The 115343-nt window shown below is 67.3% G+C and carries 102 protein-coding genes, 8 tRNA genes and 1 pseudogene (2 of these 111 cut by a window edge); 18 read left to right on the top strand and 93 right to left on the bottom strand.

Annotated elements, in window-relative coordinates; genetic code table 11:
- From gap to polA, 12 genes are all read right to left on the bottom strand, one after another.
- Window positions 1–472, bottom strand: partial view of a type I glyceraldehyde-3-phosphate dehydrogenase gene (gap, locus tag E3O57_RS08610; RefSeq protein ID WP_088456248.1) — the 5' end (the start) only. The gene continues 533 nt to the left of window position 1, outside the view; only the first 472 of its 1005 coding nucleotides appear in the window; its start codon is at window positions 470–472; its stop codon lies beyond the left edge, outside the window.
- Between the two features lie 78 nt (window positions 473–550).
- Window positions 551–1177, bottom strand: a complete 627-nt coding sequence (locus tag E3O57_RS08615; protein ID WP_103431864.1) for a superoxide dismutase — start codon at window positions 1175–1177, stop codon at window positions 551–553.
- Between the two features lie 139 nt (window positions 1178–1316).
- Complete coding sequence (gene whiA / locus E3O57_RS08620) at window positions 1317–2297, bottom strand: DNA-binding protein WhiA (RefSeq protein ID WP_088456250.1); 981 nt, start codon at window positions 2295–2297, stop codon at window positions 1317–1319.
- 58 nt (window positions 2298–2355) lie between these two features.
- Entirely contained in the window at window positions 2356–3231 is an 876-nt protein-coding gene (rapZ, locus tag E3O57_RS08625; RefSeq protein WP_088456251.1) for an RNase adapter RapZ, read from the bottom strand.
- A 60-nt stretch (window positions 3232–3291) separates the two neighbouring features.
- Entirely contained in the window at window positions 3292–5250 is a 1959-nt protein-coding gene (gene uvrC / locus E3O57_RS08630; RefSeq protein WP_103479491.1) for an excinuclease ABC subunit UvrC, read from the bottom strand.
- A 12-nt stretch (window positions 5251–5262) separates the two neighbouring features.
- Window positions 5263–8133, bottom strand: coding sequence for an excinuclease ABC subunit UvrA (gene uvrA / locus E3O57_RS08635; RefSeq protein ID WP_103479492.1), 2871 nt, complete (start codon window positions 8131–8133; stop codon window positions 5263–5265).
- 130 nt (window positions 8134–8263) lie between these two features.
- Window positions 8264–10327, bottom strand: coding sequence for an excinuclease ABC subunit UvrB (gene uvrB / locus E3O57_RS08640; RefSeq protein ID WP_088456254.1), 2064 nt, complete (start codon window positions 10325–10327; stop codon window positions 8264–8266).
- A gap of 9 nt (window positions 10328–10336) precedes the next feature.
- Window positions 10337–10981 carry a dephospho-CoA kinase gene (gene coaE / locus E3O57_RS08645; RefSeq protein WP_088456255.1) on the bottom strand — a complete coding sequence of 215 codons (645 nt, stop codon included), beginning with the start codon at window positions 10979–10981 and terminating at the stop codon, window positions 10337–10339.
- A gap of 138 nt (window positions 10982–11119) precedes the next feature.
- Entirely contained in the window at window positions 11120–12577 is a 1458-nt protein-coding gene (gene rpsA, locus E3O57_RS08650) for a 30S ribosomal protein S1 (RefSeq protein ID WP_088456256.1), read from the bottom strand.
- A 168-nt stretch (window positions 12578–12745) separates the two neighbouring features.
- A complete protein-coding gene (locus E3O57_RS08655) occupies window positions 12746–13345 on the bottom strand; it encodes a DUF4166 domain-containing protein (RefSeq protein WP_103479493.1) in 600 nt (199 codons plus the stop codon).
- A gap of 10 nt (window positions 13346–13355) precedes the next feature.
- Entirely contained in the window at window positions 13356–15032 is a 1677-nt protein-coding gene (locus E3O57_RS08660; RefSeq protein WP_103479494.1) for a DUF885 domain-containing protein, read from the bottom strand.
- A gap of 26 nt (window positions 15033–15058) precedes the next feature.
- Window positions 15059–17761: a DNA polymerase I gene (gene polA / locus E3O57_RS08665; RefSeq protein WP_103479495.1), complete on the bottom strand. Its 2703-nt coding sequence runs from the start codon at window positions 17759–17761 to the stop codon at window positions 15059–15061.
- Between the two features lie 54 nt (window positions 17762–17815).
- Here polA and E3O57_RS08670 point away from each other — a divergent pair, with 54 nt between their 5' ends.
- Window positions 17816–18256, top strand: coding sequence for a PaaI family thioesterase (locus E3O57_RS08670; RefSeq protein WP_103459824.1), 441 nt, complete (start codon window positions 17816–17818; stop codon window positions 18254–18256).
- Window positions 18257–18346: 90 nt separating this feature from the next.
- On the opposite strand, the gene E3O57_RS08675 is transcribed toward E3O57_RS08670, so the two are convergent.
- The gene (locus tag E3O57_RS08675) at window positions 18347–18952 is read right to left on the bottom strand and encodes an ANTAR domain-containing response regulator (protein WP_066595563.1); all 606 of its coding nucleotides are present in this window, start codon (window positions 18950–18952) and stop codon (window positions 18347–18349) included.
- Between the two features lie 38 nt (window positions 18953–18990).
- Here E3O57_RS08675 and E3O57_RS08680 point away from each other — a divergent pair.
- Window positions 18991–19076 (top strand) — tRNA-Leu (locus E3O57_RS08680).
- A gap of 271 nt (window positions 19077–19347) precedes the next feature.
- Here the strand turns inward: E3O57_RS08680 and pyk are convergent.
- From pyk to pyrR, 29 genes are all read right to left on the bottom strand, one after another.
- On the bottom strand, window positions 19348–20793 hold the full coding sequence (gene pyk / locus E3O57_RS08685) for a pyruvate kinase (RefSeq protein ID WP_088456261.1): 1446 nt from the start codon (window positions 20791–20793) through the stop codon (window positions 19348–19350).
- Window positions 20794–20882: 89 nt separating this feature from the next.
- On the bottom strand, window positions 20883–22340 hold the full coding sequence (locus E3O57_RS08690; RefSeq protein ID WP_088456262.1) for a glutamate synthase subunit beta: 1458 nt from the start codon (window positions 22338–22340) through the stop codon (window positions 20883–20885).
- Entirely contained in the window at window positions 22333–26910 is a 4578-nt protein-coding gene (gltB, locus tag E3O57_RS08695; protein ID WP_103459825.1) for a glutamate synthase large subunit, read from the bottom strand. The genes E3O57_RS08690 and gltB overlap by 8 nt, the downstream gene beginning before the upstream one ends.
- Before the next feature lie 117 nt (window positions 26911–27027).
- Entirely contained in the window at window positions 27028–28002 is a 975-nt protein-coding gene (gene lgt / locus E3O57_RS08700; protein WP_370289942.1) for a prolipoprotein diacylglyceryl transferase, read from the bottom strand.
- A 146-nt stretch (window positions 28003–28148) separates the two neighbouring features.
- Window positions 28149–28970 (bottom strand): tryptophan synthase subunit alpha, encoded by an 822-nt coding sequence (trpA, locus tag E3O57_RS08705; protein ID WP_103479496.1) that lies wholly within the window; start codon window positions 28968–28970, stop codon window positions 28149–28151.
- The gene (gene trpB, locus E3O57_RS08710) at window positions 28967–30193 is read right to left on the bottom strand and encodes a tryptophan synthase subunit beta (protein ID WP_088456265.1); all 1227 of its coding nucleotides are present in this window, start codon (window positions 30191–30193) and stop codon (window positions 28967–28969) included. Before trpB ends, trpA begins: the two co-directional genes overlap by 4 nt.
- Window positions 30194–30976 carry an indole-3-glycerol phosphate synthase TrpC gene (trpC, locus tag E3O57_RS08715; protein WP_103479497.1) on the bottom strand — a complete coding sequence of 261 codons (783 nt, stop codon included), beginning with the start codon at window positions 30974–30976 and terminating at the stop codon, window positions 30194–30196.
- A 4-nt stretch (window positions 30977–30980) separates the two neighbouring features.
- The gene (locus tag E3O57_RS08720; RefSeq protein ID WP_103459827.1) at window positions 30981–31202 is read right to left on the bottom strand and encodes a DUF6704 family protein; all 222 of its coding nucleotides are present in this window, start codon (window positions 31200–31202) and stop codon (window positions 30981–30983) included.
- 58 nt (window positions 31203–31260) lie between these two features.
- A complete protein-coding gene (locus tag E3O57_RS08725; RefSeq protein ID WP_103479498.1) occupies window positions 31261–31872 on the bottom strand; it encodes a Trp biosynthesis-associated membrane protein in 612 nt (203 codons plus the stop codon).
- Window positions 31873–33396 (bottom strand): anthranilate synthase component I, encoded by a 1524-nt coding sequence (locus E3O57_RS08730; protein WP_103459829.1) that lies wholly within the window; start codon window positions 33394–33396, stop codon window positions 31873–31875.
- Window positions 33393–33755 carry a phosphoribosyl-AMP cyclohydrolase gene (hisI, locus tag E3O57_RS08735; RefSeq protein WP_088456270.1) on the bottom strand — a complete coding sequence of 121 codons (363 nt, stop codon included), beginning with the start codon at window positions 33753–33755 and terminating at the stop codon, window positions 33393–33395. The genes E3O57_RS08730 and hisI overlap by 4 nt, the downstream gene beginning before the upstream one ends.
- Window positions 33752–34516: an imidazole glycerol phosphate synthase subunit HisF gene (hisF, locus tag E3O57_RS08740; protein WP_103479499.1), complete on the bottom strand. Its 765-nt coding sequence runs from the start codon at window positions 34514–34516 to the stop codon at window positions 33752–33754. Before hisF ends, hisI begins: the two co-directional genes overlap by 4 nt.
- Window positions 34517–34518: 2 nt before the next feature.
- Entirely contained in the window at window positions 34519–35358 is an 840-nt protein-coding gene (gene hisG, locus E3O57_RS08745; RefSeq protein WP_088456272.1) for an ATP phosphoribosyltransferase, read from the bottom strand.
- Window positions 35359–35417: 59 nt separating this feature from the next.
- Complete coding sequence (locus tag E3O57_RS08750; protein ID WP_088456273.1) at window positions 35418–35681, bottom strand: phosphoribosyl-ATP diphosphatase; 264 nt, start codon at window positions 35679–35681, stop codon at window positions 35418–35420.
- A 25-nt stretch (window positions 35682–35706) separates the two neighbouring features.
- The gene (gene rpe, locus E3O57_RS08755; RefSeq protein ID WP_103479500.1) at window positions 35707–36372 is read right to left on the bottom strand and encodes a ribulose-phosphate 3-epimerase; all 666 of its coding nucleotides are present in this window, start codon (window positions 36370–36372) and stop codon (window positions 35707–35709) included.
- A gap of 74 nt (window positions 36373–36446) precedes the next feature.
- Window positions 36447–37877: an RsmB/NOP family class I SAM-dependent RNA methyltransferase gene (locus E3O57_RS08760; RefSeq protein ID WP_103479501.1), complete on the bottom strand. Its 1431-nt coding sequence runs from the start codon at window positions 37875–37877 to the stop codon at window positions 36447–36449.
- Window positions 37874–38791, bottom strand: a complete 918-nt coding sequence (fmt, locus tag E3O57_RS08765; protein WP_103479502.1) for a methionyl-tRNA formyltransferase — start codon at window positions 38789–38791, stop codon at window positions 37874–37876. Before fmt ends, E3O57_RS08760 begins: the two co-directional genes overlap by 4 nt.
- The gene (locus tag E3O57_RS08770) at window positions 38792–40882 is read right to left on the bottom strand and encodes a hypothetical protein (RefSeq protein WP_103479503.1); all 2091 of its coding nucleotides are present in this window, start codon (window positions 40880–40882) and stop codon (window positions 38792–38794) included.
- 16 nt (window positions 40883–40898) lie between these two features.
- Window positions 40899–42092 (bottom strand): methionine adenosyltransferase, encoded by a 1194-nt coding sequence (gene metK, locus E3O57_RS08775; RefSeq protein ID WP_088456278.1) that lies wholly within the window; start codon window positions 42090–42092, stop codon window positions 40899–40901.
- Between the two features lie 109 nt (window positions 42093–42201).
- Window positions 42202–43467: a bifunctional phosphopantothenoylcysteine decarboxylase/phosphopantothenate--cysteine ligase CoaBC gene (gene coaBC / locus E3O57_RS08780; RefSeq protein ID WP_103479504.1), complete on the bottom strand. Its 1266-nt coding sequence runs from the start codon at window positions 43465–43467 to the stop codon at window positions 42202–42204.
- Window positions 43468–43497: 30 nt separating this feature from the next.
- A complete protein-coding gene (rpoZ, locus tag E3O57_RS08785) occupies window positions 43498–43755 on the bottom strand; it encodes a DNA-directed RNA polymerase subunit omega (RefSeq protein WP_066595628.1) in 258 nt (85 codons plus the stop codon).
- Between the two features lie 136 nt (window positions 43756–43891).
- Window positions 43892–44812 carry a guanylate kinase gene (gene gmk / locus E3O57_RS08790; protein ID WP_103479505.1) on the bottom strand — a complete coding sequence of 307 codons (921 nt, stop codon included), beginning with the start codon at window positions 44810–44812 and terminating at the stop codon, window positions 43892–43894.
- Window positions 44805–45713, bottom strand: coding sequence for an orotidine-5'-phosphate decarboxylase (gene pyrF / locus E3O57_RS08795; protein ID WP_370289945.1), 909 nt, complete (start codon window positions 45711–45713; stop codon window positions 44805–44807). The genes gmk and pyrF overlap by 8 nt, the downstream gene beginning before the upstream one ends.
- Window positions 45710–48997 carry a carbamoyl-phosphate synthase large subunit gene (carB, locus tag E3O57_RS08800; protein WP_088456281.1) on the bottom strand — a complete coding sequence of 1096 codons (3288 nt, stop codon included), beginning with the start codon at window positions 48995–48997 and terminating at the stop codon, window positions 45710–45712. Before carB ends, pyrF begins: the two co-directional genes overlap by 4 nt.
- The gene (gene carA / locus E3O57_RS08805) at window positions 48997–50163 is read right to left on the bottom strand and encodes a glutamine-hydrolyzing carbamoyl-phosphate synthase small subunit (RefSeq protein WP_103479506.1); all 1167 of its coding nucleotides are present in this window, start codon (window positions 50161–50163) and stop codon (window positions 48997–48999) included. The genes carB and carA overlap by 1 nt, the downstream gene beginning before the upstream one ends.
- A 3-nt stretch (window positions 50164–50166) precedes the next feature.
- Window positions 50167–50760: a hypothetical protein gene (locus tag E3O57_RS08810; RefSeq protein WP_103479507.1), complete on the bottom strand. Its 594-nt coding sequence runs from the start codon at window positions 50758–50760 to the stop codon at window positions 50167–50169.
- Window positions 50753–52099, bottom strand: a complete 1347-nt coding sequence (locus E3O57_RS08815) for a dihydroorotase (protein WP_103479508.1) — start codon at window positions 52097–52099, stop codon at window positions 50753–50755. The genes E3O57_RS08810 and E3O57_RS08815 overlap by 8 nt, the downstream gene beginning before the upstream one ends.
- Window position 52100: 1 nt before the next feature.
- Complete coding sequence (locus E3O57_RS08820) at window positions 52101–53051, bottom strand: aspartate carbamoyltransferase catalytic subunit (RefSeq protein ID WP_088456285.1); 951 nt, start codon at window positions 53049–53051, stop codon at window positions 52101–52103.
- Window positions 53048–53593 carry a bifunctional pyr operon transcriptional regulator/uracil phosphoribosyltransferase PyrR gene (gene pyrR, locus E3O57_RS08825; RefSeq protein ID WP_088456286.1) on the bottom strand — a complete coding sequence of 182 codons (546 nt, stop codon included), beginning with the start codon at window positions 53591–53593 and terminating at the stop codon, window positions 53048–53050. The genes E3O57_RS08820 and pyrR overlap by 4 nt, the downstream gene beginning before the upstream one ends.
- Before the next feature lie 120 nt (window positions 53594–53713).
- On the opposite strand from pyrR, the gene E3O57_RS08830 reads away from it, so the two are divergent.
- Together E3O57_RS08830 and E3O57_RS08835 are read left to right on the top strand one after the other, a co-directional pair.
- The gene (locus E3O57_RS08830) at window positions 53714–55339 is read left to right on the top strand and encodes an HNH endonuclease signature motif containing protein (RefSeq protein WP_134456584.1); all 1626 of its coding nucleotides are present in this window, start codon (window positions 53714–53716) and stop codon (window positions 55337–55339) included.
- A 142-nt stretch (window positions 55340–55481) separates the two neighbouring features.
- Window positions 55482–56573, top strand: a complete 1092-nt coding sequence (locus E3O57_RS08835) for a hypothetical protein (RefSeq protein WP_103479510.1) — start codon at window positions 55482–55484, stop codon at window positions 56571–56573.
- Between the two features lie 8 nt (window positions 56574–56581).
- Here the strand turns inward: E3O57_RS08835 and E3O57_RS08840 are convergent, their stop codons facing one another.
- The 8 genes from E3O57_RS08840 to deoD all read right to left on the bottom strand — a co-directional run bounded on the left by E3O57_RS08840 (window position 56582) and on the right by deoD (window position 63722).
- The gene (locus tag E3O57_RS08840) at window positions 56582–57580 is read right to left on the bottom strand and encodes a DUF4190 domain-containing protein (protein ID WP_103479511.1); all 999 of its coding nucleotides are present in this window, start codon (window positions 57578–57580) and stop codon (window positions 56582–56584) included.
- A gap of 82 nt (window positions 57581–57662) precedes the next feature.
- Entirely contained in the window at window positions 57663–58082 is a 420-nt protein-coding gene (gene nusB, locus E3O57_RS08845) for a transcription antitermination factor NusB (protein ID WP_088456290.1), read from the bottom strand.
- Window positions 58082–58642 (bottom strand): elongation factor P, encoded by a 561-nt coding sequence (gene efp, locus E3O57_RS08850; RefSeq protein ID WP_088456291.1) that lies wholly within the window; start codon window positions 58640–58642, stop codon window positions 58082–58084. Before efp ends, nusB begins: the two co-directional genes overlap by 1 nt.
- Window positions 58643–58756: 114 nt before the next feature.
- Window positions 58757–59194 (bottom strand): type II 3-dehydroquinate dehydratase, encoded by a 438-nt coding sequence (gene aroQ / locus E3O57_RS08855; RefSeq protein WP_088456292.1) that lies wholly within the window; start codon window positions 59192–59194, stop codon window positions 58757–58759.
- A gap of 31 nt (window positions 59195–59225) precedes the next feature.
- On the bottom strand, window positions 59226–59630 hold the full coding sequence (locus tag E3O57_RS08860; protein WP_241990354.1) for a GNAT family N-acetyltransferase: 405 nt from the start codon (window positions 59628–59630) through the stop codon (window positions 59226–59228).
- Window positions 59631–59710: 80 nt separating this feature from the next.
- Window positions 59711–61279 carry a murein biosynthesis integral membrane protein MurJ gene (gene murJ, locus E3O57_RS08865; RefSeq protein ID WP_165787954.1) on the bottom strand — a complete coding sequence of 523 codons (1569 nt, stop codon included), beginning with the start codon at window positions 61277–61279 and terminating at the stop codon, window positions 59711–59713.
- A 308-nt stretch (window positions 61280–61587) separates the two neighbouring features.
- Window positions 61588–63003 carry an MFS transporter gene (locus E3O57_RS08870; protein ID WP_103459843.1) on the bottom strand — a complete coding sequence of 472 codons (1416 nt, stop codon included), beginning with the start codon at window positions 63001–63003 and terminating at the stop codon, window positions 61588–61590.
- Window positions 63003–63722 (bottom strand): purine-nucleoside phosphorylase, encoded by a 720-nt coding sequence (gene deoD / locus E3O57_RS08875; protein ID WP_103459844.1) that lies wholly within the window; start codon window positions 63720–63722, stop codon window positions 63003–63005. The genes E3O57_RS08870 and deoD overlap by 1 nt, the downstream gene beginning before the upstream one ends.
- A 157-nt stretch (window positions 63723–63879) precedes the next feature.
- Between deoD and E3O57_RS08880 the strand changes: the two genes are divergently transcribed.
- Together E3O57_RS08880 and E3O57_RS08885 are read left to right on the top strand one after the other, a co-directional pair.
- Entirely contained in the window at window positions 63880–64671 is a 792-nt protein-coding gene (locus tag E3O57_RS08880) for a GntR family transcriptional regulator (protein ID WP_194088219.1), read from the top strand.
- A gap of 78 nt (window positions 64672–64749) precedes the next feature.
- A complete protein-coding gene (locus tag E3O57_RS08885) occupies window positions 64750–65349 on the top strand; it encodes a hypothetical protein (protein ID WP_133159790.1) in 600 nt (199 codons plus the stop codon).
- 33 nt (window positions 65350–65382) lie between these two features.
- Here the strand turns inward: E3O57_RS08885 and E3O57_RS08890 are convergent, their stop codons facing one another.
- Both E3O57_RS08890 and E3O57_RS08895 read right to left on the bottom strand, forming a co-directional pair.
- Window positions 65383–65829: a DUF779 domain-containing protein gene (locus tag E3O57_RS08890; protein ID WP_103479515.1), complete on the bottom strand. Its 447-nt coding sequence runs from the start codon at window positions 65827–65829 to the stop codon at window positions 65383–65385.
- A gap of 104 nt (window positions 65830–65933) precedes the next feature.
- Complete coding sequence (locus E3O57_RS08895; protein WP_088456300.1) at window positions 65934–67457, bottom strand: aldehyde dehydrogenase family protein; 1524 nt, start codon at window positions 67455–67457, stop codon at window positions 65934–65936.
- Between the two features lie 195 nt (window positions 67458–67652).
- On the opposite strand from E3O57_RS08895, the gene E3O57_RS08900 reads away from it, so the two are divergent.
- Entirely contained in the window at window positions 67653–68327 is a 675-nt protein-coding gene (locus tag E3O57_RS08900; protein ID WP_103479516.1) for a DUF6518 family protein, read from the top strand.
- Window positions 68328–68342: 15 nt separating this feature from the next.
- Here E3O57_RS08900 and E3O57_RS08905 read toward each other — a convergent pair whose 3' ends face one another.
- The 12 genes from E3O57_RS08905 to E3O57_RS08960 all read right to left on the bottom strand — a co-directional run bounded on the left by E3O57_RS08905 (window position 68343) and on the right by E3O57_RS08960 (window position 81383).
- A complete protein-coding gene (locus E3O57_RS08905) occupies window positions 68343–69668 on the bottom strand; it encodes a transcriptional regulator (RefSeq protein ID WP_241990355.1) in 1326 nt (441 codons plus the stop codon).
- A 129-nt stretch (window positions 69669–69797) separates the two neighbouring features.
- Complete coding sequence (gene aroB, locus E3O57_RS08910; RefSeq protein ID WP_103479619.1) at window positions 69798–70886, bottom strand: 3-dehydroquinate synthase; 1089 nt, start codon at window positions 70884–70886, stop codon at window positions 69798–69800.
- 5 nt (window positions 70887–70891) lie between these two features.
- Window positions 70892–71518 (bottom strand): shikimate kinase, encoded by a 627-nt coding sequence (locus E3O57_RS08915; RefSeq protein WP_240632178.1) that lies wholly within the window; start codon window positions 71516–71518, stop codon window positions 70892–70894.
- 1 nt (window position 71519) lies between these two features.
- Window positions 71520–72728, bottom strand: coding sequence for a chorismate synthase (gene aroC, locus E3O57_RS08920; protein ID WP_088456302.1), 1209 nt, complete (start codon window positions 72726–72728; stop codon window positions 71520–71522).
- 5 nt (window positions 72729–72733) lie between these two features.
- Complete coding sequence (locus E3O57_RS08925) at window positions 72734–73696, bottom strand: shikimate dehydrogenase (protein ID WP_241990356.1); 963 nt, start codon at window positions 73694–73696, stop codon at window positions 72734–72736.
- Window positions 73674–75191 carry an endolytic transglycosylase MltG gene (mltG, locus tag E3O57_RS08930; RefSeq protein WP_241990357.1) on the bottom strand — a complete coding sequence of 506 codons (1518 nt, stop codon included), beginning with the start codon at window positions 75189–75191 and terminating at the stop codon, window positions 73674–73676. Before mltG ends, E3O57_RS08925 begins: the two co-directional genes overlap by 23 nt.
- A 2-nt stretch (window positions 75192–75193) precedes the next feature.
- Window positions 75194–75661 carry a Holliday junction resolvase RuvX gene (ruvX, locus tag E3O57_RS08935; RefSeq protein WP_174776232.1) on the bottom strand — a complete coding sequence of 156 codons (468 nt, stop codon included), beginning with the start codon at window positions 75659–75661 and terminating at the stop codon, window positions 75194–75196.
- Window positions 75662–75664: 3 nt separating this feature from the next.
- A complete protein-coding gene (gene alaS / locus E3O57_RS08940; protein WP_103459850.1) occupies window positions 75665–78319 on the bottom strand; it encodes an alanine--tRNA ligase in 2655 nt (884 codons plus the stop codon).
- A gap of 64 nt (window positions 78320–78383) precedes the next feature.
- The gene (locus E3O57_RS08945; protein ID WP_088456305.1) at window positions 78384–78605 is read right to left on the bottom strand and encodes a hypothetical protein; all 222 of its coding nucleotides are present in this window, start codon (window positions 78603–78605) and stop codon (window positions 78384–78386) included.
- Between the two features lie 102 nt (window positions 78606–78707).
- On the bottom strand, window positions 78708–79073 hold the full coding sequence (locus E3O57_RS08950; RefSeq protein ID WP_088456306.1) for a DUF948 domain-containing protein: 366 nt from the start codon (window positions 79071–79073) through the stop codon (window positions 78708–78710).
- 109 nt (window positions 79074–79182) lie between these two features.
- Window positions 79183–79812, bottom strand: coding sequence for a 30S ribosomal protein S4 (gene rpsD, locus E3O57_RS08955; RefSeq protein ID WP_088456307.1), 630 nt, complete (start codon window positions 79810–79812; stop codon window positions 79183–79185).
- A 233-nt stretch (window positions 79813–80045) separates the two neighbouring features.
- On the bottom strand, window positions 80046–81383 hold the full coding sequence (locus E3O57_RS08960; RefSeq protein ID WP_103479518.1) for a replication-associated recombination protein A: 1338 nt from the start codon (window positions 81381–81383) through the stop codon (window positions 80046–80048).
- Between the two features lie 132 nt (window positions 81384–81515).
- On the opposite strand from E3O57_RS08960, the gene E3O57_RS08965 reads away from it, so the two are divergent.
- From E3O57_RS08965 to E3O57_RS08975, 3 genes are all read left to right on the top strand, one after another.
- Window positions 81516–82322: a peptidylprolyl isomerase gene (locus E3O57_RS08965; RefSeq protein WP_103459852.1), complete on the top strand. Its 807-nt coding sequence runs from the start codon at window positions 81516–81518 to the stop codon at window positions 82320–82322.
- A gap of 174 nt (window positions 82323–82496) precedes the next feature.
- Entirely contained in the window at window positions 82497–83729 is a 1233-nt protein-coding gene (locus E3O57_RS08970; protein ID WP_088456310.1) for a DUF349 domain-containing protein, read from the top strand.
- Between the two features lie 109 nt (window positions 83730–83838).
- Window positions 83839–84408: a hypothetical protein gene (locus E3O57_RS08975; RefSeq protein ID WP_133159791.1), complete on the top strand. Its 570-nt coding sequence runs from the start codon at window positions 83839–83841 to the stop codon at window positions 84406–84408.
- Here the strand turns inward: E3O57_RS08975 and E3O57_RS08980 are convergent.
- The 19 genes from E3O57_RS08980 to E3O57_RS09070 all read right to left on the bottom strand — a co-directional run bounded on the left by E3O57_RS08980 (window position 84395) and on the right by E3O57_RS09070 (window position 99256).
- Window positions 84395–86647, bottom strand: a complete 2253-nt coding sequence (locus tag E3O57_RS08980; protein WP_088456312.1) for a bifunctional (p)ppGpp synthetase/guanosine-3',5'-bis(diphosphate) 3'-pyrophosphohydrolase — start codon at window positions 86645–86647, stop codon at window positions 84395–84397. The two genes, E3O57_RS08975 and E3O57_RS08980, sit on opposite strands and share 14 nt — an antisense overlap.
- A 96-nt stretch (window positions 86648–86743) precedes the next feature.
- A complete protein-coding gene (secF, locus tag E3O57_RS08985) occupies window positions 86744–87778 on the bottom strand; it encodes a protein translocase subunit SecF (RefSeq protein WP_103479520.1) in 1035 nt (344 codons plus the stop codon).
- Complete coding sequence (secD, locus tag E3O57_RS08990; protein WP_103479521.1) at window positions 87778–89538, bottom strand: protein translocase subunit SecD; 1761 nt, start codon at window positions 89536–89538, stop codon at window positions 87778–87780. The genes secF and secD overlap by 1 nt, the downstream gene beginning before the upstream one ends.
- A 65-nt stretch (window positions 89539–89603) precedes the next feature.
- Window positions 89604–90005 (bottom strand): preprotein translocase subunit YajC, encoded by a 402-nt coding sequence (gene yajC / locus E3O57_RS08995; RefSeq protein WP_241980134.1) that lies wholly within the window; start codon window positions 90003–90005, stop codon window positions 89604–89606.
- A gap of 123 nt (window positions 90006–90128) precedes the next feature.
- Window positions 90129–91163 (bottom strand): Holliday junction branch migration DNA helicase RuvB, encoded by a 1035-nt coding sequence (gene ruvB / locus E3O57_RS09000; RefSeq protein ID WP_103431917.1) that lies wholly within the window; start codon window positions 91161–91163, stop codon window positions 90129–90131.
- Complete coding sequence (gene ruvA, locus E3O57_RS09005) at window positions 91160–91813, bottom strand: Holliday junction branch migration protein RuvA (protein WP_103479522.1); 654 nt, start codon at window positions 91811–91813, stop codon at window positions 91160–91162. Before ruvA ends, ruvB begins: the two co-directional genes overlap by 4 nt.
- Complete coding sequence (gene ruvC / locus E3O57_RS09010; protein WP_088456318.1) at window positions 91810–92463, bottom strand: crossover junction endodeoxyribonuclease RuvC; 654 nt, start codon at window positions 92461–92463, stop codon at window positions 91810–91812. The genes ruvA and ruvC overlap by 4 nt, the downstream gene beginning before the upstream one ends.
- 7 nt (window positions 92464–92470) lie before the next feature.
- Window positions 92471–93232 carry a YebC/PmpR family DNA-binding transcriptional regulator gene (locus E3O57_RS09015; protein WP_088456319.1) on the bottom strand — a complete coding sequence of 254 codons (762 nt, stop codon included), beginning with the start codon at window positions 93230–93232 and terminating at the stop codon, window positions 92471–92473.
- Window positions 93233–93371: 139 nt separating this feature from the next.
- The gene (locus E3O57_RS09020; RefSeq protein ID WP_103479523.1) at window positions 93372–93908 is read right to left on the bottom strand and encodes a DUF1697 domain-containing protein; all 537 of its coding nucleotides are present in this window, start codon (window positions 93906–93908) and stop codon (window positions 93372–93374) included.
- 52 nt (window positions 93909–93960) lie between these two features.
- Window positions 93961–94554, bottom strand: a complete 594-nt coding sequence (gene pdxT / locus E3O57_RS09025) for a pyridoxal 5'-phosphate synthase glutaminase subunit PdxT (protein WP_088456321.1) — start codon at window positions 94552–94554, stop codon at window positions 93961–93963.
- A gap of 10 nt (window positions 94555–94564) precedes the next feature.
- Window positions 94565–95485 (bottom strand): pyridoxal 5'-phosphate synthase lyase subunit PdxS, encoded by a 921-nt coding sequence (gene pdxS, locus E3O57_RS09030; RefSeq protein WP_088456322.1) that lies wholly within the window; start codon window positions 95483–95485, stop codon window positions 94565–94567.
- Window positions 95486–95606: 121 nt separating this feature from the next.
- Window positions 95607–96242 carry an HIT domain-containing protein gene (locus tag E3O57_RS09035; RefSeq protein WP_103479524.1) on the bottom strand — a complete coding sequence of 212 codons (636 nt, stop codon included), beginning with the start codon at window positions 96240–96242 and terminating at the stop codon, window positions 95607–95609.
- 2 nt (window positions 96243–96244) lie between these two features.
- Window positions 96245–98278 carry a threonine--tRNA ligase gene (gene thrS, locus E3O57_RS09040; RefSeq protein ID WP_103479525.1) on the bottom strand — a complete coding sequence of 678 codons (2034 nt, stop codon included), beginning with the start codon at window positions 98276–98278 and terminating at the stop codon, window positions 96245–96247.
- A gap of 147 nt (window positions 98279–98425) precedes the next feature.
- A tRNA-Val gene (locus E3O57_RS09045) sits at window positions 98426–98500 on the bottom strand.
- 25 nt (window positions 98501–98525) lie between these two features.
- Window positions 98526–98599, bottom strand: a tRNA-Cys gene (locus E3O57_RS09050).
- A gap of 57 nt (window positions 98600–98656) precedes the next feature.
- Window positions 98657–98728, bottom strand: a tRNA-Gly gene (locus tag E3O57_RS09055).
- A gap of 197 nt (window positions 98729–98925) precedes the next feature.
- Window positions 98926–98997 (bottom strand) — tRNA-Val (locus tag E3O57_RS09060).
- Window positions 98998–99033: 36 nt separating this feature from the next.
- Window positions 99034–99107 (bottom strand) — tRNA-Cys (locus tag E3O57_RS09065).
- A 77-nt stretch (window positions 99108–99184) separates the two neighbouring features.
- Window positions 99185–99256: transfer RNA gene (locus tag E3O57_RS09070), tRNA-Gly, on the bottom strand.
- 159 nt (window positions 99257–99415) lie between these two features.
- On the opposite strand from E3O57_RS09070, the gene E3O57_RS09075 reads away from it, so the two are divergent.
- A tRNA-Val gene (locus E3O57_RS09075) sits at window positions 99416–99488 on the top strand.
- A gap of 110 nt (window positions 99489–99598) precedes the next feature.
- Here E3O57_RS09075 and glpX read toward each other — a convergent pair.
- Complete coding sequence (gene glpX, locus E3O57_RS09080) at window positions 99599–100528, bottom strand: class II fructose-bisphosphatase (protein WP_103459863.1); 930 nt, start codon at window positions 100526–100528, stop codon at window positions 99599–99601.
- 54 nt (window positions 100529–100582) lie between these two features.
- On the opposite strand from glpX, the gene E3O57_RS09085 reads away from it, so the two are divergent.
- The 4 genes from E3O57_RS09085 (at window position 100583) to E3O57_RS09100 (ending at window position 103138) form a co-directional block, all read left to right on the top strand.
- Window positions 100583–100873: an antibiotic biosynthesis monooxygenase gene (locus E3O57_RS09085; protein WP_103459864.1), complete on the top strand. Its 291-nt coding sequence runs from the start codon at window positions 100583–100585 to the stop codon at window positions 100871–100873.
- Window positions 100874–101182: 309 nt separating this feature from the next.
- Window positions 101183–101449, top strand: coding sequence for a hypothetical protein (locus E3O57_RS09090; RefSeq protein ID WP_133159792.1), 267 nt, complete (start codon window positions 101183–101185; stop codon window positions 101447–101449).
- On the top strand, window positions 101446–101892 hold the full coding sequence (locus E3O57_RS09095) for an HNH endonuclease (protein ID WP_103479527.1): 447 nt from the start codon (window positions 101446–101448) through the stop codon (window positions 101890–101892). The genes E3O57_RS09090 and E3O57_RS09095 overlap by 4 nt, the downstream gene beginning before the upstream one ends.
- A gap of 97 nt (window positions 101893–101989) precedes the next feature.
- On the top strand, window positions 101990–103138 hold the full coding sequence (locus tag E3O57_RS09100) for an NAD(P)/FAD-dependent oxidoreductase (RefSeq protein WP_103479528.1): 1149 nt from the start codon (window positions 101990–101992) through the stop codon (window positions 103136–103138).
- A 51-nt stretch (window positions 103139–103189) separates the two neighbouring features.
- Here the strand turns inward: E3O57_RS09100 and E3O57_RS09105 are convergent, their stop codons facing one another.
- From E3O57_RS09105 to zapE, 8 genes are all read right to left on the bottom strand, one after another.
- Window positions 103190–103918 carry a YqjF family protein gene (locus E3O57_RS09105; RefSeq protein ID WP_103459867.1) on the bottom strand — a complete coding sequence of 243 codons (729 nt, stop codon included), beginning with the start codon at window positions 103916–103918 and terminating at the stop codon, window positions 103190–103192.
- 7 nt (window positions 103919–103925) lie between these two features.
- Window positions 103926–105395 carry a flotillin family protein gene (locus E3O57_RS09110; protein WP_103479529.1) on the bottom strand — a complete coding sequence of 490 codons (1470 nt, stop codon included), beginning with the start codon at window positions 105393–105395 and terminating at the stop codon, window positions 103926–103928.
- A 122-nt stretch (window positions 105396–105517) separates the two neighbouring features.
- Window positions 105518–105853, bottom strand: coding sequence for an SHOCT domain-containing protein (locus tag E3O57_RS09115; protein WP_103459869.1), 336 nt, complete (start codon window positions 105851–105853; stop codon window positions 105518–105520).
- An 88-nt stretch (window positions 105854–105941) separates the two neighbouring features.
- Entirely contained in the window at window positions 105942–106364 is a 423-nt protein-coding gene (locus tag E3O57_RS09120) for a DUF6325 family protein (protein WP_088456332.1), read from the bottom strand.
- Between the two features lie 117 nt (window positions 106365–106481).
- Window positions 106482–109022 carry a LuxR C-terminal-related transcriptional regulator gene (locus E3O57_RS09125; RefSeq protein ID WP_133159793.1) on the bottom strand — a complete coding sequence of 847 codons (2541 nt, stop codon included), beginning with the start codon at window positions 109020–109022 and terminating at the stop codon, window positions 106482–106484.
- Window positions 109023–109460: 438 nt separating this feature from the next.
- The gene (locus E3O57_RS09130; protein ID WP_241990358.1) at window positions 109461–109967 is read right to left on the bottom strand and encodes a type II toxin-antitoxin system PemK/MazF family toxin; all 507 of its coding nucleotides are present in this window, start codon (window positions 109965–109967) and stop codon (window positions 109461–109463) included.
- A gap of 75 nt (window positions 109968–110042) precedes the next feature.
- Window positions 110043–111263: an ammonium transporter gene (locus E3O57_RS09135; RefSeq protein WP_103459871.1), complete on the bottom strand. Its 1221-nt coding sequence runs from the start codon at window positions 111261–111263 to the stop codon at window positions 110043–110045.
- A 176-nt stretch (window positions 111264–111439) separates the two neighbouring features.
- Complete coding sequence (zapE, locus tag E3O57_RS09140; RefSeq protein ID WP_103459872.1) at window positions 111440–112486, bottom strand: cell division protein ZapE; 1047 nt, start codon at window positions 112484–112486, stop codon at window positions 111440–111442.
- A gap of 164 nt (window positions 112487–112650) precedes the next feature.
- Between zapE and E3O57_RS09145 the strand changes: the two genes are divergently transcribed.
- Both E3O57_RS09145 and E3O57_RS09150 read left to right on the top strand, forming a co-directional pair.
- Window positions 112651–113553: a sulfurtransferase gene (locus tag E3O57_RS09145; protein ID WP_103479530.1), complete on the top strand. Its 903-nt coding sequence runs from the start codon at window positions 112651–112653 to the stop codon at window positions 113551–113553.
- Window positions 113550–113996 (top strand): SufE family protein, encoded by a 447-nt coding sequence (locus tag E3O57_RS09150; protein ID WP_103479531.1) that lies wholly within the window; start codon window positions 113550–113552, stop codon window positions 113994–113996. Before E3O57_RS09145 ends, E3O57_RS09150 begins: the two co-directional genes overlap by 4 nt.
- 29 nt (window positions 113997–114025) lie before the next feature.
- Here E3O57_RS09150 and E3O57_RS09155 read toward each other — a convergent pair whose 3' ends face one another.
- A complete protein-coding gene (locus E3O57_RS09155) occupies window positions 114026–115261 on the bottom strand; it encodes a S9 family peptidase (RefSeq protein ID WP_103479532.1) in 1236 nt (411 codons plus the stop codon).
- A gap of 65 nt (window positions 115262–115326) precedes the next feature.
- Here E3O57_RS09155 and E3O57_RS09160 point away from each other — a divergent pair.
- Window positions 115327–115343: pseudogene (locus E3O57_RS09160) on the top strand (DUF3000 domain-containing protein); its annotated part runs 538 nt beyond the window's last position; the annotation flags it as partial.

The following is a 115343-nucleotide window of genomic DNA, read 5'->3' on the forward strand; positions in this document are numbered from 1 at the left end:
GGCAGTTCGTGGTGCAGGACGCGTTGGAGATGATGTCGAACTTCGCGGAGTCGTAGGTCTCCTCGTTGACGCCCATGACGATCGTCGCAACGTCGCCGGTGGCGGGAGCGGAGACGATGACCTTCTTGGCACCGGCGGTGATGTGCTTGCGCGCATCGTCGGCCTTGGTGAAGCGACCGGTCGACTCGATCACGATGTCGACGCCCAGGGCGCCCCAGGGGAGGTTGGCCGGGTCGCGCTCGGCGAGAACCTTGATCGGCTTGCCGTTGACGAGGATGGAGTCGCCCTCGACGGAGACGGTGGCGTCCAGACGGCCCGTGATGGAGTCGTATTTGAGGAGGTGCGCCAGGGTCTTGGTGTCGGTGAGGTCGTTGACGGCGACAATTTCGATGTCGCTGCCCTGGGCCAGTGCGGCGCGCAGGTAGTTGCGGCCAATGCGGCCAAATCCGTTAATGCCAATCTTTACAGACAAAATAGCTCCTGTTATTGATGACGCGTGTGGCGCCGGGTGGTGGGAAGGAAAAGAACTGAAGGTGTTAGTGGGGAGACTCTAGGAGAGCAGCAGGAGTCCGCTGGTCTTCTCGCGAGCGGCGACGAATCGCGCCTGGACGTTCTCCCAGTCGACGATGTTCCAGAACGCCTTGACGTAGTCGGCGCGCACGTTCTGGTAGTCGAGGTAGTAGGCGTGCTCCCAGACATCGAGCATGAGGATCGGTACCGTGCCGGCCGCGAAGTTGGCCTGCTGGTCGAAGAACTGCTGGATGATCAGGCGCTGACCGATGGAGTCCCAGGCCAGCACTGACCAGCCGGAACCCTGCACGCCCATCGCGGTGGCCGCGAAGTGCGCCTGGAACTTATCAAAGGAACCGAAGAAGTCGTCGATTGCGCTGGCCAGTTCACCGACCGGCTTGTCGCCACCGTTCGGGGACATGTTGGTCCAGAAGATCGAGTGGTTGACGTGGCCGCCGAGGTTGAACGCGAGGTCCTTCTCGAGCTTGTTGACGTACACGAGACTGCCTGAGTCGCGAGCCTCCGCCAGCTGGGCGAGGGCGGTGTTGGCGCCGGTCACGTAGGCCTGGTGGTGCTTGCTGTGGTGGAGTTCCATGATGGTGCCGCTGATACTCGGCGCGAGCGCAGAGTAGTCGTAAGCCAGTTCAGGCAGGGTGTATTCGGCCATAGCTCGTATCTCCTCATTGTGTGGCAGCGACGCGATTTCTCTCGTCATCTGCACTGTAAGTGACCTTTTTAGTCTACTCAGGTGAATAGGGGACGTTAGTCCCCTCTTACCGGTGTGCAGGCCGTCAGCGGAGGGGTGATCAGACGTCGTCGAGATCGGCCGGCAGGTTGGCGTCGGTGCCGGGGATGCCCAGGTCGACGGCCTTCTTGTCTGCCATCGCCAGGAGGCGCCGGATCCGGCCCGCCACCGCGTCCTTGGTCATGGGCGGGTCGGCGTGGTGGCCGAGTTCGTCGAGGCTGGAGTCCCGGAAGGACAGGCGCAACTCCCCCGCATATCGCAGGTGTTCCGGGATGTCGTCGCCGAGGATCTCCATCGCCCTGTCGACCCGGGCGCACGCCGCGACCGCGGCCTGGGCGGAGCGGCGCAGGTTGGCGTCGTCGAAGTTCACCAGGCGGTTGGCCGTGGCACGCACCTCGCGGCGTTGGCGCAGCGCTTCCCAGTTGAGCACGGTTTCCGCGGCGCCCATCTGCACGAGCATCGCGCCGATGGCGTCACCGTCACGGATGACGACGCGGTGGACGCCGCGTACCTCGCGGGCCTTCGCGACGATGCCGAGGCGCCCGGCGGCACCCACGATGGCCATGGCGGCCTCGTTGCCCGGGCAGACGACTTCGAGGGCGGCGGAGCGACCGGGGTCGGTCAGCGAGCCGGCCGCGAGGAACGCACCACGCCAGACCGCGGCGATCTCTTCCTTCGAACCCGTCGTCAGACGGTTGGGCAGTCCACGGATGGGGCGGCGGCGGGCGTCGAGCAGTCCCGTCTGCCTGGCCAGTGTTTCGCCGCCGTCGAGCACCCGCACGAGGTAGTGGTTGGTGCGGCGGAGCCCGGACGCCGTGATCACAGACACGTCGCTGCGCACGCCGTACAGTTCGGCGAGGTCCTTCCGCACCCGGCGGGCCAACAGCGGGGTATCGAGTTCCGACTCGATGGCGATTCGACCGGAGATCATGTGCAGACCGCCGGAGAAACGCAGGATCGTCGCCAGTTCGGCCGCGCGAACCGTGGTCTTCGAAACCTCGACGCGGGATAGTTCATCTTTGACGTCGATGGTGAGTGCCAATCGTCATTTCCATTCTGTTGTTCGGGCCGGCCGTCACGTTGGACGGCAGACCGTGTCGTTATTCTCGTCCGAGGTCGCGGTGCTTGAGGCTTACCGCGACGCCGGGAAATTCTTGGAGCAGGCCGGCGAGTTCCCTCGCCATGGCCACCGAGCGGTGCTTGCCTCCGGTGCAGCCGATGGCGATGGTGGCGTGACGCTTGTTCTCGCGCTGGTAGCCGGCGAGCACCGGTCGGACGGCGGCCGCGTAGCTGGTGATGAACTCACGCGCACCGTCCTGGCCGAGCACGTATTCGCTGACCTCGGGGTCGAGGCCGGTGTGCGAGCGAAGTTCGGGGATCCAAAACGGATTCGGCAGGAACCGGGCGTCGGCGACCATGTCGACATCGGTGGGTAACCCGTACTTGAACCCGAAACTCATCACGGTGAGGTGCAGCCCGGCCGCGTTCTCCGCAGCGAAACGCTCGGTGATCGTGGTGGCGAGCTGGTGGATGTTGAGATCCGACGTGTCGATGACGATGTCGCAGGATTCCCGCACGACGGCCAGCCGGGTGCGCTCGGCGGAGATGCCGTCCAGGATCGTCCCCTCACCCTGTAGCGGGTGGGGGCGCCGAACCGCTTCGAATCGGCGGACGAGCACATCGTCACGCGCTTCGAGGAAGATCACCCGGACCTGGGTGCCGCTGCGGAGCGCCTGGACGAGTTCCTGGAAGTCGCCGAAGAAGTCCCGGCCACGGATGTCGACGACGGCCGCGATCTTGGGCAGGCTGGTGCCCGCCCGTCCGACGAGCTCGACCAGCGGGCGCAGCATCTGCGGCGGCAGGTTGTCGACCACGTACCAGCCGAGGTCCTCCAGCGCGTTGGCGACGGTCGATCGACCGGCGCCGGACATGCCGGTAACGATCAGCATTTCCTGCTTTTCGGTGTCCGTGCTCATGCTGGATTACGCCTTCGGTCGAAGTTAGTGAATGTCCAGCCTACCGACCGGGGGGCGTCTCTAGGCGCGCAGGTGCCGGTGAATGCCCTCGGCGAGGGCAGGTCCGATCCCCCGGATCTCGGCGATCGAGTCGACCGACGCCTCTCTGAGGCGGGCGACCGACCCGAAGTGCACCAACAGCACTTTGATGCGGGCGGGGCCCAAGCCGGGAATTTCGCCGAGGATGGTGTTGATGTCCCGCTTTCGTCTGGCGCGCTGATGAGTGATGGCGAAGCGGTGCGCTTCGTCGCGGATGCGTTGGATGAGGAACAAGGCGTCGCTGTTGCGCGGCAGGATCACCGGGTACTCGGAATCCGGCAGCCAGATTTCCTCCAGCCGTTTCGCGATGCCGCACAGGGTGATGCCCTGGACTCCGGACTCCCGCAGGGCGCGTGCCGCTGCCGCGACCTGCGGTTGCCCGCCGTCGACGATGAGCAGGTTCGGTTGGTAGCGGAATTTCGCTCGTTTCGCTGTTGGGTCCGCCTCGTCCGCGGCGGGCTCGTCCGCGCCGGAGGCCTCCGCGACGATCATGCCGTCAAGCGGGTTGGCCGGCACCGCGATGACGCCGCCCTTCGGCAGAGCCTCCGGGGTGGCGTCGTCGGGAACCAGGTAGGCCAGCCGCCGGGTGAGGACCCGATACAGGGAATCGGTGTCGTCGGTGGACTCCGGGACACCGAACCGGCGGTACTCGTCCTTCCGCGGCAGCCCGTCCTCGAAGACCACCATGGAGGCCACGATGTTGGTCCCGCCGAGATGCGACACGTCGTAGCACTCCATCCGGAGCGGGGCGGATTCCATGCCCAGTGCCTCCTGGAGGTCCTCGAGGGCCTTCGATCTGGCGACGAAGTCGGAGCTGCGCCGGGTCTTGTAGAGCATCAGCGCCTGCTTGGCGTTCTGGGTGGCCGTGACCAGCAGGGCGGCCTTCTCGCCGCGCTGGGCCGCGACGAGCCGCACCTTGCGGTGCGCGATCTCGCCGAGCCAGCCTTCGAGGGCGTCGGCGTCGTCCGGCAGCTCCGGCAGCACGATTTCCCGGGGCGGCACGGCGTCGCCGGTGTACGCGGTCTGCATGATCGAGTCGATCAGTTCACTGATGCTCAGGTCAAGTTCCTTGTCGACGACCCAGCCGCGCACACCGCGGATGCGCCCGCCGCGCACGATGAACAGCTGAACGGCCGCGGCGAGCTCGTCCTGTTCGATCGCGAACAGGTCGATGTCGACGTTGTCGCGCAGCACGACGGCGCTCTTCTCCAGCACGGCGTTGAGCGCCTTCACCTGGTCGCGCCGCCTGGCGGCGGTTTCGTAGTCCTGCGCCAGAGCGGCGTCCTTCATCTGGGCCGTGAGGCTGTTGATGAGCTTGCGATCCTGGCTGCCCATGAAACCGACGAATTCGTTGACGATCTTGCGGTGTTCCTCGATGCCCACCTTGCCGGAGCAGGGCCCGAAGCAGCGACCGATCTGGCCGGCGAAGCAGGGCTTGCCCGACTGCATGGCACGCTTGTAGTTGGCGTTGTTGCAGGTGCGGATCGGGAAGGCCTTGAGCATCAGGTCGATGGTCTCGTGCACGGCCCACACCTTGGGGTACGGCCCGAAGTAGCGGGCGCCCTTGATGCCGGACGTGCGGGTCACGAGCGCCCGCGGTGCCTCGTCCGCCAGGGTCACCGCGAGGTACGGGTACGACTTGTCGTCCTTGAACTGCACGTTGAACGGCGGGTCGAATTCGTTGATCCAGGTCCACTCGAGCTGCAGCGCCTCGATCTCTGTGCCCACGGTCGTCCATTCGACGCTGGTCGCCGTCGTCACCATCCGCCTGGTGCGTTCGTGCAGGCTGCTCAGCGGCGCGAAGTAGTTACTCAGCCGGGCACGCAGGTTCTTGGCCTTGCCGACGTACAGCACCCGTCGGGAGGCGTCGCGAAACCTGTAGACACCGGGTTGGGTGGGGATCTCCCCGGGCTTGGGGCGATAGCTCAGAGCGTCAGACATGTTCTCCTGCGCCTACCGTGTGGCGAGGACCTCCTTCAGGAATGTTCCGGTGTGGCTCTTCTTCACTGTCGCGACGTGCTCGGGCGTTCCGGTGGCGAGCACCTTGCCCCCGCCGGAACCGCCCTCCGGACCCAGGTCGATGACCCAGTCGGCCGACTTGATCACGTCGAGGTTGTGCTCGATGACGATGACGGTGTTGCCCTTGTCGACGAGGCTGTTCAGCACCAGCAGGAGCTTCCGCACGTCCTCGAAGTGCAGGCCGGTGGTCGGCTCGTCGAGAACGTACACGCTGCGCCCGTTGGAACGGCGCTGCAGTTCCGTGGCCAGCTTGACCCGCTGCGCCTCACCGCCGGAGAGGGTCGTGGCGCTCTGCCCCAGGCGCACATACCCGAGCCCCACCTCGACGAGGGTTTTGAGGAACCGGTGGATCGCCGAGATCGGTTCGAAGAACTCGGCGGCCTCGCTGATCGGCATGTCGAGGACCTCGGCGATGTTCTTGCCCTTGTAGTGCACGGTGAGGGTGTCGCGGTTGTACCGCGCTCCCCCGCAGACCTCACAGGCCACGTACACGTCGGGCAGGAAGTTCATCTCGATCTTGATGGTGCCGTCGCCGGAGCATGCCTCACAGCGGCCGCCCTTGACGTTGAAGCTGAACCTGCCGGGCAGGTAGCCGCGGGCCTTGGCCTCCATGGTCTCGGCGAACAGGTTGCGGATTTTGTCGAACACGCCGGTGTAGGTGGCCGGGTTCGAGCGCGGGGTGCGTCCGATGGGGGCCTGGTCCACGTGGATCACCTTGTCGAGCTGGTCGAGGCCGGTGACCTTCGTGTGCCGGCCGGGCAGCTTCCGGGCGCCGTTGAGCCGGTTGGCGAGGACCCTGTACAGCACGTCGTTGACGAGGGATGATTTGCCGGACCCGCTGACGCCGGTGACGGCGGTGAAGACGCCCAGCGGGAACTTGACCGTGACTTTCCGCAGGTTGTTCGCCTCGGCACCCACCACGGTGATCTCACGGTCGGGGTCCAGAGGCCGACGTGTCGCCGGGGTGGCGATCGACTTCCGGCCGGAGAGGTAGTCCGCGGTGAGGGACTTCGTGTTGGTGAGCAGGTCAGCGTACGACCCCGAGTGCACGACGTGTCCGCCGTTGACGCCGGCGCCCGGTCCGATGTCGACCACCCAGTCAGCGGTCTTGATGGTGTCCTCGTCGTGTTCCACGACGATGAGGGTGTTGCCCAGGTCGCGGAGCGCGACCAGCGTCTCGATGAGGCGCCGGTTGTCGCGCTGGTGCAGCCCGATGCTGGGCTCGTCGAGGACGTAGAGCACCCCGGTCAGTCCCGAACCGATCTGGGTGGCCAGCCGGATGCGTTGGGCCTCGCCGCCGGACAGGGTCGCGGCCGCGCGGGCCAGGCTGAGGTAGTTCAGGCCCACCCGAAGCAGGAAGTCCAGTCGCACCTTGATCTCGCGCAGCACCTGGGCGGCAATGGTCTTCTCGCGTTCGGTGAGTTCGAGCTTGTCCATGAAGTCCCGGGCATCGGCGAGGCTGAGCCGGCAGATATCGGCGATGCTCATATCGTGCACGAGAACGGCGAGTACCTCAGGCTTGAGCCGGGTGCCGTCGCAAACCGGGCAGTCCACCTCGCGCAGGTATTCCCCCCAGCGCTGGCGCTGGGTGTCGGTTTCGGCCTGCAGGAACTGGCGCTCGATGTAGGGCACAACACCTTCGAAACCGGAGGTGTAGCTCATCTCCCGGCCGTAACGGTTCTTCCATTTGACCTTGACCTCGAAGTTGTCGCCGCGCATGACAGCGGTGCGCACCTCGGCCGGGAGCTTCTTCCACGGTGTGTCGAGCGAGAACTTGAGGTCGCGGGCAAGCCCGTCCAGGAGCTTCTCGTAGTACTGGAAGAGTCCCTTGCCCTGGGTGGTCCAGGGCAGTACGACACCCTCAGCGATGCTCAGGTCCGGGTCGCCGAGAAGTAGGTCCTCGTCGACGGACATACGGGTTCCCAGGCCGGAGCATTCGGGGCAGGCACCGAACGGTGCGTTGAACGAGAAGGTGCGCGGTTCGATCTCGGTGAGCTGCACGGGGTGGTTGTTCGGGCAGGAGAGCTTTTCTGAATAGCTCTGCCAGGCCTCGTCGCCGGTGAGGTCGACGAAGTTGACCTGCACGAGGCCGTCGGTGAGCTTGAGCGCCGTCTCAAGGGAGTCGGTGAGCCGGCTGAGCAGGTCGGGGCCGGCCACGAGGCGGTCGACGACCACGGAGATGTCGTGCTTGAGCTGCTTCTTCAGCGTGGGTGGTTCGTTCAACTGGATCTGGACGCCGTCGACCATTGCGCGGGAGTACCCGCCGGCGGCGAGCTCCTTGAACAGGTCGACGAACTCGCCCTTTTTCTGCGACACGATCGGGCTCAGGATCTGGTACCGCACGCCGGTTTCCATTTCCATGAGCTGGTCGGCGATCTGCTGCACGGTCTGCGACTGGATGATCTCCCCGCAAACGGCACAATGCGGGACCCCGATACGTGCCCAGAGCAGGCGCATGTAGTCGTAGATCTCGGTGATGGTGCCCACGGTGGACCGCGGGTTGCGGTTGGTGGATTTCTGGTCGATGGACACGGCGGGGCTGAGCCCCTCGATGAAGTCGACGTCGGGCCTGTCGACCTGCCCGAGGAACTGGCGCGCATAGGCCGACAGGGATTCGACATACCGCCGTTGGCCCTCCGCGAAAATCGTATCGAAGGCGAGCGATGATTTGCCCGACCCGGAGAGACCTGTGAACACCACGAGCGAATCGCGGGGGATGTCGAGGTTGACGTTGTGCAAGTTGTGCACGCGTGCACCACGGACGCTGAGTTGAGAGCCCTGCTCTACCTTGGAAATTGACACCATTCGAGTCTATGCAGTACCACCGACACCGCAGTGCCACCGTCACCGCAGTGCCACCGTCACCGCAGTGCCACCGTCACCGCAGTGCCACCGTCACCGCAGCGCCACCGACAGCGCAGTGCCGCCCGACCCGCTAGCTCAGGTGGCCGGCCTTCTCCATCTGACGCAGCTCCCGCTTGAGCTCGGACACTTCGTCGCGCAGCCTGCCGGCCAATTCGAACTTGAGTTCGCCGGCGGCCTCGAGCATCTGGGCGTTGAGGTCGGCGATGATCGATTCGAGGTCGTTGGCGCCGTTGGCCGCGAGGCCCTTGCGCACCGACGGTGTGGGGCTGCGGCGGCGGGCGTCACGGCCGGCCAGCAGCTCGGCGGTGTCAGCCTCCTCGCGGGAGAGCGCGTCGGTGATGTCGGCGATGCGCTTGCGAAGCGGGGTGGGATCGATGCCGTGCAGGGTGTTGTACTCCACCTGCTTCTCCCGGCGCCGGTCGGTCTCGTCGATGGCCCTGGCCATCGAGTCAGTCATCCTGTCGGCATACATATGCACCTCGCCGGAGACGTTGCGCGCGGCGCGACCGATGGTCTGGATCAGCGAGGTGGACGAGCGCAGGAACCCTTCCTTGTCGGCGTCGAGGATGGCCACCAGGGACACCTCGGGCAGGTCGAGGCCCTCCCGGAGCAGGTTGATGCCCACCAGCACGTCGTACAGGCCCTGGCGCAGCTCGGTGAGCAGCTCCACCCGGCGCAGGGTGTCGACGTCTGAGTGCAGGTACCGCACCCGAACGCCGGCCTCGGTGAGGAAGTCGGTGAGTTCCTCGGCCATCTTCTTGGTCAGGGTGGTCACCAGCACCCGCTCGTTGAGTTCGACGCGCAGACGGATCTGCTCGAGCAGGTCATCGATCTGACCGGCGGACGGCTTGACGATGATCTGCGGGTCGATCAGACCGGTCGGGCGGATGATCTGCTCGACGATGCCGTCGGCGATGCCCATCTCATACTTGCCGGGGGTGGCGGAGAGGTACACGGTCTGGCCGACCCGGCCCTTGAACTCGTTCCACTTGAGCGGGCGGTTGTCCAGCGCGCTGGGCAACCGGAACCCGTGCTCGACCAGGGTGCGCTTGCGTGACGAGTCGCCCTCGAACATGGCGCCGATCTGCGGCACCGTCACATGGGACTCGTCGATGACCACAAGGAAGTCGTCGGGGAAGTAATCGAGCAGGCAGTGCCCGGGCTCCCCCGCGCTTCTCCCGTCGATGTGCCGGGAGTAGTTCTCGATGCCGGAGCAGAATCCGATCTGTTCCATCATCTCCAGGTCGAAGGTGGTCCGCATCCGCAGGCGTTGTGCTTCCAGCAGCTTGCCCTCGCGTTCCAACTGGCCCAGCCGTTCCTCCAGTTCTTCCTTGATCGTCACCATCGCCCGCTGCATGACGTCGGTGCTGGCCACGTAGTGGGAACCGGGGAACACCGACACGGCATCGAGCTTTCGCACGACATCGCCGGTGAGCGGATGCAGGCTGTAGAGCGCCTCGATTTCGTCACCGAACATCTCGATGCGGATGGCGAGTTCTTCGTACATCGGGATGATCTCGATGGTGTCGCCGCGCACCCTGAAGTGGCCGCGGGAGAAGTCGACGTCGTTGCGCTGGTACTGCATGGCCACGAACTTGCGGATCAGCCAGTCCCGGTCAACCTTCTGGCCGACCTGCAGCGCCACCATGGCTTCCAGGTAACCCTCGGGGGTGCCCAGGCCGTAGATGCAGGACACCGTAGAGACGACGATGACGTCGCGTCGGCTGAGCAGCGAGTTGGTGGTGGAGTGCCGGAGCCGTTCGACTTCCTCGTTGATCGAGGAGTCCTTCTCGATGAAGGTGTCGGTCTGCGGCACATACGCCTCTGGCTGGTAGTAGTCGTAGTACGACACGAAGTACTCGACGGCGTTGTTGGGCATCAGTTCGCGGAACTCGTTCACAAGCTGCGCGGCCAGGGTCTTGTTGTGGGCGAGGACCAGGGTGGGGCGTTGTACCTGCTCGATCAGCCAGGCTGTCGTCGCGGACTTGCCGGTTCCGGTGGCGCCGAGCAGCACGATGTCGGTTTCACCGGCGTTGATCCGGCCGGTGAGTTCGGCGATGGCGCCGGGCTGGTCGCCGCTGGGCGTGTACTCGCTCACGACCTCGAAGGGATGAACGGCGCGGGTGGGTTCCATGCTTCCAGTCTAAGGAGCGCCACCGACACTGGAGTCGGAGTGGGCGGGCCGGTGGTTTGCGCGAAGCTTCGAATCCCACAGCCGGTCGACCTGGGCCAGGGTCTCGTCGAGGGAGCCCATCGAGTCGATCACGACGTCGGCGACGGCGAGGCGGTCGGCGTCGCCGGCCTGGGCGCTGATCCGGCGGCGGGCGTCGTCTTCCGGCATGCCGCGCAGCTCGACCATGCGGCGCACCCGAGTCTCGGCTTCGGCGTGGACGACCACGATCAGGTCGAAGGGGTGACCGACGGACGCCTCTACCAACAGGGGAACGTCGTAGACGACGACGGCCTCAGGGTCGGCGCGCTCGGCGGCGGCGATGGCCGCGCTGGAGAGCGCACGCACGGCGGGGTGGACCACGTTGTTGAGGACGCTGAGGGCGGTGGGGTTGCCGAACACTATCGAGCCCAGGCGGGCGCGGTTGAGGCTGCCGTCCTCGGCGATGACTTCGGGGCCGAAGATGTCGGCGATATGGGCCAGCGCATCGGTGCCCGGCGCCACGGCCGCCCGGGCGAGCTGATCGGCGTCGATCACCGCGGCTCCGTGCTCGGCGAATCGCTTCGCCACGGTGCTCTTGCCCGATGCGATCCCGCCGGTCAACCCAATCAAGTACACCGCCCCATGCTAACGGAGGGGCGCTGCTTAACCGGAACAGGCCGGACCCAGAAGGGCCCGGCCTGTGCTGGTCCCGGCATGCGCCGGGCAGGTGATGCTAGTTGCTAGTTGTTGCCAGCTTCTAGTTGTTGCCAGCTTCTAGTTGTTGCTGGACAGCTTCTCGCGCAGTGCGGCAAGCGCCTCGTCGTCGGCGAGGGTGCCGGCTCCGGCAGCCTCACTGGTGAACGAGTTACCGGCTGCGGACGCGACATCGCCGGGGGCGATGATCTCGTCGTTCGCGGATGCGACCTGCTTCTTGTGTGCTTCCCAGCGAGCCTGGGCTGCAGCATAGTCCTGCTCCCACTTCTCGCGCTGGGAGTCGAAGCCTTCGCGCCACTCGTTGGTCTCCGGGTCGAAGCCCTCGGGGTACTTGTAGTTGCCCTGGTCGTCGTACTCGGTGAGCATTCCGTAGAGTGCCGGGTCGAACTCGGTGCCCTCGGGGTCGACACCATCGTTGGCCTGCTTGAGGCTCAGCGAGATGCGGCGACGCTCCAGGTCGATGTCGATGACCTTGACGAACACCTCGTCGCCGACAGAGACAACCTGCTCGGCGAGTTCGACGTGCTTGCCGGACAGCTCGGAGATGTGGACCAGGCCCTCGATGCCCTCTGCAACGCGAACGAACGCGCCGAAGGGGACGAGCTTGGTGACCTTACCCGGTGCAACCTGGCCGATGGCGTGGGTGCGGGCGAAGACCTGCCACGGGTCTTCCTGCGTGGCCTTGAGCGACAGGGAAACGCGCTCGCGGTCCAGGTCGACCTCGAGGATCTCGACGGTGACTTCCTGACCGACCTCGACGACCTCGCTGGCGTGCTCAATGTGCTTCCAGCTGAGCTCGGAGACGTGTACCAGACCGTCAACGCCACCCAGGTCGACGAACGCACCGAAGTTGACGATCGACGAGACGACGCCCTTGCGGACCTGTCCCTTCTGGAGGTTGTTGAGGAACGTGGTGCGGCTCTCGGACTGCGTCTGCTCGAGCAGGGCGCGGCGCGACAGGACGACGTTGTTGCGGTTCTTGTCGAGTTCGAGGATCTTGGCCTCGATCTCCTGGCCCAGGTACGGGGTCAGGTCGCGAACACGGCGAAGCTCGATGAGCGATGCCGGCAGGAAGCCGCGCAGGCCGATGTCGACGATGAGCCCGCCCTTGACGACCTCAATGACCGAACCGGTGACGACTCCGTCGGATTCCTTGATCTTCTCGACGTCGCCCCATGCACGCTCGTACTGAGCGCGCTTCTTCGACAGGATGAGACGGCCTTCTTTGTCTTCCTTCTGAAGAACGAGTGCCTCGACCAGGTCGCCGACCTTGACGACCTCAGAGGGGTCGACGTCGTGCTTGATGGAGAGCTCGCGGGAGGGGATGACACCCTCGGTCTTGTAGCCGACGTCGAGGAGGACCTCGTCGCGGTCGATCTTCACAACGGTGCCCTCGATGAGGTCGCCGTCGTTGAAGAATTTCAGAGTCTTTTCGACCGCGGCAAGGAAGTCTTCAGCAGATCCGATGTCGTTGATGGCGACCTGCTTGGGTGCCCGTTCGGTCGTTGCGATTGTCATGTAGTAGTTGCTCCAGGATGGACATATTCGGGCCAGAAGGGAAGGTCGTGCGATACGTGTTCAAGATCCGCGACTGGCAGCGGCTAATTCGTCACAAGCGTGACAGTAAAGCTTAGCTGTTTCGGGAGCGCCCCGGCAACCCGTTCTCGGCGGCGGCGGCAACGCATCTCACGCGTCTTCGATCGAGTACCGAAAGGACCCCGAGTATTCGTACACCCGCCCGACGAACGGCAGGCTCACGGTGACCTGCACGTGCTGCCGCTGGTCACCGTCGTCGAAGCGTTCCGTCAGGTGAACCAGGGGCGCGCACAGCCGTGGGACCGGAACCCGGCGACCGGCGAGGTGCACGTAGACACCTGCGGAATCCAGGTGCAGGGCACCGTCGACAATGCGGGCGTCAAGGCGGGTTTCCAGGCGTCCGCTCCGGCCGAGGCGGTCGGCGAGGCCGCCGGCATCCGCGCCGATGACATCGATCATGTCGCGGGACCCGGCCGGAAATTCAAAGCGGCGCACAGCATGCACCCGATCGGGTCCCGGCCGGTTCACGACCAGGAAGGGCACGTCGTGTTCCCAAACCGGGAACAGCACAGCGTCGCGGGCCAGCAGCGCCAGAACCGGCCACAGCCAGCGCCGCGGGGTGCCGACCCTGTCGAAGGTCCCCCGGCCGAGGCCGTGCCGACCGGCCGGGATAGCCGTGAAGTAGGCGCGCAGCTGTGGGTGCAGTCCCGTCAGGTCACCGCCGAGGGCGGCCTCGTACGGCGACGGCATCGGCACCGGGTCAGTTCTGCAAAGCCGACCGGAGGGTGTCGAGGCCGACCCCGCCGAGGTCGAGGGCGCGGCGGTGGAACTCCTTGATGTCGAAGCCGGTTCCCTCGCGGGCCTTGGCGTCATCGCGCAGTTGCTCCCAGATGCGTTGGCCCACCTTGTACGACGGTGCCTGGCCGGGCCAGCCGAGGTACCGGTTCACCTCGAACTTCACGAAGCCGTCGTTCATGTTCACGTTTCTGGCCAGGAAGTCGAAGGCGTAGTCGGCGGTCCAGGTCTGCGACCCGTCCGGCACCTTCTTGCCCAGGTGCACTCCGATGTCGAGCACGACCCTGGCAGCGCGCATCCGCTGCCCGTCGAGCATGCCGAGCCTGTCGGCGGGATCGTCCAAGTAGCCCAACTGCTCCATCAGCCGCTCGGCGTAGAGCGCCCAGCCCTCCGCGTGGCCAGACGTGCCGGCCAGCTGGCGGCGCCAGGTGTTCAGGGACGCCCGGTTGTAAACCGCCTGGCCGATCTGCAGGTGATGGCCGGGGATTCCCTCGTGATAGACCGTGGTGAGTTCGCGCCAGGTGTCGAATTCGGTGACGCCGACGGGCACCGACCACCACATCCGGCCGGGGCGGGAGAAATCATCGGTGGGCCCGGTGTAGTAGATGCCGCCCTCCTGGGTGGGGGCGATCAGGCACTCCAGACGGCGGATCTCCTCGGGAATGTCGAACTGGGTGGCGCCGAGTTCGGCGACGGCCCGGTCGCTGGTCTCCTGCATCCAGCGTCGCAGGGCGTCGGTGCCGTGCAACTTCCGGGCCGGGTCGGTGTCGAGGAAGGCGATCGCCTCGAGAACGGTGGCGCCGGGCTTGATCTGCCTGGCCACGCTCTCCTGTTCTTCTGTCATGCGGGCGAGTTCCTGGATGCCCCACTCGTACGTTTCGTCGAGGTCGATGGTGGCGCCGAGGAAGTGCCGCGACCTCAACGCGTAGAGGTCCCGGCCGACTGCATCCTGCTCGGTGGCACGGGGCTCGAGCTCGTCGGCGAGGAACGTCGCCAGCCGCTCGTAGGCGGTGGCCGCCGCGTGGGCTCCGGCACCGAGGTCGGTGGCCAGGGAGGCCGGCAGCGAACCGTGCTCGAGGCCGGCGTCGGCGACGAAGTGATTGAAGAACCCGTCGTTGGCGGCGTTGCGTCTGGCCTGGTCGAGCACCTCGCGCACCTGCCGCCGGGCCGGCGTGGTGCCCTGCTCGATGCCGAGGCGCAGGGTTTCGATGTAGCCCGTGATGGCCGCCGGCACGGCGCCCAGGCGCGCGGAGATGTTGCGCCAATCCTCGACCGTGGCGGTGGGCATGAGGTCGAAGACCTCGCGGATGCCCTGCGCGGGTGACGCGATGACGTTGAGGTCGCGCAGCTGCAGGCCGGCGGCGGAGCTCTCCAGGTCCAGCGCGAGGCTGCTGCGCAGATCGGTGCGGGTGACCCTGTCCACGTCGTCGACCGGGACGCTGTCGTCCAGCAGCCGGATGGTGGCGGCCGCGGCATGCACGTAGGCGGCGTGGCCGTCCGGCGAATAGTCCGCAAAGCCCGAACCGTCCGCCGACCGGCCGATATAGGTGCCCACAGTGGGATCGAGCGACACCAGGGTGTCGACCCACCCCTCGGCGATCTGGTCGACGGGGGTGGGTGTCCGGCCTTCGTTCAGAGTCATCCCCCGAGCCTAGGACATGGCCCAGGTCAGTGCGCTGCGGCGTCCCAGTTGGCCCCGCGGCCCACCTGCACGTCCAGCGGCACCAGCAGGTCGGCCGCGGACTCCATCCGCTGGGTGACGACGTGCTGCAGAGCGTCCCACTCCCCCGGGGCGACCTCGAAGATCAGTTCGTCGTGAACCTGAAGCATCATGCGGCTCTGCAGGTCCTGTTCGCGCAGGTCGAGCGCGATGTTGTTCATCGCGATCTTCATCAGGTCGGCGGCAGAACCCTGGATGGGTGCGTTCAGAGCGGCCCGTTCGGCGTTGTCCCGCAGCACCCGGTTGGGGCTGTTCAACTCGGGGAACGGCCGGCGGCGGCCGAAGATCGTCGTGGTGTAGCCGTCGACCTTGGCCTGCTCGACCACCCGGCGCAGGTAGTCGCGTACGGCGCCGAACCTGGCGAAGTAGTCGGCGATGAGCTGCTTGGCCTCGCGCGATTCGATGCGCAGCTGCTTGGACAGGCCGAAGGCGCTAAGCCCGTAGGCAAGCCCGTACGACATGGCCTTGACCTTGTTGCGCATCTCCCCGGTCACGTCCTCAGGTGCGACACCGAAGACCCTGGCGCCGACGAACCTGTGCAGGTCTTCGCCGGCGTTGAACGCCTCGATGAGGCCGGCGTCCTCGGAGAGGTGCGCCATGATGCGCATCTCGATCTGCGAGTAGTCGGCGGTGAGGAGGCTTTCGGAGCCGGACCCGGCATGGAACGCGGCCCGGATGCGGCGGCCTTCCTCGGTGCGGACGGGGATGTTCTGCAGGTTCGGGTCGGTGGAGGAGATCCGGCCGGTGGCGGTGCCGATCTGCACGTAGGTGGTGTGGATGCGGCCGGTGTCGTCGATGGCCCGGTCCAGGGTTTCCACGATCTGGCGCAGCTTCGTGGCGTCCCGGTGCTTCAGGAGCAGGTCGAGGAACGGGTGCGGGTTGCTGGCCTGCAGATCGGCGAGGGCGCCGGCATCCGTGGTGAAGCCGGTCTTGTTGGCCCGGGTGCGCGGCATGCCCAGCTGATCGAAGAGCACCTCCTGCAGCTGCTTGGGAGAACCGAGATTGACCTCGCGGCCGATCTGGGCGTAGGCGCCGGCCGCGAGTTCCGCTGCGGTGTCGCCCAGCTGTACGGACAGGGCCGCGAGTTCGGTGTGATTGACCGCGACGCCGGCCAGTTCCATGGCTGCCAGTGTCATCAGGGTGGGCATCTCGATGTCGGTCAGAACGGTCCGCGAACCCGAGTCGAGCAACGCGGTCACGGCGGCGGCGAGGCGCACCGTGTACCAGGAGTCCACGGCGACGCCGCCGGCGACGCTCTCATCCGGCACCAGCTGGTTGGGGTCGACGACGGGCACGGTCTCGTCGAGGTAGCGCTTGACGAGGTCGGCGAGAGTCTTGTCAGGGCCGCCCGGGCGCAGCAGCCAACCGGCCACCAGGGTGTCGATGGCCAATCCGTCCAGCACCAGGCCGGCGCGGGTGAGGGCCTTCACCTGCGGCTTGGCGTCGTGCATGACCTTGGGGCTCGGGCCCGCGAGCCATTCCTCGAGCGGCCGGTAATCGGCCCGACCGGGCTGCCAGGCCACCGTCGCGGTCTCGGTGGCCGTGGCCAGGCCGAAGCCGATCGGCAGGCCGTTGAGGAGCTCAACGGTGACGGAAAGGGCGGTTCCGGTCGTGGTCACCCGGTCCAGCCAGGTGGCGAGTTCCTCGTCGAGCAGTTCGCGCTGCACCGGTGCCTTCGCCGCCGCGGGGACCTCGGTGACCGGAGCCGCGCCAGCGGCGTCACCGGTGGCGGTCCCGTTGCCATTGCCGTTGGCGTTGGCGTTGGCCTCGAGCTTGATCACCCTGTCCAGCAGGGTGCGGAACTCCAGGCGCCCGAAGACCTCGCGCACGGCGTCCTCGTCGATCGGTCCGCGCACCAGGTCGCGCAGCTCGACGGGCAGGTCGAGGTCGGTGACCAGCCGGTTGAGGCGGCGGTTGCGGATCGCATTATCCTTCTGCTCGCGCAGGTTGGCGCCGACAACGCCGGTGATCTCGTCGGCGTGCTCGAGGATCGCGTCGAGGCTGCCGAACCTCTCCAGCCACTTCACGGCCGTCTTCTCGCCGACCTTGCTGATGCCGATCAGGTTGTCGCTGGTCTCGCCGACCAACGCGGCGATGTCCGGGTACTGTTCGGGGGCGATGCCGTACTTCTCGCGCACCTTGGCCGGGTCATACCTGGTCAGCGCCGAAACGCCCTGGCTGGCCGGGTAGAGCAGGGTGACGGTGTCGTTGACCAACTGGATCGTGTCCCGGTCGCCGGACACCACGAAGACGTCGTAGCCCTCGGCGGTGCCGCGGACCGACAGCGTCGCGAGGATATCGTCCGCCTCGTAGTCGTCCTTGGTCAGGGTGGTGATGTTCAGTGCCTTGAGGGCCTCTTGGAGCAGGGGCACCTGGCCCTTGAACTCCGACGGAGTGATCGCCCTGGTGCCCTTGTATTCAGGGTAGTCGCGGGTGCGAAAGGAATACCGGGAGATATCGAACGCCACGGCGATGTGGCTCGGGTTCTCGGTGCGGAGCAGGCTCAGCAGCATCGACAGGAACCCGTGGATGGCGTTGGTGTGCTGCCCGTCCTGGGTTTGGAAGCTGTCGATGGGCAGGGCGTGGAACGCCCGGTACGCCAGCGAGTGGCCATCGATGATCATCAGGGTAGGCTTTTTTGATTCCGACACAGTCCCAGCCTACAAGCCGCCTCCGGTGGGGCTGAGCCGAGCCACGAGGTGACCATGACCGAGCAGAACCCGCCCGAGAGCACCACCGACTTCCTCGCCTGGACGAAGGCGCGCGGCGCCGGCGACCTGGCCGACAAGATGGGCATCGAGTTCACCGAGTTCTCACTCGAGAGGGCCGTGGCGCGGATGCCCGTCGAGGGCAACACCCAGCCGGCCATGCTGCTGCACGGCGGCGCGTACGTGGTGATGGGCGAGTCGCTAGGGTCGATGTCGGCCAACCTGCACGCCGGCCCCGGCAAGCTCGCCGTGGGCATCGAGATCAACGCCAGCCACACCGGCTCGGCCACCTCCGGGTATGTCACCGCCGTGTGCACCCCGATCCACCTGGGGCGCACGCTCACCACCCACGAGATCGTGGTGACCGACGATGCGGGCCGACGCTGTTCGACGATCCGCATCACCAACCTGATCCTGGACCAGCCGGTAGCACGCTGATCCGCTCTGCGAGCACGAAAAAGCGGGCCCCTCACCGGAGGGACCCGCTTTTTTCGTGACGGTGGTGCCGGCTACTTCTTAGCTGGCAGCCTATTTTTTGGCGGAGAGCTGTTCGATGATCGCCTGTGCGACATCGTGCATGGTCAGACGGCGGTCCATGGACGCCTTCTGGATCCAACGGAACGCCTCCGGCTCGGTCAGGCCCATCTTCTCGTTGAGGAGGCCCTTGGCCCGGTCGACGAGCTTGCGCGTCTCGAAACGTTCGACCAGGTCGGCGACCTCGGCCTCGAGGGTGATGATCTGGCTGTACCGCGAGAGGGCGATCTCGATCGCGGGCAGCAGGTCATTCGGCGTGAACGGCTTCACGACGTACGCCAGGGCGCCGGCCTCGCTCGCGCGCTCGACCAGTTCCTTCTGGCTGAACGCGGTGAGCAGTACGACCGGGGCGATGTGGGCCTTGGTGATGCGTTCCGCGGCGGAGATCCCGTCGAGGTGCGGCATCTTGACGTCCATGATCACCAGGTCGGGGCGGAGCTCGGTGGCCAGGGCCACAGCGGTCTCACCGTCGCCGGCTTCACCCACCACTTCGAATCCGTTGTCTCGGAGGATCTCGACGATGTCGAGCCTGATGAGGGATTCATCCTCCGCTACAACGACGCGGCGGGGGGGTACTGGAGTTGTCTCTTGGTCGGTCACAGCCAAAAGCCTACGGTATTCTGGTGCAGGTGTTGTGAGCCGGTGTGGCGGAATGGCAGACGCGGAGCACTCAAAATGCTTTGTTCGCAAGGACGTGTGGGTTCGAGTCCCACCACCGGTACCACTTCACCGCATGCCCGTTGCCCGGTTCCACCGGCGGCGGGCATGCGGTGTTTCTGCCCCTGATCGGCGTCCTTCTCCCCCGCAGCGGGCCCCAGCGCCCGCACACGCCCGTCTCAGCGATCGGTCACCGCATCCGGCCGTCAGTCCGCCCGCAGAGCGCACAGGCGTCCATCGGTCTTGCACGGCCGCTCAGAGGCTGTTCGCCGCCGGCACGACAACAGCCCCGCGGATTTCTCCGCGGGGCTGTTGTGTACTGCGTGGTGTACTGCCGTTTACTGCTGGGCGTACGCCGGAGCGACACCGTTGTGGGCGTCACCGATGCGGTGAACCCGGATGTCGTTCGTCGAACCCGCGATTCCGGGAGGGGATCCGGAGATCACCACGACCTTGTCGCCGATCTCAGCCAGGCCCTGGCCGAGCAGGATGTCGTCGACCTGACCGAACATCGAGTCGGTGTGGGTCACCCGGTCGACCAGGTACGTCTGCACGCCCCAGGTCAACGCGAGGCGACGACGGATGCTCGCCTCGGGGGTGAAGGCCAGCATCGGGATCGAGGAGCGCAGGCGCGACATACGACGCGCGGAGTCTCCCGACTCGGTGAAGATGCAGAGGTACTTGGCCTCGACGAATTCAGCGACCTCGATGGCGGCCAGCGTGATGGCGCCGCCCTGGGTGCGCGGCTTGTTGGTGAGCGGTGCGATCCGCTCCAGGCCGTGCTCCTCGGTGGAGGCCACGATGCGCGCCATCGTCTGAACGGTGACCACCGGGTATTCGCCGACGCTGGTCTCGCCGCTGAGCATGACCGCGTCAGCACCGTCGAGCACGGCGTTGGCGACGTCGGACGTCTCCGCGCGCGTGGGAACGGGGCTGTGGATCATCGATTCGAGCATCTGCGTTGCGACGATGACCGGCTTCGCCATGCGGCGGGCCAGTTCGACGGCGTGCTTCTGCACGATCGGGACGGCCTCGAGCGGAAGCTCGACACCCAGGTCGCCACGGGCCACCATGATCGCGTCGAACGCGTCGACGATGCCCTCGAGGGCCTCGACGGCCTGCGGCTTCTCGATCTTGGCGATGACGGGAACCTTGCGGCCCTCTTCGGCCATGATCTCGTGCACCCGGTCGATGTCGGCCGCGTTGCGCACGAAGGACAGCGCGATGAGGTCGGTGCCGAGGCGCAGGCCCCAACGCAGGTCGGCCTCGTCCTTGACGGACAGGGCGGGCACGTTGACGGCAACACCGGGCAGGTTGATGCCCTTGTTGTTCGACACCGGGCCGGCGACGATGACCTTCGTGGTCACGACGGTGCCGTCGGTCTCGACGACCTCGACCTTGACCTTGCCGTCGTCGATCAGGAGGAAGTCCCCCTGCTTGACGTCGTTCGGCAGGCCCTTGTAGGTCGTGCCGGACAGTTCCTTGGTGCCGAGGATGTCCTCGGTGGTGATCTTGAAGATGTCGCCGACGGCGAGGTCGTACGGTCCGCCCTCGAACTTGCCCAGACGGATCTTCGGGCCCTGCAGGTCGACCATCACGGCGACGGCACGGCCGGAGTCGTTGGCTGCCTTCCGGATGTTGGCGTAAACGCCTTCGTGCACGGTGTAGTCACCGTGGCTCAGGTTCATACGGCAGACGTCAACGCCGGCGTCGATAATGGCGCGGATCTGTTCGTAGCTGGATGCTGCCGGCCCGAGGGTGGCGACGATTTTCGCGCGTCTCATACTGGTGGATCTCCGGTTTCCGCGCCGGTGTGGCGCATTGGTGCGTTCGGTTGGTTGGAGAGAATGGGCAGCGGAATCAGTTCGTACGCTCAGATGGCAAACGAATGATCCGTCGGCTTCACCGGGGCGGGCAGTTGAGTCTCGCCTTCGAGATACCGATCGACGGCTGCCGCAGCAGCGCGTCCTTCGGCGATCGCCCATACGATGAGCGACTGACCTCGGCCTGCATCTCCGGCAACGAATACACCCTCGTGGCTGGTCTGGTAATCACTATCACGGACGACATTACTCCGGTCGTCGAGCGGCAGATGCAGATCATGGGTCAGTTCGGCGCTGTCCGGACCGGTGAAGCCCAGTGCCAGCAACACCAGATCAGCGGGAATCTCCCGTTCGGTTCCGGCTTTGGGCACCCGTCGGCCATCGAGATATTCGGTTTCGGCGACCCGGATGGCACGCACCTCACCGGCGTCGTTGGCCAGGAACTCGATGGTGGACGCGAGGTATTCCCGCGTGCCGCCCTCTTCGTGGGCACTGGATACCTCGAACAGGGTCGGCGACATCGGCCAGGGCTGGTGTTCCGGGCGGCTGTCACCGGGCTGCTTGCCGATGGCCAGGTTGGTCACCGAGGCGGCCAGCTGACGGTTCGCGGTGCCGATGCAGTCCGCACCGGTGTCACCGCCGCCGAGCACGACGACATGCTTGCCTTCGGCGAGGATCTGGTTGTCGACGGTGTCGCCGGCGCCAACCTTGTTTTGCTGCACGAGGTATTCCATCGCGAAATGCACCCCGGGCAAGTCGCGCCCCGGAATCGGCAGGTCGCGGGGCACCATGGCGCCGGTCGCGATGACGACAGCGTCGTACCTGGCCCGCAGATCGGTCCAGGTGATGTCCACCCCGATGTTGACGCCGGCGCGGAAGCGGGTGCCCTCTGCGGTCATCTGGGACAGACGCAGGTCGAGGTGCTTCTTCTCCATTTTGAAGTCCGGGATGCCGTAGCGCAGCAGGCCGCCGATGCGGTCGTCGCGTTCGAACACGGCCACGGTGTGCCCGGCCCTGGTCAGCTGCTGGGCGGCGGCGAGTCCGGCCGGTCCGGAGCCGACGACGGCGATGGTCTTGCCGGTGAGTCGGCCGGGCGGCTGGGGAGTGACCCAGCCCTCGGCGAAGGCCTGGTCGATGATCGAGACCTCGACCTGCTTGATGGTCACCGCCGGCTGGTTGATGCCGAGGACGCAGGCGGACTCGCACGGTGCCGGGCAGAGCCGGCCGGTGAACTCGGGGAAGTTGTTCGTCGCGTGCAGACGCTCGATGGCCTGCCGGCCTTCGTCACGCCAGGTGAGGTCGTTCCACTCCGGGATCAGGTTGCCCAGCGGGCAGCCCTGGTGGCAGAACGGAACGCCGCAGTCCATGCAGCGGCCGGCCTGGCGCTTGAGCACGGCGGAGTCGCCGGCCTCGTAGACCTCTTTCCAGTCCATCAGACGGATGGAGACCGGACGACGGGCGGGAAGTTCCCGGTCCGTGGTCTTCAGGAATCCCTTCGGGTCAGCCATTGGTTACCTCCAAGATGCGGTTCCAGACCACGTCGCCGTCGGGGTCGAGCCCCTCGGCCACGGCGCTCTGCCTCGTCGCCAGGACGGCTGCGTAGTCACGCGGCAGCACCTTGACGAAGTTCTTCATTGTCGTGTCGCGGTCGGCGAGGAGCCGCGCGGCCAGAACAGAATCGGTCTGTTCCAGGTGCTGTTCCAGCAGGTCACCGACGATTTCGATGTCGGCGCTGCCGAGCGGCAGCAGGGTGAGTTCACCGGAGTCCAGCGAGTCACGGTTGACGAGCTCCGAGCGCAGCCGGTAGATGTATGCGGTTCCGCCGGACATGCCCGCGCCGAGGTTACGGCCGGTCTCGCCGAGAATCACGGCGAGTCCACCGGTCATGTACTCGAGGGCGTGGTCGCCCACCCCCTCGACGACGGCGGTCGCACCGGAGTTGCGCACCAGGAATCGTTCACCGACGATGCCACGGATGAACATGCTGCCCAGGGTGGCGCCGTAGCCGATCACGTTTCCGGCGATCACGTTCTCCTCGGCCGCGAAGACGCTGCCGCGGTCGGGGCGCACGATGATCTGCCCGCCGGAGAGGCCCTTGCCGACGTAGTCGTTGGAATCCCCCTCGAGGCGCAGGGTGATGCCGCTGGGCAGGAACGCACCGAGGGACTGCCCTGCCGACCCGGTCAGGGTGACGTCGATGGAGCCGGCCGGCAGGCCGTTCTCGCCGTGCCGCAGGGTCACCTGGTGGCCCAGCATGGTGCCGACGGCGCGTTCGGTGTTCCGGATCGGCAGCGCGATCGTGACCTGGCCGCCGTGCTCGAGCACATTGGCGCTCTGCCTGATCAGCTCGACGTCGAAGTGCTCGTCGAGTTCGTGCTCCTGCTCCCGGCTGGAACGTCTTGGTTCGCCGGCGGAGAAGTCGGGGCCGACCAGGATCGGCGCCAGGTTGAGCCCGGATGCCTTCCAGTGGTTGAGGGCGCCGTTCACGTTCAACAGTTCCTTGCGGCCGGTGGCCTCGTCGAGGCTCCGGAAGCCGAGCTCGGCGAGGTACTCGCGCACCTCCTGCGCGATGAACTCGAAGAAGTTCACCACGTAGTCGGCCTTGCCGCTGAACCGCTTGCGGAGCTCGGGGTTCTGGGTTGCGACGCCGACCGGGCAGGTGTCCAGGTGGCAGACCCGCATCATGATGCAGCCCTCGACGATAAGCGGGGCGGTGGCGAAACCGAACTCCTCAGCTCCGAGCAGGGCGCCGATGACGACGTCACGGCCGGTCTTGAGCTGGCCGTCGACCTGGAGCACGACCCTGTCGCGCATCCCGTTCAGCATCAGGGTCTGCTGGGTCTCGGCCAGGCCGAGTTCCCAGGGGGTGCCGGCGTGCTTGAGCGAGTTGAGCGGGCTCGCGCCGGTGCCGCCGTCGTGTCCTGATACCAGGATCACGTCGGAGAGCGCCTTGGCGACGCCGGCCGCGACGGCACCGATACCGGACTGGCTGACCAGTTTGGTGTGGATGCGCGCCGTCGGGTTGGCCCGCTTGAGGTCGAAGATCAGCTGCTTGAGGTCTTCGATCGAGTAGATGTCGTGGTGCGGGGGTGGCGAGATCAGGCCGACGCCCGCGGTGGCGTGCCGGGTGCGGGCGACCCACGGGTAGACCTTGGTGGGCGGCAGCTGGCCGCCCTCCCCCGGCTTGGCACCCTGGGCGAGCTTGATCTGGATGTCGTCGGCGTGGGTGAGGTACATGCTCGTGACGCCGAACCGGCCGGACGCGACCTGCTTGACCGCGCTCCGCCGTGTCGGGTCGAGCAGACGGTCGAGGTCCTCGCCGCCCTCACCGGTGTTGGACTTGCCGCCGAGCCGGTTCATCGCGATGGCGAGGGTCTCGTGAGCCTCCTGCGAGATCGAGCCGTAGCTCATCGCGCCGGTGGAGAACTTCTTCACGATCGATGCGACCGACTCGACCTCGTCGATCGGGATGGGCTTTCGCTGCCCGATGTTGAAGGCGAACATGCCACGCAGCGTCATCAGGCTCTCCGACTGGTCGTCGACGAGCTTGGTGTACTCCTTGAAGATGTCGTAGCGGCGGGTGCGGGTGGAGTGCTGCAACCTGAAGATGGTTTCCGGATTGAACAGGTGCGGGGAACCGTCGCGACGCCACTGGTATTCGCCGCCGGTGGCGAGACGCTCGTGCACGGTGACGGCGGCGTCCGGCGGGTAGGCGCCGGTGTGGCGTTCGAGGTTCTCGGCCGCGATCACGTCGATCCCGACGCCGCCGAGCTTGCTCGTGGTGCCGGTGAAGTACTGGTCGATGAAGACCTGGCTCAGGCCGACGGCCTCGAAGGTCTGCGCGCCGGCGTAGGACGACACCGTGGAGATGCCCATCTTGGACATGATCTTGAGCACGCCCTTGCCGAGCGCCTTGATCACGTTCTTCACAGCCTTCTCGGGCGTGACAGTGGTGATGAAGCCGCTGCGCACCAGGTCCTCGCAGGTCTCCATGGCCAGGTACGGGTTGACGGCGCTGGCGCCATACCCGATGAGGAGCGCCACGTGGTGCACCTCGCGCACGTCGCCGGCTTCCACGACGATGCCGACCTTGAGCCGGTTCTCGGTGCGGATGAGGTGGTGGTGCACGGCCGCGATCATCAGCAGCGACGGGATGGGCGCGAGGTCCTTGGTGCTGTCCCGGTCGGACAGCACGATGAAGAGCGCGCCGTCCTCGATGGCCGCGTCGACCTCGTGGCACATTTCCTCGATCCGGTTGGAGAGTGCGCTGGGACCCTCGTCGAATCTGTAGAGGCCACGGATGGTAGTGGTGGTGCGGCTGCCGGGGGACGTGTCGATGTGCTGGATCTTGGCCAGCTCGTCGTTGTCGATGACCGGGAAGTCGAGCACCACCTGGCGGGCGTGCTCCGGGCCGGCCGCGAGCAGGTTGAGCTCGGGGCCGAGGCCCAGCTTGAGGCTAGTGACGACCTCTTCCCGGATCGAGTCCAGCGGCGGGTTCGTCACCTGCGCGAACTGCTGGGTGAAGTAGTCGAATAGCAGCCGGGGGCGCTCGCTGAGCACCGCGATGGGCGTGTCGCTGCCCATCGCGCCGAGCGGCTCCGCGCCGTTGCGGGCCATCGGGGCCAGCAGGATGCGTACCTCTTCTTCGGTGTAGCCGAAAGTGCGCTGGCGACGGACCACGGATGCCGGCGGGTGCACGATGTGCTCCCGTTCCGGCAGGTCCTTGAGGTTGATCCGGCCGGCGTCGAGCCAGGAGCCCCAGGGCTCGCTGGCGGCGAGGTCGCCCTTGATCTCCTCATCTTCGATGATGCGGCCGGCCTCGGTGTCGACGAGGAACATCTTGCCGGGCTGCAGGCGGCCCTTGCGGACCACCCGGGCGGGGTCGACGTCGATGACGCCAATCTCGCTGGCGAGCACGACGAGTCCGTCGTCGGTGATCACGTAGCGGCCGGGCCGCAGACCGTTGCGGTCCAGGGTTGCGCCGACGAGGGTGCCGTCGGTGAAGACGATGGCGGCGGGGCCGTCCCACGGTTCCATCAACATGGAGTGGTACTCGTAGAACGCTCGGCGGTCACGGTCTAGGTCGGGCTGGTTCTCCCAGGCCTCCGGCACCATCATCATGACGGCGTGCGGCAGCGACCGGCCGGACAGGCTCAGCAGTTCGACGACCTCATCGAAGGACGCCGAGTCGCTGGCGCCGGGGGTGACGATCGGGAACAACGGGTTCAGGTCGCCGAGCAGCTCCGATTCGAGCTGCGACTGGCGGGCGCGCATCCAGTTGCGGTTGCCCTGCACCGTGTTGATCTCGCCGTTGTGCGCGATCATCCGGAACGGCTGCGCGAGCGGCCAGGACGGGAAGGTGTTGGTGGAGTACCGCGAGTGCACCAGCGCCAGCTTCGAGGCGAAGCGCTCGTCGGACAGGTCGGGGTAGAACGGCTCCAGCTGGAGGGTCGTGACCATGCCCTTGTACACGATGGTGCGGCAGGACAACGACGCGAAGTAGGTCTCCACCTCGCGTTCGGAGCGTTTCCGCAACCGCACGGCCTGGCGGTCCAGGTTGATCCCGGCCAGGGGCAGGCCGTCCTCGGTGGTGCGGCTGCTGGAGACGTACAGCTGCTGAATGGCGGGCATCGCGGCCCGCGCCAGGTTGCCGACCTCATCGGGGCGAACCGGGACCTCGCGCCAGCCGAGAACGTGGAGGTTCTCCTCCTTGGCGATGGCCTCGATGGCGCTCTTGACCGCGCTGCGAGCGGTGGGCTCGGTAGGCAGGAAGACGTTGCCGACGGCGTACCGTCCGGCGTCGGGCAGGTCGAACGTGGACACCGCACGGAAGAACTCATCCGGGATCTGGGTGACGATTCCGGCGCCGTCGCCTGTTCCGGCGTCGGAACCGACCGCACCGCGATGTTCGAGGTTGCGCAGTGCGTCGAGCGCTCGCGTGATGATGTCGTGTCCGGCCGTTCCCCGCAGGGTGGCGACCATGGCGAGACCGCAGGCATCACGTTCGTCGTGCGGGTTGTAGAGCCCCTGGGCTGAGGGAACACTACTGAACCTGGAGAAGAGGGGTTGCTGCGTCATTAGACCGTCCTCACAAAATGACTGGCAGGTGGGGACGACGTTGGCCCGCGGGAAGAAGAGAAGCCACTCCGCCCGAAATGGAGGGCGAAAACCGTGGACCGGGTGGGATGACCGCGGTTAGGGGCGGGAGTCGGTTGTGCTTGTGGCGTCGACGTCGCGTGATTCAACGGGTTCATCAGCCTCATTGCCGTGATCCTCGAAAACGGAATCGGTTTCACCAGATTCTACCTCAGGGTCGACCGGCTTCCACTCGCGCCCGGGCAGGTACGGGCTCAGTTCGATTCCGGTGTGCCGTCTGCTCTGCACGAGGATGATGATCAGCCCGACCAGGATGGCGAACAGGGCGGCCCACACGTTGGTGCGGAGGCCGAAGAAGATCTCGCTCGGGTCGACGCGGATCGATTCGAACACGCTGCGTCCCGCGCCGTACCAGATCAGGTAGACGCCGAACGCGGTGCCCCAGCGCAGCCGGAACTTGCGTTCGAGGATGAGGATGACGGCGACACCGACCAGATTCCAGACGATCTCGTACAGGAAGGTGGGGTGGAAGAGGGTGCCGGCGGGCAGGCCGACGGGGTACGCGGGGTTGTCGGTCGAAATCTCCAGGCCCCACGGGAGCGTGGTGGGCAGGCCGAACAGCTCGTGATTGAACCAGTTGCCGAGTCGCCCCATGGCCTGGGCGAGGAGCATACCCGGGGCCAGGGCGTCGGCGAACGACCAGAACCGGATGCCGGCGCGTCGGGTGCCGATGTACGCGCCGACGGCGCCGCCGAGCAGTGCGCCGAAGATGGCGATGCCGCCCTTCCACACCGCGAAGACGTCCCAGAGGTTCGCTCCGTCGTAGAAGTAGTCGTTGGGGTGGGTGAGCACGTGGAAAATCCGGGCTCCGACAATGCCCAGCGGCACGGCCCAGAGGATGATGTCCAGCACCACGCCGGGCTCGCCGCCGCGCTTCGTCAGCCGCCGCGAGGTCATCGCGGTGGCCAGGAAGATACCGATCAGGATGCAGATCGCATACGCGTGGATGCGGAACGGCCCCAGGTCGAAGAAGCTCCACTCAGGGCTCGGAATGCTCAAGGGCAACGACACCACAACAACCTTTCATCGTGACACTCTGGTCACTGGGAGCCGGTCGATCGACCGCCTCGGACAATTTACCCTAAACGGGATGGCATAAACGCAGGGACCTGACGGCGAGATCGGCCGACGGGGTCAGACAACAGGGTTGGACGGCAACGCTAGACGGCGGCGCGGATGTCGCGGGCGCCGGCGGCCAGTTCCGCCGCGAGGGTTGCGACGGCGTCGACTCCCCCGACGGACAGTGCCTTCACCAGCGCGGAGCCGACGATGGCGCCGTCGGCGTACTCCAGCACCTCGCGCACCTGGGCGGGGGTGGAGATTCCCAGGCCGACGCAGGCGTTGACGGAGCCGGCTTCCCGCAGGCGGGTGACGAGTACCCGGGCAGCCGAGTCCACATCGGACCGGGCTCCGGTGATGCCCATGGTGGAGACCGCGTAGACGAATCCGCGGCTTCGGGTGACGGCCTGCACCAGTCGCTCGTCCGAGGACGAGGGGGCGGCCAGGAAGACCCTGTCGAGGCCGGCGCGCTCACTGGCATCCAGCCAGGTCTGAGCGTCGTCGGGAATCAGGTCCGGCGTGATCAGCCCGGCTCCCCCGGCGGCGGCCAGGTCGTCGGCGAACCTGTCGACGCCGTACTGCAGCACGGGGTTCCAGTAGGTCATCATCAGCACCGGGGTGTCGACCTGGCCTGTGATCGCGGCGACGGCCTCGAACCCGTGCCGCAGGCGGAAACCGTTGGCCAGGGCCTGCTGGGTGGCCGCCTGGATGACCGGGCCGTCCATGACGGGGTCGGAGTACGGCAGACCGAGTTCGAGGATATCGACCCCGCTCGTGGCAATCGCGACGGCGGCGTCGATGCTCTCGGTCAGGGTGGGGAAGCCGACCGGCAGGTACCCGATCAGGGCGCCGCCCCCGGCGGCCCGGCGCGCGGCGATCGTGGTCTCGACGGTGCTTGTGTAACCGGTACTTGCGTTCGTCACAGTTGCTGCGCTCCAGCGTCGAGAAGGTCGAAGTAGCGGCCGGCGGTTTCCATGTCCTTGTCGCCGCGACCCGAAAGGTTGACCAGGATGATCGAATCCGGGCCGAGCTGTTTGCCCAGCTCCAGGGTCCCTGCCAGGGCGTGCGCCGATTCGATGGCGGGAATGATGCCCTCGGTGCGGCTGAGTAGGCGCAGTGAGTCCATGGCCTCGGCGTCGGTGACGGGCAGGTAGCTGGCCCGGCCGATGCTGGCCAACCAGGCGTGCTCGGGACCGACGCCCGGGTAGTCGAGGCCGGCGGAAATCGAGTGGGACTCGACGGTCTGGCCGTCTTCGTCCTGCAGCATCATGCTGCGCGCGCCGTGCAACACGCCGGGGCGGCCTTTGGTGAGGGTCGCGGCGTGCCGCAGGCCCTCGATGCCTTCGCCGCCGGCCTCGTAGCCGTACAGTGCTACCTCGGGGTCGTCGAGGAACGCGTGGAAGATGCCCATGGCGTTGGAACCGCCCCCGACGCAGGCGGTGACGGCGTCGGGCAGCCGCCCGGTGAGGTCGAGCACCTGCTGCCTGGCCTCTTCACCGATGATCTTCTGGAAGTCCCGCACCATGGCGGGGAACGGGTGCGGGCCGGCAACGGTGCCGAAGACGTAGTTGGTGGTCTCCACGTTGGTGACCCAGTCACGCATCGCGTCGTTGATGGCGTCCTTCAGGGTGCGGGAGCCTGTCTTCACCGAGACGACCTCGGCGCCGAGCAGACGCATTCGGGCGACGTTGAGCGCCTGGCGCTCCGTGTCGACCTCACCCATGTAGACCACGCAGTCCAGCCCGAAGAGGGCGGCGGCGGTCGCCGTGGCGACGCCGTGCTGACCGGCGCCGGTTTCGGCGATCACCCGCTTCTTGCCGATGCGCTTGGTGAGCAGCACCTGGCCGAGAACGTTGTTGATCTTGTGGGAGCCGGTGTGGTTGAGGTCCTCGCGCTTGAGGATGATGCGGGCACCGCCGCCGTGTGCGGCGAATCGGGGCACCTCGGTGATCAGCGACGGCCGGCCGGTGTAGCTGCGGTGCAGCTCGGACAATTCGGCGGCGAAGGCCGGGTCGGCCTTGGCGAGGGCGTACTCGGCCGAGAGCTCATCGAGGGCGGCCACCAGGGACTCCGGCACGAACCTGCCGCCGAAATCGCCGAAGTAGGGGCCGGACTGGGCGCGGAGGGAAGGATTTGCGCTGGACATCTATACCGCCAGGAATTCGTTGAGGGTGAGAATGGGATCGCTGGTGACGAGGGCTTCACCGACCAGCACGACGTCGGCGCCCGCGGCGCGGTAGTGCGCCACGTCGGCGGCGGTCTTGACCGCGGACTCCGCCACGCGGACGACGCCGGCGGGGATGCGGTCGGCCAGGCTCGCGAAGAGGTTCTGGTCGAGTTCGAAGGTGCTGAGGTTTCTGGCGTTCACGCCGACGAGGTTGGCGCCGACGTCCAACGCCCGCTCGACCTCGTCCGCGCTGTGCGTCTCGACCAGCGGGGTCATGCCCAGTTCGAGCACCAGGCTGTGCAGGGCGCCCAGGGTGGTCTGGTCCAGGGCTGCGACGATGAGCAGCACGAGGTCAGCTCCCGCCGCGCGCGCTTCGAGAACCTGGTACGCGGTGCCGATGAAGTCCTTGCGCAGCACGGGAATCGACACGGACGACTTGACCTGTTCCAGGTCGGCCAACGAGCCGAGGAACCGGCGACCCTCGGTGAGCACGCTGATGGCGCTGGCGCCACCGAACTCATAGGATACGGCCAGTGCGGCCGGGTCGGTGATCTCGGCCAGGGGGCCGCGGGACGGGCTGGCGCGTTTGACCTCGGCGATGATCTTCACCCGGTCGGACGGTGCGAGAGCGTGTAACGCGTCGAGGGCCGGAGCCTGGGCGAGCGCCTCGGCCTCTACGGTCGCCAGGGGGCGGTCCAGCCTGCGGGTCTCGGCGTCGGCGAGCGAACCGGTGAGAAGTTCTGCGAGGAGGTCGGAGGGCACTGTGTCAGTGGCTTCCGTCGACCGACGCCGCGCCGTAGCCCGCCTTGGCCATGATCCAGCCGGCGACGAGGCCGAGGAGTAGGAGGACGGCCGATGCCCAGACGAGCCAGACGACCTCGAAAAAGAACGCGACGGTGCCGATGCCGAAAGCGATCAGCATGATGGTGACTGCGGTCCAGGCCGCCGTCGAATGGCCGTGGCCGGGGTCTGCCGACTCGAAGCTCATGGTTCTCCTAAAGGTCAGTGGGCGTGCGGGACAATTCTAGCTTGCCGGGTTAGTCAGGTCAGACGGTGGGGTCGTCGCCCCTGGTGAGGCCGTCCCAGTCGTCGACGGCGTCACGGGGGCGCCCCTGGCCGGTCGTGGCATCCGTCTCCGGTTCCAGGCGGGTGCTCTCGTAGCGCGTGGTCGGGCCGGGCCAACGCCGGGCGGTGACGCACACGACGAGGCCGACGATGAGCATCAGGATGCCGGCGGCGAGGGCCAGGAACGGCCAGAAGGTCAGCTCGGCGATGCTCACCGCCGAGCGGGTGGAGTCGACGCCGGCGAGGCCCGTGGCGGTGGTGACAGCTGCGGCGCTCGCGCCGATAGGGTCGGCCAGGGCCAGCGCGGCGGAGAGGATGACGCTGACTCCGAGGAGCGCTTCGAGCAGGCCCAGGATGGTGCGGATGACCACGCCGGCGATGGTGAGCGCCCCGGCCAGGGCGAGCCCGGCCAGGGCAAGGGCGGTCAGGCCCGGCGCCGCGATGCTGCCGGTGACGTCGAGGACCTGCTGGGTGGTGCCGTCCGCGGCGAGCCGCACGGTCACCCAGACCTGGGTCCAGGCCAGCAGGGCGAGCCCGCTCGCGGCTATTACGGCCAGGATCAGGGTCGGCTTGATGCGGCGCGGCGGCGTCATTCAGTACACCCGGGTCATCGCGTTGGCCACGGCGACGGCGCGGAGCGGGGCCGCGGCCTTGTTCTGGGATTCCTGGAACTCCGACGCCGGATCGGAGTCGGCGACGAGCCCACCGCCGGCCTGCACATACGCGACACCGTTCATGATCGTCGCGGTGCGGATGGCGATGGCCAGGTCGGCGTCGCCGGCGAAACCGAAGTAGCCCACCACCCCGCCGTACACGCCGCGCTGGGCTGGTTCGAGGGAGTCGATGATCTCCAGCGCCCGTGGCTTTGGCGCACCGGAGAGGGTGCCGGCCGGGAACGTGGCCCTGAAGACGTCGATCGCGGTCATCTCCGGCAGTAGGTCCCCCTCGACCGAGGAGACCAGGTGCATGATGTGGCTGAACCGTTCGATGCGCATGAATTCCGTCACCTCCACCGATCCGGCGCGGCAGACCTTGAGCAGGTCGTTGCGCGCCAGATCGACGAGCATGAGGTGCTCGGCGCGCTCCTTGGGGTCGCCGGCGAGCTCGGTTTCGAAGTCGGCGTCGGCCTCCGGTGTCGCGCCGCGGGGCTTGGACCCGGCGATGGGATGGGTGAAGACCCGGGTGTTCGCGACCTTCACCAGCGCCTCCGGTGAGGACCCGACGATCGAATACGGCTCGCCGCTGGTGGACTCGAGGCTGAGCAGGTACATGTACGGGCTGGGGTTGAGGCTGCGGAGCACCCTGTAGACGTCGATCGGGTCCGCGGTGCATTCCTGATCGAAGCGCTGCGAGATGACGACCTGGAACACGTCGCCGTCGACGATGTGTTGTTTGGACGTGCCGACAGCGGCGAGGAAATCCGCTCGCTCGGTGCGGTGCTGCGGGGCGGCCGGGGTGGATAGGTCGACCTCGGACACGAAGACCTCGGCCGGCTGGGTGAGCCGGGTCTGCAGGGCGTCCAGGCGCGCCTGGGCGGCCGGCCACAGGGCATCCGTGGGGTCGGTGCCGTCGTTGAGCACGTTGGCGATGAGCTGCACGGTGCCGTACTTGTGGTCGATCACGACGAGGTCGGCCACGAAGCTGAACGCCTGGCCGGGCACGTCGTAGTCCGCCGGCGGACGGTTGGGCAGTCGCTCGATCTGGCGGATGGCCTCCCAACCGATGAAGCCGACCAGGCCGCCGGTCAGCGGCGGGTGCTCGGGCAGCCGCGGCGTCTGCCAGCGCTCGTAGAGGTAGGCGAGCGCGTTGAGCGGCGCCAGGTCGGTGGCGCCGCCGAAGGCCCGCTCGGCGGAGACACCGTAGTCGAGCCAGGCGGTGTCGTCGCCGGACTGGGTGAGCACACCGAAGGAGGACACCCCGACGAACGAGAACCGCGACCAGATGCCGCCCTGTTCGGCGGATTCGAGCAGGAAACTGCCCGCGGTGCCGTTGGCGAGTTTGCGGTAGATGCCCACCGGCGTCTCGCCGTCGGCGAAGAGCTCCCGGATCACCGGGATCACCCGGTGCTCGCCGAGCAGGCCGGCGAAGGTTTCCAGCGTGGTCGAGCCGGCGCTCATCGCTGAGCCTCGGGGAGGATCCCGGTCACGTCGATGCCACGACCGTCGAAGCAGGTGTGCGTGCCGGTGTGGCAGGCCGCGCCGATCTGCTCGACCTGCACGACGAGGGTGTCGGCGTCGCAGTCCAGGGCCGCTGAACGCACGAACTGGGCGTGGCCGGAGGTGTCGCCCTTGCGCCAGTACTCCTGCCGGCTGCGGGACCAGAAGGTGACGCGTCCCTCGGTGAGGGTGCGTCGGAGGGCCTCACGATCCATCCAGCCCAGCATCAGCACCTCGGCGCTGTCCCACTGCTGGATCACGGCGGGCAGCAGCCCGGTGGCGTCGAAGCGGGCGGAGTCCAGAGCGGCGTCGACGTTCATCGGCGCACCACCATTCCGGCGTCGGCAAGCTCACGCTTGACGTCGCCAATCGTCAGGTCTCCGCTGTGGAAGACGGAGGCGGCCAGCACGGCGTCGGCTCCCGCCGTGATCGCCGGCGGGAAGTGCTCGAGAAGGCCCGCTCCCCCGGACGCGATCACCGGGACGGTGCTGAGCTCGCGCATGATCGTGATCAGTTCGAGGTCGAAGCCGGCCTTGGTGCCGTCGGCGTCGATGCTGTTCACCAGCAGTTCGCCGGCTCCCAGTTCGATCGCCTGGCGGGCCCAGGCGAGGGCGTCCAGGTCGGTTTCGGTGCGGCCGCCGTGCGTGGTGACCACAAAACCGGAGGGCATGCGCTGGCTGCGTTTAACGTCGAGGGAGAGCACCAGCACCTGGGCGCCGTACGTGTCGGCGATCTCGGAGATCAGCGCCGGCCGCAGGATGGCGGCGCTGTTCACGCCCACCTTGTCTGCGCCGCTGGCCTGCAGCCTGGACACGTCGTCGACGCTTCGGATGCCGCCGCCGACGGTGAGCGGGATGAAGACCTGCTCGGCTGTGGCCCGCACCACGTCATAGGTCGTCGAGCGGTCGTCGACGGTGGCTGTCACGTCGAGGAAGGTGAGTTCGTCCGCTCCCTGCTCGTAGTACCGCTTGGCGAGTTCGACGGGGTCACCGGCATCGCGCAGGTTCTGGAAGTTGACACCCTTGACGACGCGGCCGTTGGCCACGTCGAGGCACGGGATCACTCGAACGGCGAGGCCCATGGTTACAACCGGGCGTTGTGGATCGAGGTGACGAGGATGGCGCGGGCGCCGAGCTCGTAGAGCCGGTCCATCACGCTGTTGGTGTCCAGCCGCGGGATCATCACCCGTACGGCCACCCAGTTCGGGTCGCGCAGTGACGAGATCGTGGGCGACTCGATTCCGGACGCGGCCTGGCAGGCGGCGTCGAGGTTGTCCACGTGCACGTCGTAGTCCACGAGCACGTACTGGCGGGCCACGAGCACGCCCTGCAGGCGACGCAGCAGGGTGTTGATGCCCGCGTGCTCGTTCTCGGAGGTGATGAGCACCGCGGTCGACTCGAGGATGACCGGGCCGAAGATCTGCAGGCCGGCTTTCCGCAGGGTGGAGCCGGTGGAGACGACGTCGGCGACGGCATCCGCCACGCCGAGCTGAACGGCGGATTCGACGGCGCCGTCGAGGGTGACCAGGTCGACGGTTACGCCGTGACCGGCCAGGAAGGTGCCGACCAGGCCGGGGTAACTCGTCGCTACCCTGAGGCCCTCGAGGTCGGTGAGCTCGCTGAAGCGGCCGGCGGGCCCGGCGAAGCGGAAGGTGGAATCACCGAAGTCGAGGCTGGCGATTTCGCCGGCGGTCGAACGGGAGTCCAGCAGCAGGTCACGGCCGGTGATGCCGACGTCCAGCGCGCCGCTGCCGACGTAGGTGGCGATGTCGCGGGGACGCAGGTAGAAGAACTCCACGTCGTTGTGCGGGTCGGCCACGACCAGGTCGCGCGGGTCGCGGCGGCCGTTGTAGCCGGCCTCCGACAGCATCTGGGCGGCGGTCTCGGCGAGCGAGCCCTTGTTGGGCACAGCGATTCTCAACATGTCAATCTTTCCAAAGGTGGGTCTTGCCAAAGGCGGGTGGGTTTCGCGAGGTGACGACATCACAGATGTCGGTAGACGTCCTCGGGGGAAAGCCCCTTCGCCACCATCAGGACCTGCAGGTGGTAGATCAGCTGCGATATCTCTTCAGCGGTTTCGGTGTCGCTCTGGTACTCGGCGGCCATCCAGACTTCTGCGGCCTCTTCGACGATCTTCTTGCCGATGGCATGCACCCCGGCGTCAAGTTCACGGACGGTACCGGACCCAATCGGGCGGTCAAGAGCCTTCTGGCTCAGCTCAGCGAACAGGTCGTCGAATGTTTTCACCTCTACAGGTTACCGGTCCGGCACGCTAGTGCGCGTGCGCGTGCAGCTCGGCGGCCGAGCGGAGCCGGGCGATCTGCCCGGCCGGGTCGCCGTTGAAGACGCTGGATCCGGCCACGAAGGTGTTGGCGCCGGCCGCGGCGGCCTGTGCGATGGTGTCCTCGGTGATGCCACCGTCGACCTGCAGCCAGACGTCGAGGCCCCGCTGCCGCACGACGTCGGCCAGGAGGCTGAGCTTGGGCATTGTCGACGCCATGAAGCTCTGCCCGCCGAAGCCCGGCTCGACCGTCATGACCAGCACCTGGTCGAACTCGTCGAGCAGGTCGAGGTAGGGCTCGACCGGGGTGCCGGGCTTGAGGGCGATGCCGGCCCTGGCGCCGATAGCGCGCAGGCGCCGGGCCAGGGCGACGGCATCCGTGGCCGCTTCGGCGTGGAAGGTCACCGAGTAGGCGCCGGCCTCGGCGTATGCGGGCGCCCAGCGGTCGGGCTCGTCGATCATCAGGTGGATGTCCAACGGGATCGGGGACACCTGCAGGAGGCGTTCCACGACGGGCAGGCCGAGGGTGAGGTTCGGCACGAAGTGGTTGTCCATGACGTCGACGTGGGCGAGGTCGGCGGTGCTGATGCGGCCGAATTCCCTCTCCAGGTTGGCGAAGTCTGCGGCGAGAATGCTCGGGTTGATCCGGGTAACCATGGTTTCACCCTACCGAATCGCCGCCGGCGGGCCGCTCGGTGCGGCGGCTCGGTGCGGCGGCTCAGTGCGGCCCGTCAGTCCGGCTGCAGCTGCAGCAGGGTGATGAACATCGCGTCGGTGCCGTGCCGGTGCGGCCAGAGCTGCACGCTGCCGGGGTCGCCGGCCAGGTCCAGCGGCTGCACGGCCAGGCCCTGCAACACCGCGGCCGTGTCCATCGGCGCGATCTTGTCGCCCCAGGCCTTGCGGGCGGTCGCCACGATCCCCCGGGTCTCGGCGATGTGCGGCGAGCAGGTGACGTAGGCCAGGATGCCGCCGGGCTTGAGGGCGCCGAGCGCCGCGTGGATCAGGGCGGACTGCAGGTCGGAGAGCTCCGCGACATCCTTGGGCTGCTTCCGCCAGCGCGCCTCGGGGCGCCGGCGCAGGGCGCCGAGCCCGGTGCAGGGGGCGTCGAGCAGGATTCGGTCGAAGACCTGCGGCTGGTCCTCGCCGACCCAGGTGCCGTCCATCTCCCACACGGGCACGTCGGCGGGAACAGCGGCCAGCGCCGCCCGCACCAGCTGTGCCCTAGCCGGGACGACCTCGTTGGCGACGAGGCTGGCGCCGCCGTTCAGGGCCTCCGCGGCGAGCAGGGCAGCCTTGCCGCCGGGTCCGGCGCACAGGTCGAGCCAGCGCTCGCCCTCCACGACCGGGCGGGCGCGGCTGAGGGCGAGGGCGGCGAGCTGGGAGCCCTCGTCCTGCACCCGCAGGCGACCGTTGCTGTCCTTCATCAGGTGGTGCGGGTCTCCCCCGGCGAGCACGAAGCCCGTGGGCGAGAAGGCGTTGGGGTCACCCAGCTCGGCGGTGTCCCCGGCGAGGCCGGGTAGCGCCACCATGTTGACCCGCGGTGCGGCGTTGTCGGCGGCGAGGAGCTCTTCGAGTTCAGCTTCGCGACCCTCTTGGCGCAGGGATTGTCGGAACGCCCGCACCACCCAGACCGGGTGTGAGTACAGGGCCGCGAGGGTGTCGTCCGGCGACGTGGTGTCGGCGAGGATGCGTTCGCGCCACTCGTCGGCGCTGACCCGGGCGATCGCGCGCAGCACACCGTTGGTGAAGCCCGTCGCGGAGCGTGAGCCCACCTGGCGGGCCAGTTCGACGGATTCGTTGACGGCAGCGTGGGTGGCGACGCGGGTGGCCAGCAGTTGGTGCGCGCCGAGCCTGAGCACGTCGAGGATGGCCGGGTCGATGGCCGTGACGGGCCGGCCGGCGGCCTCGGCGATGACCCTGTCGTAGAAGCCCTGCATGCGCAGGGTGCCGTAGGTGAGCTCGGTGGCCAGCGCGGCGTCCGCCGTGTTGAGCGCCGCCCGCTGGATGCGGGTGGGCAGCAACAGGTTCGCGTACGCGTCGGATTCGCGGACGGCCGCGATCACCTCGTAGGCGACCCGGCGGGCGGGCTGCACGACGTAACTTGGACGTGCAGCGCTCGTGCGGGCAGCGTTCGGGCGGGAGTCGCCCCGGCGGTCGCTCATGAGGCGATCACCTCGGATGCTGCCACTCCGCGCCACCAGTCAAGTGCTTTCATTGGGGTTTTTCCTGCCGGTTGTACGGTGATGAGTTCGAGCGGCTCCGTGCCGGTGCCGATCAGAACGCGTTTGTCGTGGAGGGTGATGTGGCCGGGGCTGAGGCCGGGTTGGCCGTGTGCCGGGGCCACGTCGTGGAGTTTGAGTCTGGCGCCGTCGATCTCGGTGAATGCGCCGGGTTCGGGGGTGACGCCGCGGATGATGGCGTGGACCCTCTCACCGGGCAGCGTCCAGTCCACCCGCGCGTCGGCGAGGTTGAGCTTGGGGGCGAGGGTGACCTCGCCGCTCTGTTCGACGGCCCGGATGCTGCCGGCTGCGAGGTCGTCGACGACGCGTCGGAGCAGTTCGGCACCGCTGTGGCTGAGGCTCTCCAGCAGGGTGCCCGCGGTGGCGTGCCGGCCGATGGGCACCCTGAGCTCGGCGAAGACGGCTCCGGCGTCGAGGTCGGCGACGAGCTGGAACACGGCGGCGCCGGACTCGGCGTCTCCGGCCATGATCGCGCGTTGCACGGGCGCCGCACCGCGCCAGCGGGGCAACAGGGAGAAGTGCAGGTTGATCCAGCCCAGGCGGGGCGCGGAGAGCAGGGGCTCGCGCACCAGGCCGCCGTAGGCCACGATGACGCCGAGGTCGGCGTTCAGGGCGGTGATGGCCGCGGTCGCGTCGGCGTCGAGCCGGTTGGCCTTGATGACGGGCAGGCCGAGGGTGTCAGCGGCAGCGGCCACCGGTGACGGTGTGAGCACGCGTTTGCGACCGAGGGCGGCATCCGGGCGGGTCACCACGGCGGCGATCTCATGGTCAGAGGAGGCCAGGAGGGTCAGGCTGGGCACGGCAACCTGTGGGGTCCCGGCGAAGACGAGTTTCATTTACAGCAGCTCCGGGTCGTCGAATCGTACTTTGAGTGTAGGTGCAGGGCGGAACGCGGCGCCCTTGGGCTTGCGTCGGCTGGCCGCGTTGCGCACGATGGCGGCTTTGAGGGTGCGGGCGACCTCGTCGCCGAGCGGGTAGCCGAACCGCACGATGGCGCGCACCAGCGCGGGCCCGCCGGTCTTCTGGGCGGGGCCGGCGGGGTCGTGGCTGACCGGGCCGAGCACGTCGAGACCGGGCAGCTCGGCCAGCGACTCGATGGCCGTCTCGACCTCCGCGGTGGTTCCGGTGACGGAGGCCACCCGCACCGCAGGCGGGAAGCGTAGCTGGCGGCGGTCGGCGAGTTCGGCGGCGGCGTAAGGACCTGGCTGCCAGGTGTTCAGGGCGTGGGCGAGGGCCCCGCCCACTCCGGCGAGCATCACTGAGGCGCCGGGAGCGGCCAGCGCGGCGGCGTTGGCCCACCAGCGCAGGCAGTCCTCCCCCACCCGCAGCGACTCGCGGGCGAGCATCCGTTCGCCGTCGAGCAGCAGGATGGCGCTGTAGCCGTTGCGGGGTATCGGCTCGGCGCCGCGGGTGGCGATCACCAGGGCGGGCTCGGGCCCGATGGTCTGCACGGTGTGCTCGCCGTCGGCGACGATAACCCGGGAGCCCGGGAAGGCCCGGCCGAGCTCCTCGGCGGTGCGGCCGGTACCGACGGTGACCACGCGCAGGGTGGTGGCCTCGCAGTGCGAGCAGTGCCAGCCGGCGGCGAGGTGGCCGCACCAGCGGCAGGCGGGTGTGGCGTTGGCATTGGCGAGGGCCAGCGGTCCCTGGCACTGAGTGCATCGGGCGGCTTTTCCGCAGGAGCGGCAGGCCAGCATCGGTGCGTAGCCGGGACTGGCGACCTGCACCAGCACGGGTCCGTTCCGCACGGCCTCCTTCGCGGCGAGCCACGCCGCTGACGGGATGCGGGCGGCCCTGGCCTGTGCGTCGGGTTCGGACTGGAAGGTGGTGGGGATCACCCGGGGGTGGCTGTCACGGGTGGGGTGCACGGCGCGCAACCAACCGATCTCGACCAGTCGTTCGGTCTCCACGCTGCGCGAGTGGCCGATGAAGACCAGCGCGCAGTCGGCGGCCTCCCGGCGGATCAGGGCGGCGTCGCGGGCGTGCACGTAGGGACTGAGCTGTTCGCCGTAGAGCGGGTCGCCGTCGTCCCACAGCACGATCAGGCCGAGGTCGTGCGCGGGGGCATACACCGCGGACCGGTTGCCGAGGATGATCCGCGGCCGGCCCTCGAGGAGGGTGAGGAAACCGCGGTAGCGGTCCGGATTGCTCTGCCTGGCGTCGACGCGGACGACGTCGTCCGCGGGCGCCAGCGTCGTCAAAGCGGCCTGAAGCTGGTCCTGGTCGCGATAGTCCGGCACCACCAGGATGCTGCTCTTGCCCTGGCGCAGCGCCGATACGGCAAGTTCTGCCATGGTGATCGCCCAGGTACCCACGGTGCTGCCGCCGTCGTCCGGGCCGGGCAGACGCACCAGGCTGGGCACCGCGGCGACGCAGACGCGCAGCCGGTCGGCCACGATGGTGCCGAGTGTTTCCGGCGGGTATTCGGCGAAACCGGGTTCGGCCAGCGGGTCGGCCGGATTCGTGGCCGGCGCATCGGGTGTGGCGTCCCGTGCGGCGAGCCAGGCCTTTTCCACCCGCACGGCGCGGGGCGGCACGGCCAGGCGCACGATGTCGCTCGCGTTGCCGGCCGCCCGGTCGGCCAGGCGCCGGGCGAGCTGCCAGACGGGCTCGGTGAGCACGGGTACGGCGGACACTATCGAGTCGACCGGGCTGAGCTTGCCGCTGTAGCCGGTGTCGGCGCCGCCGATGCCGTCCAGGGTCGCCCCCTCGGTCGGAGCGACCGTCGCCGCGGCCTGCTTAGGGTCGATCAGCTCGATCAGGTAGCCGTCGGCCACTCGGTTCGCCGAGCGCAACGGAACCCGCACCCGCACCCCGGGCTGGGCGAGGTGCGCCAGCTCGTCGGGAATGGCGTAATCAAAGAGATGGTCCAGCTGCGGCAGGGGCGAGTCGATCAGCACCCTCGCGATGAGGCCGGTGCGGGTCATCTGCGGCCTCCAGGCTTCAGAGTCCGGCTGCGCTTCTCAGGTCATCAACCCTGTCGAGTCGTTCCCAGGTGAAGTCGGGCAGTTCGCGGCCGAAGTGGCCGTAGGTCGCGGTCTGGGCGTAGATCGGCCGCAGCAGGTCCAGGTCGTGGATGATCGCGGCGGGTCGCAGGTCGAAGACCTCGCGGATGGCGGCGGTGATGTCCTTGTCCGGCAGGGCGCCGGTGCCGAAGGTTTCCACGTAGAGGCCCACCGGGGAGGCGGTGCCGATGGCGTACGCCACCTGGATCTCGAGTCGCTCGGCCAGTCCGGCGGCGACGGCGTTCTTGGCGACCCAGCGCATGGCGTATGCGGCGGAGCGGTCGACCTTGGACGGGTCCTTGCCGCTGAACGCACCGCCACCGTGCCGGCTGGATCCGCCGTAGGTGTCGATGATGATCTTGCGTCCCGTGAGTCCGGCGTCGCCCTGGGGGCCGCCGATTTCGAACCGGCCGGTGGGGTTCACCAGGGTGCGCAGATTGCTCGCGTCGAGGTCGACGCGCTCGAGCACTGGCTTGATGACGAGTTCGGCGATCTCGGCGCGCAGCTGCTCCGTGCGCACTGACGGGGAGTGTTGGGTGGAGAGCACGACGGTTTCGACGGTGCGGGGAACGATACCGTCGTAGCCGATGGTGACCTGGGTCTTGCCGTCGGGCCGGAGGTAACTCAGTTCTCCGGATTTGCGGACCTCGGCGAGGCGTTCGGCCATGCGGTGCGCGATCCAGATCGGGATCGGCATCAGCTCGGGGGTCTCGCGGGTGGCGTAACCGAACATGATGCCCTGGTCGCCGGCGCCCTGGCGGTCGTAGTCGTCCAGGCTGTCCTGCTCCCGGCTTTCGTAGGCGTCGTCGACACCCTGGGCGATGTCGGGAGACTGCCCGCCGATGGAGATCTCGACACCGCAGGAGCGGCCGTCGAACCAGACGTCGGAGGAGTCGTAGCCGATGTCGGTGATGCACTTGCGCACGATCGACGGGATCTCGACGTAGCCTGCCGTGGTGACCTCACCGGCCACGTGAACGAGGCCGGTGGTGACGAGAGTCTCCACCGCGACCCGGCTGTGCGGGTCTTCGGTGAGGAGGGCGTCGAGGATGCTGTCGGAGATCTGGTCGCAGATCTTGTCCGGGTGGCCTTCGGTGACCGACTCCGAGGTGAAGAGGCGAAGATCGCTCATCGGGGCTCGTCTCAATTCTTGGATAAATGTGCTGCGGTTGATTGGTGTGCGGGTGCGAGCATGCCTGAACGCTCAGGGCCCGGGTGACGTCGGCCCAGGCGACACCGACTCAAGAGACGGGTGCGTCCGCTCGGATGGCGTCGATGCTGCTGCCCAGGATGCTGTCGAGAATACGGTGGGCCACCGACAATTTCGTTCCGTCGGCCTCCATCACTATATCTCCGGCGCCGTCCAGGACCTCGATTTGATTACGTTCGGTGGCGAACCCCTGCGTCCAACCGACCCTGTTGAGTACCAGGAGGTCGCAGCCCTTGCGGAGGATCTTGGTGCGGCCGAGTTCGCGGCGCGCCGTGTCGTCGGCTTCGGTTTCGGCGGCGAACCCCACGATGACCTGACCGGGGCGCCGGTCCTGCACGAGGCCGACGAGCACGTCGGGGTTGCGCACCAGGTCGAGGGTGACCCGGTCGCCCGCCACATCCTTCTTGATCTTGCCGTCCTGCACCTCCGCGGGCCGGTAGTCCGCGACGGCGGCGGCCATGATGACGATGTCGGAGGCTGCGGCGGCGTCCCGCATCGCCTGCTGCAGGTCCAGGGTGGTGCTGACGCTGTGCACGGAAGCGCCGGACGGTGCAGCGACCTCTAGGTGCGCGGCGACCAGGGTCACGACGGCTCCCCTGGCCAGGGCCGCTTCGGCCAACGCGACGCCCTGGCGCCCGCTGGACCGGTTGCCGAGGAAGCGCACGGGATCGAGGGGTTCTCGGGTGCCGCCGGCGCTGATCAGCACGTGCCGGCCGGCCAGGTCCGGAACCTGAACACTCGCGGGGGTGTCCGCGCGGTGGGCGGCGAGGGCGGCGAGGGCGGCGTCCACGATGGCGTCGGGGTCTTCCATCCGGCCCTGCCCGGAATCGGAGCCGGTCAACCGGCCGATGCCCGGTCCGACGATGGTGACGCCCCGACGGCGGAGCGTGGCGATGTTGGCCACCGTGGCGGGGTTGTTCCACATCTCGGTGTGCATCGCGGGGGCGATCACGAGCGGGGCGGTGCTGGCGAGGATGGTGTTGCCCAGCAGGTCGTCGGCCAGGCCGAGGGCAATCTTGGCGATGCTGTTGGCGGTGGCAGGGGCGATCACGATGAGGTCGGCGGACTGGCCGATGGCCACGTGACGCACCTCGGCAACGCCCTCGTAGAGGTCGGTGTGCACGGGGTTGCGGGAGATCGCCTCGAGCGTCGGCTTGCCGACGAACCGCAGTGCAGCCTCCGTGGCGACGACGTGGACGTCGTCCCCGAGCAGCACAAAAGCGCGCACGACGTTGACGGCCTTATAGGCAGCGATGCCGCCGGTTACCCCGACGACTATCGTGCGACCAGTCGACATCCTGCGCGCTTACGTGAGAGCTGCGTCGAGTTATTCGACGATGGGCTTCGAGGTGAGCTTGTCCTCGTTGATTTCGCGCAGCGCCACGGAGAGCGGCTTGTCGTCGACGGTGGAGTCGACGAGCGGTCCGACGTTGTCGAACAGGCTGCCTTCGTGAAGGTCTGCGTAGTAGTCGTTGATCTGGCGGGCGCGCTTGGAGGCGAAGATCACCAGGGCGTACTTGGAATCGACCTTGGTGAGCAGGTCGTCGATGGGCGGGTCAATGATGCCAGTGGGCTTGTTGGGCACGCTGTCACACTCCTTCATGCTGTTCAAGCAAAATGTACGGGCTGCGCGGTCATTCCGTTGGTTTCCGTGGCCGGAAACCGGACATTGACCACGTTGATGCGCCTGGTCGACGCGAGGAATTCAAGTACAGCGGGCGCTACGACGGCGCCGATGCCTTGCGAATCTGCATCAAGTCTACGACTTCTTCGGCCGCTTCGGCCACGTCGCTGTTTACGACGCGGTAATCGAACTCGCCCTGGGCGGCCAATTCGAGCTTCGCGGTCTCCAGCCGGCGGGCCTGTTCGGCCGAATCCTCGGTGCCGCGCCCGATCAGGCGGCGCACCAGTTCGTCCCAGGTGGGTGGCAGCAGAAAGACCAGACGGGCCTCCGGCATCGCCCGGCGCACCGAGCGGGCACCCTGGATGTCGATCTCGAGCAGAACGCTGTTGCCGTCGGCGATGGCCGCGTCGACGGGGCCGCGCGGGGTGCCGTAGCGGTAGGCATTGTGCACGGTGGCATATTCCAGGAGTTCGCCGGCCTCGATCATCCGGTCGAACTCGGCGTCGTCGACGAAGAAGTAGCTGACGCCCTCGACCTCGCCGGCACGCGGGGCCCTGGTGGTCGCGGATACCGACAGGTGTACCTCGGGGTGGTGCTCACGAATGTGCGCGGCAACGGTTCCTTTGCCGACCGCGGTCGGTCCGGCGAGGACCACGAGCCTGGAGTCCGGCGCACCCCTGCGGGCGGTGGGCCGGGCGGCGAGGAAGTCGCGCAGCCGGTCGCGCTGGTGCTTGCCGAGGCCGCCCAGGCGCTTGGACGGCGAGATCTCCAGCCGGGTCATGATGCGCTGCATCTTGGTCACCCCGATGGCGGGGATGCTCACGAGAAGCTCGGTCACCCTCAGCCGGCCCTCCACGCCGTTCGGTTCCTTGACGGCGGCGGCGAGCACATCGAGGGAGGTACGTTCACCGGCCGCGACCTGTGCTTTCACGGCTGCGCGGGCTCGTCGGGCTGCGACGGCGGCGCGGGAGGCCGCGACGCGGTCGACGTCGGGTGGGGTAGGGCGATTATCAGCCACGGGTCGCTCCAGCTTCGGTTGATCGGCGGGTTATCTCATCGGCCACACGGGCGGGACCGGCGGATAAAACGCTGCGCGATTCACTCACGATAACGCCTTGAGCGTATCCGCCAAACAAACCGGCCAGATCGGTGGGATTCGCACCCTGGTGGCCGAAGCCCGGGGCGAGCACCGGGGTGACGACCGGGGCGGCCGGGGCATGGGTGTCGATGCCGAAGTCGGCCAGCGAAACCGTGGCCCCGAGGACCACGCCGATCGACCCGAACGAACCCGCCGGCACGCGGTCGGCGTTGATGGCGGCAACCTGGTCGAGCACCGACGCCGCCACGGAACGGCCCGCGTGGGCTCCGTCCGCGAGCACGGCCTGCTGCAGGTGGGCGGCCTCCGGATTGGAGGTCGCGGCGAGCAGGAACAGTCCCTTGTGATTGTCCGCGGCGAGGTCCACGGTGCTGTTCAGCGAGCCGACCCCCATGTACGGGTTCACGGTGATGGCGTCGACCTCGAGCGGCGAGCCCTGGCTCAGCCAGGCCTGGCCGTAGGCTTCGACACTGGTGCCCAGGTCGCCGCGTTTGACGTCGGCGATGACCAGAAGGCCCTCCGCCCGCGCGTCGGCGAGCACTCGTTCCAGTGCCAGGTAGCCGGCGGAGCCGAACCGCTCGTAGAACGCCACCTGGGGCTTGACGATGCCCACCCGTCCCGCGGCGGCGGCCACGACAGCCCGGCCGAAGCTTTCGGCCCCTGCGGCGGTGTCCGGCAGGCCCCAGTCGGTCAGCAACCAGGAGTGCGGGTCGATGCCGACGCAGAGCCGGCCGAATCGGGCGAAGGCACCGTGCAGACGTGCACCGAAGGCTTCGGCGCTGGCTACGGGTTCGGCTGGGATCTCTGCGCCGGCTGGAGTCACAGTGCCGCCGCCCGTTTCGCCGCGTACTCCTGCAGGCTGGTGACCTCGAAGCCGGTACGGATCGAGTCGATCGACGCGACGGCGGCGCTCAGCTCCGCGATGGTGGTGAACAGGGGCAGGTCGCCGGCGACAGCGGCGGCGCGGATCTCGTAGCCGTCGGCGCGTGCGGTGCGACCGTTCGGTGTGTTGATCACGATCTGTACCTCCTCGCGCCGGATCAGGTCGACGACGGTGTCCACGGACTCATCGGCCTTTTCGCTGAACTTTGCCACCACTGTGGCCCCGATTCCGTTCCGCTGCAAAACTTCGGCGGTTCCCTCGGTGGCCATGATCGTGTAGCCCAGCTGCGAGAGGCGCAGCATCGGCAGGATCACAGCGCGCTTGTCCCGGTCGGAGACCGACACGAAGACCGTTCCGGTGAGCGGGATTCCGCCGTAGGCGGCGAGCTGGCTCTTGGCGAACGCCCGCGGGAAGTCGCGGTCGATACCCATGACCTCTCCGGTGGAACGCATCTCCGGGCCGAGCACCGAGTCGACGATGAGGCCTTCCTTGGTGCGGAACCTGTTGAATGGCAGCACCGCTTCCTTCACGGCGACCGGCGAGTCCATCGGCACTCGGGAACCGTCGATCAGCGGCAGTTGGCCGTTGGCCTTGAGCTCGGCGATGGTGGTGCCGACCATGATCAGCGAGGCGGCCTTGGCCAGCGTGATACCGAGCGCCTTGGCGACGAACGGGACGGTGCGGGACGCGCGCGGGTTGGCTTCGAGCACGTAGAGCACCCCGGCGCCGATGGCGAACTGCACGTTCAGCAGTCCGCGCACGCCGATGCCCTGGGCGATGGCCAGGGTCGCGTCGCGGACCCTGTCGATCTCGGCGCGGCCGAGGGTGACCGGCGGCAGGGTGCAGCTGGAGTCACCGGAGTGCACGCCGGCCTCTTCGATGTGTTCCATCACGCCGCCGATGTAGAGCTCGTGGCCGTCGTAGATGGCGTCGACGTCGATCTCGATGGCGTCGTCGAGGAAGCGGTCCACCAGCAACGGGTGCGACGGGCCGATGATGCCCTGGCCCTGCATGCGTGTGAAGTAGTCGGCCAGGGAGGCACTGTCGTAGATGATCTCCATGCCGCGGCCGCCGAGCACGTAGCTGGGGCGCACGAGCACCGGGTAGCCGATCTCCTCGGCCACGACGACGGCGCCGCTGTAGTCGGTGGCCACCCCGTTGCGGGGCGCGAGCAGGCCGGCGTCGGCGAGGATGCCGCTGAACAGGCCACGTTCCTCGGCCAGGTCGATCGCCGTCGGGGAGGTGCCCAGGATCGGGATGCCAGCGGCTTCCAGTCCCTTGGCCAGGCCCAGGGCGGTCTGGCCGCCGAGCTGCACGACCACGCCGACGAGTTCGCCGCTCTGGCTTTCGGCGTGGATGATCTCCAGCACGTCTTCCAGGGTGAGCGGTTCGAAGTAGAGCCTGTCGCTGGTGTCGTAGTCGGTGGAGACCGTCTCCGGGTTGCAGTTGATCATGATGGTTTCGTAACCGGCCTCGGAGAGGGCGAACGAGGCGTGCACGCAGGAGTAGTCGAACTCGACGCCCTGGCCTATCCGGTTCGGGCCGGAACCGAGGATGACGACCTTCCTCCGGTCGGACGGGACGACCTCGGTCTCCTGGTCGTAGCTCGAGTAGTGGTACGGGGTGAGGGCGGGGAACTCGCCGGCGCAGGTGTCGACGGTCTTGAACACCGGGCGTACGCCGAGGATGTGCCGGACCTTGCGCACATCCGCTTCGCCGAAGCCGCGGAGCTCGCCGATCTGGGCGTCGGAGAAGCCGTGGTCCTTGGCGGTGCGCAAGATCTCGGTGTCGAGGGTGTCCGAGGCGGCGACGGCATCGGCGATCTCGTTGATGAGCACGATCTGGTCGAGGAACCACGGGTCGATCTTGGTGGCTGCGAAGAGCTGCTCGATGGTGGCGCCCTTGCGCAGCGCCTGCTGCACGGTGACGATGCGGCCGTCGGTGGGAACCTCGGCGATTTCGAGGAGCTCCTCGACCGTGCGGGTCTCCGCACCCCAGTGGAAGGAGGAGCCGCGCTTTTCGAGCGAGCGGAGCGCCTTCTGCAGGGCTGAGGCGTAGTTGCGGCCGATGGCCATGGCCTCACCGACCGACTTCATGGTGGTGGTCAGGCGCTGGTCGGCCTTGGGGAACTTCTCGAACGCGAACCTGGGCACCTTGACGACGACGTAGTCCAGGGTGGGTTCGAAGCTGGCCGGGGTCACCTTGGTGATGTCGTTGGGGATCTCGTCGAGGCGGTAGCCGAGGGCCAGCTTCGCGGCGATCTTGGCGATCGGGAATCCGGTGGCCTTGCTGGCCAGTGCCGAGGAGCGGGACACCCGCGGGTTCATCTCGATCACGATGATGCGGCCGTTGGCCGGGTCGATGGCGAACTGGATGTTGCAGCCGCCGGTGTCGACGCCGACGGCGCGGATGATGTCGATGCCGATGTCGCGCAGCTTCTGGTACTCGCGGTCGGTGAGGGTGAGCGCCGGCGCGACGGTGATGGAGTCGCCGGTGTGCACGCCGACGGGGTCGACGTTTTCGATCGAGCAGACGACCACCGTGTTGTCGGCGGTGTCGCGCATCATCTCGAGCTCGTATTCCTTCCAGCCGAGGATGGACTCCTCCAGGAGCACCTCGGTGGTCGGGCTCTGGTGTAGGCCGTCGCCGACGATGCGGCGGAGCTCGGCTTCGGTGTACGCGAAGCCGGAGCCCAGGCCGCCCATGGTGAAGGACGGGCGCACCACGAGTGGGTAGCCGAGGTCCTCTGCGAAGCCGACGGCCTCTTCCACGGTGTGCGCGATGTAGGACTTGGCTACGTCAGCGCCGGCGTCGAGCACCAGCTGCTTGAAGATCTGGCGGTCTTCACCCTTGTTGATCGCTTCGAAGCTGGCGCCGATGAGCTCGACGTTGTACTTGGTGAGGATCCCGCGCTCGTGCAGGGCGATGGCCGCGTTGAGGGCCGTCTGGCCGCCCAGGGTCGGCAGGATCGCATCCGGACGCTCCTTGGCGATGATGGTCTCGAGGATCTCCGGGGTGATCGGCTCGATGTACGTCGCGTCGGCGAAGTCGGGGTCGGTCATGATGGTGGCCGGATTGGAGTTGACCAGGATGACCCGGACGCCCTCCTCGCGGAGGACCCGGCAGGCCTGGGTACCCGAGTAGTCGAACTCGCAGGCCTGACCGATGACGATCGGGCCGCTTCCGATGACGAGGACGCTGTTGATATCGTCGCGCTTGGGCATTACTTGGCGTCTCCTGCTCCGGCGGCCGCGTGCGCGACCACCACATCCCTGAACCTGTCGAAAAGATAGTTGGCGTCGTGCGGGCCGGCCGCGGACTCCGGGTGGTACTGCACCGAGAAGGCCGGGATGTCCAGGCACCTGATGCCCTCGACGACCTGGTCGTTGAGGCTGTAGTGGCTGACCTCCACGCGGCCGAATCCGGTCGAGGATTCGCTGATGCCCTCGATGGGCATGTCCACGGCGAAGCCGTGGTTCTGCGAGGTGATCTCGACCCGGCCGGTGGCCTTGTCGAGCACCGGCTGGTTGATGCCGCGGTGGCCGAACGGCAGCTTGTAGGTGCCGAAGCCGAGGGCACGGCCCAGCAGCTGGTTGCCGAAGCAGATGCCGAAGTACGGCACGCCGGCGCGCATCACTTCCTGCAGCAGCGTCACGTGGGCGTCGCTGGCGGCGGGGTCACCGGGGCCGTTCGAGAAGAACAGGGCGGTCGGGTTCAGCGAGAGCACGTGCTCCGCGGTGATCGACTGCGGGAGCACCAGGACCTCGAAGCCGCGCTCGGCGAGGTAGTTGAGAGTAGAGGTCTTGACGCCGAGGTCGAGCACGGCGACAGAGCCGATGCGTTCGCCCTGCGCCGGAATCGAGTACGGCTCGACGGTGGAGACAGCGTCGGACAGGTTTCGGCCTCGCATGCTGGCCCCGCGGCGGACGAGTTCGAGCTGTTCGCCCTCGGAGAGCTCATAGCCGTCGCCGGAGAAGATGCCGCTGCGCATGGAACCCAGCGAGCGGATGTGCCGGGTGACGGCGCGGGTGTCGATGCCGCTGATGCCCACGACCCCGTTCGACTCGAGGTCGGCGTCGAGGGTGCGCTGGGAGCGGAAGTTCGACGGTATTCTGGCGGGCTCGCGCACCACAAAACCGGAGACCCAGATGCGGGAGGATTCCATGTCGTCGTCGTTGGCGCCGGTGTTACCGATGTGCGGCGCGGTCATCAGCACGATCTGGCCGGCGTAGGAGGGGTCGGTGAGAGTCTCCTGGTAGCCGGTCATGCCGGTGGCGAAGACGATCTCGCCGAGGGTCTGGCCGAGGCTGCCGTAGGCGCGTCCCACGTATCGGCTGCCGTCTTCGAGGACGAGTACGGCCGGGGCCGGTGTGGTTGTTGGGTAGCTCACGGGCTACACCTCACTTTCTTCGGTGCCGAATTCTGTATTGCCAGGTTCTGTCGTGCCGGGTTCTGTCGTGCCGGGTTCTGCAGTGATAGATCTGATCGCTTCGGTGATGGCCCGCCGGTCGACGGGGTCGCTGAAACGGAAGTAGCTGTCGACACCGGTGGGGGTGTCGGGGTCCGTGGTGTCAACGCCAACTGAGTTCAGCCGCCAGCCGAGCAGCAGCAGGCCGCCAGGCTCGACCACCCGGTCGATGGCGACGGTGGCGTCGGCGACGAGCTGCACGGCATCCGCCGGGATGAACAGGGCCGGCGAGCCGGCGAGTTCGAGCAGCACGCCCTCCTCGGTGACGGTCACGCCGCCGCGGGCACGGAAGCCGAGTCCGGGGATGTTCAGGCGTTCCAACGGTGTGTCGCGGGGGGTGGTGGCGACGTACAGGGCTGCGGCGGAGGCCAGTTCACGGCCGCGATCGGCGGGCTGCGGGTAGCCGGCGGGCAGCGCGGCATCCCGCTTGGTGCGCCGACGCCAGGAGCGCAGCATCAGGGCGAGGACGGCGAGGAGGACCAGCGCCGTGATGATCGTCGCGATCGTGCGGCTACTCATGGGCGCCCCGTACCAACGGACCCCGGGCGGCTTCGATCTGGGCCGTACTCTGCAGCACGCCGTCGAGCACAGTGGCATAACCGCGGTGGAAGGTGGCCAGCACCTGGCCGGGCAGCGTCATCTGAAGGTAGGGAGAGTTGACGCCCTTGCCGATCAGATTCTCACGGCCGAACACCCGGCGGGCGCTCGGGTCGTAGAGGGTGAGTTCGGCGGGGGCGCCGACAGCGAGCTGTTGGCCCTGGCCCTGGATGCGCCCGATCCGGGCCGGGGTCGTCGACATCACCCTGACGAGGTCGCTCCAGCCGAGGAACCCGGTCTCCACCACGGCGGCGTGGGCCACCGACAGGGCGGATTCGAGGCCGACCATGCCGTTGGCGGCGGCGTCCCATTCACAGTCCTTGGACTCGACGGGGTGCGGGGCGTGGTCGGTGGCGATGATGTCGATGGTGCCGTCGGCCAGACCCTGGCGCAGGGCTTCGACGTCTTCGCGGCGGCGGAGCGGCGGGTTCACCTTGTAGCGGGCGTCGTAGCCGGCCACGAGTTCCTCGGTGAGCAGCAGGTGGTGCGGGGTGACCTCCGCGGTCACATTGATGCCGCGGGCCTTGGCCCAACGCACCACGTCGACGGCACCGGCGGTGGAGAGGTGGCAGACGTGCAGGCGCGAACCCACGTGTTCGGCCAACAGTACGTCGCGGGCGATGATCGATTCCTCGGCGACGGCGGGCCAGCCGGTGAGGCCGAGCTCGCTGGAGAGGGCGCCCTCGTTCATTTGTGCGCCAACCGTGAGGCGCGGTTCCTGGGAGTGCTGGGCGACGACACCGTCGAAGGCCTTGACGTACTCGAGGGCCCGGCGCATCAGGAGCGGGTCGGAGACGCAGAAGCCGTCGTCGGAGAAGACCCGCACATTGGCGCGGCTTGCGGCCATGGCGCCGAGTTCGGCGAGGCGTTCACCGGCCAGGCCGACGGTGACGGCACCGATCGGCTGCACGGTCACGTAGCCGGCGCTCTCCCCCAGCGCGAGCACCTGCTCGACGACGCCGGCGGTGTCCTGCACGGGTGAGGTGTTCGCCATGGCGAATACCGTGGTGAACCCGCCGATGGCTGCCGCCTGGCTGCCGGTGAGCACGGTTTCGCTCTGCTCGTAGCCGGGTTCGCGGAGGTGCGTGTGCAGGTCGACCAGGCCGGGCAGTGCGAGGAGCCCGTCGGCGTCGATGACGGTCGCGCCGGCATCCGACAGCTGGGTGCCGGTCGCGGTGATGACACCGTCGGCCAGCAGCAGGTCGGTGGTGGTTCCGTCGCTCAGCTGTGCTCCACGCACAAGGTAGCGTTCGCTCGACATTTCAGTGATCCTCTCGGTCGCCCGATAACAACAGGTACAGCGCGGCCATGCGCACTGATACCCCGTTTGCGACCTGTTCGCGCACGGTGGACCGGTCGGAGTCGGCCGCGGCGGAGGAGATCTCCAGGCCGCGATTCATCGGTCCGGGGTGCATGACAATGCTATGCGACGACAGCCGGGCGAATCGCTCGTCGTCCAGGCCCCAGCGGCGGGAGTACTCCCGGCTGTTCGGGAAGAACGCGGCGTTCATCCGCTCGGCCTGGATGCGCAGCATCATCACCACATCGGGGCCGGCGTCGATGGCCGCGTCGAGGTCGTAGCCGATAGCGGCCGGCCAGGCCGACGTATCGGCGGGCACCAGGGTGGGCGGGGCGATGAAGGTGACGTGTGCGCCGAGGGTGTTCAGCAGCCACAGGTTGGAGCGGGCGACCCTGGAGTGCAGGATGTCGCCGACGATGGTGACGGTGACGCCGTCGAGCCCGCGGCCGCGGGAGGCCCCATCGTGCAGGCGGCGGCGGATGGTGAATGCGTCGAGCAAGGCCTGGGTGGGATGTTCGTGGGTACCGTCGCCGGCGTTGATGATGCCGGCGTCGATCCAGCCGCTGCCGGCCAGCACCTGCGGGGCTCCTGACGCGGGGTGCCGGATGACGACGCCGTCAGCGCCCATGGCGGCGAGGGTCTGGGCGGTGTCCTTGAGGCTTTCGCCCTTGGAGACGCTGGAGCCCTTGGCGCTGAAGTTGATCACGTCGGCGCTGAGTCGCTTGGCGGCGGCCTCGAAGGAGATGCGGGTGCGGGTGGAGTCCTCGAAGAAGAGGTTCACCACGGTCTTGCCGCGCAGGGTCGGGAGTTTCTTGACCTCCCGGTTGGCCACATCGGCCATGTCTTCGGCGATGTCGAGCAGGCTGATGGCCTCGTCGCGGCTGAGCGCCTTGGTGGAGAGCAGGTGCCTCATGACTCCATTCCTCCCTCAATGCTGACGAACTCATCGCCGTCGACCTCGGTGACGTGCACGTTGATGCGTTCGTGCGTGGCGCTGGGCAGGTTCTTGCCCACGAAGTCGGCGCGGATCGGCAGCTCGCGGTGGCCGCGGTCCACCAGGACGGCCAGCCGCACGACGCTGGGGCGGCCGTGGTCGCCGAGGGCGTCCAGGGCGGCGCGGATGGTGCGGCCGGAGTAGAGCACGTCGTCGACCAGGACCACGGTGGCACCGTCGATGCTGCCCGGCACCTGGGTGGGCGCGGGGGTACGGGTGCGGGTGTGCGCGAGGTCGTCACGGTACATGGTCACGTCGAGAGAGCCGACGCGCACGGCGGCGGATGCCGGTTCGATGCGCTGGATGATCTCGGCTATCCGCTGGGCGAGGGCCACTCCCCTGGTGGGGATGCCCAGAATGACCAGGTTCTCGCTTCCACGATTGGACTCCAGGATCTCGTGCGAGATCCGAGTCAACGCTCGGGTGATGTCAGCCTGGGTGAGCACGGTGCGCTCCGTCAAACCGACCTCCTTTCCCGTCTCACAGGACGGCTCTTAAAGTAGGTCATTAGTACCTTTAGACCCTAGCATCCCCGTCGCGGAGCCTTCGGCAGTGTCGGTGGTAGGTGAGACGATCTCATCATGAGTAACCCCGACCAGGCAGTACCGCCCGCTCCGGATGATGACGACCGCTCTCCGGAGTCCGCTCCACCTGGCTCCGCCCCCTCCCCTGTCGACCCGACCGCTTTCGAGCCGTACGTCTCCAACCCGTCCCTGGACGAGTTGGTCTGCTCGGAGCTGGCCCGCCGCACCGAGCTGATCGCGGCCGAGGCCCGCGCCATCGCCATCGCGCAGGCCCGGCAGGCCGAGTTCCTCGTCGCCCTGCAGGGCTGGAGTGAGGACCCGCACGTCTCCTCGCGCCTGCACGGCAACCCGGAGAGCATCCGGCTGGCCGACGTGAACGCGGCCACCCTGACGGAGGATCAAGCCCGCGCGGCCGCCCATAGCCAGTGGGAGGACCGGGACGTGGCCCGCCGCACGATTGTGAGTGAGACCGCCTGCCTGCTGCGCCTGTCCGAACGCACCGTGGAGCACCTGATGGACCAGTCCCTCTGGCTCATGGCCGCCCCGGCGACCTTCGAGGCCCTCTCGACCGGAGAGATCAGCTATCGACACGCGACCGCGCTCGTCGACCAGATGCGCACCCTGCCGATGGAGGACCAGGCGGCGTTCGAAGAGAAGGTGCTGCCGGAGGCCAAGCGCCTGCCGGTGGGCCGGTTCATCGATAAGGCCCGCCGGTTGCGGGAGCGGCTGCACCCGGAGTCGATCGTGACCCGCAGCACAAACGCCCTCGCCGAACGGCACAGCCGCTGGGAGGCCGCCCCGGATGGGATGGGCTGGTTGCACTGGTACGGCACCGCCCACGACACCAAGGCCGCCTATGACCGGATCAACGGCATCGCCGTGAAGCTGAAGAAGACCGGCAACCCGGCGCCGGCCGACACCGCGTCCGACACCGCCGGCAGCGGAAGCGGCACCGCATTCGGCCTCAGCCCAGACGCCGCGGAAGTGCTCCCGACCCGCACCCTCGACCAGCTCCGCGCCGACATCACCGCCGCCCTGTTGCTGGACGGCATCACGCCCGACGGGATGGGCGCCGGCATCCGCGGCACGGTGATGGTCACCGTGCCCGTGCTGACCCTGCTGGGCTTGGACGAGGAACCCGGCACCCTCGAGGGGTACGGGCCGATCTCGCCGGAGGTCGCGCGGGAGATCGCCGGGCACGCACCGAGCTTCACCCGGCTGCTGACCCACCCGGAGACCGGGGTGGTGCTCTCGCTGGGCAAGACCCAGCACAAGAACACCAAGGCCATGAAGAAATACCTGCGGGTGCGCGATGAAACCTGCCAGTTCCCGGGCTGCTCCCGACCCGCGGTGACCAGCGATGTCGACCACACCGACCCCTGGGCCGGCGGCGGCAACACCGACTGCGACAACCTCGCCCACCTCTGCGAACCCCACCACCGCCTCAAACACCTCAGCCAGTGGCGAGTCACGCAGGAACCCGGCGGGATCCTGCACTGGACCTCGCCCGGCAAACGCAGCTACCGCACCGACCCGGCCAACCCGATGGGACCACCCCGACCCCGGCCACCGGTCGTGGGGCCGAAAACCCGGAAGCGGCCCGCCGGCGAGAGTTACCTGATGCCCCGGCAGCGGCCGAGTCGGAAGCCGACCCCACCGGTGCCCGAGAACCCACCGTTCTAAGGCCCACAAGCCCGCGCTCGTTGAAGCGGATGTCTCGATGCGTCGCAGACCTCGCGCAACCACCTCGGGGTGACTAGCCTGCCTTGCGACACAACTCCGCGATCTGCGATGCAGCGCGCCCGTGGCGCCAGGAGGTGATCTGATGAGCCCCGCTGACAACGACCGTCCTCAGGATCGGCACGGTGACCCACCCGACGACCAGCGTCCGGTTCCGGCTGACGACCCGGCGAACGATGTACCCGTCGACCCGATGGTGGACGCCGCCGCTGACGTCCCAACCGCCGAACCTGAACCTGCCGGCACCCACCGTCAGAACCGGCGCGAAGCCACCGGGCATGCATCGACGGCCAGGTCCGAGTCGCGGGAACCCTCGAACGTCGACTCGGAGGTCGGCGCTCCGGCCGGACCCATCAGCTTCGTGCGGCGACGCGAGATCGAGGCCGTGCACGATGAGATCGAGCTCACCACGGGCGACGCGGCCCGCACCCTCGTCGGCGTGAAGAAATATCGTGAGGCCCTGTTCGCGAACTATTTCCGTGCGCGTGCGCCCTTCGTCGTGACCTGGCCGGATAACCTCTACATCCCTGCCGACGCCGACTATCGCACCTATTGGAGTTCACCGGCCCCCGACGATCATCGCTTTCGGTATCGGTGGGCGAACGGCCGCGACGGGCAGCCGGATGGCAGCGACGCGTCGGAGAAGACCGGACGACTGTTCAGCTGGGTGAACGCCTCCGCGATGGACTCCGGTGATATCGGGTTCGCCGGAACCGGGGTGACGCTCGTGCCCCGGGCCAGCCTCTCGTCGGTGACGGTCACGGCCTCGGTAGACCTGGTAGCCGAGAGCCGGTGGTGGTTCCTGCCGGCCGGACCGATCGGGTTCGCGGCCTTCTCGTACCGGGGCACCGCGTATGTCGCCGGTTGGGAGATCGACCCGATCACCGGGGCCTGGGAGCTGCTGAGCCCGTTCGGCTCTCGGACCCTCTTTGCTTTCGACGAGAGCGGCAAGGGTGGTTCGGCGATCAGTTCACAACGGCATGCCTTCACCGACCTCTCGGTGACCCTCCAGCTGCGCGGGTCCAGGACCTACGCGATCGGCGTGGCCCTGGAGGCGCAGATCTCGTTGGAGTGCCGCGACAAGTCGGGGACCCCCTATCGGCCCCAGCCCGGCGACGACGTGAAGCTCTGGGCGTCGATCGCCGGTATGGTTCCGAGCATCACCCTGGCCACCTGAACGGCAGGCTAGCTGGTCACGCCCAGGATGGCGTCGGCGAGAGCCTGCGGGTCGCCGATCGGGCCGTCGTACTGAACTCCGTCGATCAGGACGGTGGGCGTGCCCTGGATCGACGCGATCTCAGCGCCGGGGATCGGGCCGGTCAGCGCGGCATCCGTGTTCTGCTGCGACCAGGCGTGATACTGCTCGCCCGTGACGCACTCGGCGATGGACGAGCCGCCGTCGGACAACGCCACGAGTTCATCGTCGCTGAGGCCGGTGGTGCCCTCGGTCGGCTGATTCGCGAACAGCGCGGCCAGGTAGTCGAGGGTGGACTCGGGGTTGATCGAGGCTTCGCAGGTCAGCGCGGCGGACGCCCGCGTGGAGTACTCGCTGCCCTGCGAGGCTTCGTCGAGGAAGGTCAGCGAGTGCAGTCGCAGGGTGATGCTGCCGTCCTCGACCAGGGCAGCCAGGGTGTCTCCGTTGGCGATGTCGAACTGGCCGCAGTACGGGCACATCGGATCGATGTACAGGTCGACGACAGTGCTTCCGGTGCCGACGAGGAGGTAACCCTCGTCGAAGTAGGCGGCACCGATCTGACCGGTCGGCCCCGAAGTCGACTCGGATGTCACCGACGAGGTGGCGCCGGCGACAGCGGTGACGAACGCACCCATCGCCGCCGTGAAGAACACGAGCACCACGAGCAGGACCGCCGTGAGGCCGATGCTCGCGTAACCGAGTACGAGCCCGGCGATGGCGAGACCCTTGCCGGCCTCGCCGGTGCGCTTGATCTGGCTGAGCGCGATGTGCCCGGTGATCACGGCTGCGATGTTGCAGCAGAATCCGGTCACCAACGCCACGATCGCGAGGGTGTTCGTGCGCGGCGCAACGGGTCCGGCGTACGGGGTGGTGGGCGCGATGGAGGGCGGAGCCTTGAACGGCGCAGGCGCCGCGGGCTGGTCTCCCGGGTTACCGGCGGGGTACTCGCCAGTGTTTGCGTCGGTGGTCCCGTCGGTGCGTTCCGTCATGTTCTCCCCCTCATGAATCCGGTCCCGAGCGAGGCGCCCGGGACCGGTACTACGTGCTGCTCAAGCCGACGATGCGGTCGGCTTAGGCGGATGGCGCCGTCTGGGCGATGCGCCCGAGGAGTCCATTGACGAACCCGGCCGAGTCATCGGTCGAGAGCACCTTGGCGGCCTCGACGGCCTCGTCGATCGCGACGGCGTGCGGCACGGCGTCGTTGTACAGGATCTCCCAAATGCCGATGCGAAGGATGGCCCGGTCGATCGTGGGCATCCGCGAGAGCGTCCAGCCCTGCGAGTACGTCTCGATCAATTCGTCGATCTCCTCGCGGTGGTCGACGACGCCGTCCACGATGTCCCGGGCGTAGAGCCAGGACACCATGCGGGCCGGTTCGTTGGCGGCGCGCTCGGCCTCCATGGCCAGCGACTGCGGGATCGTGGTCTGACGGATGTCGGCGGCGTACAGGATATCGATGGCGCGCTTGCGCGCCTTGGTGCGGGCGCTCACTAGTTGACGCGGCCGAGGTAGTCACCGTTGCGGGTGTCAACCTTGACCTTGGTGCCCTGCTCGAGGAACAGCGGCACCTGGATCTGGTAGCCGGTCTCGACGGTCGCGGGCTTGGTGCCGCCGGTGGAGCGGTCGCCCTGCAGGCCCGGCTCGGTGTAGGTGATTTCAAGCACGACGGATGCCGGCAGTTCGACGTAGAGCGGGTTGCCGTCGTGCAGAGCGACGGTCACGGCCTGGTTCTCGAGCATGAAGTTGGCGGCATCGCCGACGACGGCGGCGGATACCGTGAGCTGGTCGTAGTCCGAGACGTCCATGAAGACGTACGATTCGCCATCCGCGTAAAGGTACTGGAAGTCGCGACGGTCGACGTTCTCGGTCTCGATCTTGGCGCCGGCGTTGAAGGTGCGGTCGACGGTCTTGCCCGTGACGACGTTCTTCAGCTTGGTGCGCACGAACGCGCCACCCTTGCCGGGCTTGACGTGCTGAAATTCGATGACGGCCCACAGCTGCTTGTCGATGTTGAGGACGACGCCATTTCTAATGTCGGCGGTAGATGCCATGAAGAGGTGTTCCGTTCGATTCAATTGGGAAGGTGCGCGACCAAAGGTCTCAGACGAGTGTAGCCGACACGCCGCGGCGGATCGATTCCGTGCGCCCAGGCGCTCGGGAGGAGGTCAGCCCAGGCGCACGATGTGGTCGAGGGCCAGGCGGTAGGAGTCGAAGCCGAATCCAGCGATGACTCCGGTCGCCACGGCGCTGACCACACTGGTGTGGCGGAAGGTCTCGCGGGCGTGCGGGTTGGAGATGTGGACCTCGACGAGCGGGATGCCGGCCTTGGTGACGAGGGCCGCGGCGTCGCGCAGCGCGTAGCTGTAGTGCGTGAACGCGGCAGGGTTGAGCACCACCGGTGTTGTCGTGTCCACGGCTTCGTAGAGCCAGTGGATGAGCTCGGCCTCGTCGTCGGTCTGACGCACATCGACGGTGACGTCCTCCGGTGCGGAATCGGTGAGCAGCGTCCACAGGTCGTCGAGGTCGGCTGAGCCGTAGACGTCAGGCTCCCGGCTGCCGAGGCGTCCGAGATTCGGGCCGTTCAAAACGAGGACTGTGCGCATGGACCCAGCCTAGGCCCGGCCGGGTCGAGAGCTAGGACAGCTGTTTGGCCATCCGGTAGTTGGTCATCCACACACCTCGGCTGACTGGATGCTGCTTCGCCTCGACGACGAATCCGTGCTGCTCGAAAAAGGGACGGGCGGTGATGCTCGCGTTAGTCCACAACGTGGCCGCGGTCAGCGATTTCGCTCTGCGTTCGATCGCACCCAGCAGGGCACTCGCAACGCCTCGTCGGCCGAACCGAGGTGACACGAACATCATGTCGATGTATCCGTCAGCGTTGACGTCGGAGAACCCGGCCACGTCTCCTTCGACTACCGCAACCACCGTTCCTCGCCCGGCCCTGGCAAGGTTCCATTCTTCGACATCGCGCTCCTCGGGCGCGGACCATGCGGCAATCTGTTCGGGCGAGTAGTGCTGGGACGCCGTTGTTGTCACGGCGTCCAGAAAGACGGCGAGAGTGCTCGGCGCGTCTTGAGGGGCGTAAGCGCGAACCGTCACGGATTCACCGGGGATAGTCATCGACCCATCCGCCCGGTCGGGCGACGCAGTTCGCTCACGGTTCGATCGCCAAAAACGTAACCGACCACGATGAACACCCCCAGAGATGCTGTTCCGGCGGCGCCCAGGAGGAGGACTTTGCCACCGAAATCAGACGGAATCCCGATGAATGCCACCGCCGTCCACCCGACCATGAAACTCGCGAGCCCCGCGCCGAGCAGCCGGACGTAGCCGAGAGACGCGCGGTGTCCCCGAACGGGTACGTGGCCGAGACGCCGAAAGGTTCGTTGTAGCGCCCGATATGCAGTGAACCAGCCGGCAAAGTTGGCGAGAGTGACGCCCGCCGCGATACCGATCACGGTGAGAGTCGGCGGCAGCATCAGCGCGGATGCGGCGGCCCCCGCCGCGGAGAGCACCGCGATGACGAGCTGAGTGAGGAACGGGCCGCGGGCGTCCTGGAGAGCGAAGGAGGTTCGGTTGAGCACGTAGGCCTGGCTGAAGCCGACGAGCCCGATCGAGAGGACCTGCAGCACCTGTCCGATGCTCGGGTTGCCGAACAGCACCGTGGTGATGAGCGGTCCCAGCGCGGCGAACGCGGCGCTCGCGGCGATCGCGACATAGGCGACAGGCTTCGTGGCCAGGCTCGAGAGTGACTCGGTCGCAGTGAAGTCGTGGCGGGCGGCATACCCGCTCATCCGGGTGTACAGAGCGGTGGTCAGGGACACCGTGACGATTCCATGCGGCAGCAGCATCAGGAGGTATGCGAGTGACAGCGAGTTCAGGCTCGGCCCATCGATGCCCAGTCGATGCAGCGTCTCGCCGGCGTTGTTGGCGACGTTGGCGGTGACCAGGTAGGTGACCTGGCCGGCAACCACGCCCAGGAGCGTCCAGCCGGCCACGGCCGACATCTCCCCCAGACCGCTGACGCCCCAGCGCAGGCGCAGCCGAAACCCGATGGTGCGAAGGGGGACCGCGAGAAGAAGGCTCTGGACGGCGATGGCGAGGGTGGCGGAACCGCTGAGGACCGCGATCATCGATGGACTCCACGTGCCGACGTCCCCCAATCCGGACGGCAGAACGAGGAGGAACACCAGGATCCCCCCGATCCCCACTAGGTTCGAGATCGCGGGCGCCCAGGCCGGGGCACCGAATACTCCCCGCGCGTTGAGGACCTGCGACAGAACGGCGAAGGCGATAAGGAAGAAGATCTGAGGCAGGCACCAGTACGCCATCGACGTTGCCAGTCCTCGCCATTCCGGCGACCAGGTCGTCGCGTAGAGCCAGACGATGCCCGGGGCGCACAGGGTAAGGACGACCGTGGCCACGGCTCCACCGACCAGAACAATGGTCAGGAGCCGGTCGGTATTGTCCTGCCCGACCGAGCCGGCGTTCAGGTTCCGGACGATCTGCGGAACGAGCACGGCGCCGAGCACTCCCCCGGCGATCAGGGCGAACAGATAGGTGGGAGCCGAGTTGGCGATCTCGAAGGTCTGCCCGCCGACGCCGGCGCTGGTTCCGCCGATGGCAGCCACCAGGAAAATTGCCTTCACAAAACCCAGCGCTCGCGACACCAGCGTGGCGGTCATCATCGATCCGACCGAGCCCCGCACGCTCACACGCACGCACCGCGCAGTGCGAACTGACACCCAGCCGATCCAGAATCCCCCATTTGCCAAGACTCCCACAGGTCAGGCAACATTTCCCCGCTGTCTGGGGCACCTGACTAGGTTGGGCTCATGCACGGCGCAGACGTGGACCCGATGGCTGTTCCCCCGCCACCGGGCCCACGTCTATTCGGTTGGCGCGGACCTCGGCGATCGCATCCTGACTGCCGTGCTGGCACGCGAGCACCTTCCGTATTCGGAAATCTCCTTCGAGACCCGCACCGGACGTCCTAGTCCGCCACAGCCTTCCGCGCCGCGGCCACCTCGGAGCCCTGGCGCTCGATGAAGACGATGAAGACGCGGTACAGCACGAGGCCGAGGGCAGCGACTCCCGTGAGGATCAACAACACCGATCCGTAGGAGGAGGCCTGGGCGCCGTCGGTGATGCCGCCCAACAGGTTGGGCTGCAGCTTCATCAGCGTTGCGGTGTAGGCGATGCCGACCGGAACGGCAATGTTGATGGTGAGGTTGTAGAAGCCAATGGCGATACCGGAGTTTGCGACCGGCACCCGCTCAATGGCAGTCGACACGAGCGGGCCGTACATCAGCGCAAAGGCCATCGGGAACAGGCTCATCGAGATCACGAAGATCCAGACTCCCTTATCCACCAGCAGGGCCGGGATCAGCAGTGACACGACGATCGCGACCAGCGCGATGGTGATGGCTTGCTTTGAGGAGAGGTACTTGGCGATCTTGCCGGTAAGAGTGCCCACAATCACGGCGGCGACGTAGCCGGGGATCAGCAGCAGGGCGACTTCGCCGAGGTTGTAGCCGTAGACGTCGGAGATCAGGAACGAGAACAGGAAGGTGTAGCCCAGCTGTACGGAGTAGGTGATGAACACCACGATGATCATGAGTGAGTACTGAGCGTTGGCGAAGAACGCGCTGGTGATCACGGCGTTGTCGTGGGTACGGATGTGCCAGATGAAGAGAGCCAGCCCGGCAACAACCGGCAACAGATACCACAGGTTGAAGTTCTGCATGAACATGATCAGGCCGGTGGCGAAGACCGCGATCAGGAACAGGCCGAATACGTCCACATGGCCGCCGCCCGTCGCTTCCTTGGGCACCGTGCGCAACACGACAGGGATGGCAAGCAGTGAAAGCAGTGCGACCAGGAAGAAGGCAGCCCAGCCGATGTAGGTGGCGATGAAGCCACTTCCAACGGTGCCGATCAGCAGCGACAACTGGAAGGCCGCGGTGCTGAAGCCCAGATACTTCTTCTGCTCGTCGCCCCTGAAGTGCTTGGTCACGTAGATCACGTAGAGCGTCTCGGCGGCCGCCAGGCCGGCGCTCTGAATCAGCCGACCGACCAGGATCATCGAGAAGTTGCCCTGGAAGACGAAGCCGACGAGCGACCCGACGGTCATCAAGATGATCGCGAAGATGATGAGTTTGCGGATGCTGATCGAGTCGGCCAGCGCGGCGTAGACCACGGCGCCGATACCGATCAGGATGCCGGCCAGAGTGGCCTGCAGGCTGACGGTGGTGACCGGAAGGTTGAGACTATCCGCCAACGCCGGCGACATGAATTTGAAGCCGTTGTCCAGCACCAGCGAGAACACGAAGAGGATCAGCAGGATGGGGATGGCCCGGCTCGGCTTGACGGCCTGGGTGAGAACGGAGGGGCGGGTTGCGGTGCTCATCAGGCGAGTTCCAGCGCGATCTCGATCATGGAGGTGAAGGCGGTCTGCCGTTCCTCCGGGGTGGTCTTGGCGTGAGTGAGGATGTGGTCGCTGACGGTGAAGATGCCCAACGCATCGACGCCCGCGGCCGCGGCGTTGGCGAACAGACCCGCCGACTCCATCTCAACGGCCAGAATGCCCATCTTCATCCACTTGCCCATGGCGTCGGAGTCCGCGCCGTAGAACACGTCGGATGAAAGAACGTTGCCAACGTGGGTGCGTTGGCCGCGCTCGTCGGCGGCCCGCTTGGCCTGCTCCAGCAGCCTGTACGACGACAGTGGTGCCCACTGACCGGGCAGGTTGAACTGGTGCAGGTAGTTGGAGTCGGTCGAGGCGCCCTGCGCGATGACGACGTCGTAGAGCTCCATGCCTTCCTGCATGGCGCCGCAGCTACCCACCCGGATCAGGTTCTTGACGCCGAAGTGGTGGATCAGCTCGTAGCTGTAGAGCGAGATTGAGGGAATGCCCATTCCCGTGCCCATGACGGACACGGGGCGCCCGCGGTAGGTGCCGGTGAAACCCAGCATGTTGCGAACCTCGTTGAAACAACGGATGTCGTCCAAGTAGGTCTCGGCGATGAACTTGGCTCGCAGCGGGTCGCCGGGAAGCAGGATCGTCTCGGCAATGTCCACCCCCTTCGGATCGATGTGGGGCGTGCTGGTCGTGGTGGGTGTACTCATGGGGACTCCATTGTCTGAACTGCGGCATTGTCTGAACTCAGGCATTGCCTGAACTGCGGCGCGTGGACTACAACGCTCGGATTGCACTTGCAGTATGAGGTTATACCTCTGCGGGCACATGTCGAACGTGATAGCGTCGGGCACACAAGGAGGTCTCGTGACGACCAGTCTGGAATCCCACACGTTCCTGCAGCAGCAGCTCCAGCTCGCCGTCGGCCAGCCCATTCGAGTTGCGGTCTACACGCGGCTGGCTGAAGGCATCCGCTCTGGCGTGTTCAGGCTCGGCGAGATGCTGCCACGGGAAATCGAACTCTCGGCAACGCTCGGGGTGAGCCGCACTCCGGTGCGCGAGGCGCTGATGCTCCTCGAGGAAGACGGGTTGCTGGTCACCCGGCGCGGTGTCGGGCGGTTCGTCACCGAGTCCATCCCGCACGGCGGACTCGAGCAGCTACGGCCGTTCGAGATCGCCCTCGCCGACCCGAACATGACGATTACCGTGCAGCCGGTGCGCTTCGAGCTCGAAGGGGCTACCGACTTCGTGTCCCACCGGCTCGCGCTCGACCCGGCTGCGAACGCCTGGATCCGCGAGAGCGTCTTGCTGCACGATGGGCGTCCCGTTGCAACGGTTCAGGAACATCTCCCCGCTGGGCGCTACCTCAGTGATGTGAGCGCGCGGATCGCCTCCGAACTCGTGGAGCTCGCCGCTCAACCACGAACCCTTCTCGCCTCCATGCAGGCCAACGGTCACGTCTTCACCAACGGTGTGTGCCAGATCGTCGCCACCGACGCCGGCCCCACGCGGGCGAAGCTGCTGAACATCGATCCGTCAGCGGCGGTCCTCATCCTCACCCAGACTGCCGACCACAGCGGAGTGCCGCTGTACGCCGCCAAGTGTGTCATCGCGCCTGGCCACGGGTCGCTGTCGGTCATGCAGCACAACCCGAACTGACCCGTCAACCACGTCCAGGATTCGAGGGCACGCATGCGATCAAGCGAACCGATACCGGGCGAGCCGTGGCCGCACGACATGGTCATCACCGTCGACGATCAACCTGGTTCGCTTCTGGAACTGCTCTGGGTCAGAGAGGCACACCAGCTGCAGCCTGGCGGGGATGATCTCCCGCCGCTGCTGTCGGAAACGCCCCTGGTGGTTCGCGATTCCGCGGTCGATGCCGAAACTCGCGCGGCCTGGGCGGAGGCCTGGCCACGCGTCTGGGACGCCGCCGCAGCGCATGCGGGTGAGGAAAGGGACCCGGGGGTGTTCGAGGAGATTCAGCGCACCGTCGTCGGATCGACCGAGCGGGCCGACCTTCTCCACCGCATCGTCGGCCCGAACTGGCGCGACCTTTTTGGCGACACGGCATTCAACAGCGCGTCGTACCGAACGTGGTCGGACGCGGCCGCACACACCCAGCTAATGGCATTGCCGGCCAAACTTGAGGACAGCCCCGAGCGGCGCAGCCTCCCCGGGCTCATCCGCGCCTGGCAGGCGGGCCTGACGAAGATCGTCAGCATCCCCTGCCGGGGCGAGTTCACGCGAACAGTCGGCCGGACCGGCCTTCTCCTGACCAACACGACCAGAGAGGACAGTGACGGTTACCAGCGGGCACTGCGCACCTTCGTCTGACCCCCGGCACTCCGACATCGCCAAATTTGTTCCCTACCCGGTGAACGAATCCATCAACTCCGAGCGGATGATGAAGCGCACGCCGCGTGGAGCCTCGGCCGAGAAGCCACCGCCGCGACCCTTGACGGTGTCGATGAGCAGGGCGGTGTGACTCCAGTACTCGAACTGTTCGGCGGAGATCCAGAAGTCGATCACCTGTTCGGGCTCTCCCGCCGGCGCGATGTCGAGCCGGCCGAGCAGCACGTCTTGGTCGGAGGTGATGAACTCCCCCGCCGGAAAGCACATCGGCGAACTGCCGTCGCAGCAGCCGCCGGACTGGTGGAACATCAGCGGCCCGTGCTCCTCCCAGAGGCTTCGCAACAGGTCGACGGTGGCCTGCGCCAGCGCCACCCTGGACCGGGTCTCCCCCGGGATGGTGATGGACGCTTCGACCGCGGGCGCGAAGGGCGCATCCGGGACTGGCGTGATGAGGTCGGTCATGGGTTCCTCCAACTGCGGGTGGAGCGCTACGGGCGTTTGTGGGAGGCGGTGCCGGCCGGGGCAGTTTTCGGGTAACCGCCCCGGCCGGCACCTCCTGTTCGCGGTTAGAAGAAGCCCAACGCGTCTTCGGAGTACGACACCAGCAGGTTTTTGGTCTGCTGGTAGTGGCCGAGCGCCAGCTTGTTGTTCTCCCGGCCGATACCCGAGCTCTTGTAGCCGCCGAAAGCGGCTCCAGCCGGGTAGTTGTGGTAGTTGTTCACCCACACGCGACCGGCGTGCAGGTCCCGCCCCGCGCGGTAGGCCGTGGTGCCGTTCCGCGACCACACCCCGGCCCCGAGGCCGTACAGGGTGTCGTTGGCGATCGAGATGGCGTCGTCGTAGTCGTCGAAGCTGGTCACCGCCACGACGGGTCCGAAGATCTCCTCCTGGAAGATGCGCATCTTGTTCTGGCCCTCGAAGATGGTCGGCTGCACGTAGTAGCCGCCGCTGAGGTCCCCGCCGAGGTCGGCCTGCTCGCCGCCGAGCAGGAGCTTGGCGCCCTCCTTCTTCCCGATATCGATGTACGAGAGGATCTTCTCGAGCTGGTCATTGCTGGCCTGGGCGCCCACCTGGGTGTCGGTGTCGAGCGGGTTGCCCTGCTTGGCCAGCTTGGTGCGCTCGATGGCGCCGCCGAGGAAGCTGTCGTAGATGGGCTTGTGCAACAGCGCGCGGCTGGGGCAGGTGCACACCTCGCCCTGGTTGAAGGCGAACAGCACAAAACCTTCCTGTGCCTTGTCGTAGTAGCTGTCGTCCTTCTGCGCCACATCGTCAAAGAAGATGTTGGCGCTCTTGCCGCCCAGCTCAACGGTGGACGGGATGATGTTGGCGCTGGCGTACTGCAGGATCAGCCGTCCCGTCGTGGTCTCGCCGGTGAACGCGATCTTGCGGATACGGTTCGAGGATGCGAGCGGCTTGCCCGCTTCGATGCCGAAGCCGTTGACGATGTTGAGCACCCCCGGAGGCAGGATGTCGCCGATCAGTTCGATCAGCACCAGGATCGATGCGGGGGTCTGCTCCGCGGGCTTGAGCACGACCGCGTTCCCGGCAGCGAGAGCCGGTGCCAGCTTCCACACCGCCATCAGGATCGGGAAGTTCCACGGGATGATCTGGCCGACCACGCCCAGCGGTTCGTGGAACTGGTACGACATGGTGTCGTTGTCGAGCTCGGCGTGGTCGCCGTCCTGGGCGCGGATAGCGGAGGCGAAGTACCTGAAGTGGTCGGCAGCCAGTGGCAGGTCGGCGTTCAGCGGCTCCCGGATGGGCTTGCCGTTGTCCCAGGTCTCGGCAACCGCGAGCAGTTCGCGGTTCGCGTCGATGACATCCGCGATCTTGTTGAGCACGGCGGCGCGGTGCGTGGCCGTGGTCTTGCCCCAGGCCGGTGCGGCCTTGTGGGCGGCGTCGAGGGCCAGGTCGATGTCTTCGTGGGTACTGCGGGCGACCTCGGTGAACGGTTTGCCGTTGACCGGGGAGATGTCTTCGAAGTATTGGCCCTTCACTGGCGGCACCCATTCGCCTCCGATCCAGTTCTCGTAGCGGGGCTTGAAGGTGACTTTCGCATCCGGTGTGCCTGGGGCGGCGTAAACGGTCATTTCACTCCTTGTTCGACGGCTCTGTCGATGGAGTCCGCGTTCTCGCGGTCCATGGGGTGAGCCTAGGAACACGGAGGTTGCGAAACATTGCGGTGGCCTCCCGGTCCGGTGGCCCGACCGAGGTCATCCTCCGGTATTCCCCGGTCAGTCTCTGGGTGGATGCCTGGCCGGACCGGCTTGCCTAGCGTGGACGACATGGAAACCCTGAAAAGTTCTCGCGTCGTCGAGCCGCCGCCCGCGCGCAGCGGCTGGTGGCACGCCGACACCCGGTCGTCGGCGGTGCGGGCGACGGTCGTGGCGGTCGGCGGAGCGGTGCTGATCGGCGGGCTGACCAGTGTCGCCCAGCAGTACCTGCCGCCCTGGGTCAATTCGCTGGGCAACTCCGCCGGCGGCTGGACGATGTTCGCCTTCCTGATCGTCTGGCTCGGCCGTGCCCGGCCGTTGCTTGCGGGAGTCCTCGGCATCGTGGTCTTCCAGCTTCTCGTCGAGTCCTACAGCGTCGTATCCGAGTGGCGAGGGTTCGATGACGGCGATCCGTTCACCTCGATCTGGACCCTGGTGGGCGTCGTCACCGGACCGCTGCTGGGCGTTGCCGCCGGCCTCGCACGCTACGCCCCTCCACTGTGGGGTGCGCTGGCGGTCACGCCGCTGAGCGCTGTTCTGCTGGGTGAGGGCATCTGGGCGCTCAACACCATCACAGACACCACCAGCCCGGTCTATTGGACGCTCGAGATCGTGCTGTCAGCAATCTTTCTGCTCGCGGCCGTCCTGCACCGCCGGCTCGCGCCCCGCTCCATCTCGTTGGTGGTCAGCGTGTGGCTGGTGGGGACTCTCGCCTTCGTGTATGTGCTCGTCTTCGTCCTGAATTGAACCCGGGCTCGTCGACTACGCGCTGAGCTCGGCCTCGATGCGGGCGAGGCTCGCCACCACTGCGGCTCGCTGTGGTGACCGGGCGGGCAGCAGCTGAAGGCAGGCCCGCCATACCTCGGAGTCCCAGGCGGCCTCCTCGGTGCCGGCGTAGTCGAGCAACACCTCCACCGAGGCATCGCTGAGCAGCGTCTGGCGCAGGCGCTGGCTCACCTCTGCGCGGATCTCTGCGACGCCGGGCGCTGCGGAGCCAGGCAGCACGGTGCCGCGATAGGCGGCGAGGGCCATTCGGTGGGCACCGCGGCCGAGGAGGCGCAGGACCCGGCCCGCATCCGTGTCGACGTCGGTCTCCAGACGGTAGGGGCGGGAGCCGATCCGCAGCTGCGGATGGCTGACCGCCAGCGCCCGGCGCAGCCGCACCATCTCGGCGCGGAGGTTCTCGACGGCGTGCGGTTGCTCGTCGCTGAGGAGGCTTGCGAGCCTGTCGGCGGACAGGCCCTGCCGGTGCCAGGCGAGCAGGAGCAGGATCTCGGCGTGCCGGGGACTGAGGCCGACGCTGTGCCGATCAGTGCTGTGCCGATCAGTGCTGTGCCGATCAGTGCTGGGAGCCCCGTGCAGGGCGCCGTGTTCGGTACCCAGAACGGTCAGCAGAATGCCGGGGGCGGTAAAGCCCGAAGGCCGCGCCGGTGCCGGCCGTGGGGCGCTGAGGCTCTGGATGCGCAACTCCGCCTCGAGCGCCGCGACGGCGGCCTCCACAAGCGGCAGGGTCTGCGGGGCAACGGCGGCGTCTCCCCCAGTGATATCGATGACGCCGAGCACCGCACCGGTGACCGGGTCGTGGATGGGCACGGCGGTGCAGCTGAACGGGTGGGCGAGCTGACTGAAGTGTTCGGCGCGCTGGATCTGGATGCCGTGGTTCAGAGCCAGGGCGGTGCCGGGTGCGCTGGTGCCGACCCGGGCCTCAGACCAGTCGGCGCCGACGACGAAGTGCATGTCCTCGGCACGGGTGCGCACCGAGCTGTCACCGTCGATCCAGAGCAGCCGGCCGGTCTCATCGGCCACCGCCACGATCAGCCCGAATTCGGCGGCGTGCCGCACCAACAGGGTGTTGATCACCGGCAGCACCCCGGCCAGCGGATTGCGGGCCCTCAGCCGGTTGAGCTCGTCGGCGGCGAGAGTTGGTGCCGCCTGCGCCGTCAGCGGGTCTAGGCGGAGTGACAGAGACCGTTGCCAGGATTCCCGCACGAGTCGGCGCACGCCGGCCTGCACGGCACCGGAGCGCAGATCGGTGCGGTCCCCGATGGCGGCCTCATGCAGTCTTTCCTGCCGGGAAAACGTCCCCACAGGTGAATCGGTAGGAGTTATCGTCCACGGACTGCTCACAACACCTCCGATCAACGCTGGTCGTAGGCGACCTGCGCAGAGCGGCCGGTCGGGTGCTTCATTCTAGGCACAGACCGCGAAAAAGGGGTGTTAGGAGCCGATCTCCTGGTACGCCGCGAATAGCAGCGACACATCCGGGCCCTCGAGCACCGTGGGCTTGCCGATGTCGTCGAGCACGATGAAGCGCAACATTCCGCTGCGGGTCTTCTTGTCCCGCTGCATGGTGGCCAGCAGGGTGGACCAGCGGCCTACCGGGTAGGTCGTCGGCAGGGTGAGCGACTCCAGGATCCGGCGGTGCCGGTCGACGGCCTCGTCGGAGAGCCGTCCGCTGAGCCTGGCAAGTTCGGCGGCGAACATCATGCCGACGGCGACAGCTGCGCCGTGGCGCCAGCCGTAGCGTTCGGCGTGCTCGACGGCGTGGCCGAGAGTGTGCCCGTAGTTGAGGATTTCGCGGAGGCCCGCCTCCTTGAAATCCGCGCCGACGACGCGGGCCTTCATGGCGATGGAGAGCTCGAGCACCCGGCGGAACTCTGGCGTGATCGGGTCGGTGACCCGGGTGACATCCGCTTCGACGATGTCGAGGATCTCCGGGATCTGGATGAACCCGGCCTTCACGATCTCGGCGAAGCCGGCCAGGATCTCGTTGCGGGGCAGGTCGGCGAGGATGTCGAGGTCGCAGACCACGGCGGCCGGCGCGTAGAAGGTGCCGACGAGGTTCTTGCCCTCCGCGGTGTTGATGCCATTCTTACCGCCGACGGCGGCGTCGACCATACCGAGCACGCTGGTGGGAATCTGCACCAGCTTGACGCCGCGCAGCCAGGTGGCGGCCACGAAGCCGGCCAGGTCGGTCACAGCGCCACCGCCGAAGCCGATCACGGCGTCGGTGCGGGTGAAGTCGGCCTGACCCATCACCTGCCAGCAGAACGCGGCGACCTCAACCCGTTTGGCGGGCTCGGCGTCGGGGACCTCGGCGATGAGGACCTCGTACCGGTCCAGCAGGCTCTCCCGCAGCGCCACGGCGCGGGCGCCGAGGTGCGAGGTGTGCACAATGAGCACCTTCTTCACGGTGTCGCCGAGCTGCTCGGCAACATCGGCCACGATGCCCCGCCCGATGAGGACCGGGTAGCTGTCGACACCGCTGACGGTGATGGTGGTGGTGCCGGTCTCTTCGGGCTGCATGTCGGTCACGATTGTTCTCTTACCCATTTCACGATGTCGGCGGCGATGGCGTCGACCGGCCTGGTCGACGTGTCGAAGTGGATGCTGGCCAGCGCGTCGTACAGCGGGCGGCGCTCGTCGTAGATGCGCTGCCAGGCGTCCGGCCCGTCGGCCAGGAGCGGACGTTTGGCGTTCCTGGTGCGGTTGCGCACAGCCTCAGCGGTAGTGCTCAGGGAGATCACCGTGGCGCGCCGCAGGTCCGCCCGGGTGGCCGGGTCGAGCACCGCTCCCCCACCGAGCGACACGACGGCCCGCTTCTGACGTAGCGCGTCGGCGACGGCCGCGCGTTCGAGGTCCCGGAAGTGGCTCTCGCCGTGAGTGGCGAAGATCTCGGTGATCGGGCCGTGTTCGGTGACGATGAGTTTGTCGGTGTCCAGGAACGGCACCCGCAGGGTGCGCGCGACCCGTCGACCGATCTTGGACTTGCCCGACGCCATCGGCCCGATGAACACCAACGGGTACAGCGGCACATCCGCGTCGCGGTGCGGCTCCGCGCCCTCCGGCGACGCCTCGTCGCGCCGGTCGGGCGCCGGTCCGGGTGCGGCCGGCCAGCCGTCGGCGGGACGAGAGGCGTCCGGGCTCAGGAACAGCACGCTAGAGCGTGGCGTCGCTGGACGCCCCGGTGCGCAGGTTGGCCGGAATGTTGGCGAGGTAGGAGTCCAGGTTGCGCTTGGTTTCGCCCAACGAGTCACCGCCGAACTTCTCCAGCACCGAGTTGGCCAGGACCAGGGCCACCATGGCTTCGGCGACGACGCCGGCGGCCGGCACCGCACAGACATCGGAGCGCTGGTGGTGAGCGGGTGCGGCTTCGCTCGTGGTGATGTCAACGGTGCGGAGCGCGCGCGGGATCGTGGCGATGGGCTTCATACCGGCCCGTACGCGCAGCACGGTTCCGGTGCTCATGCCGCCCTCGGTGCCGCCGGCCTTGTCGCTGGCGCGCAGGATCTGGTCATCGACCTGAACCAGTTCGTCGTGTGCGTCCGAACCGCGGCGGGTGGTGGTGAGGAAGCCGTCACCGACCTCGACGCCCTTGATCGCCTGGATGCCCATCAGCGCGGCGGCGAGCTGGGAGTCCAGCCGGCGGTCCCAATGCACGAACGACCCCAGACCGGGTGGCAGGTTGTAGGCAAGGACCTCGACGATGCCGCCGAGAGTGTCGCCGTCCTTGTGCGCAGCATCCACCTCGGCGACCATGAGCGCGCTGGTGGCGGTGTCGAAGCAGCGCAGCGGGTCGGCGTCGAGGGTATCGACATCACCGGGACGGGGCAGCGCGGATCCCTCGGGCACACGAACCGGGCCGATGGACAGGGTGTGGCTGACCAACTCGATACCGAGGCCGGCGAGGAAGGCACGGGCGACGGCGCCGAGGGCCACGCGGGCGGCCGTCTCCCGGGCGCTGGCGCGCTCGAGCACCGGACGGGCCTCGTCGAAGTCGTATTTCTGCATCCCAACCAGGTCGGCGTGGCCGGGCCGGGGGCGCACCAGAGGGGCGCCTCGGCCGCGGGCGAGCAGGGCGGGGTCAACGGGTTCCGGGCTCATCACGTCGGCCCACTTGGGCCATTCGGTGTTCCCGATCCGCAGCGCCACCGGGCCGCCGAGGGTGAGACCGTGGCGGACGCCACCGGAGATGTTCAGTTCGTCCTGTTCGAACTTCATGCGGGCACCCCGGCCATAGCCGAGTTTGCGGCGCGCAAGGTCGAGACGGATCGCATCTAGTGTGACCGGGATCCCAGCGGGCAAACCCTCGACAATGGCGAGGAGTTCGGGGCCGTGAGACTCTCCGGCGGTGAGCCAACGAAGCATGCTCCCTATCCTTCCACAGCGCGGCCGGGCGCCGTCCCGTCGGCGGCGTCCAGTGCGGCACGCATGGCCTCCAGCACGGCCTCTTCGTCGGGGAGGGGCAGGAAAGGGTCGTTGGCCAGGAAGATCCGGATCTGCACGACGGCCTGGTGCAGCAGCATCGTGCGGCCGGACAGGGCCCGGCCGCCGGCAGCCGCCCAGGACCGGGCCAGGGCTGTGGGCCAGGGCGCGTAGCCCACGTCGAAGAGCAGGGTGTTGGCCCGCAACGCCGCCGGGAACTCGTACTGCAGTGCGGCATCGCCGGGCATCGTGCTGATCACCAGGTCACTGACGCGGTCGGCGGCGGCCATGGCCGGAAGGCCCGCTACCGCGACGACGAGCCCGAGCTTGCGGCCGAGGTCCAGGAGCGGGTCGGCTCGGCCCCGCGTGCGGGCGATGATCTGCACGGTTTCGGCGCCGAGTTCGGCGGCGGTGACGAGGGCGGATGCTGCGGTCGCGCCGGCACCGATCAGGGTGACGTGGTTGGCCCGGTCCATGCCGGCCTCGGCCAGGGCACGCACGAGCCCGGCTACGTCGGTGTTGTAGCCGACGAACGGCCGTGGCGCGGTCTCCGTCGTGCTGTCGTCGCCCTCCCCCACCGGTGCGTCGCCGAAGCGCACAGTGTTCACGGCTCCGGTCAGGGTCGCGACACGGTCCAGGGTGTCCAGGCGCGGCTGGATCTCGTGCTTGAGCGGCATGGTCAAGGACAGCCCCAGCCACTCCGGGGTGAGGCCGTCCACGAAGCCGTCGAGCTCACCCTCGCCGATCTGCACCGCCGTGTATTCCCAGTTCAGGCCGAGCACCCGATAGGCGGCAGCGTGCAGGGCCGGCGACAGTGAGTGCGCGATGGGCGAACCGAGCACCGCCAACCGGCGCCGCGGCGGCGTGCTGACTGAGGCTTGCGTCGGATCAACCATATTCGGGGTGCTCATCCATCCAGTCCAGCCACTTGGCGACGCCGGCGTCGTGTTCGTCCACGGTCGTTGAGAAGATGGTCTCTCCGGTATCCAGGTTCCACGTCACGAAGAATAGCCAGGTTCCGTCTGCGGGGTGCAGGGCCGCATCAATGGCCAGGTCGCCGGGATTGCTGATCGGTCCGACCGGCAGACCGGGATGCACGTAGGTGTTGTAGGCGTTGTCTACGTCCGCCCGCTCGGCGTCGGTCGTCGTGACCAGGTGCGTCTTTCCGGTGCCGTAGGCGACGGTGGCATCGGACTGCAGCAGCCCGGTGTCCCACTGCGCAGGGTCGAGCCGGTTGTAGAACACCCGGGCGACCTTGTAGTAGTCGTCCTTCAGACCGGCCTCACGCTGGATCAGCGACGCCATCACGATGGTCTTCCACCGATCGGCCGGGGCGACTCCGGCAGTGTCGAGGGCCTCGAACTGGCGGTCGACGAGGGTCTTGAGTGCGTCGTGGGCGCTCGTCGCCGGCTGGAATGTGTACGTGGCCGGAAAGAGGAAGCCCTCGAGGCTGGTGGCCTCGGCAGGGAGCCCGAACCCGGACAGGTCGGCGGCCGCTGCCTGCAGGTCCTCGAGGGGGATGTCGGTACCCTCTGACATCGAGGTGAGCACGTCGACGGCAGCGGTTCCCTCGGGGATCACCACGGTGAGATCCTGGCGGCTGTCCGGGTCCTGCAGGGCCTCGAGTGCGGCCTGGGCGCTCATCTGCGAGGCCAGCTGGTAGGCGCCGGGCTGGAAGACCGGGTCGGTCGACTGGGCGAGCAACAGGTCGTAGAAGGCGTCATAGCTCTTCACCACATCCTGGTCCACCAGGGTGTTGGCGATATCGGAACCGGTGTCGCCGTCGTGGATCATGACGAGCACCTCACCACTGCCGGAGCCCTCATAGTCCTCGGGAGCCTGCGTGGCGGCGACGAGCTGGCTGATGGGCCCCTGCAGGGCCAGGGCAGCGGCGCCCATCAGAGCGACGAGGACGAGGATGACGACCAGGCAGCCCCAGCCACCCTTGCGCGACTTCTTCTCCACCAGGGTCGGGTGGTCGGCAAGCCGGGCGCGTCGATTCGCGCGGGAGCCGGGGCGTCCGGCCTGCGCCGGGACATCCGGGGCACCCGTCAGCTGACCGTCGGATGCGGGGGCCGGGTCGGGCGCAGTGCCGAACCCGAGCCCCGCGAAGGGATTGTGGTCGCTGGTGCTCACCGCGGCGGGCTCCTCTGGGGCAGGCTGCTCGTCCGGGTCGGGCTGTACGGGTGCGGTCCAATACGACAGAGGTGCCGGCGGCGCTGCCGGTTCAGAAGCTGCCGGTTCAGAAGCTGCCGGTTCAGAAGCAGCCGGGCCCGCAGCCTTCTGCGCCGCCTGGGCCTCGCGGGCCGCCTGGGCTTCCCGCAGGGCCCGGCGGGAGGGCAGCGGCGTGTCGCCAGTGCCGCCCGAAGGGTTCGGGTCGGGGTTTTCCGGCGGACTTTTCGCCACGGTTACGGCCTTCCGGTCAGGTCAACGGACGTGCCGGCTGGTTTGCCCGAGGCACGTTCGGTATCGAGCGCATGCTGCAGAATAATAGTCGCGGCCACCTGATCGACCACTGGACGCTGCGTGCGGGTGCTGCGGCCGACGGTTCGCAGGGCGGCCTGAGCCGACACCGTCGACAGTCGCTCGTCGACGAGCCGAACCGGCACCGACACCGTCGCGGCGAGGGTTTCGGCGAAGGAGACGGCATCGTCGGTCGACGCGGTGTGCCGCCCGGACAGCGCCAGGGGCAACCCGACGATCACTTCGACGGCATCCAGCTCGGTGACGATCCCGGCGATCCTGCCGAGGTCGGCAGCGTTCTTGTCCCGTGGCACGGTCTCCACCGGGGTGGCGAGCATGCCGTGGAAGTCGCTGCGGGCAACGCCGATCCGCACAGTGCCGACATCGATTCCCACCCGCACGCCCGATCGCATGGGTTAGCGGGCCACCAGCGTGCGCAGCGTGCTGAGTGCCTCGGGGATCAGCTCCACCTTCGTGCCGCCGCCCTGGGCCAGGTCGTCCTTGCCGCCGCCGCCGCCGCCGAGAATACCGGCGAGCTGCTTGGCCAGCGCACCGGCCTTCTGGCCGGCGTCACGAGCCGCGGCGTTGGTCGCCACGATCACGACGGGCTTGTCGCCCACGGTCGCCGCGAGGGCGACGACGGCAGGGTCATTGCCCAGCCGTTCGCGGGTGCCGGTGACGAGCATCCGCACGTCGTCGGCGGAGTTCAGGGTGCCGAGGTCTTCGGCCACCACGGTGAGGTCGCCGATCCTGGTGGCCTGGGCCACGAGGGCGGGCACCCGGTCGCTGAGTGCACGGGCTTCGAACGAGGCGATCTTCTTCTCGGCCGCCTTCAGGCTCTGCATGAGATCCATGATCTTGGCGGGAAGCTGCTCACGCGGCGTCTTGAGGTTGCTGGTGAGCTGGGACACGATGGCCCGCTCGGCGGCGAGGTCGCGGAACGCCTCGAGCCCGACGAGCGACTCGACACGGCGGTTGGTTGAGCCGACCGACGCCTCGCTGACGAGGTTGATCATGCCGATCTCAGCGCTGGAGGCCACGTGGGTGCCCGCGCAGAGTTCGCGCGACCACGGGCCGCCGATGTCGACCACCCGCACGGTCTCGCCGTACTTCTCGCCGAACAGCGCCATCGCACCGAGCGCTTTGGCCTCGGCCAGCGGCAGTTCGCGGGTGCTCACCTCGAGGTTGTCGCGGATGGCGTTGTTGGAGATCTCCTCGATCTCGCTGCGTGTCGCCGGCGACAGGGCCTGGTTCCAGGAGAAGTCCAGGCGGAAGAAGCCGGCCTTGTTGTAGGAGCCCGACTGGTGTGCGTTCGGGCCGAGCACCTGGCGGAGCGCCGCGTGCAGGACGTGGGTGCCGGAGTGCGCCTGGCGGGCGCCGCGGCGCCAGTCGGGATCGACGACGCTGGTCGCGGGGTCGCCCACACCGACCTCGCCGCTGGTGACCTGCACCTTGTGGCTGATCAGGCCCTTGACGGGCTTCTGCACGTCGAGAACCTCGAGTTCGTAGCCGGGGCCCACGATGAGGCCGGCGTCGGCCTCCTGGCCGCCGGATTCGGCGTAGAGGGCGGTCTCGGCGAGGATGACCTCGGCGATGTCGCCGGCGACCGCACGGTTCACTGATGCGCCGTCGACGATCAGGCCCAGAATGCTGGATTCGGTCTGCAGCATGTCGTAGCCGGTGAACACGGTCTCGCCGTGTGCGCGGAAGGCGCTGTAGACCGACAGGTCGGCCAGATGGGTCTTCTTGGCCTTGGCGTCGGCCTTGGCCATGGCGCGCTGCTTCGCCATCAGGGTGTCGAAAGCCTCACGGTTGACGCTGAGGCCGGCCTCTTCGGCCATTTCCAGGGTGATCTCGATCGGGAAGCCGTAGGTGTCGTGCAGCAGGAACGCGGTGTCGCCGGGCAGTTCCGCCTTCTGGGCGCTCTTGGTCTTGGCCACGGCGAGGTCGAGCACGCTCGACCCGCTGGCGAGGGTGCGCAGGAAGGTCTCTTCCTCGGCGTATGCGGCCTGGCTGATCCGGTCGTAGTCGGTGGCGACCTCGGGATACGCGGCGCTCATGGCGTCGCGGGAGGCCGGGAACAGCTCGGTGAACGAGGCGGCGTCCACCCCGAGCAGGCGCATGGCACGGACGCTGCGGCGCATCAGACGGCGCAGGATGTAGCCGCGGCCCTCATTGGACGGCATGACACCGTCGCTCATCAACATCAGGGAGGACCGCACGTGGTCGGCGACGATGCGCATCCGCACGTCGTCCTCGTGGTCGGCGCCGTAGCGGCGGCCGGAGAGGGCCGCGGCACGGTCGAGAACCGGGCGCACCTGGTCGATCTCGTACATGTTCTGCACGCCCTGCTTGAGGAACGCGACGCGCTCCAGGCCCATGCCGGTGTCGATGTTCTTCTTGGGCAAGTCGCCGAGGATCTGGAAGTCGTTCTTGCCGGTGCCCTCACCGCGGAGGTACTGCATGAAGACCAGGTTCCAGATCTCCACGTAGCGGTCGTCGTCGGTGGCGGGACCGCCGTCGATGCCGAAGGCGGGGCCGCGGTCGAAGAAGATCTCACTGCACGGGCCGGCGGGGCCGGGCTGGCCGGTGGACCAGTAGTTGGTGTCCATACCGAGGCGCTGGATCCGGTGCTCAGGCAGGCCGAGCGCGCGCCAGTAGCCGAAGGCCTCGTCGTCGTTCTCGTAGACCGTGACCCAGAGGTCCTTCTCGGCGAAGCCGTAGCCGCCGTCGGCCTCGCTCGAGGTGAGCAGCTCCCAGGCGTAGCTGATCGCCTGCTCCTTGAAGTAGTCGCCGAAAGAGAAGTTGCCGCTCATCTGGAAGAAGGTGCCGTGCCGCGGCGTCTTGCCGACCTCTTCGATGTCGTTGGTGCGGATGCACTTCTGCACGCTGGTGGCCCTGGGGAACGGGGCGGGTACCAGACCGGTGAGGTAGGGCACGAACGGCACCATGCCGGCCACGGTGAAGAGGAGGGAGGGGTCATCGCTCACGAGCGACGCCGACGGGACAACGGTGTGTCCACGGTCGGCGAAGAAGTCGAGCCAGCGCCCGCGAATGTCGGCAGTCTGCATGGGGTCCGTACTGTTACTGGATCGGTAATCCGACCGGGGGAATTGCGGTGGGAAGGGAAGTGGTTTAGGGCTTTGACAGCTCTTCGATGGTCTCTTCTGCCTCGCCGAGTGCGGCGTGCAGTTCGGCTTCGCGTTTGCGGTAGCCCTCGGAGATGGCCTCGCCGAATTCGCGGGTCTTGGCGTCAAGATCGGTGAAGAACCGCTTGCCCTGCTGGGTCTTGTTCACCTCGTGGGCGGCAACAAATCCGATTCCGACGCCGACGACTAACCAGATGAAATTCTTCATGGCATGTGCTCCCTGAGTTTGAGGAATGGGTGGCTGTGGGCCGGGGCACCCGCTGGTCCAGCGGGCCGAGGTCCTGACAGGCTGCTTTCCAGCGTAGTGGACTTACTTCGTGCCTCGACGGGGCTTGGAGGCCCTGAAGGCCGCCCGGACACCGGCGGAGAATCCGGCGAGCTTGATCAGGGGGCCGCCGACGGTGGCCGCGAACAGCGCGACCATTGCGGACACGTTTCCGGTGACCTCGGCGACATTCGTGGTGATTGTGTCGATCGTGGCCAGCTGGTGGTTGGTCTGGGCGACGGTGCTCGTCGTCTCCTCGAGCAGCGGGGTCACGTTATGGCTGAGGTCGCGGATGGCGAGAGTGGTCTCGTCGAACACCCGGCCGAGCTTGATCAACGGGATGGCGAGGAACGCCACCAGAACAGCGAAAACGCCAGCGGCAATCAGGCCGGCGATATCTCCACCAGTCATTCGGCACCATCCATTTCGATTAGGCACAGCACGCAAAAGGGCGGATCACCTAGGTGATCCGCCCTCAAGCGTAGTTCAGTTCCGGCGAATCGAGACGCGCCGGGAGTGACTAGCGTGCTGCGTAGTACTCAACGACGAGCTGGACTTCACAGGTCACGGGGATCTCGATGCGCTTCGGGGCGCGAACGAGACGGGCCTGCAGCTTGTCGAGTTCAACCTCGAGGTACGGCGGGAGCTTGGGCAGCAGGTCGACGTGACCGCCGGCCGCGGCAACCTGGAAAGGCTCGGTGCCCTCGCTCTTGGCCTTGACGTGGATGAGCTGACCCGGCTTCACGCGGAAGGAGGGACGGTCGACCAGCTGGCCGTCGACGAGGATGTGGCGGTGCACAACCATCTGACGGGCCTGGGCGGTGGTGCGGGCGATGGCCGAACGCACGAGGAGGGCGTCGAGACGGGTCTCGAGGATCTCGACGAGGTTTTCACCGGTCAGGCCCTGGCGGCGACGCGCTTCTTCGAAGGCGATCTTGAGCTGGGCTTCGCGGATGCCGTACTGGGCACGTAAGCGCTGCTTTTCGCGCAGACGCACGGCGTAGTCCGAATCGGTCTTGCGCTTGGTGCGGCCGTGCTCGCCCGGAGCGTAGGGACGCTTCTCGAGGTACTTGGCGGCCTTCGGGGTCAGGGCGATGCCCAGGGCCCGCGAGAGGCGGGTCTTGCTACGGGTACGTGACTTGGTAGACACAGTGTCCTTTCGGATGGATCTGAAAAATGGATACCAGGGCGCCGGGCCGGCCGCGAACGGCAGCACAAGGCGTCATGGGAGATCAGAGGGGTGGGTGCCACGGGCCGCCCGGCTACAGGGCGAATCCACTCCAACTTAGGTTGTGTACGCAGCCGCATGACAAAACCAGTTGTAGGCGAGGTCAAGGCTAGCACACGGGTGCCCCCGTGGCCGGGCTTTCGACACGCCCCGGTCTACTGGCCGCGGATGATCTTGCGGAGCTTGGCCAGGCGCGCGGAGACGTCACGTTCATTGCCGTGTTCGGTGGGTGTGTAGTACTGCTTCCGGCGCAGTTCGGTGGGCAGATAGTCCTGCGTGAGAACGCCGAGCACATCATCGTGCGGGTATTTGTAACCCTTGCCGTGGCCGAGGCGTTTGGCCCCCGGGTAGTGGGCGTCACGCAGGTGCTTGGGCACCCGGCCGGTGTTGCCGTTGCGCACGTCGGCGATGGCGGCGTCGAGGGCCATATAGGCGGAATTGGACTTCGGCGCGCAGGCCAGGTGCACCACGGCCTGGGCCAGGGGGATGCGGCCTTCCGGCATGCCGATGTATTGCACGGCGTCGGCGGCGGCTATCGCGATGACCAGAGACTGCGGGTCGGCCATGCCGATGTCTTCGGAGGCGAGCACGATGATCCGGCGGCAGATGAATCGGGGATCTTCCCCGGCCTCGATCATCCGGGCCAGGTAGTGCAGGGACGCGTCGACATCCGACCCGCGCACCGACTTGATGAAGGCGCTGATCACGTCGTAATGTTCGTCACCGTTGCGGTCGTAGCGCAGCAGCGCCCGGTCGACCGCGAGCGAGACGATCTCGGTCGTGATGACGGGCTTCTCACCGTCAGCGGTCTCCGTGGTCGCGGCCGACACCGAAGCGGCCTCGAGCGCCGTGAGCGCCCGGCGGGCGTCGCCGGACGCGAGCCGGATGATTGCCCCGCGGGCCTCAGGGTCGAGCACGAACCTGTCGGCCAGGCCCCGCGGGTCGGTGACGGCGCGGTCCACGACGGTACCGAGGTCGTCGTCGCTGAGGGTCTCCAGAGTGAGCAGCAGAGACCTGGACAGCAGCGGCGAGATCACCGAGAAGGACGGGTTCTCGGTCGTGGCGGCCACGAGGATGATGATGCCGTTCTCCACCCCCGGCAACAGGGCGTCCTGCTGCGCCTTGCTGAACCGGTGGATCTCGTCGAGGAACAGCACGGTGGACAGGCCGTAGAGGTCCCGGCTGGTGCGGGCCTCGTCCATCACCTGGCGCACGTCCCGCACGCCGGCGGAGACGGCGGAGAGCTCAACGAAGCGGCGTCCGGAACTGTGCGCGATGGTCTGGGCGAGGGTGGTCTTGCCGGTTCCCGGAGGGCCCCACAGGATGACGGAGACCGAACCCTGCTCCCCCGTCTTGTCGTTGGCCAGGCTGACCAGCGGCGACCCCGGGGTAAGCAGGTGACGCTGCCCGGCAACCTCGGCCAGGCTCTTGGGGCGCATGCGCACCGCAAGCGGCGTCGCGCCGGTACGGAGGCCTGGTTGGACGGAAGACATGCGTCCAGCGTAGTTTGTGCCGCCGACGCCAATTTTCGCCGCCGCCCCCGCATGCGTAGAGTTCACAGTGACCCGGGCCGTGTTGCCCGACAAGCCCGATTTCCCGCCTCAGGCGGCACCTGGAGGATTCCCGTGGCACCTAACACCAAGCAGGAACGCGAGGCCCGCGGCCGCGCTCGCGCCTACCAGGCACGCAAGGCCGTGAACGAGCACCAGGTCAAGCGGCGCGTGCGCGACAACATCGTGGCCGGCAGCGTACTCGTGGTCGCGCTCATCGTGCTGGTCGGCGCCCAGATGTTCTACTTCGGCGGCGGCCCCGGCACTCCTGAACCCAGTGCTTCGGCTTCCGCGACGCCCACGGCCGAGCCCTCAGATTCGGTGACTCCGACCCCCGGCGCGAACGCGGGCGACGTTCCCTCGAGCGATCTGGCCGAGGGTCGGACCTGGACCGGCACGCTCACCCTCAACGACATCGCACTCGGCGTCTCCCTCGACGGCGCCGCGGCGCCGCAAGCGGTCTCCTCGACCATCAGCCTCGCCGGATCCGGTTTCTACGATGACGTCACCTGCCACCGCCTGACCACGGGCGAAGGCTTTTCGGTATTGCAGTGCGGTGACCCCACCGGCGACGGAACCGGTGGACCCAATTACTACTACGGCCCGGTCGAGAATGCTCCGGCCGACAACGTCTATCCGGCCGGCACCATCGCCATGGCGAGGTCCAGCGATCCGTACAGCATGGGCAGCCAGTTCTTCATCGTCTACGGCGATACGGAGATTCCTGCTGGAGCGGACGGTTCCGGTTACTCGGTCATCGGCACCGTCACCTCCGGACTGGACCAGCTCGTCAGCCAGATCGCCGACGCCGGGGTCGAGGACGGCTCGGCGGACGGCGCTCCCGTGGTTCCGACCACCATCACCTCCTTCACCGTTCAGTAACCACGGTAGAAATCAGCTCGGAGAGACCAGTTCGGTCGTTTCCGCCGAACGACGGGCACGCTTGCAATAAGCTTGTGCGCGTATTGGCTTGTGCCAGTACTGGCTCGTTCAGGGATTCGCCCGCTGCAGTACTTCACTGCTCGGGGAATCAACCAGATCATTAAGGTGAGGCTCTTGACTACGACAGATCAGCAACCATGGGGTCGCGTAGACGAAACCGGCACGGTTTACGTGCGCGAAGCAGACGGCGAACGTGCCGTCGGCCAGTATCCCGACGCGACACCTGAAGAGGCACTCGCCTACTTCGAACGCAAGTACGTGGAGCTGAACGGACAGGTCACCCTGCTCGAACAGCGCGCGAAGGGAGGGGCGCCGGCCGCGGATATCGCCAAGTCGGTCGCGAACCTGTCGAAGTCGGTTGCAACGGCAAACGCCGTCGGCAACCTCGCCGCCCTCGCCGAGCGCCTCGGCGCTTTGGGTGGCACGGTCACCGAGCTCACCGAGCAGCAGGGTGTCGAGGCCAAGGCCGCCAGCGCTGCGGCCCTCGCGGAGCGGGCTGCCATCGTTGAAGAGGCCGAACGCCTCGCCGCCGAAGACCCGGCCAAGACGCAGTGGAAGCAGACCAGCGCTGCACTCGACGCGCTGTTCGCCAAGTGGCAGGCCCACCAGCACGACGCACCGCGCATCCCCAAGGGCGAGGCGAACGAGCTCTGGAAGCGGTTCCGTGCGGCTCGCACCACTATCGAGCAGAACCGCAAGGCGTTCTTCGCCGAACTCGACAGCGCTCACAAGGATGTACGGAACCGCAAGCAGCAGCTCATCGAGAAGGCCGAGGCGCTGGCACCCCAGGGTGCCGACGGCATCCCCGCCTACCGCAACCTGCTCGAGGACTGGAAGGCCGCCGGCCGCTCCGGCAAGAAGCAGGACGACGCCATGTGGGCCAAGTTCAAGGCCGCCGGCGACGTGCTCTACTCGGTGAAGAGCGAGATCGACGCGCAAGACAACGAAGAGTTCTCCGCCAACCTGGTCGTCAAGCTCGACCTGCTCACCGAGGCCGAGACCCTGCTCACCGAGACCGACCGGGTCAAGGCCCGCGAGCTGCTCAGCTCGGTGCAGCGCCGCTGGGACGCCGCAGGCAAGGTCCCCCGCGACCAGGTCAAGCCCGTCGAGGAGCGCATGCGCAAGGTGGAAGCGGCCGTGCGGAAGCTCGACGACGACCACTGGAAGCGCAACAACCCCGAGACCAAGGCCCGCGCCGAAGGCCTCGCCGGTCAGCTGCACGACGCGATCGCCAAGCTCGAGGCCGAGCTGGCCGCCGCGCAGGAGACCAAGGACGCCCGCAAGATCAAGGACGCGACCGAGGCGCTCGAGACCCGTAAGGCCTGGCTGAAGGCCATCGGCCAGTAACGACTCGCTGCACGGGAGTAACTACCCACACCCGAAACGGGATCGGGAATCTGTCCACAGATTCCCGGTCCCGTTTCGGCGTCTGCCGGCGACTCCGCAGGCTGGAAGCATGACTCCCTTGCTTCCTGCCGCGCTCACCACGGCCGACCTTCCGCTCGCCGAACTGAACTGTGCCCGCCTCGACGGTGAGCTGTTCCCGCTCGCCGGGGCGTGGTGTCCGGTCGACGCCCACGACGGCCCGGAGACCCGGGGCGAGGCGCTCACCTCGGTCGCGCCGAGCCGGGCCGCCGCCGAGCGGATGAGCGCCGCCTGGATCTATGGCCTGGCCGCCGAACCTGACCCCCATCAGTTCTGCATCGACATGACCGCGCGTGCCCGCAAGCCCGTCGAGACGAGGACCCAGCTCCGCGAGGTGCGCCTCGGCCGCGACGAGACGAGGGTGCTGGGTCGACAACTCGTCACCACTCCCCTGCGGACGGCCATCGACCTTGCCCGCTGGGGCCGCTCACCCGGGTGCCGCGCAGACACGGCGCTGCTGGCGGCGCTGCTGGCCTATGACGGACCAGTCGATCCGCACGCCGACGAACAGGCGCTCGCCGGTCGACGGGGAGTCTCGTTCAGCCGCAGGGCGGCCGCCCAGCTACGGGAAGCGCGCCGGCTGAACCTCAGCCGTCGCTGACCCTGTAGACGTCGTACACGGCGTCGATGCGGCGCACCGCGTTCAGCACCCTGTCGAGGTGGGTAGTGTCGCCCATCTCGAACACGAACCGGCTGATCGCCAGCCGGTCACTGGAGGTGTGCACCGTCGCTGAGAGGATGTTGACGTGGTGTTCCGACAACACTCTGGTGACATCCGAGAGCAAGCCGGAGCGGTCGAGGGCCTCGATCTGGATTTGCACGAGGAACAGGCTCTTCGAGGTCGGCGCCCAGTCGACGTCGATCATCCGCTCGGGTTCCTTGAGCAGTTCCTGCACGTTGTGGCAGTCGAATTGGTGCACAGACACACCGGAACCGCGGGTGATGAAACCCACGATCTTGTCGCCGGGAACCGGGGTGCAGCAGCGTGCCAGCTTGACGAGGATGTCGGGGGCGCCGCGCACCAGGATCCCGGAGTCGTTGTTGCGCAGCGTCTGGGTACGGCCGTTGGGGGTGAACGGCAGGTCCGTCGCGTCGCTCTCCTCCACGCTCTGCAGCGTGGCGACGACCTTCTCCAGCACGGACTGCGTCGACACGTGCCCTTCACCGACGGCGGCGTAGAGCGCCGAGACGTCTTCGTAGCGCATCACGGCGGCGACCTCGGCGAAGGAGTCCTGGTTCATCAGCTTCTGCAGCGGCAGGTTCTGCTTGCGCATGGCCCTGGCGATGGCGTCGCGGCCCTGTTCGATGGCCTCGTCGCGGCGTTCCTTGGTAAACCACTGGCGAATCTTGTTGCGCGCCCTGGGGCTCTTGACGAAGTTCAGCCAGTCCTGGCTCGGACCCGAGTCCGGGTTCTTGGAGGTGAAGACCTCCACGACGTCGCCGGTGCTGAGCGAGCTCTCCAGAGGTACGAGCCGTCCGTTGACCTTGGCGCCCATGGTGCGGTGGCCCACCTCGGTGTGCACGGCGTAAGCGAAGTCCACTGGCGTCGCGTCGGCGGGCAGGCCGATCACGCGGCCCTTGGGCGTGAAGACGTAGACCTCCTTGGCGCCGATCTCGTAGCGCAGGGAGTCGAGGAACTCGTTGGGGTCGGCCGTTTCGGCCTGCCAATCGGAAATATGTGCCAGCCAGGCCATATCGGTGTCGCTCTGCGGGCCGGGGCCGGAGCTCTTGCCGTTGACCTGTTCCTTGTACTTCCAGTGCGAGGCGACGCCGTACTCGGCACGCTCGTGCATCTCCTGGGTACGGATCTGGATCTCGACCGGGCGGCCACTCGGGCCGAGCACGGTGGTGTGCAGCGACTGGTACAGGTTGAATTTGGGGGTGGCGATGTAGTCCTTGAAGCGACCGGGCAGCGGAGTCCACCGCGCGTGGATGGCGCCGAGGACCGCGTAACAGTCCCGCACCGAGTTCACCAGGACCCGGATGCCGACGAGGTCGTAGATCTCGTCGAACTCGCGGCCGCGCACGACCATTTTCTGGTAGATCGAGTAGTACTGCTTGGGCCGTCCGGCCACCTTGCCGCGGATGCGCGCGGCCTTGAGATCGTCGTTGATCGCGTCGATGACGTACTGCACGAATTCTTCGCGCTGCGGGGTGCGCTGCTTGACGAGGCTCTCGATCTCGGCGTACAGCTTCGGGTAGAGCACCCCGAAAGAGAGATCCTCGAGTTCCCACTTGATGGTCTGGATTCCCAGGCGGTGGGCCAGCGGGGCGTAGATCTCGAGGGTCTCGGTGGCCTTGCGGGTCGCGGACTCAGCCGGCACGAAGCCCCAGGTGCGGGCGTTGTGCAGACGGTCGGCCAGTTTGATGATCAGCACCCGGATGTCTTTGGACATCGCGACGATCATCTTGCGGACAGTCTCGGCCTGAGTGCTGTCGCCGTACTTCACCTTGTCGAGCTTGGTGACGCCGTCCACAAGCATGGTGATCTCGTCGCCGAAGTCGGCGCGCAACTGGTCGAGGGTGTAGTCGGTGTCCTCGACAGTGTCGTGCAACAGGGCAGCTGCCACGGTCTTGGGACCGATCCCGAGGTCGGCCAGGATCTGGGCGACCGCGACGGGATGGGTGATGTACGGCTCGCCGCTGCGACGTTTCTGGCCCTCGTGGGCCCGCTCAGCGGCCGCGTACGCCCGTTCGATGATCGACAGATCCACCTTGGGATGGTGCGTGCGCACCGTCTTCAGCAGCGTGTCGACGGCACCGACAGGCTGCGCCCTGGAGAAGATACGCGGCACCAGACGACGCAGTGACGCGGCGGATGGCGTGGTGGTTTCTGTCATCTCGTTACCTCACTCCCTGGGGCCAATTATCCCTGTACTAACGGATAAACGGTAAACCGAGGGACGCTGTCGGGTATTCCCGGCGGGAGAACCGGCTCACGCGGGAAGGTCCGCGCGGGCCGCATCCGTGCCGGCGACCGACGAGGTACCGGTGGCCTTGGCCCGCAGGGCCAGGGCCTTCTTGTCGCGCTTGCGGATCTCCGGCTCGTTCTCGCGCAGCTGGGCGTAGAGCGGGGCGGCGATGAAGATCGTGGAGTATGTACCCACGATCATTCCGATCAGCAGGGCCAGGGAGATGTCCTGCAGGGTTCCCGCACCCAGCACGAACGCACCGATGACGAGGATCGAGGCGACCGGGAGGACTGCGACGATCGAGGTGTTGATCGAGCGCACCAGGGTCTGGTTGACCGCGAGGTTGACCGAGTCGGCGAACGTGCGCCGGGATTCTGGCCCGTCTTCGGTCGTGTTCTCGCGGATCTTGTCGAACACCACCACGGTGTCGTACAGCGAGTAGCCCAGGATCGTGAGGAAGCCGATCACGGCCGCCGGAGTGATCTCGAAGCCGGTGATGCCGTAGAAACCCGCGGTGATGACGAGGTCGTGCAACAGGGCGACCATGGCGGCGGCGGCCATTTTCCAGGTGCGGAAGTACAGGGCCATCACCGCGCCGGCGAGCACCAGGAAGGTGAGCAGTGCGCGGATGGCGGAGCCGGTGATGTCCTGGCCCCAGGACGGGCCGATGAACGAGGACGTGACCTGCGCCGCGTCGACGCTGTATGCGGTGGCGAGAGCGGCGCGTACTTCCCGGCTCTCGGTGTCGCTGAGCTGGTCGGTCTGCACGCGGATACTGTCACTGCCGACGACGGACACCTTGGGCACGGCTTCGGGCACCACCTCGGTGACCGCGGTGGATGCCGCATCCTGGTCCTCGGTGGAGATCTCGGAGAGGACGAACTCGGAGCCGCCGGTGAACTCGATGCCGAACGTGAACCCACCGCGGAGGACCGGACCGAGGATCGCGATCAGGATCATGACCGCGGCGACCGAGTACCAGACCTTACGACGTCCGACGATGTTGTAGGAGAGCTTGCCGGTGTGCAGATCGTTGCCGAACTGGTTGAAGCTGGCCATTAGGAATCCTTCCCATCGGTCGACTTACTGGAGCCGGAACCGACGAGCTCAGCCGCCTTGCGTTCGGCGATGGTCTGGCGCTTTGCGGCCTCCTTGCTGGAGGACGGCGACTTGCGTGACGCCACCTCCACGGAGGGCTGGAACCGGGCGCGTCCGCGGTAGACGGCGCCGAGTGCCCGCGGGTCGAGTCCACTGAGCTTGTGCCCGTCTCCGAAGAACTTGGTGCGGGCGAGCAGCTGCAGCATCGGATGGGTGAACATCGCCACGACCAGGAGGTCGACCAGGGTGGTCAGTCCCAGGGTCAGGGCGAAACCGCGCACGTTACCGACGGCCAGGATGAACAGAACCGCCGCGGCGAGGAAGTTGACGGTGTCGGAGGCGATGATGGTGCGGATCGCGCGGCGCCAGCCGGATTCCACCGCGGACACCAGTCCCCTGCCGTCGCGGAGCTCGTCGCGCACCCGCTCGAAGTAGACGATGAACGAGTCAGCGGTGATACCGATGGCCACGATGAGACCGGCCACACCGGCCAGGGAGAGGCGGTACCCCTCACGCCAGGACAACAGAGTGATCAGCAGGTAGGTGATCACGCCAGCCACGATGAGCGACGCGACAGTGACCAGCCCGAGGAGGCGGTACTGGATGAGGGAGTAGAGCACGACCAGGATCAGGCCGATCAGTCCCGCGATGAGGCCGCTCTGCAGCTGGGTCGAACCGAGGGTTGCCGAGATGGTGTCCTGGCTCTGCACGGTGAAGCTGATCGGCAGGGCGCCGAACTTGAGCTGGTCGGCGAGGGCCTTGGAGGTGTCCTGGTCGAACGAGCCGGTGATCTGGGGCTTGCCGTCGGTGATCACGGCCAGCGTGCGCGGAGCGGAGATGACCCTGCCGTCCAGCACGATGGCGAACTGGTTCTGCGCGCCCTGGAGGCCGCTCAGGCGCGTCGTCACGTCGGCGAACGACTCGGTGCCGATGCGGTCGAAGACGATGTTGACGGCCCATTCGCCGGTGGTTGCACCGCTCTGCGTGGTGACCTGCCCGTTGGTGGCGTCGGAGATGTTCTCGCCGCTCACCTCGACCGGCCCGAGGATGTACTTGATCGAACCATCGCTCTCGCAGGTGATCAGCGGCTGATCGGCCGGTGCCACAACGCTGGTGTCGATGTCGCTGCACTGGAAGGAATCGAACTGCGCCTGCAGGTCGGGGGTGATGTTGTTCAGGTCGCTCGCGTCGGTGGGCGCGACGGCCGGGGTCTCAGCGGCCGGAGTCTCGGCGGCCGGGGACTCTGCGGCCGGGTCTGCCGCGGCATCCGTCGCCGGGTCGGTGGCCTCGTCGGTTGAACCGTCTGCGCCGACACTGTCTTCAGTGGGCGCTGAAGCGACCAGGACCGGTCGGAACTCGAGCTTTGCCGAGGACTGGATGCGGTTCAGGGTGGCGTCGTCAGGCGTTCCGGGAATGGAGACGACGATGTTCTGTCCACCCTGGGTGTTGATCTCCGACTCGGAGACTCCGGCGGAGTCGATCCGCTGCCGGATGATCGACACCGCCTGGTTGAGCTGTTCAGACGAAACCGTCTGGCCGGACTCGAGCTTGGGGGCCAGGATGATCTGGGTGCCACCCTCGAGGTCGAGCGCCAGCTTCGGCGTCCACGAACCGCCGCCGGTGAGAACGCCGGCTCCGTTCAGAGCGATGAGACCGACGATGATCACGCCAAGCCAGGTCAGGGAGCGCCAGGCCTTCTTGGTCGGAGACGACTTAGCCACCTATTGAACTCAGCTTTCTATTGCTCGTGCTGCGCGACCGAAGCCGCGCAGCCGGAGTGGGTGTGTTACGCGTCGCCCTTTTTGGGTTCGGTGTCGGTGTCGGGCGCGACCTCGTCGGTCGTCGGCTTGAATTCGGCACGCTGGCCGTACTCGGGCTCGCCGACAACGGCCGGCGTGCCGGCGTCGGTGTCAACGGTCTGGTCGAGGACGACGTCATCGCCGGCGACTGTGGGCTCGACGACGCGGGCGATCGTCTGGCGGTGGATCTGCACAATGGTGCCGGGTGCGATCTCGAGGGCGACCTTGTTCTCTTCCTCATCGATCGACACAATGGTGCCGTAGAGGCCGAAGTTGGTCATCACGTCTGCTCCGGCGACCATCTTCGACTGCAGGGCCAAGGTGTCCTTCTGGCGCTTGCGGCCATTGCGAAACATGAAGAACACAAGCAACGCCAAGACGGCGAGCATGACTAGAGTCAACGGATCCATAGAACTGTGAAACCTTCCCGTGCGAGCGTGGTGTCGCGACGAAGTTTTTTGTGGGAGTGGCTGGGGGAAGCCGGCAGAAGGTGCGTGCCTGACCAGCTTGAATTATAGAACATCCAAGGTGAGCGCAGCCTGAGGATTGCTCAAGCCGAAATGCCGCCACGCTGCGGCAGTAGCAACCCGCCCGCGCGGGGTACGCGTGAGGAAGCCTATCCGCACCAGGAAGGGCTCGACGACCGATTCGATGGTTTCGGGCTCCTCCCCCACCGAGACGGCCAGTGTATTCAGCCCAACCGGTCCACCCCCAAAACGGGTGAGGACGATGTTCATGACCTCGCGGTCGAGCCGGTCCAGTCCGATTTCGTCGACGTCGTAGAGCTCCAGCGCCGCATGCACGGCCGCCAGGTCGGCGTCTCCGCCGTGCACGAGCGCGTAGTCGCGCACCCGGCGCAACAGCCGGTTGGCGATTCGCGGAGTCCCCCGGCACCGGCCGGCGATCTCGGCGATGGCCTCCCGGTCGATGACCAGTCCGAGGAGGCGTGCGGCGCGCACCAGCACCAGTTCGAGTTCGGCGTCGGCGTAGAACTCCAGGTGGGCCGTGAAGCCGAACCTGTCGCGCAGTGGGTTCGGGAGCATGCCGGAACGTGTGGTGGCCCCGACCAGGGTGAACGGCGCCAGGTCCAACGGTACCGACGTGGCTCCGGCCCCCTTGCCGACCATGATGTCGATGCGGAAGTCCTCCATCGCCAGGTAGAGCATCTCTTCGGCGGAGCGGGCCATCCGATGGATCTCGTCGATGAAGAGCACCTCGCCGGGCACGAGGGAGGAGAGCACGGCAGCCAGGTCGCCGGCGTGCTGAATCGCGGGGCCGCTAGACATGCGCAGCGGCCGATTGCCCTCGTAGGCGATGATCATGGCCAGGGTCGTCTTGCCGAGGCCCGGAGGGCCGGCCAGCAAGATGTGGTCAGGGGTGCGCTGCTGCATCGATGCCGCGGTCAGCAGCAGCTGCAACTGACCGCGCACCTTCTGCTGGCCGACGAACTCGGTGAGGCTCTTGGGGCGCAGGGCGCCCTCGAAGGCCAGCTCCGCGTCGCCCTCGAGTGCCGGGTTGGTCAGGTCGACGCCGGGATCCTGGGTCATGAGTTGCGACCAGCGGCATTGGCGGCACCCGAATGCTGGGCAGGACCGAGCCGGGCCAAGGCCAGGCGGAGCACGGCCCCGACCCCGGCTTCCTCGGCGTCGAACTCGGCTGTGCTGCCGGCGAGGATCTCCTCAACGGCCTGGACGGCGACCCGCTCCGACCAGCCGAGGCCGATCAGCGCGGCTTGCACGCTGGCGCCGACGGTGGCCGTGGCGACGCCGACGCGTCCGGGGGCAACGGCGGCGCTGGTGACGGCGACCTTGCCGACCAGTGACAGCACTATGAGCTTGGCGGTCTTCGGTCCGATTCCGCTGACCTTGCGGAACACGGCATCATCCTCGGCGTTGACGGCGAGGGCGATTTGGTTGGGGGTGAGCACGGCAAGCACGCCGAGCGCGGACTTGGGACCGACGCCGGTGACGCCGACGAGAAGCTCGAACACTGCGAGTTCTTCGGCGCTAGGGAAGCCGTAGAGGGTGAGGGAGTCTTCACGAACGATCAGGGTGGTGGCCAGGCGGGTTTCGGTGCCGACCCTCGCGGCCAGGGCTGTGGACGGGGTGACCTGCACGGCGAGTCCGACTCCGCCGACCTCGATCACGACGGTTGAGCCCAGGGCTGAAAGGACTGGGCCACGCACTGAAGAGATCACCTAGCCAGCCTACGGTGCGCCGCAGACACTGCCGCCGCCGACCCCGGCGCGTTGCCGCGCTCGGCGTCGCGCCAGGCCTTCTGCGCCGGAGTGAGCGAGCCGGGACTCAGCGCGGGCGTGGACCGGTTGCCCGCCGCGACCGTACCGCTGGTGGGGAGTACGCCGCCGGCGGCGCCGGTTCGCCACGCGTGGCAGATGGCCAGCGCGAGGGCGTCGGCGGCATCCGCCGGTTTCGGGATTTCGGCCAGTCCCAGCACCCGGGCGACCATTGTGCCGACCTGCTTTTTGTCCGCGGAGCCGTACCCGGTGATGGCGGCCTTGACCTCGCTCGGGGTGTGCAGGGTCACCGTCAGTCCGCGCTTGGCGGCGAGCATGAGGGCCACCCCACTGATCTGGGCGGTGCCCATGACCGTGCTCACGTTCTGCTGCGCGAAGACCCGTTCAATGGCCACGAAGTGCGGTTGGTGCCGGTCGAGGAGCTCTTCGAGGCCCTCACTGATCAGGAGCAGGCGGCGTTCGAGGGGCAGGTCGGGAGAGCTGCGCAGCACCTGCACGTCGACAAGGGTCGCCGAACGGTTCGCTGCGACGTCGACGATCCCGACGCCGCAGCGGGTCAGGCCCGGGTCGATGCCCAGCACCCTGACCGTCATCGGTGGGCTATTCGCTGTCTGCTTCGAGCTCGGCCTGGACCTCGGCCGAGACGTCGTAGTTGCTGTAGATATTCTGCACGTCGTCGAGTTCCTCGAGAGCGTCGATGAGCCTGAACACCTTGCGGGCGGTCTCGGCGTCGACCTCGATCTTGAGCTGCGGGACGAAGGCGATGTCGGCGGAGTCGTAGTCGATTCCAGCCGCCTGCAGGGCAGTACGGGTGGCGACCAGATCGTGCGCCTCGCTGAAGACCTCGAACTTCTCGCCGTCGTCGACGACCTCTTCGGCGCCGGCGTCGAGCACCGCAGCGAGAACGTCGTCTTCGGTTGCGTCTCCCTTGGGCACCACGACGATGCCCTTGCGGTGGAAGTTGTAGGCGACACTGCCCGGGTCGGCCATGTTGCCGCCGTTGCGGCTGACCGTGGTGCGCACCTCGGCCGCGGCTCGGTTCTTGTTGTCGGTGAGGCACTCGATCATGATGGCGACACCGTTGGCGGCGTAGCCCTCATACATGATCGTGGTGTAGTCGACGGCTTCACCGGACAGCCCGGCGCCGCGCTTGACGGCGCGGTCGATGTTGTCGTTGGGGACCGAGGTCTTCTTCGCCTTCTGGATGGCGTCGACGAGCGTCGGGTTGCCAGACAGGTCCGCTCCGCCCATACGGGCAGCGACCTCGATGTTCTTGATCAGCTTGGCGAAAGCCTTCGCCCGACGCGAGTCGGTGACGGCCTTCTGGTGCTTGGTGGTCGCCCACTTGGAATGCCCGGACATGAATCTCCCGATTTTCGTTGCGTTGTCGTTGCGCTAACTCGTGCGACGCGCTTGGGGCGTCGTCTGCTGGCACCGCGACCGTTCCGACCGCTCAGTGCGTTCTCAGTCTAGCCCGGGCACCCTCTGACTGCCCTTCGGCTCACCGGGTGGTGGGCACGCCGAGTATCTTGTGCAGGGTGCGCAGGTTGCGGTTCGTGGTGGTGGATTTGTACCGGGGTTTGGCAGCCAGGAGGCTGAAGGGGCTCTTGATTCCCACAGCCCGACGCACCTGCCAGTACAGGAGTCCGTCGCCGGGTAGAACGCTCTCGTCGGCAGGATCGAGCTGGGGCGCGCTGACCAGGAGCTCGTCGAGCCTGGCCGGGTCTGAGCCGAAGAGGATGTACGAGTGCCAGCCGTCCCGGTCGTCGAACGGGTAGCCGTCGACGGCTGCGACGAGGTCGTCTCTGCTGAGCAGCACCACGAACGCCGTGTATCCGAATCGCTCTGACAGGGCTCGTTCCATGCCCGTCTTGACGGCGGCGGCATCAGGCTCGTCGCTCGAGAAGAGCACATTGCCGCTGGCCAGGATGGTCGTGACGCCGCTGTGGCCGAGCCTGCTGACGGCTTCGGCCAGGTCGGCCATCTTGATGGTGATGCCGCCGACGTTGATGCCGCGCAGCAGGGCGACGTATCTCATGCGCTGGCCTGGGTCATGCCCCCATTGTGCCGGACTGTGTGGTGCAGCCGGGCTAGGCGCCGAAACCGGCCGTCTGCACCTTCTGCAGGAAGTACTCGTGGAAGCGGTACTCCCCCGTGATCTCCGGGTGGAAGGACGTGCCGAGCAGGTTGCCTTGCTCGACGGCCACGCATCGACCGTCGGCGATCGTCGCCAACGCCGTGGCGCGCGATCCGACCGTCTCGACCACCGGGGCGCGGATGAAGACGGCGTGCACTGGGGTCTCGCCGAGGGCCGGTACGTCCAGGTCGGTCTCGAACGAGGCGGTCTGCGAGCCGAACGCGTTGCGGCGCACGCTGATGTCCAGGCCGCCGATGCTCTGCTGGCCCGAGATGCCGTCCAACACGTTGTCGGCCAGCATGATCAGTCCCGCGCAGGTGCCGTAGACCGGCATCCCGCCCTGGACGGCCGCTCGCAGGGGGTCGGCGAGGCCGAACATGCGAGTCAGCTTGTCCATCACGCTGGACTCGCCGCCCGGGATCACCAGGCCGGTGACGCTGGCCAGTTCCTCCGGGCGGCGCACGAGAGTGACCTCGCTGCCGAGCGAGCGCAGGACGTCGGCATGCTCGCGAAAGTCGCCCTGAAGGGCGAGTACTCCAACGCTCATGAAGCGAGTGTTACCAGCCGCGCTCGGAGAGGCGGTGCGGTGCGGCAAGGTCGGACACGTTGATGCCGACCATGGCTTCGCCGAGGCCCCGCGAGACATCCGCGATAATCTTGGCGTCGTCGTAGAAGGCGACGGCCTTGACGATGGCGTTGGCGCGTTCCTGCGGGTTGCCGGACTTGAAGATGCCCGAACCCACGAAGACGCCGTCGGCGCCGAGCTGCATCATCATGGCCGCGTCGGCCGGGGTGGCCACGCCGCCGGCGGTGAACAGCACGACGGGCAGCTTGCCGGTCGCGGCGATCTCGGCGACGAGTTCGTACGGGGCCTGCAGGTCCTTGGCGGCCACGTACAGCTCGTCCTTGGTGAGCGAGGACAGCCGGGCGATCTCGCCCTTGATGGTGCGGATGTGCTTGGTGGCCTCAGAGACGTCGCCGGTGCCGGCCTCGCCCTTGGAGCGGATCATCGCGGCGCCCTCGGTGATGCGACGCAGCGCCTCGCCCAGGTTGGTGGCACCGCAGACGAACGGAATCGTGAAGTTCCACTTGTCGATGTGGTTGACGTAGTCGGCGGGGCTCAGCACCTCTGACTCGTCGATGTAGTCGACCTCGAGGGCCTGCAGCACCTGGGCCTCGACGAAGTGGCCGATGCGGGCCTTCGCCATGACCGGGATGGAGACCTCGGCGCGGATGCTGTCGATCAGGTCGGGGTCGCTCATGCGCGCGACACCACCCTGGGAGCGGATGTCGGCCGGGACGCGCTCGAGCGCCATGACGGCGACGGCGCCGGCGTCTTCGGCGATGCGGGCCTGCTCGGCGTTGACGACGTCCATGATGACGCCGCCCTTCAGCATCTCAGCGAGTCCGCGCTTGACGCGGCTCGAGCCGAACTGTGCGGCGCTGTCGACCTGCTCGGGGGAAGTGGTGTCAGTCATAGCTACGATTCTATTCCTTGCGTCTGGTGCCGCTGGTCGGGGCGAGGGGCACGGGTGATGAGAACTGGGTCAAGAGACGGGTGTTACTGCAAGCCGTGCCAGCGAGGTGGGAAAGCGAGGGTCAGACGGCGGAAACCGGCCAACCCTCCGCGACCTCGCGGCGCACCTCGCCGAGCAGCTTCGGGATTGCCTTGGTGCCGGCGATGATCGGGAAGAAGTTCGAGTCGAGCGCCCACCGCGGCACGATGTGCTGGTGCAGGTGCTCGGCGATCCCGGCGCCCGCGATGCGGCCCTGGTTCATTCCGAGGTTGAACCCGTCGCAGCCCGAGGTGGCCTTGAGCACCCGCATTGCCACCTGGGTCAGGCTACCGATCTCGGCGACTTCCTCCGGGGTGGCTTCGTCATACGTCGCAACATGCCGGTAGGGGCAGACCAGCAGGTGGCCGCTGTTGTACGGGAACAGGTTCAGCAGCACGTAGGCGTACTTCCCGCGAGCCACGATGAGAGCCTTCTCGTCGTCCATCGACGGTGCGATGCAGAACGGGCAGTCGTCGGGGTGCGGCTGCTGACCGTCTTGGATGTAGACCATCCGGTGGGGCGTCCACAGTCGCTGGAAGGCGTCCGGAACGGCGGCGAAGTCGCCCGAATTCTCCACCTGGACGCCCTCGACGAAGTCCTGCGGGCTGCCGGACAGGCGGTCCCAGGGCGTGTCTCGCGGCGCGTCCTTCTCGGGACCCGCCGGAGTGGCTTCGGTCATCGTCAGGCCTGGTCCGCGCCGGCCGCAACGACCAGGGCGACGGGTGCGCCTTCCTGGGCGAAGTCGGCGGCGCCGTTGACCTGCGCGCGGGTGGTGATGGACGCGATGATCCGGCGGATGGCGTCGTCGACGGGAACCCCGTTTTCCTGGGTGCCGTCACGGAACCGGAAGCTGACCGCGCCGTTCGCGCGGTCATCCTCACCGACGATGAGCTGGAACGGGATCCTCTGCAGCGTGGCGTTGCGGATCTTCTTCTGCATCCGGTCGCTGGACGAGTCGAGTTCGACCCGGACGCCCGCCGTCTTGAGCTTGGCCAGGACTTCCCAGAGGAAGTCCTCGTACTGCTCGGACACTGGGATGCCGATGACCTGCACCGGCGAGAGCCAAACCGGGAACGCACCGGCGTAGTGCTCGAGCAGGATGGCGAAGAACCGCTCGATCGACCCGAGCAGGGCGCGGTGGATCATGACCGGCTGCTGGCGAGTGCCGTCGGGCGCCGTGTACTCCAGGTCGAACAGTTCCGGCTGGTTGAAGTCGAGTTGCACCGTCGACAGCTGCCAGGTGCGGCCGATGGCGTCCCGTGCCTGCACCGAGATCTTCGGACCATAAAAGGCCGCTCCACCCGGATCCGCCACGAGTTCGAGTCCCGAATCCTCGCCGACCCGGCGGAGGGTGTCGGTCGCGGCCTCCCACTGCTCGTCAGTACCGACGGACTTCTTGGGATCGCGGGTCGACAGTTCCAGGTAGAAATCGGTGAGGCCGTAACCACGGAGGGTCTCGAAGACGAACTCGAGCTGGCTGGTGACCTCGGCTTTGACCTGGTCCTGGGTGACGTAGATGTGCGCATCGTCCTGGGTGAGGCCTCGCACGCGAGTGAGGCCCTGCAGCGTGCCGCTCTTCTCATAGCGGTAGACGGTGCCGAACTCCGCCAGACGCAACGGAAGCTCGCGGTAGCTGCGTCCGCGGGCCTTGAAGATGAGGTTATGCATTGGGCAGTTCATGGGCTTCAGGTAGTAGTCCTGGCCCTGGCGGGTGACGTGGCCCTCGGCGTCGACCTCTTCGTCAAGGTGCATGGGCGGGAACATGCCCTCGCGGTACCAGTTGAGGTGCTGGCTGGTCTCGAACAGGTGACCCTTGGTGATGTGGGGGGTGTTGACCAGGTCGTAGCCGTTCGCGAGCAGGCGCTCTCGCATGAAGTTCTCAATCTCCGAACGGATGATGCCGCCCTTGGGGTGGAAGACAGCCAGGCCGGAGCCGATCTCTTCGGGGAAGGAGAACAGGTCCAGTTCCTGACCGAGCTTGCGATGGTCGCGCTTGGCGGCCTCTTCCAGGCGGGCCTTGTAGGCGCGCAGTTCGTCCTTGGTGGGCCAGGCGGTGCCGTAGATGCGCTGCAGCTGCGGGTTCTTCTCCGAACCGCGCCAGTACGCTGCGGCCAGGCGGGTGAGCGAGTAGCCGTTGCCGATCATGCGGGTGTTGGGCAGGTGCGGACCGCGGCAGAGGTCCTTCCACACGGTCTCACCGGTCTTGGGGTCGACGTTGTCGTAGATGGTCAGTTCCGCGCCGCCGACCTCGACGGACTCGTTGTCGCCATCGGGGGTCGGGTCGTCTCCCGCCCCGCCCTTCAGGCCGATGAGTTCCAGCTTGTACGGCTCTGCCGCAAGTTCGGCGCGGGCCTCGTCATCGGTCACGACGCGGCGCACGAAGCGCTGGCCCTGACGGATGATGCGGTCCATGGCCTTCTCGAGCGACTTGATGTCTTCGGGGGTGAACGGTTCGGCCACGTCGAAGTCGTAGTAGAAGCCGTCGGTGACGAATGGGCCGATGCCCAAGCGCGCCGCGGGGTTCACGGTCTGCACGGCCTGAGCGAGCACGTGAGCAGCCGAGTGGCGCAGGATGTTGAGGCCGTCGGGTGAGTCGATTGTCACCGGGGTGACGTCATCCGTTTCGGTCACCGCAGTGGCGAGGTCCCTGAGCTCGCCGTTGACGCGCATGGCGACAACGGATCGGTCGGTGAATAGCTCAAAACCGTCAACCACGTGTATTACTCCCTTGAGTTGCGAACCCTTCAACTTTAGCGGGCGCCGGTGGGCTCAGTGACGGGCCGCGGGCACAGAAAAGCGCTGCCGGCGATGCCCGTGTGGACTCTGCCGACAGCGCTTGGCTGTACTGTCTCTTGTGCTATCTGGTGGGCGATACTGGGATCGAACCAGTGACCTCTTCCGTGTCAGGGAAGCGCGCTACCGCTGCGCCAATCGCCCAGGACCGCGGATGGTACTCACGGGCTGGAGGTGGATACGGGATTCGAACCCGTGTAGACGGCTTTGCAGGCCGTTGCCTCGCCTCTCGGCCAATCCACCGTGTTCTTTGTTACCTGTATACCCAAAGAAAATCGGCCTCTCGGCCGATTCACTTCGAGCGGATGACGAGATTCGAACTCGCGACCCTCACCTTGGCAAGGTGATGCGCTACCACTGCGCCACATCCGCAACTGCTCGCATTTCTGCGTGCTTGGAAGACTCTACTCGATCCTGGGGACCTCGTGTGCACATCACGCGCCAGCGGGCGCCGAGCCCGGTCGAAATCACCCGCTGTGCCGCGGAATTACGCGGAAAAACAAAAAAACCCCCGAGTTTATCGGGGGTTTTCTTCGGCGCTTCTCGTGCTTGGTGCTGCCATTGCTCTGTGGGCGATACTGGGATCGAACCAGTGACCTCTTCCGTGTCAGGGAAGCGCGCTACCGCTGCGCCAATCGCCCAAATCCTTCGCAGTGCAAAATGCACACTGCTCTGGTTGGAGGTGGATACGGGATTCGAACCCGTGTATACGGCTTTGCAGGCCGCTGCCTCGCCTCTCGGCCAATCCACCGTGCTTGATGCCGTATTCACTACAACCGTGCTGGGTTTACTACCAAAGAGAATCGGCCTTTCGGCCGATTCAATTCGAGCGGATGACGAGATTCGAACTCGCGACCCTCACCTTGGCAAGGTGATGCGCTACCACTGCGCCACATCCGCAACTGCTCGCATTTCTGCGTGCGTTGAAGACTCTAGCCGATAGTGCGAGACAAATTCAAACCGAGCGATTGCCGCGTGTCGCGGCCCCTCGATGTGCGCTCAGGCCCCGGTCTGGTCTAGTATCAGATGTCGCAGTCGAGAGGTTTTCGAGTGTGGTTCGGGCGATTGGCGCAGTTGGTAGCGCGCTTCCTTCACACGGAAGAGGTCGTGGGTTCGAGTCCCGCATCGCCCACCGAAACGGCCCCCGGAGAACCGGGGGCCTCGTTGGTTAACGATCGGAATTCGGTCCGGAACAGGCTGGCCGGCGCGGTGGACTCAGCGTTTCTTCGGCGCGGCCCCGCCCTAGCTTGACTCCCCAGCGCCCACCGGTGTCGAAGCGAACAGCACTCTGTCGCTGGCCACGAGGTCGTCGAGAGTCAATACCCGCTGGAGATCGTGCCCGGCGGCCAGGGCCAGGCGCAGTTGGTCATCGCTTTGGGGAGCGAGCCGACCTTCCATGAATCCGCCCAGTGCCCGAATCGCGCAGGCGGTGAGCACCCCCTCGGGAGTGCCGCCGATCCCCATGGCCAAATCGATTCGCCCGCCGGGTGTGGCAGCGTCGATCGCGGCGGACACGTCGCCCTCCCCCGCGAGCACGACCCGTGCACCGACCCCGCGCAGTTCGGCCACGAGGCTCGCATGCCGCGGCTTGTCGAGCACGGCCACGGTGATCTCGGTCACCGGCTTCCCGAGCGCTTCGGCCAGGCGGCGCACGTTCTGACTCGGGGTGGCCCGAAGGTCGAGGATGCCGCGGGCCGGCGCCGAGGAGATGAGCTTGTCCATGTAGAACACGTCTCGGGGATCGAACAGCGTGCCGCGTGGAGCGAGGGCGATGACACAGACGGATCCAGGCAGCCCTTCCTGCACGAGTCGCGTGCCGTCGAGCGGGTCGACGGCAATGTCGCAGGCCGGACCCTCGCCGGAGCCGAGTTCCTCGCCGTTGGCCAGCATCGGGGCTTCGTCCTTCTCCCCCTCCCCGATCACCACGTACCCGGCGAATGGCGCCGGCAGCAGTTCGGCGCGCATGGCGGCGACTGCCGCGGCATCCGCCGCATTCTTGTCACCGCGTCCGAACCAGACTTCGGCGGCCAGTGCCGCCGCGACCGTCGCCGCGCGTACCGCGGCGACCAGCTCCGCCGCATAGTGTTCGCCGCCGAGAACCGTGCTGGTGCTGGTGCCGGTACTCGGGCTTGTGCTCGGTCTGGCTGCGTCGGTCGTCGTGTTGCTGCTCATGGGACTCGATGGTACCCGCAGGGCCGGGCCCGCCAGCCGAGATAGTGTCAACGGGTGATCAGAGAACACGCCATTCTGCCCGTGCGACCCGGCCGTGAAGACGCCTTCCTTGCTGCGTTTCAGACGGCCCGGCCGCTCATCGAGTCGAGGCCCGGCTTCCGTGGACTCAGCCTGTCCAGGTCGGTTGAGAATCCATCGACCTTCCTGCTGCTGGTGGACTGGGAACGGTTGGAGGACCACACCGAGGGGTTCAGGGGCTCCCCTGAATACGCCGACTGGAGAGCGCTGCTGCACAGTTTTTACGACCCGTTCCCCGAGGTGCAGCACTTCATCTCCGTGCCCTGATCTGTGCCCTGAGTCGGGCTGGCCGCTCCTCCACAAGCGACCGGTCGGCGCACTTTTCCACACCCGGTTCTGCAGGGGTGGGAGTGCCGGTGGTCGGTGCGATTATCGGGGTATGAGCGGCCTAGCTGAGCAGTTCCCGACCGACCCGCCCACCGCAGCATCGCGAAGGCGATCGCTAAACGGGCTCGCGCACTCGCGGACCTGCAGCGGTGGAGCTCCGACCCTGCCACCGCGAAACTGCTCAACCCCGACTACGCCGATCGCACCGCGGAGAACCTGATCGGTGAATCCAGTATGTTCGCCGGCCCGATGACAGCCACCCTGACGGCGATGAGCCACGGCGACATCAGCTACCGGCACGGGCAGGTGCTCATGGAACAACTCAGCTTCATCCCGCTCGAGGAAGCCGCCGCCTTCGAAGCCAAGTTGCTGCCGGTGGCGAAAGACCTCACCGTCGGCAAGCTCGCCGTCAAGGCCCGGCGGATGCGGGAACGCGCGCACCCCGAGACCCTGACCACACGGGCCACCGCCGCGATCGCCGAACGCGGGGCACCCAGATCTGCGCCGACGCGATGACCCACCCCGAGACCTGTGCCGTGCTCTCGGTCGGAAAAGAACACTACAAAGCCCCCGCCGACCTGCGCCGCTGGGTCGCCCTGCGCGGCGGCACTTGCCGCTTCCCCGGCTGCACCCGACCCGCGTCCCGCAGCGACCTCGACCTCGACCTCGACCTCGACCTCGACCACACCATCGCACGAGAACACGGCGGACCCACCGACTACGACAACCTGGCCCACCTCTGCCGCGCCCACCACCGACTCAAACACCAAACACTATGGGCCGTGGTGCAAGAACCCGGCGGGGTGCTGCGCTGGACCTCCCCGGCCGGGGAAACCCACCGCACCTACCCCGAAACCACCCTCGGGCCACCACCCACCCTGGCCCCCACTCCCGAACGACCGGCAGCACCGGCTCGGCCACAGGCGAACGACCGGCCTGATGATCCACCGCCCTTCTAGCGCTCCCCCAACCGTCTCGGAGGACGCGCAGCAGCAGGCACTTGCTAATTCGGCAATTCTGTTTGTCAATCTTGGAGCGGCGCTTCAGCATGGTGATATGACCAGCAACGGCACGCCTCCCTCTATCCCCCGTCTTCCACATCCGCAGACACAGACACAGACACACGACGTCGTCATCATCGGCGGCGGCGCTGCCGGACTCAGCGCCGCAGTTGTGCTCGGGCGGGCACGACGTTCGGTGGTCGTCGTCGACAACGGACATCCGCGCAACGCGCCCGCCGCGGGCGTGCACAGCTTCCTCACCCGCGACGGCTTGCGCCCCGCCGAGCTGGTGCGCCTCGGCCAGGAGGAGGCCCGCTCCTACGGCGTGGAGTTCGTCATGGGCCGGGCCGTCGACAGCCGACGCTCGGCGCAGGGCTTCACCGTGACCCTCGATGACGGCAGCACAGTGTCGGGGCGCCGGCTGCTGGTAGCGACCGGGCTCGTCGACGAACTTCCCGATGTCCCCGGCCTCGCCGAGCGGTGGGGGCGGGACGTGCTGCACTGCCCGTACTGCCATGGCTGGGAGGTCAGGGACCAGACCATCGGCATCCTCGGCACCGGGCCGAAGTCGGTTCACCAGGCGCTGCTCTTTCGCCAGTGGAGTAGGAACATCACTCTCTTTTTGCACGGCGACATGCTCGACGCCGACGGCACGATTTCCGAGCAGCACGGACCGACCGATGCGGAGTGGGAGCAACTCGCCGCCCGCGGCGTCAGCGTCGTGATCGGCCCGGTAGCGGGCCTCGACGTGCGGGACAAGGCCCTGGCCGGGGTTCGCCTGGCCAGCGGTCGCCTGTTCCCCCTGCAGGCGCTCGTGGTCGCCCCGACGTTCACGGCCCGCACCGACTTCCTCGCCGGGCTTGGGCTGGCCTCGACACCGCATCCGCTCGGCGTCGGCACCCAGTTGGACAGCGACGAGACCGGGCGCGTACTCAACGACGGTGCCGTGGTGCCCGGTGTCTGGGCGGCCGGCAACGCCACCAACCTGATGGCGCAGGTCGTCGTGTCCGCCGCCGCCGGGCTCGGCGTTGCCACGATGATCAACTCCGACCTCATAGCGGCGGAGGTGGAGACCGCCGTGACGGCCTACCGCAGTCCGTTCTCGGCCGCCAACGAGGCCCGCAACAGCGACTCGGTGCTCGGCGATCGCCGACACGGGGTTCATCCAGAGCACACACCGGCTCGGGAAGGACAGAGCCGATAACGTCCACGTCGGCCAGCCCAACGGGACTGCTGTGGTCGCTCTCGCGGCCGGTCAGTCCCTGGTGCCGAACCAGGTCGTGATTCCGGGTGAGTAGAGCACCGAATCCGGTGCCCGGGATCCTGCCAGCCCCGGGAAACCGGCCACCGAGAGCAGGCTGTCGTCCAGTGAGATCAGCTGCGCCGTGAACAGCCGCCACGGCTGGTGGTGGTTGCGCAGCCGGATGGTGCGGCCGCGCACCCGGGTGAACAGCGCCCAGCGCGCGGTGAGGAAGTCGGCCAGCGGATCCTCTACGACGGGCTGACCCGTCGATCGCACGACGATCTGAGTGTGCGCGTGCGCGGCGAGGTGGCGGGTGGACGAGTAGCGGTACTCGCCGGCCACCACTTCCACCCGTGTGCGTGACCACATGTAGGGCAGCGCGAAGAGCGCGCGGGCGGCCAGCACCGCGGCGAGCCTGGACGCCTCGAGCGACACGAATACCACACCCCGCCGCCCGCGGTCGTCGACCGCGTAGAGACGCACATTGACCTCGACGAACGAGCCGAAATACGGGATCGGCGCGCTGCCGAACACAGTGGCTCGGTCCAGGACGAACGGGATCAGGCCGACCCAGCTGGAGCCGTCGTAGACGTCGGGCCGGAGGCCGTCCGGGAGCAGTGGCGCCACCTGGTCGGCGTCGACCCGCCAATGCAGGAAAACCAGATCTGACCAGCGCTGACTGGCCGTCGCCCGGCCGACGAGCGGCGGGGCGACGGCCGTGATCGGCCAGGGTTCCGACACGGTGTGGCTAGACGGCGTCGGTGTGAACGGCGTCGGTGTGAACGGCGCCGCTGTGAACCGTGTCAGCGTCGGCAGAAACCGGCATCTGTGCGGGCACAAAACCGTCGCCGGCCTGGGCCTTCGCCAGTGCCGTAACGGCAGCGGTTCCACCGATCAGGCCGCCGAGCAGGTCCTTGATGCCCACGCCCATGGTGGAGTTGAGCACGGCGTCGACCTCGGAGAAGCCGGAGGCGACGTTCTTGCTGAGCTGGCTCGCACCGTCGGTGGAGATCACCGTGAGCTGGTCGATGTTGCCCATCGGCGCGGCCAGCTCGTGCGCGATCTTCGGCAGCATCTCGACCAGGCGCAACTGGATGAGCGCCTCGGACTGCTCGGCCACGGCCTGGGCGCTGAGGCGGGTAGCCTCGGCCTCTGCCGAGCCGCGGGCCAGGATGGCGTCGGCGTTGGCCTGACCCTCGGCCCGGATGGCCTCGGCGGACGCCACCCGGCTGTCGCGGTCGGCGTTGGCCGCCGCGACGCGGGCCTCGGCGGCTGCGGCTGCGGAGACCCGCACGCGGTACGCGTCGGCGTCGGCCACGGCGTTGACCTCGGAGTCAAGCTCGGCCTTTCGCAGGCTGGCGCGACGCTTGGCGGTCAGCTCCTGCTCCTGAACGATGTTCTGTTGGGCCTTCGCCTCGGCTAGCGGCTTGGCCGCAGCGGCCTCGGCGGAGGCCTTGTCGGTGTCGAGCTGGAGCGCCGCCTTGCGCAGCGCCAGGGTGTTCTGGGCCTCGGCCACGGCCTGTTCGGCGATGATCGAAGCTTCCTGCGCTTCCCGGTTGGCCTGGTGCTCGGCCACCTCGGCCTGTCGTCGCACCTTGGCCTGTTCGGCACGACCCAGGTCGCGGATGTAGTCGTTGGCGTCGGTGATGCCCTTGATCTCGAACGAGTCGACGTCGACGCCCTGGTTGGCGAGGGATTCCCGGGCGGTGGCGAGCACCGACGTGCCGAGCTCATCACGCTTCTGGATGATGGTCATCACGTCGGTGGCGCCTATCGAGGACCGCAGGGAACCGCTGAGCACCTCCTGGGCGAAGTTGTCGATGTTCTTGTCCTGGCCGGTGAAACGCTGGGCAGCAGCGCGGATCGCGGTCGGGTCGTCGCCGACCTTGACGATCGCGACGGCTTCGACGGTGAGAGTGATTCCGTTGCGGTCCTGGGCGACAGCCGTGATCTCGATGGCCCGGCTTCGCAGGCTGATCTTGAACGCCTTCTGGAAGAAGGGGGTTATGAACACACCCTGGCCGTGAACCACACGCTGGCCGGACTCCTCGAGGGTGGCGCCGTCGACGATGGTCTTCTTGGACTTCTTGCCGGTGATGACGAGGGCTTCGTCCGGCCCGGCGTTCTTGTACACCGAGCGGGCGTAGACGAGCACGATCACACCCACCACAATGACGAGGAAGACGATACCGATAATCGGACTGAGGAGTTCTAACATGTGTACCTTCCGGTCCGCGCCAGGCGAACGTCACGTCGCGCAGCCAGAAGGGCCCCGCTCCCTCCACGTAGGCTAGCGCTCCCGCGCCCCGGCGTGCGGGGTCAGAAGGGTCGATTGTCTTCTCAGGCCAGCAATTTTGCCTTCGCCGCCGTGAACTCAGTGTCATTGAGCACCCCGGCATTGTGGAGTTGGGACAGCTGGTTCAGCTGGTCGAGCAGGGCGGAATCTCCCGAGGCCGGTGGCGCAGCCGCCTGCTGCTGCTGGGCGTCGTACTCGGCCTGGGCTTGGGCATCAGCCTGTGCCTGGGCATCGGCATCGGCCTGGGCCTGTGCGTCCTGGGCCCTGCCCTGCTGCCGCCGCTGCACATTGCCGCTCACGGCTGTGGCGGTGCCGGCGACGACCGCTGTTCGCGCGGCCATGCCCAGGAGTCCGGGGCGACCCCGTCGAAGTGGTGACATGATCTGGTCCTTACTGTTCGTGGATGACTGTTCGTGGATAAACGCGTCGATGGCTCTGGTTCGGTGTGCGGATCCGGTGTCGGCGAGGTCAAACCGCGGCGTCGAGTACCGCGTTCACGACGGCCGCGGGAATCCGCTCCTGATGGAGCACCGCTCCCCCCGATGCCGACAGTACGGAAGCGAAGTGCCGGGCCCAGGTCAGTTCCACGACCAGAACCGCGGCTGAGGTACCAGGCGGCAGGTCCACCGCGAGTTCCTCGACATCGTCCAGTCCGGCGAGGCCGAGTTCTCCCAGTGCCAGGTCCGGCAATTGCGCCTTCTCGGGCAGATCCTCCACCTCGACGATCCGCAGGTCGCCCTCGACGCTGCGAGAGACGAAGATCAGGTCGAGGAGGGTGACTGTCTTCTCATCGATCAGGGCTCGCAGTGCCTCACTCAGAGCGGCACCCGGCCTCTCGCCGTCAAAGGAGATCAGGAGAATCTCCACGGGTCCGTACGTGAATTCCGCCATCGAGTGTCCCTTCGTCAAACGTGCGGGCAGACGCACCGCCACCCGGTTCGGGCTCAGTGTCGCCGTGCACCCGCGGGGTCGAGTCACCCGGAAAGGGTGAATCTGGACCTGACCTGGTCAGAGCAGCCCGCGATCCTGGGCGATCGCCACCGCGTCCGCCCGGTTCGTGGCCTCGAGCTTCTGGTAAATGTTGCGCAGGTGGGTCTTCACGGTGTTGGGGCTGACGTTGCGCTTGCCCGCGATGTCTGCCACGGACTGGTGGAACGGCAGCTCCCGCAGGATCTCTCGCTCTCGTTGGGTGAGCGCAGGACTGTTCCGGCCGTGGTCGAGCGCGGGCGGACGCTCGTGCAGGTGCAGCGCGTCAGCAGCGCGGAGAATGTGCCGGGCGAAGTCGTCGAGATCACCGAGTCGGCCGAGGCGACCGCGGATGAGAGCGGTGCCCTGCCCACCGACGGCCAGGAATGCCCGTTCACAGCCGATCCTGCTCGCGAGCCGCAGGGCTCGAAGCAGCCGGGCGTCCGCCTCGACGTGTCGGCCTGACACATCCGCCACATGGGCCAGAGCGATCCAGGCGCTGACGATCGTCGCACCGCGCCATGCGGTGCGTTCCTCGAGGGCCGCTCCGCGAAGCCGTTCCTCAGCGGGATGGCCGGCCCTGGTGGGTGGGACGAGGAGGAACCTGATCAGCAGCGACTCCAGAGAGTCCTCCCCCAGCGCCCGTTCGATCAGGCGAACAACCAACTGGGTTTCCAGCCGTCCGTCCAGTGCGCCGCTCAGCTCGATCAAGGGTATGCAGCACAGGCTCAGGGCCCGCGGATGCTCAGTGCCGACCTCACGCATCAAAAGCATCAACCTGTCGAGGGCCTGGCGTGAACGTACCGCGCTGTCCAGCTGGCTCAAGAGCAACAGCACCTCTGCGGGTACGCTGATGCCGGCATCAGAGCCCCTGTCCTCTCTTGCTGCCAAGGCCTCAAGAATTACCGGGTCAACCGGCTGGCAGGCTTCGTACCGGTGAATCATCGCGTAAAGCAGCGCCCTGCCGGCGGCGTGGTCGACGGGCCGCTCGGCTCCCACGAGAGCTCCCATCTCTGACGCCGTCGTGGCCATCTGGCCTTCGAGCATCGCCACGTGCACCCAGTTGCCGGCATGCCCCGCCGCCGTCGCCGCCAGGTCACAGGCCAACAGGAACAACCAGTCCAAACCAACGTCCCTGGCCGAGTCCGCAACCTCTCTGAGAATGTCCTCCGCCGGACCGGGCTCACCGAGCTTGTCCCGGCAGCGGCCCTGGGCCGTTGCGGCTAACAGGTCGACGGCCAGGACCTGCCGCGCGGCCGATGGCGCATCGCCCTGCAGGGCTGCCAAACGATTCTCGATGTCGGGCCGCTCAGTAGCGTGGAACGCCTGCAGAATGGCGACCACAAACGTCCATCGAGTCGAGCTCGCATCGGTGCGGTCATGCTCGGGAAAGTCCCGGGCGGCCGCAGCGGCGGCCACCAGGAGTTGCTGCACCCGCCGCCGGGCAGGGACGTACGGGGGCTCGAGGAGCAGTCGCAGGCACAGTGTCGCGGTGGACACCACGCGGCCCTCGATCTCGTCCAGGGCGCGACCCACAAGATCCGTCGCACCGGACAGGACCAGCACGAGGCCGAACCGTTCGAGCAACGCGCCCACGAGCTCTGGATCGTGCGCCACAAGCGACTGCTCCACCGCTGCCGGCGCGCAGGCCCGGTCCGCGAACCACTGACAGGCCAGGAGATGCCTGGCGGTCGCGGCGCCGGCGTCCAACCTGCGTCCCTCTCCCTGCAGGTATGCGAGCAGGATCGGGTGATATCGGTAGCCGGCCCCGCCCGGCGCAGCAGGCTCCCGCCCGATCAGCATGTTGTGGCGGGCCAGCCGCTCGAGCACCTCGCCCGCATCGGCGCGCTCTGTCACGGCCACCGCCAAGTCGAGAGGCACCACCTCGCTCAGCGCTGACGCCAACAGGACCTCCCGATCGCCGGTGTCCAGGCCCGTGACCACCTCTGCCGCAAGATAGTCCGCCACCGCCGGGTTGTCGCCGTCGAAGCGACTGAGGTCCAGCGCGGCCCCCTCGGATTCTCGCCAGGTGAGAGCGAGCGCAAGGCCGGTTGCCCAGCCGCCGGTCCGGCGCCTGAGGATGGCACCGTCCTCGGCGGGCAGGTCGATATGGTGCTGCGCCGCCAGGTTGAAGGTCTCCTCGAGCGTGAAGGCCAGGCTGTCGCCGGCGCACTCGATGAGCACGCCGGCGGCCTCCAGCGGCGCTATCCCCGCCACGGGCCGGTGACGGCCGGACACGACGATGCGGACCCCCGGGGACATATCGACCAGCGCCTCGAGGATGCCATCAAGATTCGTGCGGTTCGGGGACGACGGCCGCTCGGCAAGGTGCAGGTCGTCGACGAACACGAACGTCCGGCCCGGCCCGGAGGCGTCAGGCCCGTCTCCGCCCGCCAGCAGCCGCTGCCGGATCTCGTCAGGGTCCCTGGCGTCGCGGAGCGCGGCGCCGTTGAACCACCGCACGGTCTGGGTCTCAGCTCTGAGCCGCCGCGCCCAGCCCGCCATCAGCGTGGTTTTGCCCGACCCCGCGGAGTCCCAGAGGACGAGGACCCTGGCGTCAGGCCCGGTCAGCCGCTCAAGCACAGAATCCAGTCGGGGGCGGTGCAGGTACCACGCCGGTTCGGCAGCGAGCCCGGCGGGCAACGGGGAGGCCGGCGGTATCGCGAGCTCCACAGCTGGGGACAGGGCCGGGGACAGGCTTGACGCGACCGACGCGATTGGAGCTGCCGGAGTGCGGGGCGGGACCGGACTCAGAGGCGGGACCGGAGTGAGTGGGGGGGCCATCGGGAAACGTCCTCGATTTGCATCCATCGCGCTACGTCAGCCACAACATCAGCCGCGGCGACAGGGATAGTGGCGCAGCAGCTGCGTGGGACATGGCTACCCCGTCAAGGCCCCGGCGAACCGGGACCTTGACGGAGTTCTCGCGGTGTTCGGGTCACCGCCAGTGAGGTGATAATGCCGCGGTGGCCGGCCCTGGTCAAGGGGCGGCCCGACTCGCTGGTGCAACACCGAGCGCGGTCAGCGCCAGCCGTACCGAGTCCGCAGCGCCCGCTCGATCATCCGGTACCGTGCGGCATCCACGACGGTTCCTTCACGGCGGACCCCGCCCTGGTGCACCTGGAACACCCGGGCGAGCCCCGCCCAGCTCGGCCGCCGTGCGGGATCCCACGGCCCCTCACCGAGCGGCAGGTAGTCCGCGTTGCCTGAACGGTCAGTGCTCGTCAGCTGCACCGCCAGCATGTTGCCCTCGGACAGCGTCGCCATGACGACCACCGGCCGGTCCTTACCCCGACCGTCCAGTTCCTCGTAGGGAACCCATGTCCACACGATCTCGCCCGGGTCCAAGGCGCCGTCGGTTTCGGGCGTATAGCCCCAGCCCGCGCGTCGCACCGTCGTCGGATCGAGTTCGATCGTGGCGTCGGGACCGGATTGGCCGGGGGCGGTTCCCGTGCGCGGCACTCCGACGGTCCGGGAGCCGAAGAGGGCAGACCGAAGGGCGGTGAGGAGGTGCCGGGTGCGGAACACACCCGAACACTACCCCACCGCCCTGGTCCCCCAGATGCCTCAGCTCTGCTGCCTCAGTGGTCTGTTGTCCAAGCGCTAGACATTGGCGAGGGCGTAGCCCTCTTCGCCGTGCACCGAGGTGTCGATGCCGGCAACTTCGTCTTCATTCTTGACCCGGAAGCCGATGGTCTTTTCGATGGCGAGACCGAGCAGGTAGGCGACGACGAACGAGTAGATGAGGACCGCGAAGGCCGCGATGGCCTGGACCGTGAGCTGGCCGAGGTCGCCACCGACGAAGATGCCGGTGCCGATCGCAAAGAAGCCCAGGTACAGGGTGCCGATGAGGCCACCGACGAGGTGGATGCCCACGACGTCGAGCGAGTCATCGAAGCCGAAGGTGAACTTCATCTCGATGGCCATGGCGCAGACGGCACCGGCGACGACACCGAGGAGCAGGGCCCAACCGGGTTCGAGATTGGCGCAGGCCGGTGTGATGGCGACGAGGCCGGCGACGGCACCGGATGCGGCGCCGACCGACGTGGCCTTGCCGTCCTTGATCTTTTCGACGATGAGCCAGCCGAGGATGGCGGCGGCGGTCGCACCGAGGGTGTTGACCACGATCAGGCCGACATTGGCGAGGCCGTTCAGCCACTCGGCCCCGGCGTTGAAGCCGAACCACCCGAACCACAGGATCGAGGCACCGAGCAGAACCAGCGGCACGTTGTGCGGCTTGGTGATGCCCTTCTGGAAGCCGATCCGCTTGCCGAGGACGAGGGCAAGGGCCAGGGCAGCAGCGCCGGCGTTGATGTGCACGGCGGTACCGCCGGCGTAGTCGATGACGCCGGGCAGGCCGAGGGTCTCGCCGAGGCTCATGATCCAGCCGCCGCCCCAGACCCAGGCCGCGACCGGGAAATAGACCAGGGTGGCCCAGACACCGGCGAAGATCATCCAGGAACCGAACTTGGCGCGGTCGGCCACGGCTCCGGAGATCAGGGCGACGGTGATGATCGCGAAGGTCGCCCCGTAGGTGGCGCCGAGGAGATCGAGGTTGCCGGTCTCACCCGTGGCCAGTGACCCGAGTCCGAAGTCGCTGAACGGGTTGCCCGCGAACTGGCTGGCTCCGTCGACCACGCTCATGTTGAATCCGTACAGGATCCAGAGGACGGTGATCAGCCCGAGTGCGCCGAAGCTCATCATCATCATGCTGACGACGCTCTTGGCCTTGACCAGGCCGCCGTAGAAGAACGCGACTCCCGGAGTCATGAACAGAACCAGCGCGGTTGCCGTCAACCCCCATGCAATGCTGCCAGTGTCCATCATCTGTCCTCACACTAGTTAGCCGGAGTACCGCGAAAGCCGCAGACGAGTGTGCCGGGCAGTCCTGGGTACGCAACTCAGTCTCCGACCCAGACGTTTCACCAGCCGTACCGTCGTGTTTCGGGGAGGTTACGCAATCGGCGAGAACGTTAAGAGCGTGTTTCGCTGCAGCCCGCTCACTCCGCGTGCGGCGGCAGCTCGCCCGTGGTGAGAGCCACCATCCGGGACTGGGAGCGTTGATACTTCTTGCGGTAGCCGCCCTCCAGCATCTCGGCATCGAAGACGTCGTGTAGCGGCAGTCCACTGGCGATGATCGGGATCTCGGCGTCGTAGACCCGGTCGATGAAGGCCACAAGGCGCAACGCATCGGTCTGGTCGGTGAGCAGGTAGACGTTGCGCAGGGCGATCACGTCGACGTCGGCGATCATCTTGATGTACTTCGACGGATGCACCGTGCTGAGATGGCGCATCAGCGCACCGAAATCGTCACACGTCACCCTGGAGCCCCGCTCGACGAGTGCCTCGTTCAGGCGGTCGAACTCCTCGGGCAGAACGGCCTCGGCGTGCCCGGACGCATCCCGGCGGCGGTAGTCGAGGCCGTCGATGCGCACGGTCTCGAAGTTCGCGGACATGGCCTGAATCTCTCGCAGGAAGTCAGCCGCCGCGAACCGGCCCTCGCCGAGCGAGTTCGGCGGCGTGTTGGAGGTGGCGGCGACCCGGGTGCCGGAGGCGATCAGCTCGCCCAGCAGCCGAGTCATCAGCATCGTGTCCCCCGGATCGTCGAGCTCGAACTCGTCAATGCAAATGAGCTTCGCGCCGGAGAGCTGGGTCACGGTCTCGGCATAGCCCAGGGCGCCGACCAGCGCCGTGTACTCGATGAAGGTGCCGAAGTACTTGGGACCGGGTGCACCGTGCCAGAGCGCTGCCAGCAGGTGGGTCTTGCCGACGCCGAAGCCGCCGTCGAGGTAGATGCCGGGCAACTCGGCCTTGGCCTTGCGGGTGCGGGAGAAGAAACCGCCCGGTCGGGCCCGCCACGCTGCGAAGGTGTTCAGCCGCTCCACCGCCTCGAGCTGGGACGGATAGTCCAGGTCAGGGCGGTAGGACTCGAATGAGGCGTGTTCGAATTGCGGTGGCGGCACCAGCTCCGAGACGATCTCCGCACCGGTGATGGATGGCGACCTGTCGACGAGTCGAAGGGGCAACTTTTGGGTCGCACTGACCATGTTTGACATCCGGTTCCTGTCTGTCCCCGACATCCTGGTGGAATTTCGGTGGGGGGTTCTGCCTTGTACCTTGGAGACCTGCGCGCAGGTTGTCCACCAGCCTAAATGCACGCACACCAGGGCCGCGCCGTCGTCCAGGTGCACGAGCCCTCCGGGAGGAAACCATGACCGTCGAAACAGATCCGTCAGCCACGTTCGCGGCGTACGCGCATCCCGAACGCCTGGTGTCAACCGACTGGCTGCAGGCCCACCTCGGCGACCCCGGCCTGGTCGTGGTCGAATCCGACGAAGACGTCATCCTGTACGAGACCGGCCACATTCCCGGCGCAGTCAAGATCGACTGGCACACCGACCTCAACGACCCCGTGGAGCGCGACTACATCGACGGGGCCGGCTTCGCCGGCCTGCTGAGCCGCAAGGGCATCAGCCGCGACAGCACCGTGGTGATTTACGGAGACAAGAGCAACTGGTGGGCGGCATATGCCCTCTGGGTGTTCACCCTGTTCGGCCACGACGACGTGCGCCTGCTCGACGGCGGCCGGGCGAAGTGGATCGCCGAGGGCCGCGAACTGAGCACGGACCGCGAGGCGGCCGAACCGGCCGAATACCCTGTCGTCGAGCGGGCAGACGCCCCCATCCGCGCGTTCAAGGACGACGTTCTCGCCCACTTCGGCCACCCGCTCATCGACGTGCGCTCGCCCGAGGAATACAGCGGCGAACGCACCACCGCGCCCGCCTACCCTGAGGAGGGATCCCTCCGGGCCGGCCACATCCCTTCGGCGGTGTCGGTGCCGTGGGCCCGTGCCGCGGCCGAGGACGCCACCTTCCGGCCCCGTGCCGAGCTCGACGCCATCTACCGCGACGAGGCCGGGCTCACCGGCGACGAGCCCGTGATCGCCTACTGCCGCATCGGCGAGCGATCCAGCCACACCTGGTTCGTGCTGACCCACCTGCTCGGACTCGAGAACGTGCGCAACTACGACGGTTCCTGGACAGAGTGGGGCAGCGCGGTACGGGTCCCGATCGTGCAGGGCACAGCCCCCGGAACCGCCCCGGAACCCCGATGAGCACCGTCGACCTTCCCAGCCAGCTTGCCGAGATCCGCGAGGATTTCCTCGCGCTCGAACAACCGGATCGCCTGATGCTGCTGCTGGAGTTCTCCAACGAGCTGCCGGACCTTCCCGAGAAGTACCGCGACCATCCCGACCTGTTCGAACGTGTCGTGGAGTGCCAGTCGCCGGTGTTCATTTTCGTCGAGGTTGACGACGACCGTTCCGTACACCTTTATGCCACGGCGCCTGCGGAGTCGCCCACCACCCGGGGTTTCGCCTCGATCCTCGCTCAGGGCCTGGACGGCCTCAGCGTCGACGAGGTTTTGGCCGTTCCGGATGACTATCCGCAGTCGATCGGCCTCACCCAGGCCGTTTCGCCGCTCCGGCTGCGTGGCATGACCGCCATGCTGGGTCGAACCAAGCGTCAGCTGCGCGAACGGCAGTCCGCCCTGGGCTAGCGTGACCTGCGTCCGCCGAGGGCCGAGGCCTACCGGTCGCCGGTGTATCCGGCCGCCGTCACGGCGGGGTGTGCCGACCCGAGCGTGCCGAGCCAGCCGAGGATGGCCGCGTTCCAGGCGGCCGGATCGTAGTTCCACAGTTTGGTGTGCCTGGCCACCTCGAACGGCACCAGGGTGACGATGTCTGGTCGCCGTTCGGCCAGGGCTCGGGACGGTGCTGACGGCACGTAGCCGTCGTCGTCGCTGTGCAGGATGAGAATCGGCAGGCTCAGGTCATTCGCCCGGGACACGAAGTCCAGTCGGGGGAAGTCGATGGGGAGATGCATCCCCGTGACCATTCGTCCCCAGGGGCGCCCCATCACCACCAGTGCACCGCGCACCACCGCCCTCGGCAGCCGGAGGGTGAGCGCCTGGTAGGCCACAACATCCGCCCAGTCGATCACGGGCGAATCGAGCACGATGCCGGTGAGCCGACCGTCGTGCTTCGCGCGGGTAGCCGCCTGCAGGGCGATCGCCCCGCCCATCGACCAGCCCATCAGCACGATCTGGGTCGCTCCGTTCTCCTGGGCGAACTGGATGGCGGCCTCAACGTCCCGCCATTCGGTGTCGCCGAGCCCGAACCGGCCGTCGGCGCTCGGCGGCGCCTCACCATCGTTGCGATAGGAGACCAGCAGACAGGTGTAACCGGCGGCGTTGAACACGGGAACGGCCCGAAGCGTCTCGTGCCGACGGACCCCACGGCCGTGCACCTGGATCACCCAGCGTCCGGAGGGTTCTGACGCGGGGATCAGCCAGGCAGGAGCATCACCCAGCTCGGTCGGCACCGTCACGTTGGAGAACTCGAGCCCGAGGTCCCACGGCCCGAGGAAAGAGTAGCCGCCCAGCCGTCCCGAGGTCACCGAGCCGAGGTCACCGAAGTCCACGGTCAGGATGCGGCGGGTCACGGTCTTCGCCGCGCGAGACTCGATGGCACCCAGGCGCGCGTGTCCGGAGTCACCGGCGAACCAGAAGCTGTAGTCACCGGGAAGGACCGCGTCCTTGGTCGCTTCGAGGGTGATGGTGCCGGCGTCGAGGTCGACGTCGAACACCCTCGTATCGTCGGCGCGTTTGGTGGGCGGGGTCACGATGCGGCGCGCCATGACACCGGCCAGCACACCGACCGCCAGAGCTGCGGCGGCACTCACCGCAACGGCGCCGCCCGCGATCACCAGCCCCGCCGACGCCAGGCCGCGCGTGGATTCTGCTCGTGTACCGATCCCTGTCATGCCTACCTCTTCGCTGTTCGGCGTGCCTCGCACCAGCCCCACGGAAAAAACTCTAGTCTGCAGACGTGCCCGATTCAGAGGA

Origin of the sequence: Cryobacterium sp. TMN-39-2 (assembly GCF_004402745.1) — a bacterium.
GTDB lineage: Bacteria > Actinomycetota > Actinomycetes > Actinomycetales > Microbacteriaceae > Cryobacterium > Cryobacterium zongtaii.

What these genes read in the sequence shown, in the direction of transcription:
- pdxS (WP_088456322.1), bottom strand. Translation starts at nt 95,485, where the DNA reads ATGACTGACACCACTTCCCCCGAGCAGGTCGACAGCGCCGCACAGTTC.
- rapZ (WP_088456251.1), bottom strand. Translation starts at nt 3,231, where the DNA reads ATGAGCACGGACACCGAAAAGCAGGAAATGCTGATCGTTACCGGCATG.
- E3O57_RS08690 (WP_088456262.1), bottom strand. Translation starts at nt 22,340, where the DNA reads ATGGCTGACCCGAAGGGATTCCTGAAGACCACGGACCGGGAACTTCCC.
- E3O57_RS09150 (WP_103479531.1), top strand. Translation starts at nt 113,550, where the DNA reads ATGAGCACCGTCGACCTTCCCAGCCAGCTTGCCGAGATCCGCGAGGAT.
- E3O57_RS09145 (WP_103479530.1), top strand. Translation starts at nt 112,651, where the DNA reads ATGACCGTCGAAACAGATCCGTCAGCCACGTTCGCGGCGTACGCGCAT.
- E3O57_RS08960 (WP_103479518.1), bottom strand. Translation starts at nt 81,383, where the DNA reads ATGTCTTCCGTCCAACCAGGCCTCCGTACCGGCGCGACGCCGCTTGCG.
- E3O57_RS08760 (WP_103479501.1), bottom strand. Translation starts at nt 37,877, where the DNA reads ATGAGCGACCGCCGGGGCGACTCCCGCCCGAACGCTGCCCGCACGAGC.
- pdxT (WP_088456321.1), bottom strand. Translation starts at nt 94,554, where the DNA reads ATGAGCGTTGGAGTACTCGCCCTTCAGGGCGACTTTCGCGAGCATGCC.
- E3O57_RS08975 (WP_133159791.1), top strand. Translation starts at nt 83,839, where the DNA reads ATGACTCCCTTGCTTCCTGCCGCGCTCACCACGGCCGACCTTCCGCTC.
- rpsA (WP_088456256.1), bottom strand. Translation starts at nt 12,577, where the DNA reads ATGACAATCGCAACGACCGAACGGGCACCCAAGCAGGTCGCCATCAAC.
- E3O57_RS08895 (WP_088456300.1), bottom strand. Translation starts at nt 67,457, where the DNA reads ATGACCGTTTACGCCGCCCCAGGCACACCGGATGCGAAAGTCACCTTC.
- fmt (WP_103479502.1), bottom strand. Translation starts at nt 38,791, where the DNA reads ATGAAACTCGTCTTCGCCGGGACCCCACAGGTTGCCGTGCCCAGCCTG.
- E3O57_RS08820 (WP_088456285.1), bottom strand. Translation starts at nt 53,051, where the DNA reads ATGAGGCACCTGCTCTCCACCAAGGCGCTCAGCCGCGACGAGGCCATC.
- efp (WP_088456291.1), bottom strand. Translation starts at nt 58,642, where the DNA reads ATGGCATCTACCGCCGACATTAGAAATGGCGTCGTCCTCAACATCGAC.
- secF (WP_103479520.1), bottom strand. Translation starts at nt 87,778, where the DNA reads ATGGCCAGCTTCAACCAGTTCGGCAACGATCTGCACACCGGCAAGCTC.
- murJ (WP_165787954.1), bottom strand. Translation starts at nt 61,279, where the DNA reads ATGACCGCCACGCTGGTGTCGCGAGCGCTGGGTTTTGTGAAGGCAATT.
- ruvB (WP_103431917.1), bottom strand. Translation starts at nt 91,163, where the DNA reads ATGACCCAGGATCCCGGCGTCGACCTGACCAACCCGGCACTCGAGGGC.
- glpX (WP_103459863.1), bottom strand. Translation starts at nt 100,528, where the DNA reads ATGAGCAGCAACACGACGACCGACGCAGCCAGACCGAGCACAAGCCCG.
- aroC (WP_088456302.1), bottom strand. Translation starts at nt 72,728, where the DNA reads ATGCTTCGTTGGCTCACCGCCGGAGAGTCTCACGGCCCCGAACTCCTC.
- pyk (WP_088456261.1), bottom strand. Translation starts at nt 20,793, where the DNA reads ATGAGACGCGCGAAAATCGTCGCCACCCTCGGGCCGGCAGCATCCAGC.
- uvrA (WP_103479492.1), bottom strand. Translation starts at nt 8,133, where the DNA reads ATGGTGTCAATTTCCAAGGTAGAGCAGGGCTCTCAACTCAGCGTCCGT.
- rpe (WP_103479500.1), bottom strand. Translation starts at nt 36,372, where the DNA reads ATGGTTACCCGGATCAACCCGAGCATTCTCGCCGCAGACTTCGCCAAC.
- aroQ (WP_088456292.1), bottom strand. Translation starts at nt 59,194, where the DNA reads ATGCGCACAGTCCTCGTTTTGAACGGCCCGAATCTCGGACGCCTCGGC.
- E3O57_RS08835 (WP_103479510.1), top strand. Translation starts at nt 55,482, where the DNA reads ATGAGCCCCGCTGACAACGACCGTCCTCAGGATCGGCACGGTGACCCA.
- E3O57_RS08615 (WP_103431864.1), bottom strand. Translation starts at nt 1,177, where the DNA reads ATGGCCGAATACACCCTGCCTGAACTGGCTTACGACTACTCTGCGCTC.
- E3O57_RS09095 (WP_103479527.1), top strand. Translation starts at nt 101,446, where the DNA reads ATGACCCACCCCGAGACCTGTGCCGTGCTCTCGGTCGGAAAAGAACAC.
- E3O57_RS08830 (WP_134456584.1), top strand. Translation starts at nt 53,714, where the DNA reads ATGAGTAACCCCGACCAGGCAGTACCGCCCGCTCCGGATGATGACGAC.
- aroB (WP_103479619.1), bottom strand. Translation starts at nt 70,886, where the DNA reads ATGCAGCCCGAAGAGACCGGCACCACCACCATCACCGTCAGCGGTGTC.
- E3O57_RS08945 (WP_088456305.1), bottom strand. Translation starts at nt 78,605, where the DNA reads ATGAAGAATTTCATCTGGTTAGTCGTCGGCGTCGGAATCGGATTTGTT.
- deoD (WP_103459844.1), bottom strand. Translation starts at nt 63,722, where the DNA reads ATGAGTACACCCACCACGACCAGCACGCCCCACATCGATCCGAAGGGG.
- ruvX (WP_174776232.1), bottom strand. Translation starts at nt 75,661, where the DNA reads ATGCGATCGGGCGTGCGGGTGGGAATCGATGTCGGCACTGTGCGGATC.
- E3O57_RS08925 (WP_241990356.1), bottom strand. Translation starts at nt 73,696, where the DNA reads ATGAGCACCCCGAATATGGTTGATCCGACGCAAGCCTCAGTCAGCACG.
- E3O57_RS08890 (WP_103479515.1), bottom strand. Translation starts at nt 65,829, where the DNA reads ATGACCGACCTCATCACGCCAGTCCCGGATGCGCCCTTCGCGCCCGCG.
- E3O57_RS08815 (WP_103479508.1), bottom strand. Translation starts at nt 52,099, where the DNA reads ATGTCGAGCGAACGCTACCTTGTGCGTGGAGCACAGCTGAGCGACGGA.
- E3O57_RS09090 (WP_133159792.1), top strand. Translation starts at nt 101,183, where the DNA reads ATGACAGCCACCCTGACGGCGATGAGCCACGGCGACATCAGCTACCGG.
- E3O57_RS08720 (WP_103459827.1), bottom strand. Translation starts at nt 31,202, where the DNA reads ATGAGCTTCGAGTCGGCAGACCCCGGCCACGGCCATTCGACGGCGGCC.
- E3O57_RS08840 (WP_103479511.1), bottom strand. Translation starts at nt 57,580, where the DNA reads ATGACGGAACGCACCGACGGGACCACCGACGCAAACACTGGCGAGTAC.
- hisF (WP_103479499.1), bottom strand. Translation starts at nt 34,516, where the DNA reads ATGGGCCTCGCCGTTCGAGTGATCCCGTGCCTCGACGTGGCCAACGGC.
- E3O57_RS09035 (WP_103479524.1), bottom strand. Translation starts at nt 96,242, where the DNA reads ATGACCGAAGCCACTCCGGCGGGTCCCGAGAAGGACGCGCCGCGAGAC.
- trpB (WP_088456265.1), bottom strand. Translation starts at nt 30,193, where the DNA reads ATGTCCAGCGCAAATCCTTCCCTCCGCGCCCAGTCCGGCCCCTACTTC.
- E3O57_RS09020 (WP_103479523.1), bottom strand. Translation starts at nt 93,908, where the DNA reads ATGAGATACGTCGCCCTGCTGCGCGGCATCAACGTCGGCGGCATCACC.
- E3O57_RS08885 (WP_133159790.1), top strand. Translation starts at nt 64,750, where the DNA reads ATGGTCATCACCGTCGACGATCAACCTGGTTCGCTTCTGGAACTGCTC.
- E3O57_RS08900 (WP_103479516.1), top strand. Translation starts at nt 67,653, where the DNA reads ATGGAAACCCTGAAAAGTTCTCGCGTCGTCGAGCCGCCGCCCGCGCGC.
- E3O57_RS08655 (WP_103479493.1), bottom strand. Translation starts at nt 13,345, where the DNA reads ATGCCGTCGCCGTACGAGGCCGCCCTCGGCGGTGACCTGACGGGACTG.
- E3O57_RS08980 (WP_088456312.1), bottom strand. Translation starts at nt 86,647, where the DNA reads ATGACAGAAACCACCACGCCATCCGCCGCGTCACTGCGTCGTCTGGTG.
- E3O57_RS08725 (WP_103479498.1), bottom strand. Translation starts at nt 31,872, where the DNA reads ATGACGCCGCCGCGCCGCATCAAGCCGACCCTGATCCTGGCCGTAATA.
- uvrB (WP_088456254.1), bottom strand. Translation starts at nt 10,327, where the DNA reads ATGGAACCCACCCGCGCCGTTCATCCCTTCGAGGTCGTGAGCGAGTAC.
- hisG (WP_088456272.1), bottom strand. Translation starts at nt 35,358, where the DNA reads ATGTTGAGAATCGCTGTGCCCAACAAGGGCTCGCTCGCCGAGACCGCC.
- E3O57_RS09115 (WP_103459869.1), bottom strand. Translation starts at nt 105,853, where the DNA reads ATGTCACCACTTCGACGGGGTCGCCCCGGACTCCTGGGCATGGCCGCG.
- E3O57_RS08670 (WP_103459824.1), top strand. Translation starts at nt 17,816, where the DNA reads ATGACCGAGCAGAACCCGCCCGAGAGCACCACCGACTTCCTCGCCTGG.
- zapE (WP_103459872.1), bottom strand. Translation starts at nt 112,486, where the DNA reads ATGGTCAGTGCGACCCAAAAGTTGCCCCTTCGACTCGTCGACAGGTCG.
- E3O57_RS09015 (WP_088456319.1), bottom strand. Translation starts at nt 93,232, where the DNA reads ATGTCCGGGCATTCCAAGTGGGCGACCACCAAGCACCAGAAGGCCGTC.
- metK (WP_088456278.1), bottom strand. Translation starts at nt 42,092, where the DNA reads ATGAGCGATCTTCGCCTCTTCACCTCGGAGTCGGTCACCGAAGGCCAC.
- E3O57_RS09120 (WP_088456332.1), bottom strand. Translation starts at nt 106,364, where the DNA reads ATGGCGGAATTCACGTACGGACCCGTGGAGATTCTCCTGATCTCCTTT.
- coaBC (WP_103479504.1), bottom strand. Translation starts at nt 43,467, where the DNA reads ATGTCGACTGGTCGCACGATAGTCGTCGGGGTAACCGGCGGCATCGCT.
- E3O57_RS09155 (WP_103479532.1), bottom strand. Translation starts at nt 115,261, where the DNA reads ATGACAGGGATCGGTACACGAGCAGAATCCACGCGCGGCCTGGCGTCG.
- E3O57_RS09135 (WP_103459871.1), bottom strand. Translation starts at nt 111,263, where the DNA reads ATGGACACTGGCAGCATTGCATGGGGGTTGACGGCAACCGCGCTGGTT.
- uvrC (WP_103479491.1), bottom strand. Translation starts at nt 5,250, where the DNA reads ATGTCTGACGCTCTGAGCTATCGCCCCAAGCCCGGGGAGATCCCCACC.
- alaS (WP_103459850.1), bottom strand. Translation starts at nt 78,319, where the DNA reads ATGCAGACTGCCGACATTCGCGGGCGCTGGCTCGACTTCTTCGCCGAC.
- E3O57_RS08730 (WP_103459829.1), bottom strand. Translation starts at nt 33,396, where the DNA reads ATGAGCGCCGGCTCGACCACGCTGGAAACCTTCGCCGGCCTGCTCGGC.
- ruvC (WP_088456318.1), bottom strand. Translation starts at nt 92,463, where the DNA reads ATGACGGTCAGGGTGCTGGGCATCGACCCGGGCCTGACCCGCTGCGGC.
- E3O57_RS08810 (WP_103479507.1), bottom strand. Translation starts at nt 50,760, where the DNA reads ATGAGTAGCCGCACGATCGCGACGATCATCACGGCGCTGGTCCTCCTC.
- carB (WP_088456281.1), bottom strand. Translation starts at nt 48,997, where the DNA reads ATGCCCAAGCGCGACGATATCAACAGCGTCCTCGTCATCGGAAGCGGC.
- E3O57_RS09100 (WP_103479528.1), top strand. Translation starts at nt 101,990, where the DNA reads ATGACCAGCAACGGCACGCCTCCCTCTATCCCCCGTCTTCCACATCCG.
- E3O57_RS08770 (WP_103479503.1), bottom strand. Translation starts at nt 40,882, where the DNA reads ATGACCCGCACCGGCCTCATCGCGAGGGTGCTGATCGACTCGCCCCTG.
- E3O57_RS08870 (WP_103459843.1), bottom strand. Translation starts at nt 63,003, where the DNA reads ATGAGCACCGCAACCCGCCCCTCCGTTCTCACCCAGGCCGTCAAGCCG.
- gltB (WP_103459825.1), bottom strand. Translation starts at nt 26,910, where the DNA reads ATGACGCAGCAACCCCTCTTCTCCAGGTTCAGTAGTGTTCCCTCAGCC.
- hisI (WP_088456270.1), bottom strand. Translation starts at nt 33,755, where the DNA reads ATGAACGTCGACGCCGCTCTGGACTCCGCCCGCTTCGACGCCACCGGG.
- yajC (WP_241980134.1), bottom strand. Translation starts at nt 90,005, where the DNA reads ATGCTCGCCGTCTTGGCGTTGCTTGTGTTCTTCATGTTTCGCAATGGC.
- E3O57_RS09110 (WP_103479529.1), bottom strand. Translation starts at nt 105,395, where the DNA reads ATGTTAGAACTCCTCAGTCCGATTATCGGTATCGTCTTCCTCGTCATT.
- E3O57_RS08950 (WP_088456306.1), bottom strand. Translation starts at nt 79,073, where the DNA reads ATGACTGGTGGAGATATCGCCGGCCTGATTGCCGCTGGCGTTTTCGCT.
- E3O57_RS08660 (WP_103479494.1), bottom strand. Translation starts at nt 15,032, where the DNA reads ATGACTCTGAACGAAGGCCGGACACCCACCCCCGTCGACCAGATCGCC.